We start from the raw sequence: 99,048 nt of genomic DNA on the forward strand, positions 1-99,048 counted from the left end.
ACCGTCGGGTTACCCCGTCACGGCAGCCATAATGCACTCACTCGTAAGAGTTACTCCTGTAACGTACTCACCACGGAAGTGGGGGATGCAAATACACAGGTGCCTGAGTTCAAAGCATTTTTGGTTAACATCACTAAAGCGGAGGGGATCTGATTATGGCATCACAAGACATTATCCGCCGCTCCGGTACTTCAGCGGTGACGCCTGCGGCAAAGGGGCGTAATTCGTCAGAAAAGGTCGCTAAGCTGTTCGACGCCACTAAGTGTAATGGCTGTAAAGCCTGCCAAGTGGCGTGTTCTGAGTGGAATGATTTACGGGAAGAGGTGGGCACCTTCCAAGGCAGTTACCAAAACCCTATGTCGCTATCGGGCCAATGTTGGACCCTGATGGAGTTCCATGAGGTGATGGAAAGCAACAAGCTGCGTTGGCAATTTACCCACTCGGCCTGTATGCACTGTGCTGACCCTGCCTGCTTAACGGCCTGTTCGACCTCGGGCGCGATTATCCAGCACGCCAATGGTGTGGTGGACTTCGATTCGGACAAATGTATCGGCTGCGGTTATTGCGCCAGTGCTTGTCCCTTTGATGTGCCCAAAATCGATCCTAAGGATAACAAGGCCTACAAGTGCACTATGTGCTCTGACCGTTTGGCTGTGGGATTGGAACCTTCCTGCGTTAAGTCATGTACCACAGGGGCGCTGCGTTTTGGCACCCGTGAGGACATGTTGTTCTACTCGCAAAAACGGGTCGAAGAACTGAAGGAAAAGGGCTTTGCTAAGGCAGGACTTTATAACCCTGAGGGTGTAGGTGGCACGGGTATGATGATGATATTGCACGATATCGAGCAGCCCGAAAGCTACAACATGCCCGATAACCCGCAGATCCCACTGTCACTCACTCTGTGGCAGGACTGGGTCAAACCTTTAGGCACTATGGGCATTCTTGCCACTGCCGCCGTCGCTTGTCTGCATAAGATCACCGTCGGTCGCAACATAGTCGAAGAAGACCAACCGGGTTATCAACCGCCAGAGGAAGAGGCTAAGCAGGAAGAGGGGGCCGACAAATGAGCAAGCATGATAAGCAAGAAATGATAGTGCGTCACAAGCTGTTCGATCGCATCTGTCATTGGTTCATTGTGGCGGTTGGCCTAGTGACATTTCTCACTGGCTTTTCCTTCTTCTATCCATCGTTTCAATGGCTTGGGGCGATAGCGGGCACACCGCAATTGGCGAAGTTTATTCATCCCATTGCGGGCTTGATGATGTGCTTACCTCTGATGTTGATGTTGGTGCGTTACTACAAACACAACAAATGGGAAAAGCACGACCTCGCTTGGATGCTCGCCATTAAGGATGTGATGTTCGAGAACGAGGAGAAAATCCCGCCTATCGGCCATTACAACCCTGGGCAAAAGGTATTGTTTCGCGCCTTCGTGCTGACATCTATCACTTTAACGGTGACGGGAATCATCATGTGGCAGCCTTACTTTGCGCCCTATTTCTCAGCCACTGTGGTGGGTTGGGCCATTCTGTTGCACGCCATTTGTGCGCTCATCATGTTGATTTTTGTGATGGTGCATTTCTGGATGGCGACATGGGTGGAAGGGTCGGTTACAGGCATGCTTTACGGCAAAGTCTCTAAGGCTTGGTGCCGCAAACATCACCCTGTGATGTTGGATGAACATTCGGACGTGGAGAAACATTAATGAGTCATACAGCCGAGATACCTCTGGCCCAAGGCAACGAATCGCCGCTGGAACTTAAACCGTTAAAAGCGGCAGATCCCCAAGCTGTGTATCACAGAAGGGCGCAACGTTTGCTGTCATTGGCCAAGGACTCGCCGCTGGCTGATTACTTTGAGCTATGTCGCCGTTTGGTCTCTATACAGGCCAGGTTAGCGCAGGAGGCTGACTTCGGTAAGCTTCTCGCTTGGGGGAAAGATGAGGCGACTCCGCTTTCCCTGTTGGGCTCAGAGGCAGATAGCTATTGGCAAGGACTGCTACAGCAACTGTTAAGTGATTTGTTGCCGCAGGTGGATGAATCCATAGCTCGGGTAGTGCGTTTGTTGATGCAGCAATCACCCGAGCAACTGAGTTCGTGGGGGCGTTCACTACGCCAAGGGCATGTCAGTGAAGTGCCTGCCCGTTTTAGCTTATTCATCTGGGCGGCGATGGGCGTTTATTGGTCGCATTGGGCACCTATGGTCATCAAGCGGATGGATCCGTGCAAGGTGGCGCAGCAGAGTATGTGTCCCGTGTGTGGATGTCATCCCGTGGCGAGTGTGATTGTCGATCAGCCTCGAGCTGGTTTGCGCTATCTACATTGCAGTCTGTGCGAGAGCGAATGGCATTACATTCGCGCCCATTGCACCAGTTGCGGTCAGGACAAAGAGATGACGATTTGGTCGCTAGATGATGCCAAGGCTCAAGTGCGGATCGAAAGCTGCGATGAATGTCATGGCTATACCAAGATGATGTTCGTCGAGAAGTCACCTTCTATGGATGTGGCGGCAGACGATCTCGCGACCTTGATGTTAGACAGTGAGCTAAATGCTAAGGGCTTTGGTGCAACAACACTGAACCCACTGCTACTGGCCCACGAAACCACGTAAGCCACATAGCTTAAACAAATGCGGGAGGGAGTCGGGTTGCTGATCCCTTCCTGCTTTTTATAAACCAATGGCAATAATATAAACAAAATGACACAGATGATGACCCAAGCACCTGAAACACTACAAGTTCTGTACCGAGCTTTGCCTTCAATGGATAGCCTACTTGCAGAGCCTAGTTTTGTGGTATTGCAGCAGTCCTACGGCAAAGCGGCGGTAAAGGCCGCACTGGATACCCAGTTAAAGGCGGCGCGCAGCTTAATCGGCCGCGAGCACCGTTTGCCGACATGGTGTGGCGATCTTGCGCAATTGCACAGATGTTTGGTTGATCAACTGTCTAATGATTACAGCCACAGCTTAAAACCTGTGTGGAATCTCACTGGCACCATATTGCATACCAATCTTGGCCGAGCGCAGCAGTCAGAAGCGGCAATTCGAGCTGTCATTTCTGTTATGCGCTACCCCACACCGCTGGAGTTTGAGCTTGCGGCTGGTGAACGTGGTCACAGGGATAATGCAATCAGTGCTTTAATCCAGCGCTTAACGGGTGCCGAGACTTGTTGTGTCGTGAATAACAATGCCGCAGCTGTGTTGTTGATGCTGTCAGCGGTGGCTGCGGGGAAAGAAGTCATAGTCTCCCGTGGTGAGTTGGTGGAAATTGGCGGCGCGTTTCGCATCCCTGACATTATGCGCCAAGCGGGTTGCACCTTAGTCGAGGTCGGCAGCACCAATCGGACTCACCTTAAGGATTATGAGCAGGCCATTACTGAAAATACCGCTGCGATAATGAAGGTCCACACCAGTAATTATCATATCAGTGGTTTTACTGCCGCAGTGGAGGAGGCAAGGCTGGGTCAGTTATGCCGTGAGCGTGGCATATCACTCATTTCAGATCTTGGCAGCGGTTCACTTACTGATCTGCGCCGCTTTGGTCTAAAGCAAGAACCTACGCCCCAAGCCATGCTAGCCGATGGAGTCGATCTAGTCAGTTTTTCCGGCGATAAACTATTGGGTGGCCCTCAGTCTGGTTTGATCGTTGGCAAACAGTCGCTGATTAAGCAGTTACAGAGTCATCCACTAAAGCGCGCCCTGCGTTGCGATAAGCTGATTTTGGCGGCGTTAGAAGCGACATTGATCCACTATCTTAACCCTGAAACCTTAGACATTGAGCTGCCTATTATGGCGAAATTTGCCCGTAGCCAAGAGACGTTATGGCAGATTGGTCGTCGCTTACAGCAAGCTTTGGTTCCACATTTTGAACCTTGTTATCGCATTGAGTTAGTCGAGTGCCAAACACAGGTCGGCAGTGGCTCACAGCCCGATACTTTTTTACCCTCAGTGGCGCTGTGTTTTACCGCACTCAATGGCGGTAGTTTAAGTTTGTTAGAACAACAATTTAAGCAGGCGGCACGGCCTATCATAGGTCGCATGAGTCAGGACCAACTCAGATTAGATCTGCGCGGTCTTGATAGTGAAGCCGAACTCCTCGCCGAGTTGAGCACTTTAGGTGTGCAGTTGTGATCATTGTGACTGCGGGTCATGTCGATCATGGCAAGAGTACGCTTATTCGCGCTTTGACTGGGATGAATACCGATCGTCTGCCGGAGGAAAAACGCCGCGGTATGACGATCGATCTTGGCTATGCATTTATGCTACTTCGAGATGGTTCGCGCCTTGCTTTTATTGATGTGCCCGGCCACGAAAAATTTATCAACAACATGCTGGTGGGCGTGAGTCATGCTCGACACGCCCTGTTAGTGATGGCCTGTGACGATGGCGTAATGCCGCAAACCCGTGAGCATTTGCAAATTCTTGCGCTATTACCTTTGCACAGTTTGACCTTAGTGCTAACTAAGCGGGATTTAGTTGATAGTGGCACGGCGGCACAGCTTGTCGCCGATGGACTCACTTTGCTCGCCGAGTATGGCATTGAGGCCAGTGGTGTTTTTGAAGTGTCGGCGAATGGCACCGCCGACTTAGCATCCAATGGTGTGGCGGCGCTGAAGGCGCATATTCTTGATTTAGGTGAGCAAGAGTCAAAGCGGGCGGAGGATGCCAGCAGCTTTAGGATGACGCTCGATCGCGCCTTTAGTGTGAAAGGTGCGGGTTGTGTCGTGACTGGCACAGTGATCAGCGGCAGCGTATGCGTGGGGGATAGTCTTTTTAGCTCAGGGCAAAAGGCCAAACTCAGAGTGCGAGGCATACATTGTCAGGGACAAGAAGCCCAAAGGGCTGTCACGGGTACACGCGTAGCACTCAATTTAACGGGTGTCGATAACCATAGGGAGCCAGAGCGTGGCGATTGGCTGAGCAGTTTGCCTCAAGCGGAGCTCTGTAGCCGCCCTGTAGTGCACATTCGAGCCTTCGATTTTTTAGGCTGTGAGCCATTAGTGCATTGGCAAAATGTCCACTGTCATCATGGCGCTGATCATACTTTAGGTCGAGTTTCCCTGTTAAATGAAGCTGATGAAGAAGGCTTCTGTCTGGCGGAGTTAGTACTCGAAAAGCCACTACTCCTATGTCAGAACGATCGAATTGTCCTGCGACACATTGGAGGTAAACAGACTTTAGGTGCGGGGCGAGTGTTGGCGCTGAAAGTCCCTAATCGTAAGAAACGTACACCTGAACGAGTCGCGAGATTACTGCAATTAGCACGCTTGGATAATCCTGCCCATGTGGTGGCTTTACTCGGCCAAACTCAGGCGCTAGAGCTTGATGAAATCGCGTGGCGTTGGCAATTAACCGACGAAGGGCTGGCAATGCTGTTAGCCCAAGCGGGTTTAGTTCGTTTTGGGGCATTTGCTATAGCGACAAGTTTACTTGAGCAAGAAAAACAACAGTTTATTACTTTACTTAGCGAGTTCCATCAACAGCATCCCGACCAACTTGGGCTTGGGCGTAATCGCCTGCAACGCATGAGCCATAGCGCTTTGCCGCCCGAATTAGCCAATAAAGTGCTCGACACGCTTTGCCAAGAAGGTCGCATGGTGCTGCGTGGCGCCCTGTTGCAATTGGCCGAGCACAAAATAGTGCTAGATGCTGAGGCGCAGCATTGTTGGCAGGCACTTGCGCCTTGGCTTGCCGAGCAAACCGCCCCCGTGTGGGTCACCGAAATGGGCGAATACCTTGAGCTTGAACCTGCCAAATTAAGGCTGCTGTGTTTCCGGCTGGTGCAGCAGGGATTTATTACTGCTGTGGTGAAGGACAGATATTTGCTCAGCGAGCAAATCTGTTACTACGCCAGCTTAGTACGTACTCATATTGCAGAACACGGCAAGCTCGAAACGGCAGAATTTAAAGACATGGTTGGGCTTGGGCGTAAGGTGAGTATTCAACTGCTTGAGTTCTTTGACAGAAGTGGTTTTACCCGTAGGAAGTATCGCAGTAATAGCCGAGAAGTTCGGGATGCGGAGTTGTTTTTTTCCCATGAGAATTGGCGGAAGAACATAGGAGTCGAACCTACCCAGGACTGCTGGCAGCCCTACCCGGATTTGAAATCCGGACGCCTCACCGGAGACGACGTTCTTCCAATAGAAGACCTAGGGATAGTAGAAAATGCGTAAAGATGATTCAAGGCGATTCTTATTTAGTTTATGGGTTTGTGATACAAGTCTTAAATTGTCATCAAACTAATTGTTTTTATTTGGTTTTATAGTTTTAAAGGGGCGCTATGGAATATCATTCACATGAAGTGGTGACAGAAAGAAACGTGATCTTGTTAGAACATGGGCACGCATCTGAGCTGACAGACTACTTAGCTAATGAAGTGCGGGTCGCACTGGTCTATAACGGCATAGCGCATACCGTGATGTTGGCGAGTCCTCAAGATTTAGAAGCCTTCGCTATTGGTTTTACGTTATCTGAACGTATCGTTTCCCATATCAATGATATCAAAGGGGTGGAGCTCGAGTTCACCAGTGAAGGCGTGTTGATCCAAGTGGAAATCAACCAACGATGCTTTATGGAACTCAAGCAACAAAGGCGCAATATGGCAGGACGCACAGGTTGTGGATTGTGCGGCGTCGCCCAGCTCGAAGAGGCCGTTAAGCCTGTGATGCGGGTGGACTCAGATGCCAGATTCGATATCGAACACTTACAGGTTGCACTTGGGCAAATTCAAGATAATCAACAACATTTTAAGCTGACGGGTGCCACTCATGCGGCCATGGGGCTTAACCATCAAGGACAGATCATCGCCGCCTATGAGGATATAGGCAGGCATATCGCACTAGACAAGCTAATTGGCGCCTTTTCCGCTCACAATGTGGAACGTCCAGTGGCCGTATTGCTCACCAGTCGCGCGAGTTTTGAGATGGTGCAAAAGGCCGCTAGTGCCAATATCCAAATTCTGTTTGCTATGTCCGCCGTGACTTCACTGGCGTTGGAATTAGCAGAGAAAAGCAATATCACGCTTATCGGTTTTTGCCGTAATGGCAGGGCAACGCTTTACACCCACGGTTATCGCCTGTTGGGGCAGCAGTGTGTCAGCTTAGCTAAAGCCATTTAAGCGTGAGGCCACTTGAGATTGAAGTTGTCGAACGACTTCAATCATTCTGGCACACAGGTTATAAGCGCATTGCGCTTATTTTTTATAGTCTCGTTCATTAGGGTAATGACATGACATGGCAACAATTTAAACAAGAATATTTAGTCCGTTTTTGGGCGCCTATGCCAGCGGTTATCGCTGCGGGTATCCTTTCTACTTACTATTTTGGTTTGACCGGAACCTTCTGGGCTGTTACTGGGGAATTCACTCGTTGGGGTGGTCATTTACTGCAGTTTTTAGGTGCAGAGCCTGAAACCTGGGGTTATTTCAAAGTGATAGGTCTGCAGGGCTCTCCTCTAGATCGTATCGACGGCATGATGATTATCGGTATGTTTGGTGGTTGTATTGCCGCTGCGCTTTGGGCCAATAACGTCAAACTGCGTATGCCACAGAGCCGTATCCGTATTGCTCAGGCACTGATCGGCGGCATTATTGCTGGCTTTGGTGCCCGTTTAGCTATGGGTTGTAACCTTGCCGCCTTCTTCACGGGTATTCCTCAGTTCTCTTTACATGCTTGGTTCTTTGCTTTGGCGACGGCGGCAGGTTCTTACTTTGGTGCAAGATTTACCTTACTGCCGATGTTCCGTATTCCGATAAAACTGAAAAAGGTAAATAAAGCGACTTCAATCAAGCAGGACGAAAACCAAGCTAGACGTCGTTTCCGCATCGGTATGTTGGTGTTTGTAGGCATCGTCGGTTGGGGGTTGTTGACTATGTTCAATGCGCCAAAACTCGGCATTGCTATGCTCTGTGGTGTTGGTTTTGGTTTATTAATCGAACGGGCCCAAATCTGCTTTACCTCAGCGTTCCGCGATATGTGGATCACTGGTCGTACTCACATGGCGAAGGCGATTATCTTAGGCATGGCGGTCAGTGCGATAGGTATTTACAGCTATGTGCAACTGGGTGTGCCACCTAAGATCATGTGGGCTGGCCCTAATGCGGTGATCGGCGGCTTACTGTTTGGTTTTGGTATTGTACTGGCTGGTGGTTGTGAAACGGGTTGGATGTATCGTGCAGTCGAAGGCCAAGTGCATTTCTGGTGGGTGGGCTTAGGTAACGTGTTGGGTTCAACCTTACTGGCGTATTACTGGGATGATATCGCTCAGCCATTAGCAACGAACTGGGACAAAGTTAATTTACTGACCAGCTTTGGCGATAAAGGCGGATTATTGCTGACCTATGTGCTGCTGGGGCTCTCCTTTGGCGCTATGTTGCTGTGGGAAAAACGTTTCTTTGCTCGTAAGGCGAAGCGTGATGAACAATTGCTAGCGGAGGCGGCGTAATGGCTCAATATATTCCAGATTATCAACTCGATATGGTGGGTGAACCTTGCCCTTATCCCGCAGTGGCTACCCTTGAGGCTATGCCAAAGTTAAAGCCCGGTGAAATTCTCGAGGTGATTAGTGACTGCCCGCAGTCTATTAACAACATTCCCCTTGACGCTAAAAATCATGGTTATAAAGTGCTGGAAATTGAGCAGAATGGTCCGACTATTCGTTATCTGATCCAGCGTTGAGGATAGGACTATGTTGACTATTCTCAGTGGCTTAAGTATTGGCTTAGCCATGGGGTTTGTGATGCAAAGGGGGAGATTTTGTATGGCGGGCGGGATCCGCGATACCTATCTGCAACGGGACTTTACCATGGTGATCGCTATTTTGATTGCCATCAGCATCCAAAGTCTAGGGCTGTTCCTGTTTTACGAATGGGGTTGGGTTAAATTGCCAGAAGGGCATTTCCCTTGGTTGGCAACCTTAGTCGGTGGTGTATTGTTTGGTGTGGGTATGGCAGCAGCGGGAAGCTGCTCCACTGGCGCCTATTACCGCGCTGCCGAAGGGTTGGCTGCCAGTGTGATGGCCGTTCTCGGTTTTATTGCTGCCAGTAAATTAGTGCGTCTCGATGAGTTGAAAGGTCTACTTAAACCTTTTAAACAGCATCAACTTGAGGACCAAACGCTCTATCAAACTCTGGGCGTTTCCCCTTGGGTGATCGTGCTTGTCCTCGTATTACTCACATTGTGGTTGGCATTGGGTTATCTCAAACGCCGCAAACGTCCGGTTGCACTGATGGCACCCCGTAAAACGGGTTTAGCTCATTGGTTGTTTGAAGCGCGCTGGCATCCCTTTGTAAGTGCTTTGCTGATTGGTTTACTGGCGCTACTTGCATGGCCTGCAAGTCTTGAAAGTGGCCGTGTAGGCAGTGTTGGGATCAGTGGCCCGAGTGCGCAGTTATGGGATTTTGTCACCACAGGTAACACTAAGTTCTTTAGTTGGCCGGGATATTTTCTCTTGGGATTATTTGTAGGTGCCTTTATCGCTGCCCGGGGCAGTGCTGAGCAGCGCTGGCGCTACCCAGGTCATAAAGTAGTGTTATTTGGGTTTGTTGGTGGCCTGTTGATGGGCGTGGGGAGCGGGCTTGCCGGAGGTTGCATGCTTGGTAATGCGCTCGTTGGCACGGCTTACTTGTCGTGGCAAGGCTGGCTATTTATCCCTGCTATTTTATTTGGCAGTTGGTGTTTTAACTATTTTGCGCTACTGAGGCCAATGCGTCTTGCGCAGATTTAACGTTTATAAAGGAGCTGTATATGGAACAGTATCTCGACACAACGGGTAAGCTATGCCCTTTTCCTTTAATTGAGTTACAACGCTTAATTGCGAGTCTTGAGACTGGCGATAAAGTGGTACTGGATTACGATTGTGGCCAAGCAACTGAGAATATTCCCCGCTGGGCGGCTGAAGCTGGGCATGAGGTGACACACTTTGCCCAGAAGGGCGATGCTGCTTGGACTATGACGATTCAAAAAGGCTAACTCGTCCTCAACTAAAAAGCGCTGCATTTGCAGCGCTTTTTGATCTTAGCCTTGGCAATCTACTGGCAAATATTCATCCGGAATACCGTTGCTGCTGCAAACCCAAGTGATATTATTTTGCTCATCAACTTGAGGCGATAGATAGACTTCATAGCCTTGATAATCCCCGAGTGCTTCGCTTCCTATAAAACCGACTATGCCATCTGTGTACAGATTAAATGTCGCAATCTGCTCGTCCGTGAGTCCAAGCACATCCAATTCGGTTGGCCAAGCTTTGTTGGTTTGATAGTAGCCGACTAAGATGTCAGTGATCGGTGCCAGTGCTTGATGTTGCTGGTCGATACTGGCGATGGCCAGTGCCGCATCGGGTACATTCAATGCTGCTGGTGTGGCTTCGGTCGTGGTTGGTGCCTCATAACTCGTGGTGGCACCCATTTTCTCTTGATAGTCCTTATACGCTGGCAACGCGACTGCTGCAGCAATACCAATAATCGCAGCGAAGATTATCAATCCACCGCCTGCTGTGCCTAAACGTGGCATAAAGAAGCTGAGTACATAGGCCCATGCACTGCGTGATGGCGGTGCATATTCCACTCCTTGTGCTTTGGCTTGGACTCTCGCCATGCGCTTGGTCAACCAAGGATAGCTGCCATTAAGCTCGTGCAGCGACATCCAAAAACCACTCGACTCACTGGCTTGGCGGATATATTGATCCACATTCATACGTTTCCATTGCTCGACACCAGCGGCTAACACAGCAACGGCATTTGTGGCTGAACGTAAGCTGTTGCAGCAACGTAATCCGTGGAGATCGCAGGTATATTCACAGGCGCGAGAATAAGCCGCACCCACTAAAGGTAACCAAGTGGCGAAGACTAAGAAGGGCGCTTTACCTATATGATTGCGGCGAATATGGCCTAACTCGTGGCCGATATAGAAGTTGAGCGCATCTTTATCTGACTCAAGCGCATCCACAATCGATGAAAATAGCACTATATAGTTGCGACCGAGGAAGCGTGTCGCCAGTGCGTTTAACATGCCATCAGCTGCCAATAAGTAAGCGCGTGGTGGCTCGCGCATTTCTAAACGTTCGCAACACGCTAAATATTGTTTATGTAATTCAGGAAATTGCTCTGCATTGATTTCGACAGCCGTGCCTTTTAAGTAGCTGATAAAGGCGGAGTGGCTAAAGAGATAAATAATGAAAAACATCAACACATAGAGCAGCGCCATGCCAAAAGTGCCTATGATCAATGCCGCCCAGACGATCCCAGAAATAATAGCTAACAGAGTGAACAGCGATTTTTCCTTCGAATAGACAATATCTGTCATTTGAATGGGATTCTCGTTCCCTGCGGTAATAACTTGTTCCATGTTGATCCTTTTCCTTGTGAAGAGACAAACGGCGTGAAAGTAGTCAATTTTACTCGAAAATTCAACCACTATCGTGTGCAAAGCAAAAAATTAACCGTTTTGACATTCAGTTTAATCAGCTATGCGCAAATTGGAGTAGGTCGATTTCATCAGGATTTTGTGGTTTTTTGGCGCTAGAGAGTCCGATTATGCAGGCGGACACAGATTGGTAAGTGGCTCTTAGTCTCTGGGCATTTTCCTCGCAGCGCACTAGAATTAGGTGTTTTCGCAGCATATCGGCTGAGGGTTAAGTCTTAAGTTAGAACCGAGATAAAAGTAAATCACATCACTATGAGTGCACTTTAAGGCATGGTTCTTCAAGGCATAGTGCTTTGAGTCAGGCTCGGTTAAGCCTATATAGGGTTAGCTATGGTAAGCGTTAAAACAAACCACAGAAATACAAAGGAATTGAGATGGCTAAGTTAACAAATAAGATGATAAGTAATCGATTGGGTTTCAAATGGTACTGTGCCGCAGGCGTGATGGTTAGCGCGTTAAGTGCGGGAGTAATGGCGGCTAATGCACCTTCTTTTGACTGCACGAAAGTGAATGCTGGCAGTATTGAAGACATGGTCTGTAAGGATGCGGGGCTGAACCAACTTGATAATCAGTTAGCTAAGGTTTATAGCCAAGCGCTTGAAAAAGCGAAGAATGAACAACCTCCTACTTTAAAGGCGATGCAACGTGGTTGGGTGAAAGGCCGTAATGAATGCTGGAAGAGCGACGATAAGCACGCGTGTATTGAATCTAGCTATCAAACCCGCATTGCCGAACTGCAGGCACAATATCGTTTAGTCGACATGACCGGCCCAGTGTTTTATGCCTGTGACGGCAATCCAGCTAACGAAGTGGTCGTGACTTATTTTAAAACCGAACCTGCAACCCTGGTTGCTGAACATGGTGATAGTACTTCATTAATGTTTGTGCAACCCAGCGGCAGCGGCGCTAAGTATCAAGGCCGCAATGAAAGCCTATGGGAACATCAAGGCGAAGCTAAAGTAGTTTGGGGCTACGAAGCACCAGAAATGACCTGTAAACTGGTGACCAAATAGGATTGATTTAAGGTCGCCATGAAACAAGCTCTCGTGCATATCGCCTTAGTCGTAAGAGATTACGATGAGGCGATTGATTTTTATGTGAATAAATTAAAATTCGAATTAGTTGAAGACACTTATCAAGCCGAGCAAGATAAGCGCTGGGTCGTTGTTGCCCCACCGGGTTCTAAGGGCGCTTCTATCTTGTTAGCGCGGGCGTCTAAACCTGAGCAGTTCGATTTTATCGGTAATCAGGCGGGTGGTCGGGTGTTTTTATTTTTAAATACCGATGACTTTTGGCGTGATTATCGCCGTATGGTCGCCGATGGCGTGGAGTTTGCGCGCGAGCCGCAAGAACAAGACTATGGCACAGTCGCTGTGTTTAAAGATCTCTACGGTAACTTATGGGATTTACTGCAATTGAACCCGAATCATGTCATGGCTAAGCGAATGAGTTAAGATTCAGTATTTCGTATGAATTACCGCGCAAGCTATTTAATGGGGTCAAACACTGGGAATACTCTTTGTGTTTGACCTCTGTTAAGTTCGTTTAAAATTCTCAGTTATTGATCATTTTTATTGGGAATTCACTGTAAATTTCAATTTATTCTTGTGTAACGGATAGATTTTATAATGGATCGGCCAATGCCATTATGTTTTTATTCAAAATTAAATATCTATCGAATAAATTATTCTTTGGTTTTTATAATTACCCATTCACTTTTTTCGTACTTTAGTATTTAACTCACATTTAAATTAATGAGCGTCAGTTTTTGTTGACAGTTTTATACGTCACTTATTTGCATAGGCGATTATTTTCACTTAGCTTCTTTAATGTTCTCTAGCGATAAAAATTTAGTCGTGAATATCATTACGTCTAAAGCAAGCTGGCATTTGAAAATAATATTTAATCTGAGTGACTTACTAAAGGAATCTGATAAGTATGAATTTTTTTAAAATACGTTGCACGGCATTATGGATAGGCCGCGCGTTAAGTATCTCCGCGATAGTAGCGTTACCATCGTTCGCATCTGATATGCCAACCAGTCAGTATCATATTGATGCAGAAGAAATGAAAATGGTAGATATGCCTAGTGTGTTACTGCCATTTAATAATCTGATGTTTTTATATGGCGTAGATGCATCGCAGTTTGATTTAGCTGACTTTATTTACGTCAATGTTCCTGACTTAATCGATAAAGAAGAGGCGATTACGCATTGGGCTGGATATTATAGTATTAACCCCAAAGTCATACTGACTTTGATGGAAATGCAATCTCAGTTAATTTCGTCTTCGACAGCTGAGGCGCTTAACCGACCTTTGGGAACATTATCGGATAAACAGGGTTTTGAGGAACAACTCCAAGATGTATTGGCTCAGCTATCACAACGTTTTTATGCCTATGAAGAGTCTCAATTAAAAGGCCTATACCCGCCAAGTACCGACGCAGTTAACGCATCGAGTTTCGCATTATTGGCTTTGTTAAACGGTCGTAGGATAGAGCAACAGCAACATGCCGTTATGACGGGTGAGCACGCTTTGGGATTGGACCCATTCATTGAGCAGTTTAGATTATTATTTGGCAATACTGACCGTGAGTTGTTAATGAGTTCCGTTGCTCAAAATCCGCCAGTAGCAGATTCGACTCAGTCGATGCAACAAGTCGTCCCATTGGCGAATATTACCGCGAGTAGTCTGCCACCCAGTAACATGCTGCAAATGCCTTGGCGACAGGGATATTCATGGCAATCCAATGGTGCTCATTCGCATACTGGGTCTGGCTATCCGCTATCATCAATCGATGTATCCTACGATTGGCCGCAATGGGGGAGTCCGACTTATTCGGTTGCTTCCGCACATGCTGGGACTGTCAATGTGTTGTCTCGCTGCCAAGTACGGGTGACAAATGCTAACGGTTGGGCGACTAACTATTATCATATGGATCAAATTACAGTGCGTAATGGTCAATATGTAAACCAGAATACCGTGATGGGCATTTATGCAAATAATAAAAATGCAGCCTTGTGTGAAGGTGGGAGTTCAACTGGGCCCCATTTGCATTTTTCTTTATTAAAGGATGGCCGCCATGTGTCGTTGCAAGATGTACATTTGGGGCAATATAGAATCAACATTGGTAGTTACAACTATGACAATAACTGTAGTCGTTTCAATCTGTTTGATGTAAGTAACAATCGTACAATGTGCGCTTGGGCGCCGCTGTATAATGCTGGAAGTCTCTAATCCATGATAGAAAGCCCCTCAATCGAGGGGCTGATATAATGCGAGGAAACCGTTGATCGATAAGCTAGCTAGACCCTCAAATTATTTGGATATCCCCCTACTTTATTTCTTGAATACCGATGACTTTGGCGTGATTATCGCCGTATGGTCGCCGATGGCGTGGAGTTTGCGCGCAAGCCGCAAGAACAAGACTATGGCACAGTCGCTGTGTTTAAAGATCTCTACGGTAACTTATGGGATTTACTGCAATTGAATGATGAGCATCCTATAGCACACAGGTTAGCGTATCGGGAGTGAGGATTAGAAGTTAACCCCTAATCCTAAGGTGTAGCTGGTATCTCTCGTATTGCCTATCACTGTTTTAGTGTCATTGAAGTCATATTTAAATGACAAATAAATCCGCTGAGTTAGCAGATATTTAAGTCCTACTGTCGAGTTTGAGATGTAATCAATCGAAGGCATATCTGGGAAGGCAATTTGTAGATCGGCATAGGACTCTAAAATGCCACCAAACCAATATTGTTTATAGTTAAGTGAGGCCGCCCAAGCATTTAGTTCTAGTTTAAAGGACTGTTGTTCAAGCCAAAAATGGTTGTAGGTTACGACGAAGTCTAATTTATCGCGCCCAGCACCCCAAAAGCGATAACCAGGACCGAGTCCCGCATAATAACTATGGCTATCGATGCCGAGTTTATCTTCTTCATAAAAATCTTCCTGACGTAACAGCCAATGCTCATTGAGCAGATAGTCTAATGAATAATGTCCTTCGAGGGTGTTGCGCTTAGTCACGTCATCTTCGGTTTCGTAGCGCACTTCGGTCTTGATATTATGTCGCCATTGCAAGGTTTCCGCTGTGATATCGCCTTTGATATGTAGCTTCTGACTATTTTTCTTGTTTTTGGTGACATCGAGTGTGGTTTCTACACTACCGTTAAAATTCCAATCTGAGTTTGCATAGTGCTGCGAAAATCTCAACTCACTCACGGGAGTGTGCTGGTTATTAATTAATACCATGCCATGTTCATTAGAGGCTTGAATACTTATGTCCTGTATAGAACGACTGACACTCCAAGGTCTAGTCTCTGTGACTTCGAGGCTGAGAATGGCACTGCGTTGAATGGTAATTTTAGGGGCATAACTGGTGTTGATGATGAGATTTTGATCGTTAAACTCTTTAATTTCACCGCTAATTTTATCGCCATTGAGCAAAAAAACTGTGTCGGCATAACACAAGGGACTAACACTGCAGAGCGTAGCAACAAGGTACAATGCTGGATTGGATATCAGATTATGCATCTTGCTCGTGGGCTCAAAATAAAGGGAGAGTAAGTGTTGTCATTCTACTCGAACACAGGCTCTACAAAGCAATAACATTTGATAAAAGTGTTGATAAGGGATTGAAAACGGGTTCGCAATCCCTTACTTCTTTGCCATGTTAGCGTGAGTTAATTTCGGTGATTTTGAGGTTAATGAGCTGTTTCTGCCATTGGGTTTTATCTATGCCTTCGACCCAAATGACGCTGCTTTTGCGCTGTTCGCCTTTGCGTAGGTAGGTCTCAGGCATGCGGAAAATAGCTTCCCACACTTCGAGTTTTTCGGTTTTGAGCAAAGTACCATTATCGGCGAAGAAGCTAGCTTCAACTTCAACTAAGGTAACGTGTTCATTGCTGGTGCTGGCGAGATCGAAACTGAGTCCAAGTTTATCGCCTTTCCATTGACCTTCAGCAAAGCTGACTTTGATCCCATCTTTTGCCGTTGAGCCTAATAGCTCAGGTTGGGTAATCGCAGTGGCGGTCAATGTGGTGACTGGCGCAGCAACAGTTTGAGTGGTAACTGCGGCACTTGGGACACTGGCAACATTGCTCGATGCACTTGCTACGGCTGCAGCGGCTAGGGCATTGGGCGCGGCTTTGGTTTCAGTGATCACGTATTCCCAGGTAAAGTCGTCTTTGAGTCTGACTTGGGCGCCATTTTCTAGGGTGATATTGGCTACGTCGGCCGCCATAACCGATGATGTTAGCAATAACAATGAGCTAAGTGCGCTAAGGCGTAATGAAGTGTGCATTAATTTTCTGGCTCCGATATCCGTCTGAGTCAATATTCTGCCCTAACATAAACAATTTGCCGCATGTTAGTCACTGTCTAAGTCGTGTTTTGATGAATAAAGTGGATTTAAAGGCGAGATTTTAACGCTAGTACAGATTGAGCTAGCTGACTGTGGCACTATTAGATAGGTGTACATGAGCGGTATGCTCAATGAATAAAGTAACAGGAGATTAAGATGCAGATGAAACATGGAATTTATGGCTTAGTGATTGGATTGGCATTTAGCACTGTCACTTTGGCTGCTGAAGCACCGAAAGTGGGTTGCGCGGCGAAATTAGATGCTATTAGTGCCGAACTTGCCCAAGCAAAAGCGGCAGGTAATAAGCATAAAGTCGCGGGACTTGAAAAGGCCTATGACGAAGTTTCAACCCATTGCGACGATGATAGCTTATACGCTGAGCGAGTCGCTAAAGTTGAGGCCTTAGAGGAAAAACTCACTGAGCGCCAAAACGAATTGGCCAAAGCCATAGAAGAAGGTCGTTCTATGGATAAAATCAACAAGAAACGCAATAAAGTCGCCGAAGTCGAGGCTGATCTTGCTAAGGCGCGAGCCGAGCTAACGCAATAAATAGCTCAAGCCCAATCGCTAGGAGCTTAGCCCGCGTAACCTATGCTTAAAATAGTGGATTCTGTGCTGGAGTTATAACCGGCACTCAGTATGAAGTGCTCAGTGATTCGATATCTTAGCCCAGCTTCTGCGCCCCAATGGGTCGTTTTATCTTCTTCCCATGTGGGTTTGCCATCGACAATTTTGGGTGAAATGTTATTCGTGTAAGACACTGTGCTGATATAGCCGCTGCCGCCGGCATAAAAGCTTAAATCTGCCGTTAAGCTGTAGCTTAAGCCTAAGCGGAAGAGGCTTTCTTGGCGATAGGACTGCGCGGGTTCTGGCACGATAATATCGGTTTCACGACTGCGGGCATAGCCTAGGTAATAACCCCATTGTTGGTAATTATTATCGAAATGATAGGGGGCGATTGTAATGCCATAGAGATTATCTGTGGCGGGAATATAATCGAGCATGAGAGCGATATAAGGTGCATTGGCAGTTTCGTCTGATTTATCTGGCTTAACTAATTGCTTAGAAGTGCTATATTCGGCCGCTTGAAGCGGTTGGCATAGGCTCAGGAGTCCAATGCTAAGACAGGCTAGCGTATATGAATGACGACACATGGGATGGTTTCCTTAGGGGTAGGGGAAATATTGTTCATTTTCCTGTGTGCGGGGTCAATTCAAAATGCTAAAATCTCTTTTAAAATAAGTATTTGTAAATATTTTGTGTTTTGATTTGAGTGTTTTCTAGGGTGATATTTAACCGAGGTCAACTCGGCAGTTACCTTTGTATGGGTTTGTTGCGCTAGCGCCTACGTTGGAGTGAAATTGTGGATCAGGAAATAAGGCTCGAAATTTCGGCATGGTTAGCGGGCTTTGGGATTGATAGCCAACCCTCTGATGGAATATCGACCACAGTTATGGTCATTGCTTGCTTACTGTTAGCGAGCATCGCTTATTTTATTGTCCGACGCGTGGTGATTCGTGCGGTGAATATGGTAATCCTGCGCTCTAAGGCGACGTGGGATGATGTATTCATGCGTTATAAGGTACTTGAAAAGCTGGCCATGCTTGTGCCCGCTATCGTACTTAATCTATTGGTGCCAATCGCGCTGACTGAGCATCCACTGTTAAGCGGGCTAGTCGACCGATTACTGAGTATTTGGTTAGTGGTGCTGATTATCCGCGCTATGTATGCAGGTATGGATGCGGTTGATGAAATTTCAGATGTGAATCTGGTGAGTCGGCGCTTGCCTGTTAAGAGTTTCGTACAGTTAACTAAGCTATTTTTATTCTTTGTTGGGATTATCGTTTCTATCTCAATCTTGGCCGATCAATCACCTGTGTACTTCCTCAGCGGCTTAGGTGTGGCAACGGGTTTTGTGATGTTAGTGTTCCGCGACACTATCTTAGGTTTTGTGGCGGGCATTCAGTTAGCGGCTAACCGTATGGTGAGTAAAGGCGACTGGATCCAGATGGATAAATACGGCGCCGACGGTGCGGTAGAAGAAGTCTCGCTGACCACAGTGAAAGTGCGTAACTGGGACAAAACCATCACTATGATCCCTGCTTATGCCTTAGTGTCGGATGCGTTTCGCAACTGGCGGGGTATGTCTGAGTCGGGCGGTCGCAGGATCAAACGCGCGATCAATATCGATATCAACAGCATAAAGTTTTTGACCGAGGAAGAGCGCGAACGTCTCAGTAAGATCAATTGCTTAAAAGAATATTTTCCCGCAAAAATAAACGAAATTCGTGAGTCGAATGCCAGAGTGTCGGATCTCGATATGAAAGTGAACGGCCGCCATTTGACTAACGTCGGCACTTTCCGCGCTTATCTGCAGGAATATTTACAGCGTCATGATAAAGTCCACAAGGATATGACCTTAATGGTACGCCAATTAGCGCCGACTACTGAAGGGTTACCGATCGAGATTTATATCTTCACTAACGACACTCGCTGGGCGTTTTATGAGGCGATACAAGCGGATATTTTCGACCATGTGTTTGCTGTATTACCTGAGTTTGGCCTGCAGGCGTTCCAAGCGCCAACGGGTAACGATATTCGCAGTTTAAAGTCGGTTAAGGTCGACTAGTTTGATGACTGTCGATGATTATCTATTTAGTTTCGAGAGACAAGAATCGCGGCTAAGGTGATAAATACACCGCCGCTGGTTCTGTCAAACCAATGCAGCTTGTTGCTCGCCTTTAGGCTGGGCGCAAGTACATTGGCCATGCAGGCATAAATCATCACAAAGCTAAAATCCACCACGGCCCAAGTGACGGCAAGAATGGTCAGTTGCGGTAATTGCGGTGCGGCAAGATTGATAAATTGCGGAAACAACGCGGCAAAAAACAGTAAATCCTTCGGATTACTGATCCCCACTAGAAACGCCTGCTTATAAAGCAGCCAAGGCGTACCTTTGCCCTCTGACGGGCTAACTTCAAGGGCTTGACCTTGGTTTTTCGTCAATAACAGCTTAATACCTAAAAATACTAAATAGGCCGCACCGCACCATTTGAGCAGGGTAAAACCGTATTCTGAGGCGCTAATAATCGCCCCCAGTCCTGCCGCTGACGCCATCATTAAGATTAAAGCGGCGCTAACACTGCCAAGACCAGTCGCTATGCTGCACATCTTGCCGAAGTGGATCCCATGGGACATAGACAACATAGCGATAGGACCGGGTGAAATCCCAATCAATACAATGGCGAAGAGATAGAGTAACCAAGTTTCGGGTTGCATATTTGCTGCTCTAAATGGAATAAATGTTAATGTTTAGCACTCGCTATAAAATCAGGGATCACCTTGGGATGACGGCCTTTAATAGTGCGATAGAAGCTCAAAATCTCTTGCATGTCGGTCACGATATCGTCACTGGGTTGCAGTGGTGTGCGGATAACGACAGTGCGGCGGCTAAAGTCTAAGCCAACGGGAGTGATGGGTACTTGGGCCTTGCTGGCGATATGATAAAAGCCGCACTTCCAGCGCGTCACTGGGCCGCGGGTGCCTTCTGGCGCTAGCGCTAACTTGTAATCGGATTTTGATTCAAACAGCTGCACGGCGGCATCGACTAAGTTGTTGTTCTTGCGCCGATCCACCGGACTGCCGCCAATGGCGCGGAAAAACCAGCCCCAAGGCGGGATAAAGAGTTGGTGTTTGCCGAGAAAGTGAATGCGGATACCTAGGGCGCCACGGGCTAAAATGCCGACAATGAAGTCCCAGTTACTAGTGTGCGGTGCAACTATGATGATGTATTTAGCACAGTCGGGCAGCTGGCCTTCTATCTGCCAGCCTGAAGTTTTAAGTAGCCAACGGCAAAGTGGTGTAAACATAGTTCGGTGCCCAGAGTCGAAAAATTAATAATATCATCAGCTTTTTTATATTTTAAACTGGCTTAAACAAGATAGTCTGTACTGAATTCGGTATAGTACAGTTTAACCTGATTGTGGGGGAACGATACTATGTTGAAAAATGGACTATTAAACAAGGTTATCTGGCAGCGTGTTTTTGCGGCACTGTTACTCCTGCTGACTTGTCATGTTAATGCGGTGCCGACGGATGAAATTACGCAGATGCTCAAAGGCCAAGAAGACGCCTGGAATCGCGGCGATCTCGATGCTTATATGCAAGGCTATTGGAAGAGTGATCAACTGCGTTTTGTCTCTAATGGTAAGTTTCGTTTTGGCTGGGAAGAAACTCTCGCTGCCTATAAGAAAAATTATCCAAATAAAGAAGCGCTTGGTGAACTGAAGTTCACTATCAAAGAAATAAAAATGCTCAGTAATTACGCCGCTATGGTTGTTGGGCGCTGGGATTTACGGCGGATAAAAGATGCCCCAACGGGCGTGTTTACTCTGTTGATTGAAAAAATCGACGATCGTTGGGTGATCACTATGGACCACAGTTCAGACTAAACCGTGTCCTTTACACTCAGTACTGCACTGCAGTTCAAATTAGATTTGCGATAATAAACAGTCTGGTTTGGCGGGCGGCTCGGCGGGCAGGGTTAAATGGAAATCTTGCTGTCCAAGCTGTCTACCTTTGCCATCGTATCTCACTTCGGTGAAATGCATACCGCCCTCAGCATCTTCGAGCAGAATGCTGGTGGAGCGGGTACCATAGTCGGGGTGACGAATATAAATCGCAGCTAAACGCCGTTCCCACTCGATCCCCACTCCCGTATTCGGCAGCTCATTATCTTGCGGCTGGGAATCGTCTTTCATTAGTTGTAACAGTACTTGCACTTCTATACTGCTGGACTGGCTGATTGCCGCTTCTAATGCCTGCTGTCCCTTCGCCATTTTCGGCCAAATATCATCGAGTGCACCATTGCTAATGGCATGAAATCCATCGGCAAGTTTTACTGTGTCTTTATTGATACTGTTAAAACAATATAAGTCTGTACCTTGGCCGAAGATGAGATTGAACGGCTGATAATTGTCGCTATGTTCAACGAGCCAATTAGGGCACACGAGCGATCCTGAGTTGAGCGTCATAATAATCAGCTCGCCACGACTCCGCATGGCTTCAGGGTTCTTTTGCGGAACGCGCAGATTGGTTACGCCTGCGATTTGTCCTTGTCTATTGATGCCAAACCAAGTGCCACCGGCCTGCAGATCTTTACCCGCGAGTATGTTTTCTTCCGGCGGCCAAAAATGCGCTGGCACAGTTGGTCTATGATGAAACTCATCGCGGTTGGCACAGATGATTAAGGGATACTTAGGATGGGCATTAATGGCGACAAAGAGTATGCACATAGCAGGCTAAATTAATCCAAAGGTAGATTAACTTAGCCTGTCTGCTCACAAATGAACAGCGTTAGTGGTGCGAGTGCTTATCCGTTTTTGCGTGTTCATGTGCATGTTTATCAGCACTAGGTGTCACAACAGATTTCTGCTCGTCTGTGTGCGAAGCGCTAGATTCATGAGTATGTGTATTCTCGTGGGAATGGCTATGGGCGTGGCTGTGCGAATGACTATGCGCATGAGCTACCGGTTTGCTGAGCATTAAGCGGCGTAAAAATTTACGTGGACCTAAGCGCAGTAAGCTGGCAGCAAACAACCCTGAGAGGATCAGTAGAGCAATTAAGTTCACGACTTCAGGCAAGGTAAATAAGGAGAACCATAGTGGCAAGCGTAATGCTGCGGCTAAACTCAGCGCAATAATACTCAGTAATATCGCCCTTTGCGTCCATGTCATTAACTTAAGCTGAGCTATGTTGAGCACAGGTGCTGCAATCAGCGGCATCATAATCGCGATAGGACTCCAGCCACTATAGGCCAGTGCAAGAGCGAGGACGGCGGCGCCTAAGTTGCAGAAACGCATTGGTAAAAATACAAGCAATAGCACAACAACCTGTAGCAATGGATTGCTTAAGGGCATTGAAGGGTGGCCAATTAAATTCACTAATACTAGGCTGAGTAAAATCCAAGGTGCGCTGCGATCGACTAAATGAGCAAAGCCGAAACGCAGTGAATTGCTGGGTAATTTAGTGTGTGGATCGGTAATGATGACGTTAGCATGGCTTAAATATGCACTCAGAATAAACACTACAAGCAATTGGAATAACGCTAACCAAGGACCGAGAAGTAGAGCTGTGATCACTAAGGCTTCAGGCCCTGCTAAGCGTTGGAACCAGCGACGGGCTAAACTGCTATCCTGCGGCGTCAAACCTAATTTAAAGCGCAACGCAGCCGCACCATAGCTCAGCAGCAACACGGGTGCGAGCTTTAATAGCCAAGTCATTAATTGCTCTGTGCTGTGATCATGGTGGGCATGTTCGTGGCCGTGGCCGCCTGAATCCATTAATAGCAACATCACGAGTAAGCCGATGCCGAGCAAACTACCTATGCCAGCTTGGTATTCATATTTGCCTTGCGTATCACTTTCATGCTGACCATGGGGTTGATGTAGTACCACATGCAGAATTGTGCCTGTAATAAAGGCTTGTAAGTAGACAGTGTCGTCGATATTTAAATAAGGAAGTAGTTGCTCACCGGCGAAATAGCCTATGCCTGTAAATAGCATCTGGGCTGCAAAGATCATGAGTGTCCAACGTGTTCCGAGATGGGGTTTAAGTATCCACCATACTGCAAAACCGACGGGTAATTGGTGGAGTATGACACCAAGAGCTAGCAGAATGGAGTTATCGTCTTGCTGCGCCAAAACCATAGCGGTGCCATCGGTGATGGTATGCAGTAATAAGCCACCAATACCCAAGAAAAGCGTAAAATTATGGGTGACTTCTGAATAACGGTGAAATAGGCGTTCGCTGGCGGTAGGCCCCCAGATGCCGAGGAGTACAAAGACGATCGCAAGCATGCCACCATGCTCGAGTAATTCTGGCAAGATGTGGATCAGCACTAATCCGCCTAATGAGACGAATATAAAACCATCGAGCCCCTTTTGTAAGCCACTACTCGATGAGAAGTAGCGATAAAACAGAGGGCCAATTAAGAGTGCGATACAGCTAGCAAGAAGATAGAGCATGGATTCCACGGAAAATTTGCTGAAAAAACGCCATAGTATACCAGCTGTAAAGCAAAGTGAGCAGTGACTTGCAGGCAATTTACTCAACTGACATTTTATACTGTGTTTTGAAGGGGAGAATTTTATTCACTTTGGCCATTCTGCGGAGAAATTTTCAGATCTAACTCGAGAAAAGGTTATACAATATCGGCTTATGTTGGCTTGGGTGTTGATACGTTAAATGGATATATTTTCTGCTGCGGTAATGTTGTTTCTGATCATGGACCCTTTGGGGAATTTGCCGATTTTCGCATCGATTCTGCGACATATCGATCCCAAGAAACGTCGTAAGGTACTGATCCGAGAGTTACTTTTCGCCTTAGTGATCATGCTGTCTTTTCTTTATGCGGGTGAAGCCATTTTAAGTTTCTTAAATCTTCGTTCCGAATCTGTGAGTATTGCAGGCGGTATTATTCTGTTTTTGATCGCGATTAAGATGATCTTCCCCCAACCCGGTGGTGTCGTTGGATTAGCCGCGGGAGAAGAGCCTTTTATCGTGCCTATGGCTATTCCCTTGATGGCTGGCCCATCGATTCTTGCAGCCTTGATTTTACTGGCGCATACCGATAGCTCACGTATGGGCGATTGGACCATAGCGTTAGTGTCAGCTTGGGGGGCGAGTGCGGTGATCTTAATGTTTTATAAACTTTTCACCCGTGTGTTGGGGGAAAAGGGGCTCACAGCGGTCGAGCGTTTGATGGGTATGGTGCTGGTCATGATCTCAGTGCAAATGTTCCTCGACGGCATTTCAAACTATCTGAAAACCGCTGGCTAACTTTATCTAGTTTGATCAAAGCGAAACCGTATTAACGTTGTTAATGCGGTTTTTTTATGGCTGAGATTTGGCTTGGAATTGAGTCAGCACAGAGGTTTGCTGAATATTTGCTGACAAAAGTACAAATCTTACCTGCGAACAGGTGTATCAAGTTGTTACTGAGGTGCAGTGCTGCTAATGTCGAAAATTCTGTCTCTATCACTTGAAGGCGGATAAACCCTGAGTAGGTTACTAATTAAAGGTAATTTGTCTTAATGCAAAGAGACACTAGTCTCAATAAATTGAATAGCGTAAACGGCGTTGGCTGTTACAGAAGGATGTTAAAAATGCGAAGTACAAAAGGCGTAACAGCGTTTGGACTGATGTTGGCATTGATTAGCGGCGCGAGTATTGCGGCTCCGAATCATACGCCTGCAGATGCGGGTGTGATTAATAAAGATCGAATTTTATATTGGTTGATTAAGCGTGGCGAAGTGGCCGCCGATGCCAGTGATAGCGTAAAGCAGGAGGCGATAGAAGCTTATATTCATCGCGCCACTTTGGCACAACCCAAAGCGCCGCGCATCGAAGTTGAAGCTGAACATGCGCGTCTACAAAGAGCTAAGTCATCGCAAATGATGCGCTCATCCGCACAGCGTTTACAGGCCGATGCGGATGTAAAGAAAACCGTTAAAGTGCTCACAGTATTAGTGGATTTTGCTGATCTAAAACATGATGACAATGGCTTAAAAGCGGGCGATACAGCCATGTATTACCCGAGTTATCCTGTGTCCCACTACAAGGAATTACTCTTTTCGCCTGCGGGATTTAAAGGTCCACAGGGGCAGACTTTAGATTCGGGGTATCAATATTATCAAGCGGTTTCTGGGCAAACTTTCTCCTTTACTGGGGATGTAAAGGGTTGGTATACCGCCTCACAAAATGCCGAATACTATGGTGCTAATGATCCAGATACTCGTAGTGATTCACAGGTCGAACAATTGGTAAAAGAAGCCGTATCTCAAGCCGTCGCGAATATGTCTCCTGCAGAGTTGACTAGCTATGATGTTGAAGACCAAAATGATTTGAACAACAACGGTAATTACAACGAGCCCGATGGCATTATCGACCATGTGATGATTTTCCACTCTAGCATAGGTGAAGAAGCCGGTGGTGGAGCTTTAGGCGCGAGTGCAATTTGGTCGCATCGATTTTTTGTTGACCAAGTAACCAATGGCTATGCGGTTCCTGGTACGGACAAAAAAGTATTCGGTTACACCATTCAGCCTATCGATGCGGCAACGGGCGTATGTACCCACGAATTTGGCCATGATTTAGGTCTGCCAGATGAATACGATACCACTGATAACACCAATAAAGACGGCTCGCCTGTGGGGTTATGGTCTTTGATGTCTGGAGGCAGTTGGGCTGGCGCTATCGCTGGTGCCCAGCCGAGTGGTTTTAGTCCCTATGCGCGTTCTTACCTACAGGAAAGATATAAAGGTAAGTGGTTGAATGAACGTGAAATCAGCTTAGATAGTATTCCTAAATCAGGCATGGATGTGACCTTGAATGAGGCGGTTAATCATCAGGCGGTTAACCAAGTCTCTATTCCACTTCCTCCAACGCCAATCCCCTTTAAAGCACCTTATCAGGGCAGTTATCAGTATTATTCTGGTCAAGGGGATATGCTGAATAACAGCATGAATTTCAATGTTACTTTGCCCGCAGTCACGACAGATAAACTGATCCTGAGTATGAAAGCCAGTTGGAGTATTGAACGTGACTATGACTACATGCAAGTGAAAGTGGATGGTGAGGCTATTGCGGGTAATCACACTAAGTTTAACAATGGGGTAAATAGCGCTCGTCATATTATTACTGGCGAGTCGTCTGCGATTGCTCAGGCGGAGGGCAATGATGCTTGGGTAACGTTAGAGTATGATTTATCTGCCTATTCAGGGAAAACGATTGCGGTCGAGATCAATTATGTCACCGATGACTATACCGGAGGGTCAGGTATCACTCTCGATAACATCAGCGTTAAACAAAATACCGCTGAGTTCTATAGTGATAACGCTGAAGTCGCGGATAAAGTGACGTTTTACGGTTATAGCCGGATTAAGGACTCACGTCCTGGGGCGGCATCTCGCTATCTTATCCAACTGCGTAGCCATAACGGTGTCGATGCTGGCTTAAACGTGGCAAGTTTTGAGCCTGGTGTATTAGTCTGGTTAGAAGATTTTGGTTACAGTGACAATAATGTCTCCGATCATGCGGGCCATGGCTTGATTGGCGTGATTGATGCCGACCAAAACCTGATTGGCACTCGCTCTACCGAGGTACAAATCCGCGATGCAGCCTTTAGCACAGTAAATCAAACCTTCTATTTGGAGGACAATCATCGCGATGCTGTCAGCCTGTTCGATGACAGTTTTGATTACAGCGCGCCACTACAGCCACAGTCAGGTATGGTGTTGCAGCAGCTAGGGTTGACAATGCAGGTACTATCTCAAGCCAGCAACAATAGTACTGCGGTTATTCGTCTTGCGAATGCGAACTCTGATGCTATAGCGCCGTTAACTGTCAGTTTTACTAATACTGTCAACCAATTAGCAGTAAGCTTCACCAGTAATATTGATGGCGGTATGGGAGTATTAACCTACGCTTGGGATTTTGGTGATGGCACGACAAGCACTGTCACGGCGCCAACCCATACCTATGCGAAGGCGGGCACTTATACTGTGAAGCTTACAGTGACAGATGCGCAAAATACTAAGGCGATTAGCAGTTCGACGGTAACGGTTGTTGCACCTGTTACGCCTCCAGTAACTCCGCCGGTCAGTGAGGGTTCAGGTGGCGGCAGCTTAGGTTGGTTAAGCCTTGCCTTCCTTAGCTTATTGACTTGGCGCCGCCAGTTAAATGTGCACTAAGTTAAATGTCCACTAAGTTGATTGTTTGAAACCCGAACAAAAATGCCTCTGATCTAGAGGCATTTTTTATCTGTCTTGAGGCTAAATTCTGGCTAAGCTTTGGATGAAGTCTAAAGTTTACAACTGACGGATAGCTTGCTCGGCCGCTGGAAGAAAGATTTCGCTGACGATCATTTCATGCTCACCGTGATGGAAATAGCGGCGGCGTCCCCAGAGTGCATGTTCGACACTTTGATCTAAACTTTCAGCTAAGTGGGCAAGGCGACTACAGGTTTCGAAACTGGCAACTTCGATTCTACCGGGGATGAAGTTATCTTGGCTAAACAGTAATTCACCTAAGGGGCGAGTCCCCAAACTAAGGAAATCCATTTTGCGCTCGGCCATTAATTTTTCAGGGATCAAGGTTCTGGCAAATACCCAAGGTATCGAGTCGAGGCAAAGCAAGACTTCACGGATCCATACAGCACCTTGCTGGGGATATTCGCCCTCTAAGGGAGCATGCAGTCCTTCGCCTAGTATCTTTACTTCAAATTGAGCGCAGCAAGTTTTGAGTTTTTGCGTTAGGCTGCCAGTGGCAAGCAACCATTCTTTCAAGGGCGATTTGGGGAGTTTGTCGGCTAGATCGGCTGAAAACCACTGAATAGATTCACCATAGGGAAAGCTTAAGCTAGTCACATTCATTAAATACTCGTTACAATATAAACAAACGTCGGCAGTCTAGCATGTCGCGACGCGAGCATATATACCCAAGCTACTTCCAGATACGGATACTGCATCTTCAGGTTGTTTGGCTATATAGATTGGGAAGTTTCTTCCATTACCATTATTGTTTTAGGGAGCCGTAAGTCGCTATGAAAAAATTACTCTCAGTCTGTCTTATCCTGTTTACAAGTGTTTTCAGTGTTTATGCGGCCGATGAAAAAGAAGCTGCACCTGCAGCAGCAACCCCACCGACGGGTGAGTATGCCTACTATGGTTTCGAACCCGAAATTGTCACTAACTACATTTCTAATCGCAAGAAATTGGGTTTTGTGAAGATTAGCGTTGAGTTAATGGTAAAGAGTCCAGATGATCTAGTGACAATTGAGCTCCATAATCCATTATTGCGAGCCGCAATTGTTGAAGTGTTAGGCAATCAATCGGAAGAGAAGATTAAGTCGCTCACGGGTCGTGAAGAGATTCGTCGTGAGTGCTTTGAAATGGTCAATAATTTGATCACTAAAGAAGCTGGTAAACCCTTGATCGTAAACTTATTGTTCACCTCTTATCTGTACGATTAATTTACTGCCCCATTCCATGGGCTGACTCAGGTCGGCCCATTGCGTTACAAGAGCTATTATGTCAAAACCTGCCGTTAAACCCGTCCAATTAGTGACTGCGAAACGCCTAACGAGTACAGCCAACATTGGTCATGCAAAAACTAAAGCACCAAAGCAGGCTAGAACTGAGGTGAAAGGCAAAGTGAAGTCGGTCAAAAACAGGCCTAGTGCTGAGATCAAAAAAGCTTTGCATCCTCGAAATGTACACTTGAACGGCTATGATTTTCCGGCGCTGGTGAGTTCATTCCCTAAGCTAAAAGCCTTTGTTCGACCCACGCCTTATGGGGCTTTATCGGTCGATTTTGCCGATCCGTTAGCAGTTAAAATCCTTAATGCGGCGCTACTGAAACACCATTATGGGATTGAATCTTGGGATATTCCTGATGGAGCGTTATGTCCTCCTATTCCCGGTCGAGTCGATTATTTGCATTATTTAGCAGACCTTCTAGCCGAAGGCGATGATGTATTTGCCTTGGATAAAACTAGGGTATTAGATATCGGCACTGGCGCGAACGGTATTTATCCCATATTGGGTTGCCAAGTATACGGTTGGCAATTTGTCGCCTCGGATATTAATGCCCATTCACTCAGTAATGTGCAGAGTATTATTGAGCAAAACCCAGTGCTGCAAGGGCAGATAAGTTTACGATTACAGCCAAATGACAAGGCGGTCTTCAAGGGAATCATTCAAGCCGGAGAATGTTTTGCGTTAACCCTGTGCAATCCGCCATTTCATGCCTCTATGGCTGAGGCGAGCGAAGGTACAAAGCGTAAGATGAATAATCTGCAGCTCAATCGGGGTGGCTTGGTAAAGGTTGCACCTAAGCTGAATTTCGGCGGCCAAGCGGCTGAGCTTTGGTGCCAAGGTGGTGAACGACAGTTTTTAGCGACTATGATCCGTGAGAGCCAAATGTTTGCAGATCAATGCTTATGGTTTACCAGTCTAGTGTCGAAGAAGGAAAACCTGAAACCTTGTTATCAAGCCTTAGCGCAGTTGAACGTCGATACTGTGAAAACGATTGAGATGCAGCAGGGCAATAAAATTACGCGGGTTTTAGCGTGGAGTTTCCAGTCAGCAGTTAAGCGCAAAATCTGGCGCGGTGAACACTTAGCCAGTTAAGACTTTTGAGTATGACCCAATTAAGTACTGCTAACAAAACAAGCGCTAATGGCGCCTGTTTTTATTAAAGGTAAAAATAGCCACTGTTACTGCGGCTTTTCTTCCTTATGATCGCGACGGAATAACGCCCACTCTTCAATTGCTTCACCGCTGGGTAAGGTGCAGATCCCATGTTCACCTTCGGCTGTTTTCTCAATTGTTAATTTGCCACCAATGGAGACACAATACTCAGAGGCGGGATTGGCTATTTTTACTTGTTCAGTATCACTGCATCCGACTAATACCAGACTCGCCAGAAGTGGAGCAGTAACAAGCAGGAATTTGATTTTCATAGACACTCCTTAGTGAGTTATTTTCGCCCTAAAATCCGCAGGATACGTAGGAACAAGTTGATGATATCCATATACAAAGCGGCGGCGCTATCGATGGCATTATCTATGGTTTTAGGGATTTGATTCGCCCGTCCCCAGTCATAACCAATATAACCGCAGAAAATCAGCACGACTATCCAATCTAAAATGCCGTGGTGAGTATTAAAGATAAACACTTCAATCAGTTCTACGACGATAACGAGCAATAAAGCAATCGTGAGTGCACCGGAAATTTTTTGGAAAAAGGCGGGGAAGAGTGTGCCTAAACACATCATGGCTATAGTCACTAGCCCTGTGATACGAATGGCCTCAGTCACCAATTCGGGATCGTATTGACTGACCACCATATTGATTATTAAGCCGAAGGGCACGACCACAAAGTTGTAGCCAATAAAACTGACAACGGGATTAGTCGATTTTTGGAATAGATAAATCCCAAAGAAACAGGAGGCGAAATAGCCGATAAAGAAAATCCAAGGATTAACACTGGCAATCGCCTCTGGGTCGATATTGGTGACCATCCAATAGTTAACGGCAAAACCCCAAATTAGCGTGAGGCCGATAACGAGGTTGTAAATACCTGCGCCAACTATGGGGTCGTCTGTGGTCATGCGGTCAAATACACTGTTTTCCGAATCCATATGTTTTCCTTGTGATTTCCTTATTTTAACGGGCCATTAAGCGTCATCAGTGTTGAGCTATATGACGGCAAATTAAGCGGTGGCAATTAAGCTAGTGTAAATAAAGCCGTTTTTCAAGCGAGAACAACCTAAGCCCCTTTAGTGCCACAAACACTGCAGTTGGCTTGTTTCGGTAACTTCATCTCGCGAAACTCCATCGTCATCGCATCGATCATCAAAATGCGTCCTGCTAAGGTTTTACCCATGCCAGTGATCACCTTGATAGCTTCAACCGCCTGCAAACAACCTATCATACCGACGACAGGGGCTAGGATACCCGATTCAACGCAGCTCAGTTGTTGCTCGCCAAATAGGGCGCTAAAGCAATGATAACAAGGCGTTTCGCTGTGATAATCGAACACAGTGACCATGCCTTCCATCCGAATTGCCGCGGCAGACACTAAGGGCACTTTATGCTTAAAACAGCTGAGATTAAGTTGCTCGCGCACACTGACATTATCGGTACAGTCGAGCACTAGGCCGTGATCGGCGACTAGGGCGTCAATCTCATGATCATCTAATACTGCATTGATAATGTTGATCTTAATAAAGGGATTGAGCTGCATGAGGCTCTGTTTAGCTGATTCGACTTTAGGCTGGCCGACATTGGTATCTTGATGCAGCACTTGGCGCTGCAGGTTGGATAATTCAACTGTATCAAAATCGACCAGTGTCAGCTCACCAATACCCGCAACCGTGAGGTACTGGCTGGCGGCACAGCCCAAACCGCCAGCGCCTATCATGAGCACTTTGGCTTGTTTTAAGCGTTCTTGACCGTCGATATCCATAGCCTTGATGGATATTTGGCGGCTGTATCTTAAGAGTTCGCTGTCGCTGAGAATATCTTTTGGCACATTCATTGGGATTTTCCTAGCAAAGCACGCTGTTAAATGGCTCGACAGTCACTTGGGTGCCAGCGGGAGTATCACCTTGGAATTGCTCCAATAAAACGAAACAGTTTGCTAAGCTCATCGAAGTCAACATGCCAGAACCTTGGCTACCAGTAATGGCAACTTCAAGTTTACCTTGTGCATTACGGCTTAAAACGCCCCGTTGATATTCGACGCGGCCCGGTTGTTTACGTACAGGCGTGGTGAGCGTAGCGTCTAACATCAAAGGTGCAACTGGGGTTAAGCCCTGCATCTTGTTCAGTATTGGCCAAACGAGTTTGTAAAACGTCACCATAGAAGATACGGGATTCCCCGGTAAACCACAGAATATTGCTTTGCCGATACGGCCCATGGCAAAGGGCTTGCCTGGTTTGATGGCGAGTTTCCAGAAGGTAATTTTGCCTTCCTCATCAAGAATTTGTTTAGTGAAATCTGCTTCACCGACCGACACGCCACCCGAGGTTAATACCATGTCGGCTTGGCTAGCGGCATTGCGAAATGCCTGACGTATGGCTTCAGGATCATCGGCTATTACGCCTAAATCGAGCCATTCCACATTAGCGCGGCTGAGTAAGCCTTGGATCGAGTAACGGTTTGAATCGTAAATTTGTCCTAGGGCTAATTCGCTGCCAACGGGACGCAGTTCATCGCCTGTGGAGAAAAAGGCCACTTTAAGCTGACGGTAAACTCGCACTTGGCTAACGCCAATCGTGGCCAACACCCCGAGTTCGGCGGCACCAATTTGAATGCCTGCACTGAGTACTTTAGTGCCTTGGGTGAGTTCTTCACCGCGGCAACGCACATTGGCGCCTTGCGCCCTAGGATGGCGGATATGAATAATCTCACCTTCAACCTCGGCTTCTTCCTGCATTTGCACTGTGTCATAACCTGTAGGCACAGGCGCGCCTGTCATGATCCGCACGCAGGTATTAGGTTTGGCTTCACCTTTAAAACCATGGCCAGCGAAGGAACTGCCGATAAGGCGCAATGCGGTCTGATTGGTTTGCGTATTTAAGTCGACAAAACGGAAGGCGTAGCCGTCCATAGAGGAGTTGTTAAAGGGCGGCAGGTCGATGCAGGAAGCTAAATCTTCTGCTAGGACGCGGCCAAGGGCATGGGGAAGCAATACGACTTCGGTGTCTGACACTGGGCTAACTTGCTCGAGCAAAAGGGGAATAGCTTGATCTGGATGCATTAAGCTAGGTTGCGAACAAGGATCGGCTGTTACGGACATTAGGGTCTGCCTTATATGCAATGGGTCGTAATGACGCTGAATGAATTTCCACCTGATTATGACTGGCTATTATGCCACGGTGATCTGGGATGGCTATGATTTGCATGTGAGTTTCTGTGATAGGCCAGTCAGTTTTTTCTGCCACTTTGGGTGATAACCTCGCTAGAAGTCATACAATTTACTGCGCTAATCCGAGGGTTGAACGCGAGTCGATGAACAAATGAAAATCATTTTTATCAATGAATCATTAACTTAGCAAGAAATCCAAAGGTAAATTTTGTTGCTTTTGTCGACCCCCTTGATGACAATGTCCCCCATGATTCAGTTCGAATGCAAAAGAGGATTTACTATGCTGTCTGCAACTATGATCGAAAAGTTGAATGAACAAATTAATATGGAGTTCTTCTCCTCAAATTTATACCTGCAAATGAGTGCGTGGTGTGAAGATCAGGGATTTGAAGGCGCAGCTAAGTTTATGCGTGAGCACGCGGATGAAGAAATGGGCCATATGCGCCGTCTGTTCACGTATGTGAGTGAAACCGGTGGCTTACCTTTGTTAGGTGCGATTGCGGCGCCACAGTCACAGTTCGATTCTTTACTGGCGTTGTTTGAATTAACCTATGAGCATGAGCAACTGATTACCCGTCAGATCAATGCCTTGGCCCATGCCGCATTTTCGAATCAAGATTACTCAACCTTTAACTTCTTACAATGGTATGTCGCTGAGCAGCATGAAGAAGAAAAGCTGTTTAAGTCGATTGTCGATAAGATACGTTTAGTGGGCGAAGATGGTAAGGCACTGTTCTTTATTGATAAAGATTTAGCTAAGCTAGCCTCTAAGGGGGGCGAAAGCATAATGAACGGTCAAGGCCAACCACAGGCTTAAACCCGTTTTATTTGCCACAAAAAAGCAGCCTAGGCTGCTTTTTTGTTCTTTATCGTTTTATTTTTTATAAGCTTAGATATTCACGCATTTATCTTGATAGCCATCATTCAACAGTGCTGTGTGCTTGATGCGTAGCAAGGGAGTGATTTCATTGAAGGGGAGCGGTTTGGAGATCAAATACCCTTGAGCGAAGTGACAACCTAAATCTCGTAGGAAGTGCCACTGTGCTTCGGTTTCTATGCCTTCAGCAACTAACTCCATTTCTAGGCTTTGCCCCATCATGACAATCGCTTTGACTAAGTTGGCGTTCGAGTTATTTTCGAGGGCATTTTCCACAAAGCTACGGTCGATTTTAATCACTGAAATCGGGAATTTTTTCAGATAACTCAGGGAAGAATAACCCGTACCAAAGTCATCGATATAGATTTGCGAGCCTAAATGACGAATAGACTCGAGCGTGCTCAAGCAATGGCTGGCATCGCCCATCAGCATGCTTTCAGTGATCTCAATATGCACATTTCGTGGGTTAACGTGGTGGCGGTTGAAGCACTCCTGCAACACTTGGTCGAACCCCATACCACGTGTATTGATACATTGGCGGCTGGAAACATTAATCGCGACATTGATATTTAAGCCACTTTTCTGCCATTGCCTCAGATCATGCATGGCTTGGTTGAGCACCCATTCGCCCATAGGCTCTATCAGCCCGGTTTCTTCGGCTAATGGGATAAATTGATCCGGCGGGATCAACCCAAGCTCGGGATCTTGCCAGCGGATAAGGGCTTCGACGCTGCAGACACTTCCGGTTTGCATATCCACGATAGGTTGATAATGCAGGGCAAATTCATTTTGTGCCACGGCACGGCGTAGACGTTGTTCTAACTCCATCCGGGCGAACATGGCTTGATTCATACCCGCGGTGAAGTATTTAAAATTGTTCCGTCCCGCATCTTTGGCTTGATACATGGCGGTTTCGGTATTGCGGGTGAGTGAGCCGGTATCTAACCCATCTTCGGGATAGACGCCAATACCAAAGCTGGCCGAAATCTGGATCTCGCGGTCATTTAAGTTAAATGGCATACCTAAGGTTTCAATGATTCGGGTTGCCATGTGTTCGATGGCGAGTTCGTTGGTCAGCCGTGGCAAGATAAGCACAAACTCGTCGCCACCGATACGTGCGATAAAATCGGTTTTCCCCGCAATGCCTTCTAAGCGCTTTGCGACATCTTTAAGTAATAAGTCGCCAGTGGCATGACCTTGTACATCATTGATATATTTGAATTGATCCAAATCAATCAGCAAGATAGCCAGCTTGCGAGAGTCATGCTGCGCCACATGGATTTCGTGCTGTAGTCGTTCATTGAACAGCTTACGATTAGGCAGCCCAGTTAACCCATCGAAGTTGGCCTGATACCAAAGATCCTGCTCATATTGCTTACGCTTACTGATATCCATAAATAAACCAATATGTTGGATTATTTTACCTTGCTCATTTCGCACCACAGTAATCGCTAGATACTCGGGATACACTTGGCCATCTTTGCGTTTATTCCAAACTTCACCCTCCCATTTCCCTTCTTTTTGTAGTGACTCCCACATGGCGGTATAAAAGTGTTTAGGATGACGGCTAGAGCTGAGTAGGGAGGGACTGCGGCCTTTTACTTCTTCCAATGAATAGCCCGTAATGTGGCAAAACGCGGGGTTGACCAGTTCAATATGGTTGTCGGCATCTGTCACCATTATGCCTTCGGCAGAATAGTCAAACACAGCTGCGGCACGGCTTAGGGCATGGTTTGCTTTTTGCCGTTCGCTAATCATACGGTTCATGGCACGGGCCATGCGAGCGAGTTCATCTGTGCCTGAGACTTGGATATTAATATTGAGCTGTGGATCTGCTGCCATTTGCTGCATGTCATTGGCAATCTTAGTGATCTTATCCATAAAATTGCGGATGATCTTTTGTCCAAGCCAAAGTGTGATGGTCGCGGTGAACAAAGCCGAGAACAAGTATAAGCCGAGTAAGATTAAGGTGTGGTTTTGTTGATATTCGCTCTGCTGCGCCATGTTCTTGGTGATATTTTGCGCTAGCAAATGTAGTTGATTGATACGCTGAGTGGTGAGACCCCACCACTCCTGGCTATCAATTGGATGTGGCGGCATTAATAGTTGGCTCATCGCTTGGCTTAATTTGTCCTCGCTGGCAGGGACTTGCGCGATGGCTTTGATCTCCGTCATCGGCAAACCTTGCTGCTGCAGTTGCTGCAACTTGACCATGCTGAATTGGTATTGATTTATGCTGTCCTCAATGGTTTTCAGCGCTGCCTTAAATTCGGGCAGAGAACGAGTCTCGTGACTGAGTTCATCCAAATTAAGCTGAATCGTCGCAAGTGCTGCATTAAATTTTTGCAGTGAAATCTCATCGCCCTTAAGCAAATAGTCCTGAAAACTGCCCATTAAGCCACCGTAACCTAAGTAGGCATTAATATTTTGTGCCAGAGCGCTAATGCGAGTTTGTTGTTCAATTTGCTTGCTGATTTGCAGAATGCGTTGATTTTCTGGCGAATCTTGTAGGTTTTGCAGTAAGGACCTTCTATCGGAAATTGACGCATTACTCGCGTGCATCACGGCTCGCTCATATTCATACATGAAGGAGATTATGGTGCGGTAATCATTAATATTGAGTGACTTGCTGAGCAGTAATTGATTGATGGCACTTCGTTCTTTTACGGCCAACTCCTGCACCATAAGCAGGTTCAATAGATCGGTATAGGCACGGGACTGACTGATTTCATTGGTTTGTAACTGTAATAACTGGATGAGCTGTAAAAGCTGAGTGTGGAATTGATTATAGAGTTCCGTAAACTGACTCAGTGTTTCGTCTGTGTGGTTTTGGTGAACGTTAGCGAGTTTGTTGCCTGTGAGTTTGAGCGCATCCAACAATGCGTTCATTTTGTTTGCTTCAATACTTTTAGGGTCGAGCGCCTCCAGAAGATGCTCTAAAGGCTCACTGTTCAGTAATGCATCGAGTGCTTTTGACCTAGTCGCTTGTTGCTGTAATAGCACTTCATCGGTTGGTCGCTGATTTGTACTTAGACCATATTCGTTTTGCAACTGATAGAGTAGCTCAGTGATTTGTACCGTCGTTTGTACCGCAAGATGATTGTGCTTGGCCGAGTGTGATTCCTTTATCAAGTCATGCATGCGCGTCAGAATGAAAAAGCTCATCATTAATAATGGGACTAACGAAAACAGAATGAGCTTTTGCTTCAAACTGAGATGGTGTAGCGCTGACGGCATTAAAGATCACTCCACTCGTTCACCTAGGCAGAAAAAGAAAATTCAACGTAATAACGTTGAATCCGAGTTACAAATAGGACTAGGCACAGGGTGAGGATATTTAACATAGGCGGCCAGCCACCGCGACCTTTAGTTTATGGATATCTAATCTAGGTCACGAAATTAAGCAAATTGTTATATATCATGCTAAGAGACTATTTTTATTAACCTATTTTGCACCTATCAAACAAGCATTTGTCTTGTCTGTGATGTGAAGCAGTATTTCATCATTCGAAAGAATGACTTGTTTAACTTTACCTTTTATCGGTTTTTTTAGTGCATTAGGTGGAACGCGATTGTTAACGGTAAATCTACTTAAATAAAAAGGACGCTTGCCGCAGCTAAACGTCCTTCTATTTAAATCAATGCCCTAGATTCAGGCGATTGGCATGTTATCTAGCCGACATTGGCCAGCAATGATTTGCGATAAACGACAATATCTTCAATCGTTAATACGGGTATATTGTGCTGAGCACCGAAGGCAATAATTTCGGGCAAACGCGCCATAGTGCCATCGGTGTTAGTGACTTCACACAATACGCCAGCGGCTTTTAAACCCGCGAGTTGCATTAAATCAATAGTGCCTTCAGTGTGACCACGGCGGGTCAATACCCCACCCGGTTGGGCGCGAAGTGGATACACATGGCCAGGACGAGCGAGATCACTTGGCTTAGCGCCATCGGCAATCGCCGCTTTAATGGTGGTCACGCGGTCAGCGGCAGAAACCCCTGTAGTCACACCGACTTTAGCTTCAATACTCACAGTAAACGCCGTGCCGTATTGGCTCGAGTTGTTTTCCACCATAGGGGGCAACTCGAGGGCTTTGACTTTTGCATCGGGTAAACACAGGCAAACAATACCGCTACATTCACGGATGAGCATGGCCATTTGCGCGTTAGTCAGCGTCTCGGCAGCGAAAATTAAATCGCCTTCGTTTTCTCTATCTTCGTCATCGACAACTAACACACCTTGTCCTTGACGCAGGGCATTAAGACCCGCTTCAACGCGTTCGATAGCAGTACCAAAAGGAGCAAGTAAAGACTGATTCATGGTTAATATCCTTAAATAAACGACATTGGAATATCCAGAATCAGGGCGTGCAGAAATACAACGTAATCAAACCCAATGGCTCGATTTTGCTGTAGCAATATCACTTCACTTGGGGTGAAGTTATTGCAAAACATGAGGCTAACACTGCAATACATAAGCGCGTTGCACTTAAATACTGCAAGGTGTTGTCTTACATTCTCTTCCATCCGGACTCAGCACTGTCGCCATTGAAGCAAACAGTCCATTACCGTCGGCTCTGGAATAGTCAGTTTTGCACTAGGCAAAATCTAAGGCACCAGATCTGCTGACCCCGAAAGTGATTTCGGGCGCTCGCGGGCTTTGGGTGTCGCTCAGCAAAATAATCACTTAGTCGTTACCCATTTACCGCCGGTGGGGAGTTTCACCCCGCCCTGAGAATTTGCTTTTGAGCCATTTGCGCTCAAAAACGCGGTTATGTTGCTCTTATTTACCGCGAATGGCAACTTCTCGCGTTCAATGTTTGCGCTAGTGCACACCTGACCACTATCATACTGAACACATAAGCTAATTGACTTGCCGTCGCATTCTTCGACGGTCGTTATGGACGTCACAAGGACGTATAAATGCGCTCTCTGCTACTCACTTTAGGTATTGCTATGCTGTTATCCGCTTGTTCGACCTCCAAAGGGCAAGTACCCGCCCCGGTTGCTGAAAAAATTCCCCATGTGATGACTTTACATGGCGTAACGCGTACCGATGATTACTATTGGCTGCGTGATGATGAGCGCAAAGATCCTAAAGTGTTGGCCTATCTCAACGCTGAGAATCGCTATACCGCGGCTTATTTCAAACCATTAAAGCCGTTGCAAGATGGTCTTTATAAAGAGTTAACCGAGCGTTTAGTCGCCGATGAGTCGAGCGTGCCGTACCAATGGCATCAGCACTGCTACTATCACAGATACCAAGAGGGTGGCGAATATCCGCTGATCAGCCGTAAGGGCGCCGATGGTGTTGAGCAAGTGATGCTCGATGTTAACGAGCGAGCTAAGGGCCATGAGTTTTATGGTTTAGGCGGCGCCAGTGTCAGCCCAGATGAAACCATGTTGGCCTTTGGCGAAGATGTCCTAAGCCGCCGTGTATATCACATCTATTTTAAAGACTTGGCTTCGGGCGACATGATCACCGACGTGCTTGAAAATACCGAAGGTCGCGTAGTGTGGGCGAACGACAACAAGCATGTGTTCTACATCGCCAAAGATCTAAAAACCTTGCTGGGCTATCAAGTGTATCGCCACGAGCTAGGCACTAAGCAATCGAGCGATGTCTTAGTGTATGAAGAACAAGACGATTCATTTTATATCTCACTTGGCAAAACCTTAGATGAGTCGCAAATTGTGTTGTTCCAAGAAAGCACCACGACGAGTGAAGTGTCTATTCTCGATGCCAGCGAGCCTTTAGGTTTATTCAAGCCAGTATTAGCGCGGGAAGAAGGTCACGAATACAGTGTGTCTAAGCTGGGTGATACTTATTACATTCTCACCAACTGGCAGGCGACTAACTTCCGTTTGATGAAAGTTGCCATCAAAGATGCGGCGGATAAATCGAAGTGGCAAGAAGTGGTTGCGCATAATCCCAATGCCCGTATCGAAGATGAGTTAGTGCTCAAGGATTATCTGATTATTCAGACCCGTGAAAACGGCCTGACGCGGATTAAAGTGATGCCGCTCAATGGTCAAAAGCCCTTCGAGTTGAGCTTTGATGAGCCTGCTTATGTGATGGGTTTAGAGATCAATTCCCAGCAAGACAGCAATAAGTTACGCATATTTTACTCCAGCCTAACGACGCCAGAAGCCGTATACGAATATTCACTGGTGAATCCCGATAGACGTGATTTATTGAAACAAGATCAAGTCTTAGGCGGCTTCGATGCCAGCCAGTATCGTGCCGAACGGATATTTGTGACGGCACGCGATGGTGCGAAAGTGCCCGTCTCTTTGGTATATCGCAAAGATAAATTCAAGAAAGATGGCACTAACCCTCTGTATCAATACGGTTATGGATCTTACGGTTACACAGTAGAACCCGATTTTTCTTCATCCGTTATCAGTTTGCTTGACCGCGGTTTTGTGTATGCCATTGCCCATGTGCGCGGCTCAGAAATGCTAGGTCGCCCTTGGTATGACAATGGTAAGTTGTTGAATAAGCAGAATACCTTCAATGATTTTATTGACGTAACAACGGCATTAACGGCGCAAGGTTATGGCGACAAAAACAAGGTTGTTGCCTCTGGCGGCAGCGCGGGTGGTTTGCTAATGGGCGCGATTGCTAACCAAGCGCCGGACAAGTATTTCGCCCTTGCAGCCCATGTACCTTTTGTTGATGTGGTGACGACTATGCTGGACGAGTCGATTCCGTTGACGACCAATGAGTACGACGAGTGGGGCAATCCGAACGAGAAAACCTATTTCGATTACATGCTGAGTTACTCGCCCTACGACAATGTCACTGAGCAAGAATACCCACACATGTTAGTGACGACAGGTTTGCATGATTCCCAAGTGCAGTATTTTGAACCCGCCAAGTGGGTCGCTAAACTGCGCGATGTACAGAATAAGTGGTACAAGATGGATGATAAGGTGTTGTTATTCAATGTGGATATGGAAGCTGGCCACGGCGGTAAGAGTGGTCGTTATCGCCAGTACCAAGACACTGCCCAAGAATATGCCTTCTTCTTGAGTCTATTAGGTATGGCGAAGTAGGTCATTCGCAAGTGACTGGATCAGCCGTCAACCTAGGCAATACTGACAGAGGCGCTTTACAGCAACATGAGTCACTGGTGGCAGACACACTTGTCCCAGTGACTAGCGCTGTCGCAACCAAAAATGTTGTTACAGAAGCTTCGCTGAATCCCGTACCATTAAATCCTGCACCACCGAAGCCTACACCCATAAAATCAGCACCCCTCTGGTATTTGTATCTAGTTCGCTGCGCCAACGGGCATTTATACACAGGCGTCACCACAGATGTCACACGACGCTTTAGCGAGCATCAATCGGGTGGTATCAAATCCGCTAAGTATTTGCGCGGTAAAGGTCCGTTAACGCTGATGTATCAAGAGCAGGTTGGCAGTCACGGCGATGCACTGCGCCGTGAAATAGCAGTTAAAAAGTTAAGCCGTAGTCAAAAGTTGGTGTTGATTGAGTCAGGGCGTGGATTACTAGAGCGTTAACACTGCATCATACTTGTTCTGTGACGAGGAATGAGATTAAGCACTGTCATTCCAGTGACTCGCCGTAAATATGTCCCTATAGGCTCGACGACGGCATCCAGGCCGTCAACGGTCACTTCCATGTCAGTGCTTAATCTGGCTAACTGCATAGTATCCTGTTACCTAGAGCATTCTCTTAAGCCTAATGTCAGACAGAACTATCTATCTTAGTTGGCATGATCCTATTGCAATATATGATAGGTTTGTAACTCGCACATGGGATATTCTGTCTGATAGATTGTTGTGTAAGGAAAGTGATAGAAATCTGATTAATTTATTTTGATACAAATAGTTAACGATGCACGCTTTCTCTGCTCTAATGAGGTAAGCGAGCATGCACACTATTCAAAGGTTATCTTAATGGAGGTCTTTTTTATATGCATGGCGTTTGCAAATTATGTAATCAAGAAGCGAAGCTTGAGTTGAGTCATTTTATTCCAAAATTTATAGGAAAGTGGCTTAAGAAGACTTCAATTACGGGTTATTTAAGAGATGGAAATCAAGTAAGTAAACGACAGCAAGATATAGCCAAAGAATATTGGTTATGTGGAGCTTGCGAAGATTTATTTTCAACATGGGAAAGAACTTTTTCGGTTAAAATATTCCACCCTTATATGAAAAACTCGAGTTTAGTAGCGGTGTATGGAAATTGGTTGTCAAAATTTGCAGCCTCTTTGTCTTGGCGAACACTTACTTATGTTCGCAGCAAAAATAGCCATGAAACTAAACCGCAAGAATACCTAGAAATGTTGGCAAAAGCTGAAGAGGGGTTAGCCAACTTCTTACTTGGTAAATCTTCAAACTTATACGAATTTGAGCAACACATATTTCCTCTTGATGTTATTGAGTCAACAAATTTCGATAATCTTCCAACAAACATCAATCGGTATTTCCTTCGTGCTATTGCCATGGATATTGTGGGTAACTCGCAAGGCACGTACATTTATACGAAGTTACCTTCGTTTATTGTTATAGGTGTAATTAAGTCAAAGCAATCGAAACAAATGCGATCTAGCCGTGTGGCTATTAGCGGTGGAACAATATCCCCAAGACAGTACGTCTTTCCTGACGATTTTGATGGTTATATCAGGGATGCTGCAAATAAAATATCTGAACTATACGAGCAAATCCCAGAAGAACAGCTTGCAAAGATTGAAAATTATGTGATTGATAATGTGGATAAAGTGGTAGGTTCAAAACTGTTTGAAGCTATTGTCCATGATTATGAGAGGTTTGGTCGAAAGTCATTAAGATAATAAAGCATTTAAGAGTGATTCCTAAAGCTTGGTATTTTTAGTTCAAGGTTGGGGGCTAGTGGCAATGTTGCTCATACTTGAATGCAACATTATATGTGAAGTTTATCAAGGCATTCATTGTTCAATTTGGCCACAGGTATACTCAAAGGTTAATGAGATTAAGCACTGTCATGGAAGTAACCGTTGGCGGCATAGCCGCTCTTTCACATCCATGTGATCGCGGTATTTGCACTTCTGTATGCAGCAGATGCCGCCGTTGAGCCTATAGGGACACTTCTGAAAGGCCGCGAGTTACTAGAATGGCAGTGCTTAATAGCTTAACGATTAATTTCCATAATAAATCAAGTGGTTAAGATTTTATCGTCACCAAAGACTGGTCTGCATTGGGGTGAGTCGATTTTTTTCTTCTGCTGAGTGATAAGTTTGTCAGCTATTGGTATTCTGAAATCCATTCAACGGTTTAAGAATGCCACTTACACAGATCTTTTCACGCTCTCGAACTACATGTCCGGCCTTTTTCTATGCTTAATTTACAATCCCTGGTAGGGCTTCTCTTAAAAGTTCCAACTCCTTTTTGTTTGCTTTAATCCAAAGTTTTTTCAAGTTTGGTATCGAAGCCAAGATTTCTACTGTCTCTTTAGTCTTAATTACATTTGTTTCAACAAGATACAACGCAAAAATATTTTTATTTCCACGCAACTCGTCAATACTGGACAACTGTGGGTTTCCACTGAGGTCTAAAATTTTTACGCTGTCCAGCGTTGAAATGATAGAACCAAAATCTAACTTTTGACATTTATTTAAAGATAAGTAGCTTAAATTCTGGGTGTTTCCAGTAATTTCAGAGAGTTTGCTTGCATGGGACACACTTAATGATTCAACTGAGTCTGAGCATAAATTAATTGACTCTAATGAACGAACAATGGAGCAGTTTAATGAAATTGCGACATCAACTTTTAGATTAATAACTTTGGAGTTGAATATATTTACATGCTTAATCCCGTCAACCAATTCAGATGATTCATTTTGCTCAACATAACCTTTCCGAATGAATGCCATTATGGCTTTCCAATCATCTCGCTGCCACTCAGCGTTATATACATAATCCAATATTGGTAATATAGAATCGAAGGTAGGTAATGAATTTTCCCACCTCTGCCATTCTGAAACATTTTCTGGTGCTAACTTTATATATTTCTTAAAAGATGAAATGTCCATATTATCACTTAATTAAAATTGGGTTGTCGAATTCAGAACGTTGATCTCTTCTGGTATATTTTTGCATTTCTTTTGAGAAGCGGCTCTAAATTCTGATGATTTATTCTGTCACGCTATCCCTTTACTCACTCTTATTTGAGCTGACTAAAGCTTTAAAGCGAAGGTCACTCTTGCTCAGAGGGGTAAGTGCCTCGGCTTTGGTGAGATATTGCATAGTGATGTGGATAGCGTCTTGATGGTGGCTAAATTCCCTAAAAATACGCTTTGCAATCAGCAGATTTAATTGATGTGCAGCTAATGAGGCATGTTCATGCTTTATCTGTAAAATAGCCTCTTCTAGGGAGATAGGGGGAATTTCTTCCAAGGTTATAAGAAAGGCTTTTGCGACAGTCCTGGCGTGTGAGAAATAGTCTGAGTGCGCATCTAAGGCGTAAATATGCTTGAAAATGTGTTTGGCTAGAGCTTTATTGCCGTTGCGATAAAAAGATTCGCCATCAAAACAAATATCCCCTAGTCCTTCCATTATCTGTCTAGGGTTATCCGATAGAGAAAGCGCTTCAATTTCTTTTTGGTATTCCGAAAACTGATCCATATTCTCGACCTTACTGGCAATACAGTGTGACTTTTCGACTATTGAAGTGGGAAGGCTGACAATCTTAGCAAATCCACAAGGTTAAAGCGTAACGGTCTGAATAAAATCAACATCATTTCTGCAAACTCAAGCTTAATTTCGGTATAAAAAATGCCACTACAAGGGGTTAGTGGCATAAATGCATAAGTCTGGCATACGCTTAAAAGGGTGGGTAGAAGACTGACATCTTGGCTGGGAACCGTTGCAACATCAGCCTCTACGCCGGGAAGAGGGTAAAACCTTTGGGAGTTGAGGGGTAAAACGGCGCGTTATTGCATGCTCACTGGGCCGTCGATTTTGTTAAATGTCGCATCGCCAGAACCTGCCGCAAGAATCGTTAATCCCTTAGTGTTAAAGACATTAATATTGCCTGAGCCGTCTGTGATGGTCACAGCACTTTGCACATTGGCGACCTCTATGTTGCCCGAGCCGTCATCAATTGCGGTATTGCCGCGAATATCGGTCAGCTTGATGGCACCAGCGCCATCTTCAATGGTTAGGCTGCCGTTGATTTGGCTGATTTCAATATCACCTGAGCCATCCTCTATGTTGATATTGTTACCACCGTTGATAGTGAGTTCACCCGAACCGTCTTTGATGTTCATGTCTGACGTCATCTTGCTGATCAAAATAGCCCCTGAGCTGTCATCAATATCCAGTGTAAAGTTCGCAGGGACTTGCAGTTTTAGGTCTATATAGGGCGAGTCATTATTAGAATCTGTTTGCTCAAAGTTGGCCTTGAGCTTGGCTTTATTGGCTTTTTTCTCAAGGGTGAGAATGACTTTGCTGTCATCGTTGCCGTCCTTATTGCTATAGATGTCGGCGATGAGTTTAATTTGGGCTAGGCCTTCGACACCGATAATTTCGAGACTGCCTGCGCCAGTTTCTGCAATCAGGCCTTGTAAGTCTTGGCTATCGAGTGTGAGTTCGCGTTGCTGGTGGTCTAAGTCTGGCATGCCTGCAGCGTTCACATTAAGAATGCAGCCAGTGAGCGATACTCCAGCAGTAAAAAACACTATAAAAGCGAGGGTGAATATAAATGGGCGTAGTGACATGTTAGCTTCCTTGTTTATCTGGCACTCGATTTTTTGGGTGAGTGCTGAGTCGTCTTGCGATGAATAAGACATTGCACAGCCCATGCCAATTTTAAGTTTCATTTATAATCAATTGGTTAAGCTGAAAGTGTCCGAGGTTCACTGTGCGGACATGTCCGCTACATGGGTGATTTACTCATAGATTAGTGAAATTGCTCATTTATTAAGTTAGTTTAAGCTCCGTAAGTCACGCGGAATCAAAAATACAAAAAAGACAAGAAGGGATGCTGATGGATTATTTAACAACAAACAAAACGGCTTGGGATGCGCGCACTCGGGTACATTTAACTTCTGATTTTTATGATGTGGCGGGCTTTCTTAGTGGTAAGACTTCGCTGCGGGAAATTGAGCTAGGTGAACTCGAGGTTGCAGGTAAAAGTTTGCTGCATCTGCAATGTCATTTCGGCTTAGACACCTTGTCGTGGGCGCGAATAGGGGCGAGAGTCACAGGCGTCGATTTGTCAGAAGTCGCGATTGTTGAAGCGCAAAAGCTGGCAGAACGGACACAGTTGTCCGCCGAGTTTGTCTGTAGCGATGTTTACAGTGTGGCGAGCAAGGTTGAGCCTCACGATATTGTGTTTACGTCCTATGGCGCCATTGTTTGGCTGCCGGATTTAACTCTGTGGGCGCAGACAGTGGCTGCCTGTTTAAAACCCGGCGGACAGTTTTACATGGCCGAGTTTCATCCGGCGCAGCAGTTGTTCGATGGTTATAGCTATTTTAATCGGGGTGAGCCAGACATAGAGCTGGAAGGCACATATACCGAAAATACCGGTGATGATCAGCAAACCTTAATGTGCTGGTCGCACAGTTTATCTGAAGTGATCAATGCGTTATTGCAGGCAGGCTTAGTGTTGGAGTTCTTCCACGAGTTTGATTTCAGCCCCTATAACTGCTTTGAAGGGCTCGAAGCACAAGCCGATGGTCGTTATGTGTTAACACACCAAGGGCAGAAGGTGCCCTTGGTGTATAGCATCAGTGCGCGTAAGCCTGCGTAATCACAACCTTTTGTAATCGCGATGATCAACGACTACGGTAAACCGGATACTTAAGGTATTGGTTATCGTAGTAAGGGCTACGTTCATAGAACCAGCGTAGGCGTGCCTCAGGATCGGCGGCAAACTCTGTATTAGTCAGTGCTTTGTCGAACTCAGCTTGTAGCTTAGGATCTTCTTTCAGCATCTTGGCAGCCATTGGCTCTACTGCATAATCTTCAATGTATTCAGTGCGAGTGAAGATAGGATTGAAGAAACCCCATTGCAGTAAAGAATCTGGTGATTGCGGCTCAAGCAGTAAAATCGCCAGATCACCTAGCGGTTGATCCGTACTGATTTTAATGGTGCCAGCGGGCAGAGTTGTACTGACTTTGGTTAACTCTGACTCGGCTTTGACCGTTTGGCGGCCCTCAAAATCCTTAGTGTTAAACACGGGATTGCTGAGGGTATATTGTTGCAATTTCAACTCGGTTGGCTTTTTGAGCGTGGTCATGCGAATGCCATGCACGTTAAGACGATCAATCACTTGAGTCCATTGAGCGGGAATATAGTAAGCACTCGGACGAGTGACCTTAATGTCGGGCACTGTTTCAGCCATCACAGGTAAGTTAGGGTAAAGCTTAGGTTCACCTGTCCAGCGCACAACTTCAGCGCCACTGATGGGGCTCTTTTCAAGTTGATAATCTATGCCTTTAAAATCCCAGCCTTTTTCTAATGGTGCTAATTTCCAAGTAAGGGTGATTAGCGGTGAGGCGCGGTATTTATCTTCTTGAATCGCACTCTTAAGTTTCGTCGCCTGTTCACCCACGGTTTTGAGGGTTTGCGCTAACATCACATAAGTGCCGAGCACCCTTTGCTTAAAGGGCTTTAGGCTGTGGTTTTCAACCAGAATGGTGGGCAAATGGCGAGCATCGCCATAACCGTTAGAGAAGCGCGGGCTTGGATTCCACAGCGACATGCCTTTGTTAATATCGGCGTTATCCACGGCAAAAATCAGTGCGCCGGGAATATGGCCTTGTTCCGTTAATGCGGCTTCAACCGCAGGTCTGTAGCTGTTTTCGAGCCAGCGGTAGCTCGCAGGGCTTAAGCCTTGGGCAAGGTTATAACCAAAGGTCACATCGTATTGATAGTCGATGCCGTCAGTAACATGGACATCGATATACAGATCCGGTTGCCATACGTTGATTGCGCGCAGCATGTGCTGCATTTCTAAGCTGTCGGCCTTAGCATAATCGCGGTTAAGGTTGAGATTATTAGCCGTAGTGCGCCAGCCCATATTCACAGGGCCACGTTGATTTACACGATTAAATTCGCCGCTGCGCTCATGGGCATCAACACTAAAAATAGGCACAAACAAGAGGTTAGCTTTATCGAGCAGGGCACTTTTATCGCCTTGGATAATGTCACGTAGTAGCATCATGCCGGCATCTTTACCGTCGATTTCTCCCGCATGAATCCCCGCCTGCACTAGCACTGTCGGCTTAGTGTTTTGTTTGAGGCGTGCCGATTCATTAATGCCTTCACTGCTGGCGATATACATCCAAATATCGCGCCCTTGTGGGCTCTTACCTAAGCTCACCTTTTGTAATTTATCTGTCTCGCCCGCGAGTTTGTCGAGCCAAGCGATAGTGGCATCGTAGCTTGGACTTTCAATACCGCCGCTTTGCTCAAAGGGAGTCGCCCACTCGCTATCAACACTTAACATGAGCGATTCGCTGGCGCCAGACCAAGTGATGTTTGGCGGTAAAATCGCATCGTTGACAAAGGTGTTGGCTCGTTCAGGAATGGGCGCTGGTTGTGCTTCTGGCGCCGTAACTGTGGTATCGGCCAGTACATTAGTCGCAGTTTCAGTCGCTTGGCTATTCGCTGCTGGACTTGCATCCTGTGACGTTGTGATTACTGGGGAGCCAACTGCCAATGTTTCTGTGGTAGAGGCTTGTGCCATAGTGGCTGCCGGAGTTGTTTGGGCTGTGGTTTTCGCATCATTGGCAAAAGCATTCCCAGGGTACAGATTGCCCGTAGAGAGACAGGCAATGGCGATAACGGAGAAAGAAAACAAGCGCATGAAAAGAGTCCATCTATCGAATTTTTATTAAGACGGTATCTTTTCATTAAACGCCCCGTTAACGCAAGGGCGGCTAAGGGTTATCCGGCATTTCTGACATGGATTTAAGCACTAAGCGAAATGGGAAAATCGACTAAGCCGTTTTGTTGGGCGTTATCTGAGAAGCTGGCCGCTTGTGATAGGCAATGTCGATAATGGCAATGTCTTTATAAAGTGCTTCGACGGCAATCGCGAGCTGATAAATCAGCCAGCTATAACCTGTGAGCGCAAATCCCTGCGGCACTTGGTCGTTTACGGCTGTCACTGGATCAGCGGTTGATGCTTGAGTGGCTGCAACTAGGGCAAGCTGGAGTCTGTGTTGTAATTCTTGATCTAAGCATTCTGGCAGTGTCGGTAATTGTTGAGCTTTACCCGCCACAAATTCTGCAAGTTGTTGCAAATAGAAGGCAAGCTCAGAGGCAACCGCATTAATCTGCAGATAGGCGTCTTTGTCTTCTTCCTGCCAGCGGGTTAAGGGTAATAGTTCGAGTAAGGTGATTAAGCGCACTTGTTTATTGGCTAACTGCGACAGTAGCACTTTGTGTTTTTTGAGGGTTTGACTTTCCCATTCCAAGGAGAAAAACAGTTTCTTTTGAGTGAGTACGGCCTTCATCGCAGCCTCCAGTCTAGCGCGAAAATCGAGCTCATGATTGGCGGGCGCCTTAAGATGCTCGGCTAATACATCGGCCATATTGTCGATGGCATGGGTGAGTTGGGAGCGCCAATCTTGTTTAGCTTTAATCGGGAAAATGAACAGTGAGACCAAAATAGCAATCACGCAGCCGGAGAGGATGTTGGCCGTGCGCCATAGTGCCTCAGAGGTGTCATGGTTGGCGTCGCCGACCACGATTATGATGGTAAATCCGGCCACTAAATAGGCATAGCTATAACGTCCGGCCGAGATAAAACAAATCAAGCTAACGGCTAAGATCAGCAGGCTCATGATTAGCCAATAACTGTCCACAGTGGCAACTAACATCACCCCATAAGCTGAGCCTAAACAAGTGCCTATCGCCCTTTGTAGCGACTTTTCAATCGCGCCGCCTACCTGAGGCAAGCTCATCATAATGATCACTATCGTGACCATGCTCCAAATAAAATGCGGTGGCGCCCAAATGGCATTAATAGTGACAGCAACGAGTAAGGCTAGCCCGAGCTTTAGGGCGTGGATTGAGCGGAAATGGCGATAGATAAAGTCGGCAAAGGGTGTGGCTGGGGCAAATACAGACATAGGGCAAAATTCCTTTGAGCTAACTTAGCGATGTTAATCTGGTGGCAGTATCGCAGAAAAACCGTGTCACTTGCGGCCATAGCGCCATAAAGAAATGTAAATTGCGAAATCTAGCAAATTGAGCTTAGTGGATGGCGCGGGAGAGATCACATTAACACTCAGATTAAATAGGCTTAACTGATGCGTGTAGAGGCAGGCCATTATACCGTGCTGCAGATATAAAAAAGGCTTGAATAAGCATTGCCTATTCAAGCCTATATTTAAAGTGTTTGAGTTAGCTTAAGCTGCGCTCACTATCCGCTTTAACGTCAACTTCTGTGTATTTATCCATGATCAAGGCACAAGCCGCATCGCCAGTGATATTGAGTGCGGTACGGATCATGTCAAAAACCCTGTCTAACGCAAACAGCAAAGGTAAACCATCGATAGGAATTCCTGCAGCTAACAGCACTGCCACCACTAAGAAGGATGGGCCTGGCACACCAGCTTGACCAATTGCACCTAAGGTTGAGGTGAAAATAATGGCCGCATAGGCTGTCATCGATAGATCAACGTTATACATTTGGGCGAAGAACATGGCCACTAAACCATAATAAATCGCGTTGCCGCTCATATTAATGGTGGCGCCTAACGGCAGTACAAAAGCCGTGGTTGCCTTAGAGACTTTAAGATCTTCCTCACAGGTTTCCATATTCACTGGCAGAGTCGCCATTGAAGAGGCGGTCGATAATGCCATCACCTGTGGTTTCTTCATTGCCGAAATAAACTGGCGCGCCGATACTCTTGAGAAGAGTTGTACCACTAATGGGAAGAAGATAAAGCCGTAGATCAGAATCGCAGCCACAAACACGGCGAATAACTTAAACACGACTTCTAGTGCATCGAAACCGAAGGTACCGACAGAATCGGCCATCAAACCAAATACACCGATAGGGGCAATGATCATCACGCAGTTGATCATCCACACAAAGGCATCGACGACTGTGTTGAGTGCGGCCAAAATAGGCTTAGCGCCATCGCCTTTAACTTTAGTCAGTGCGATGCCGAAGAAGATACTAAAGACTAAGATTTGTAATATGTTACCGCCGTTCAGCGACTCGAACACATTGGTTGGGATCATGCCGATAAAGGTATCCATTACCCCGGGTAATGCGCCATGTTCCTTGGTTACTTCCATCAAGTCTGTGCTGCTGTGGGCGGTAAAATCAACGCCTGCACCCGGTTGGAACAGATTACCCATCAAGAGTGCAAGCACAACGGCAAAGCCCGACGTGACAATAAAAAAGCCGAAAGTGCCAATGCCAATCTTACCCGCCGATGGGCTATCGCCTAAGCTCGCTGCTCCGCTGATGATAGAAACCAATACCAGTGGTATCACTAGCATTTTGATTAAATGGATGAAAATGGTTCCGAGTGGTGCAAACACACTTGCACTCTCACCCATCATAAAACCCACCAGTGCGCCGATAATCATGGCAATAACCACTTGCACACCAATGTTACCTAATAAACTCTTGCTCTTCATTCTTGCGAAACTCCCCAGTTGCCGCAGCATTTTGTGTCATGCACAGACGATTTGAACCTAGATGACTCAAGCTTTAGTGATTAAGGCTTACTCTAGGCTAAAGGTTCACTCTATGTTAAAGGCAAATGCCCGACATTTTTGACCGAGTAAAGTACCACAATTGCATAGCAGGGGATTGTGAAACATCACTAACCTTGGTTTCAAAATAACCAAAGTCTAAATCACGTTAACGTTAAATGAGGAATGCTTAAATTTATGTGCTTAAAAATGAATAAAGCTTATTTAATTGTGGGATTTTAACTGCCGAATTGATGAATTGTGATTTTTACTTTGATGGGCGCAGATATCCTCTCGTATTCTTTGGGCGGCTTGAGTCGTTGGTCACCCATCTTTTACTTGTATGAATCATGAGAGTGGTTAATAGCTAAAAAACCTCCATGACCATTCAACTCTGTGACTCACTCAGTTTTCCCTATGACAACTCCATTTCGAGGACATTATGAACATCACCTCATTTTTCGGCCCGCCCGAATCGTTACAGTGCTGGATAAGAAAGTGCGTCGAACAACCTGGATTAAGTTATTGGCTGGTTTATCAAGATCTTGATGAAGGTGAATCCCTGCAACTGACAACGTTATTATTCCCGATAGTGGCTGATATGAGAGACCTATCGGATGACGAAATCGATGCCTTTGAGGATAGCTTAGGCCGGAGTGACTATGGTTATCTGCTAAACATGGATCAAATCGAGGATGTGATCGATAACCTCAAGCAGCAAAAAGCTCAGCCCAGTGAACAGGAACTACTTGAAGCTATTATCTTTTATTATGAGCGAGATGCGTTTATAGATATTTAAGTGTTTATTTTGTTGTTTCTATATAAAATAAAATTACGTGTTGTTAGCGGTAAAATACCGACGGTTAACGTCGGCATTTGTGTTTAAGGCGAGGTAATAAGTTGTGCACCATTTAGTGGTTATTGAGGTATTGAGCGCCTGTTTATTATGAATTCAATTTCGCAAGCACTCTGAATACCTCTTGAACGCCCTAGGGTATTGCTGGGAAGGTGAATGAGCTGCCAATCCCTAGAGGCAGGCCTAATGCCCAATATGCCAGTAAGAAACCGCTCCAAAGTAAAAGAAAACTGATTGAAAACGGTAACATCAGTGCCACTAAAGTGCCTATGCCCGATTCCTTAACGTATTTTTGGCAAAACACCACAATTAACGGAAAGTAAGGCATCAGTGGGGTGATGATATTAGTGGATGAGTCGCCCACTCGGTAAGCGGCTTGAGTCAAATCCGGTGACACACCTAGTTCCATTAACATGGGCACCATAATGGCACCAATTAATGCCCATTTGGCTGAAGCGGAACCCACTAATAGATTGACGAACGCCGTGAGAAACACAATTCCCACCAAAGTCACACCCATAGGAAGGGCTAATTCCTTTAACGCCAATGCGCCTTTAATTGCCATTAATGCGCCTAAATTGGATTGACCAAAAGCATAAATAAACTGGGCGCAGAAGAAGGCCATGACGATGTAATAACCCATGCCGCTCATGGATTTGCTCATGCCTTGAATAATGGCTCTGTGGTTGTTTGCCGTGCCAGCGGCATAGCCATACACGATGCCGGGGATGAGGAAGAACACAAAAATAATCGCCACAATGGAGCGCATTAATGGCGCTGAAGCACTGGTTAAGGCGCCGTCAGTAGCACGCCAAGCAGAATGTTCACCATAGGCGGTTAATACTAATCCTAATGCACACAACAACATGGCGGCCATGGCGAATTTGAGTCCGCGGCGCTCATGGGGTTGCAGTTCATCTAGGGTTGGGAGCGTGCTGGGATCGCCATTCACCGCAGTGTTTTTTAGGCGCGGCTCGATAACTTTATCCGTTAAGAACCAGCCAACTAAGATAATTAAAATGGCAGAAGCCGAAGTAAAAAAGATGTTATTCAGTGGGTTAATCGTTAATGTGGCGGCCGCGGGATCGGCCGATAATCTTGCCGCTGCCTGAGTTAAGCCCGCTAACATAGGATCAAGGCTGGATGGCACGCCAACGGTTGCAGAAAAACCGCCGGATACGCCAGCGAAAGCGGCGGCAATACCGGCTAAGGGATGACGACCCGCGGCATAGAAGATCACCGCGCCGAGTGGGATAACGAGTACATAGCCCGCATCAACCGCGACATGGCTCAGAATACCCACGGCTATCAATACCGGGGTGAGTAACATCTTGGGAGTGACAGATAAAATGGAGCGCAGCCCTGCATTAATAAAGCCAGTATGTTCAGCAACGCCTAGGCCCAGCATGGCCACAAGCACCACACCTAGCGGCGGGAAAGTGACAAAGGTCGTGACCATCGCCGAGGTAAAAGCGGTTAACGCACCACCATCAAGCATATTGACGACTTGAATCGGGTTACCAGTACGAGGGTCGATTTCATCAAAACTGACACCCGATAATCCCCAAGAGATCAGCCAGACTAAGCCCAGAAACATCGCAAATAATACCGCCGGATCAGGCAGTTTATTGCCGACGACTTCGACGCCATTGAGAAATCGCTGGAATCCAGTGACAGGTTTATGATTTTCCATTTGGGTGCCGCTTCCTAAAAAATGATGATTGTTATCGGTGATTATAAAAACGCAGCATTAATTTAAGCTTGGTTTAACTAATCGATAAGAAATAAAACATATAAAAATCTATCGCAGTGACTTTAGTGCGGGTGGATTTAATCATCACTAAATCAATTTAGCCGCAAATAAAAAGCGCGGGTTCATGACTGAACCCGCGCTTTTTTATGAAACGATATTTTTGACTAAATAACCGTACCGAACAAATCCACTACGCGCTTATGCTTTTGGGCCTGCATTGCGGATAGCGTCTGACACTTGATACTTAGCGAAGTTTTTAGTGAAAGCTTCTGCTAGTTTCTGGGCGTATTCGGCATATAGCGCTTTATCGCCCCAAGTGTTGATTGGATTGAGTAAATTGCTGTCTACACCACTTACTGCTACAGGAACGGCGAGGTTCAAGGTGTCTAAGTGGACGGTTTCCACATCTTTCAACTCACCGCTGACAATCGCATCGACGATGGCGCGGGTGGTTGGGATGTCAAAACGTTTACCTACACCGTGTGGGCCACCAGTCCAACCAGTGTTGACTAAGTACACTTGGCTGCCGAAGGACTCAATGCGCTTCATCAACAGTTCTGCGTACACGCCAGCAGGGCGTGGGAAGAAAGGTGCGCCGAAGCACGTTGAGAAGGTGGATTGAATCGCCGAGGTTGAGCCGATTTCAGTCGAACCTACTTTGGCGGTATAGCCAGACAAGAAGTGGTATGCCGCTTGTTCTTTGGTCAGGATAGAAACCGGTGGTAATACGCCAGATACGTCGCAGGTTAAGAATACAACCGCATGTGGCTCAGCGCCGCAGTTGTCTTCTTTACGTTGGGCAATGTGCTCCAGCGGATAGGCTGCGCGGGTGTTTTCCGTCAGGCTACTGTCTTTGTAGTTAGGTACGCGGTGTTCGTCCATCACGACGTTTTCAAGCACAGTGCCGAAACGAATCGCATCCCAAATCACGGGCTCATTCTTCTGGCTTAAATCGATACATTTGGCGTAGCAACCGCCTTCGATGTTGAATACACCGCCGGGTGCCCAGCCGTGTTCATCATCACCAATCAGGAAGCGTTTTGGATCGGCAGAGAGTGTGGTTTTACCTGTGCCAGATAAACCGAAAAACAGCGTAGTGTCGCCATCTTTACCCACGTTGGCCGAGCAGTGCATTGGGAGCACGCCTTGGGCTGGCAGTAGGAAGTTCTGCACTGAGAACATAGACTTTTTCATTTCGCCAGCGTATTTCAGGCCGGCAAGTAGCACTTTACGTTCAGCGAAGTTTAAAATCACGGTCGCATCTGAGTTAGTGCCATCACGTTCTGGTACGCAAACAAAGTCAGGGGCATTGATGATCTGCCACACTGGTTTGTCTTTACGATTAAATTCTTCAGGAATGATAAATAGATTGCGGGCGAACAGTTGGTGCCAAGCGTATTGCGTGGTGACTCGTACTGGTTGGTAATGTTCAGTGTCGGCACCGACTTCGAGATCAGATACAAACAGTTCTTTATCGGCTAGGTAAGCTTCAACCCGTGCCCATAAACCTTCAAAAGCACCTGGATCGAAAGCTTGATTGACTGTTCCCCATTCGATGTCAGCTTCTGAACTGGGTTCTCTTACAATGAAACGATCGCCAGGTGAGCGACCGCTGCGAGCGCCTGTTTTAGCAACTAATGCGCCATTGGCTGTCAATTCACCTTCGCCGCGTAGCAGGGCAAATTCGACAAGTTGTGCTGTTGAGGGGTTAAAGTGAACGCGGTTTAATCCATCCGCCATAGTGAGGTCTCCATTTGATTTGTAAGGTTATTTTAATATCGATCGTCTGCCGATTTAATTTTATTTATCGCCTGAGTCGTGCTAGGTGACAAAGTGAGGCGATTGTAGCCTAAGCCGAGTGTAATGTGTGAGGGGATTATAGGTATGAATAAACAATGGGCGCCAAATAGGGCGCCCATTTTTTAGCGGGAGTCGTTTTACTGCTGGGTTGTTGATGTCTGACCGTTAGCAAATAAGGTTGCTACGTCTATGGCATCAAAGGTGTATTTAGCGTGGCAATATTCGCAACCCATTTCTATCTTGCCATCTTCGGCCAGTATGGCTTCGATTTCTGCTTGATCTAAGGTTTTGATCGCGCCGGCACTGCGTTCATGGGAACAAGTGCATTTAAAGCTCACATCGATAGGATCAAATAAGCGTACTTCTTCCTGATGATAGAGGCGATGTAACACGCTTTCTGCATCAAGAGTAAATAGCTCTTCGGCCTTGATGGTCGACGTCAGTTGGCTCAAGTGTTCGAAGTCGGCGTTGTGATCTTGCTGGCTTGGCAGAATTTGTAGGAACATGCCCGCCGCTTGTTTGCCGTCGGCAAATAACCAAATTCCCGTAGGTAACTGCTCAGATTGATTGAAGTATTCTTCAACACAGGCCGCAAGCGTTGGCTTGTCTAGTGCAACGACACCTTGGTAGCGTTCACCTTCGTCGGGTGTTAAGGTGATGACCATATAGCCTTGGCCGAAGAGTTCTGTGAGGCTAGCATCATCGGCGAGTTCAGCATTCCAGCGAGCCACACCGCGTAACTCTTGTAAATTGTTACCGTTGATCACTGCTAAAGAAACAGGGCCGTTGCCTTGTAACTGTACGCTGATATCACCGCTAAATTTCAATGTAGCGGTTAATAGTGAGGTGGCTGCCATTAATTCACCCAGTAGCACTTGCAGTACGGCTGGGTATTCTTGGGCGCTGATCACTTGTTGATAGCTGTCTTGTAACTGCACCAGTTCACCGCGCACATCGGCATTATCGAACAAGTAGCGGTGTAAAGTATCTTGGTTCATCGTGTATCTCACTGTTAAAGGTCTTTAAAGCGCATGAGCTGGCGTCGTTGCTTTTTATCTGGTTTCTGATCGGGTATCGGGTTATTGAGCATGTGGAGGCGTCGTTGCTCAGCATTAATGGCCCGTTTAGCCAGACTTGTCGCGGTTTCTTCGTACAATTCTTGTGCAATCGCACCACTTTGGCGTAATTGCGATAATTTTTTTATGACGATCTCTTTATCGTCATATCCTTGGCGTATCTTAAGGACGGCGCCTATCTCGGCATTCCTACTAGATTTGGCACGCTGGCCGTTGTAATGTACTTTGCCGCCGTTAATCATTTCTTTGGCGATGGCACGGGTTTTATAAAAACGTGCAGCCCAAAGCCACTTATCGAGTCGAATGTCTGTTTTATCGCTTTGACCTTGAGTCATAGTGTCTCCAGCTAAAAGATCGATGAGTTCACATGCCGAGCAAGAAAATGCGTGAAGAGCATTTCTATTATGTTAAAGGGTGGCGTGCTTCACACCCTTTTATGGCGGGCAAAGTTAGCATAATTGGCCTATTTTCGCCAATTTGAATGCTGTTATGGGCTTGTTGCCAAATGCTGCCTAGGTTAGCATGAGACGGTAACCGCCTAATTATTATAATCAGAACAGAGACCTGTATCGAGGGTCCACATAAAATATGGATTTATTAGATAAAGTTATCGCAAAAGCCATTGGCATGCCCCATAAGCCCTTAAGCCGGATAGTCTTCTGGTTGGGTTTTATTGTGATCATGTTGTTAGCCGCGCAAATTACATGGAAATTAGTGCCTACTAGCTCATCACCCAGTGCTTGGTCGCCAACGCCCGTTAACCTGACGGGTAAAGGTGCTGGGCAGGTTGATCTTGCGGGTTTACAGCAGCTTGGTCTCTTTGGTAAGGCAGATGCTAAATCTGAAAAGCCAAAAACTGAGGTTGTTGAGACTGTGACCGACGCGCCTAAGACCACACTCTCTATTCAGCTCACTGGCGTTGTTGCATCGACAGCGGATCAGAAAGGCTTAGCAATCATTGAGTCAAACGGCAGCCAAGAGACCTACAGCTTAGGCGATAAAATCAAGGGCACTTCGGCATCACTGAAAGAAGTCTATGCCGACCGTATTATCATCACTAACGCTGGCCGTTACGAGACATTAATGCTCGATGGCTTAGTTTATACTAGCCAAAGCCCAGCCAATCAGCAGTTACAACAAGCTAAGACTAATAAGACTGGCTCGGCAGTGAGCCGTGTTGATCAACGTAAAAATGCCGAAATCTCCCAAGAACTCGCCGAATCCCGCACCGAATTGTTAGCCGACCCTAGTAAGATCACCGATTATATTGCCATTTCACCTGTCAGACAGGGTGACGCTGTGGCGGGATATCGCTTGAATCCAGGGAAAGACGCCAATTTGTTTAAGCAGGCGGGTTTTAAAGCTAACGATTTAGCCAAATCGATTAATGGATACGACTTGACCGTAATGAGTCAAGCGTTAGAAATGATGAGCCAATTACCCGAGTTAACCGAAGTTTCTATTATGGTTGAGCGGGAAGGACAATTGGTTGAAATCATGTTTAGTTTGCCGCAATAACACGCGTTAGAGGAAAGAAAAAGAATGAATAACAAAAGGATTCGACGCAAGCTGATTGCTGGGGTTGTTGCGGGTGCAGCCATGTTCTCCTCCCAATTCGCTTGGTCTGAACAGTATGCGGCCAACTTTAAAGGCACGGATATTCAAGAGTTTATCAATATAGTTGGTAAAAACCTGAATAAGACCATCATAGTTGACCCGACAATTCGCGGCAAAATCAACGTTCGCAGTTATGATCTGTTGAACGATGAACAGTATTACCAGTTTTTCCTCAACGTCTTACAAGTTTACGGTTATGCCATCGTCGAGATGGAAAATAACGTTATTAAAGTCATTAAAGACAAAGATGCCAAAACCGCTGCAATTCGAGTCGCTAACGATAACGACCCTGGTCTTGGTGATGAAATGGTGACGCGTATCGTGGCCTTGTATAACACTGAGGCTAAGCAATTAGCGCCGTTATTGCGTCAACTTAATGATAATGCGGGTGGCGGCAACGTAGTGAACTACGACCCTTCCAATGTCTTGATGTTGTCTGGCCGTGCTGCTGTAGTGAACAAGTTAGTCGAAATTATCCGTCGAGTGGATAAGCAAGGCGATACCTCGGTGCAAGTCGTGCCGTTAGAATTTGCTTCTGCGGGTGAAATGGTACGAATTATCGATACCCTTTATCGTGCTACCGCTAACCAATCCCAATTGCCAGGACAAGCGCCAAAAGTGGTTGCTGACGAACGTATCAATGCCGTGGTCGTGAGCGGTGATGAGAAGAGCCGCCAACGTGTGGTTGAGCTTATCCATCGTCTCGATGCCGAACAAGCCAGTACAGGTAACACAAAAGTTCGTTATCTACGTTATGCCAAAGCTGAAGATTTAGTTGAAGTGCTGACTGGTTTTGCCCAAAAGTTGGAAGGCGAGAAAGATCCGAGCGCTCAGGCTGCGGGTGGTGGTAAACGCCGCAATGAAATCAATATCATGGCACATACTGAAACCAACGCCTTAGTGATCAGTGCTGAACCCGATCAGATGCGTACTATCGAGAGCGTGATTAATCAACTCGACATCCGCCGTGCTCAAGTGTTAGTTGAAGCGATTATCGTGGAAGTGGCTGAGGGCGATAACGTGGGCTTCGGGGTGCAATGGGCGGCTAAAGCGGGCGGCGGCACTCAGTTTAATAACTTAGGCCCAACCATAGGTGAGATTGGCGCGGGTGTATGGCAGGCACAAGGGGAAAAAGGCTCTTCAGTGACGACGATTGATCCGAATACAGGGCAGCCCGTAGTGACCACCAACCCAGATAAGCGCGGAGATGTGACGCTACTCGCCCAAGCCTTAGGTAAAGTGAACGGTATGGCTTGGGGCGTGGCCATGGGCGACTTTGGTGCCTTAATTCAAGCCGTGTCGAGTGACACTAACTCAAACGTACTGGCAACGCCTTCTATTACGACCTTAGATAACCAAGAAGCCTCGTTTATTGTGGGTGACGAAGTGCCTATTCTGACAGGTTCTACCGCCAGTTCGAGCAACAGCAACCCATTCCAAACCGTTGAGCGTAAAGAGGTTGGGGTTAAACTGAAAGTGGTGCCGCAGATCAACGAAGGCAGCTCAGTTAAGCTGACGATTGAACAGGAAGTTTCTGGGGTTAACGGTAATACAGGCGTGGATATTTCCTTCGCGACTCGTCGTTTAACCACTACCGTTATGGCGGATTCTGGTCAAATTGTGGTACTCGGTGGTTTGATCAACGAAGAAGTACAAGAAAGTATACAAAAAGTACCGTTCTTGGGTGATATCCCTATTCTAGGACATTTGTTTAAATCTTCTTCGAGCAAAAAAACGAAGAAAAACCTCATGATCTTCATCAAGCCAACGATTATACGTGATGGCATCACGATGGAAGGGATTGCTGGACGTAAATATAATTATTTCAGAGCATTACAGCTTGAACAGCAAGAGCGTGGCGTTAACTTAATGCCTGATACTAAAGTGCCTGTACTAGATGAATGGAATCAGTCTGAGTATTTACCACCTGAAGTTAACGAGATTTTAGAGCGTTATAAAGAAGGTAAAGGTTTAGAGACCCAGATGCGTAAAACGGATCCAACGCTCAAAACGCTCGATGAAAACAAAAACAAAGATAAAACCAATGAGTGAAATTCAACTATCCCAAGTCGATGACCTCAGCCAAGTCTCTAATGAGCTAGGCCTTGAAGCTGAAGGTGATGAGGTATTTCGTTCGAGCAGTAAAGAGCGTTTACCTTTTGCCTTTGCACACCGCCACGATGTGGTGCTCGCGCAGGGTGAAACGGGCGAGTTAAGCTTGTTTTATACGAGTAAAACACCGTTAACGGCTATGCTCGAAGCACGGCGTTATTCGGGTGTTGATTTGCCTTTGGTTAAGCTCGAAGTCGCAAAGTTTGAGGCCAAACTCACTCAAGCATATCAGGCGAACTCGTCTGAAGCGCAGCAGTTGATGGAAGACATAGGCAACGAGATGGATTTATTCACCCTTGCCGAAGAGCTGCCGCAGACCGAAGACTTACTTGAAGGTGATGATGATGCGCCTATCATCAAATTGATTAATGCCTTGTTATCTGAAGCGATTAAAGAAGAAGCGTCGGATATCCATATCGAAACCTACGAGAAACAGCTCGTGGTGCGTTTCCGCATCGATGGTGTGCTCAAGGAAGTCCTCAAGCCAAACCGTAAACTGTCGTCGCTGTTAGTGTCGCGGATTAAGGTTATGGCTCGCCTCGATATCGCCGAAAAACGTGTGCCACAGGATGGCCGTATTTCGCTGCGAATCGCAGGTCGTGCGGTAGATGTGCGGGTATCGACCATGCCATCGAGCCACGGTGAACGTGTTGTACTGCGTCTGCTGGATAAAAATACTGGCAACCTCGATTTAGAACAATTGGGGATGACAGACAGTATTCGCGTTAAGTTTGAAGATCTTATTCGTCGTCCTCACGGGATCATTTTGGTGACTGGCCCTACGGGCTCGGGTAAAAGTACCACTTTGTATGCGGGTCTGACGGAGATCAACTCCAAAGACACCAACATACTCACAGTAGAAGACCCTATCGAATACGAGTTAGACGGTATTGGTCAGACCCAAGTAAACACTAAGGCCGATATGACCTTCGCTCGTGGTCTGCGCGCTATTTTGCGTCAAGACCCCGATGTCGTGATGATAGGCGAGATCCGCGACCTCGAAACCGCGCAAATTGCGGTGCAAGCGTCACTCACTGGCCACATGGTGATTTCAACCCTACATACCAACACAGCCTCTGGCGCGATTACACGTTTGCAAGACATGGGCGTTGAGCCATTCCTCGTGTCTTCAAGTTTGCTCGGCGTGTTGGCTCAACGTTTGATCCGAACCCTTTGTCCTAAATGTAAAATCGAGCATGTGCCCGATGCGCGTGAGCGTGAGTTGCTGGGCATAGCTGCCGATGACGACAGACGTATTTTCCGTGCCAATGGCTGTAAATCCTGTGGTAACAATGGCTACCGTGGTCGAACCGGTATTCATGAGCTATTACTGGTTGACGATAATGTGCGTGAATTGATCCATGGCGGCCGCGGAGAGTTAGCCATCGAAAAGTATATTCGTCAGTTTGTACCGAGCATTCGTCACGATGGCATGAGCAAAGTGCTCGCGGGCATCACCACTCTCGAAGAAGTGCTACGTGTGACTCGCGAGGAGTAATTTATGCCAGCATTTGAATATAAGGCACTGGATGCCAAGGGAAAGCAGCTTAAGGGTGTGATTGAGGCGGATACCGCCAGACACGCCCGCAGCCAACTGCGCGATCAGCGCATGATGCCCTTGGAAATACTGCCTGTTACTGAAAAAGAAGCCAAAGCTAAGAGCAGCAGTTTTTCGTTTTTCAAACGTGGCATTTCAGTTGCTGAATTAGCTTTGATCACCCGCCAAATTGCGACCTTAGTGGCCGCTGGTTTACCGATTGAAGAATCCCTTAAAGCCGTTGGTCAGCAGTGCGAGAAAGATCGTCTCGCGAGCATGATTATGGCGGTACGTTCTCGGGTGGTAGAAGGTTATAGTCTGGCCGATTCCTTGGCTGAATTTCCGCATATTTTCGATGATTTATACCGTGCCATGGTGGCCTCGGGTGAAAAATCCGGTCACTTAGAAGTGGTGCTTAATCGGTTAGCAGATTACACAGAGCGACGCCAACAGCTTAAATCTAAGCTGACCCAAGCCATGATTTATCCCGCGGTTTTGACCACAGTGGCGATAGGGGTGATTTCAATCCTGCTAGCAGCGGTTGTGCCTAAAGTGGTCGGACAGTTTGAGCACATGGGCGCGGAGCTTCCCGCCTCGACCCGATTTTTGATCTCGGCCTCTGACTTTGTTCAAAACTATGGTGTGTTTGTGGTCATCGCCTTAGTGCTGCTGTTCGCACTCTTTAGGCGCATGTTAAAGTCACCTGCGTTTAGGATGAAGTACGATAATTTTTTATTGAGCATGCCGGTTGTAGGCCGCGTGAGTAAGGGATTAAATACGGCGCGTTTTGCGCGGACGTTAAGTATCTTATCCGCAAGCTCTGTGCCTTTGCTCGATGGGATGCGTATCGCCAGTGAAGTGTTGCAGAATATGCGAGTGCGGGCCGCAGTTGACGATGCGACTGCACGCGTGCGGGAAGGAACTAGCTTAGGTGCAGCGTTGACTAATACTAAGTTGTTTCCGGCTATGATGTTATACATGATTGCGTCGGGCGAGAAGAGTGGTCAACTTGAGCAGATGTTAGAGCGGGCCGCCGATAACCAAGACAGGGAATTCGAAGGTAACGTCAACATAGCATTGGGTGTATTCGAGCCTATGCTGGTGGTCAGTATGGCGTGTGTTGTGCTCTTTATCGTGATGGCAATTTTGCAGCCAATTTTAGCCTTGAATAACTTGATTAGCGGTTAATTTTTGAATTTATGGATTATGACCAAGTCGATTGGCATAGGATTTTTTTAGGAGAAGTAGTCGATGCAAATGAACAAGAAACATCAAGGTTTTACCTTACTCGAAGTGATGGTTGTTATCGTGATTTTAGGGATTTTAGCCTCTATGGTGGTGCCTAACTTGATGGGTAACAAAGACAAGGCTGACCAACAAAAAGCCGTGTCTGACATAGTTGCACTCGAAAATGCCTTAGATATGTATAAGTTAGATAACGGTGTTTATCCATCGACCGAACAAGGCTTAGAAGCATTAGTGCAAAAGCCTACGATTTCGCCTGAGCCACGTAACTACCGTGAAGATGGTTATGTAAAACGTTTGCCAGAAGATCCATGGCGCAATAACTACCTGTTGTTAAGCCCTGGCGAAAACGGCAAGTTAGATATTTTCAGTGCAGGCCCCGATGGTCAACCAGGTACCGAAGATGACATCGGTAACTGGAATTTACAGAATTTCCAATAAGATGCTAAAGCTGCGTCACGCTGGTTTCACCTTAATGGAGGTGATGCTAGTGATTTTGTTGATGGGGCTCACGGCTGCGGCCGTGACTATGTCTATCGGTAATTCTGGGCCGCAACAGGCCTTAGATAGAACGGCGCGGCAGTTTATTGCGGCCACTGAAATGGTGCTTGATGAAACTGTTTTAAGTGGCCAGTTTATTGGTATTGTGATTGAGAAAACTAGTTATCAGTTTGTTTTTTATAAAGAAGGTAAGTGGGAGCCTTTGGATAAAGACAGACTCTTATCTGAAAAGCAAATGGAGCCAGGGGTTGTACTGAACTTAGTGCTCGATGGTTTACCTTTGGTACAAGAGGATGAGAAAGACGATTCTTGGTTTGAAGAACCGCTGATTGAACCCTCTGCCGATGATAAGAAGAAACACCCTGAGCCACAGGTCATGCTATTCCCGAGCGGTGAAATGAGCGCTTTTGAGCTGACGTTTATCGCTAAAACTAACAAAGGCCAGCAGGCCGAAACGTTAGTGGTCGGTGATGCGCTGGGCAGATTAACCATAGGGCGCCCCGATGAAACGCGTTAAGGGCATGACCCTACTCGAAGTGATTGTGGCCCTTGCCGTATTTTCGATTGCGACCGTGTCTATCACTAAAAGTTTGGGCGAGCAGATGGCAAACATGCCGATTCTGGAATCGCGCACTTTGGCACAATGGGTGGCTGATAATCAGATGGTCGATGCCAGACTTGATCCACAGTTTCCTGAAATCGGTAAAAAAGAAGGTCAAGTTGAGCTCGCAGGAAAGGATTGGTATTGGCGTAAAGAAGTGGTGAAAACAACGGACGATAATTTTCGTATGATCCGCATAAGTGTGAGTGAAGACGAACGTTATCAGCGTATTGCCGCACAAGTGAGCAGTTATGTCCTTAAAACTAACTAGTGCGCAGCGGGGATTCACCCTGCTGGAAATGCTGATCGCCATCGCGATTTTCGCCATGATAGGTTTGGCTTCTAATGCGGTACTCAGCACAGTGCTGACTAACGATGAAGTGACGCGCGCGTTTTCAACTCGGCTTAAAGCTCTACAGCAAGGTTTTGGTGCGATTGAGCGTGATCTCGCGCAAATGGTGGCGCGCACACCAAGATTACTCGAAGGTGGTCGAGGTTCGACCGTCTTCCAAACGGGCAATGATATCTTAGATTCGGAATCGGAAGCCTTAGTGTTTTACCGTTTAGGCTGGTTAAATCCCGACGGTTTATTACCGCGAGGCAGCTTACAGTCTGTGGCGTATGTGGTGCATGAAGGGCGGCTGGAACGTTGGTATTTTCCTTATCCTGAGCCTGAGTTTGGCGCCGAGCCGATTAAGACTGTGATTATCGACAAAGTGCTATCGGTGGAATATTCCTTCTTCATGGAAGACAAGTGGGAGCGCAAGGTCGAGGCGACTAAGTTGCCTAAAGCGATCGCCATGGAGATTGAGATTGAAGGTTTAGGCAAGATCCAACGTAAGTTCTTGTTGCCGCTGGGTGCTGTTGCACCAGAAAAGTCTAAGGATGACGATAATAAAGACGAAAATCCGGACGATACGAACAAAGATAAAGACAAAGATGGTGATGGAGTCGATGATGGCTCGGGGAACGATCCAGGTGACGGTTCTGGTGATCCAGGTGATGGTGACCCTGAAGATGAGGGCCGCGAATGAGAACCCAATCTCGGTCTAAACAGCGCGGTGTCGCACTGATAGTTGTGCTCTTGATAGTTGCCATGGTGGTGATCATCGCGACAAACATCACAGGCCGTAATCAGTTATCCATGCGTCGAACGTTGAACTTGGCCCAGTACGATCAAGCCTATTGGTACGCGATTTCTGCCGAAGAACTGGCGAAGAAAATTTTAAAACAAGATTTAGACGACTCGGAAGGTCGGGTCCACAGGCAACAATATTGGGCCATGGCCGATGTAGTGTTTCCGGCGGAATACGGTGAAATTGCTGGCAAGATCACTGATATGCGTGCCTGTTTTAACTTAAATGCCTTGTCTGTGACCACGAAAGAGGTGGAAAACAGTCAACCTAAGCTGCCGCTGGCGGCTAAGCAATATAAGGCCTTGTTGGTGAGTTTAGGGATGGACGACTTTAGTGCGGACCGTCTGACCCAGACCTTAAAAGATTATATCGACGAAGACACCACTGCTAGCCCTTATGGTGCCGAAGATGCGGAATACGAAGCGCGAAATGTGCCTTACCGTGCGGCCAATACGCTGATGAATCATCGCAGTGAATTACGGGCAGTGATGGGATACACCCAAGATATCTATTTGAAACTCTTGCCCTATGTATGCGTTATCCCAGGCAATGACAGGCAATTACTGAATGTGAATACCTTGGAAGTCGAGCAAGCGGCACTGTTAGCTGGCATGCTCGAAAATCAGATTTCGGTAGGCGAAGCAGAAAGTATCATCAACCAACGCCCAGGCGATGGCTTTGCCAAGATAGATGACTTTTATGAAAGCTCATCCATGGGATCGATCAAGTGGGAAGGTGCCATGAAGTCGAGCTTTGTCATCGATAGCCAATATTTTTTATTGGCCTCGGGGGCGAAGGTTGATAACGCCGTATTTAGAATGGAAAGTGTGCTCAAAAAGAGCGGCGGCAATAAAATGGAAGTGCTCACCCGTCAGTTTGGTGGCCAAAAATAATGGCAGTGCTCACCCGTCAGTGTTTGAAGTTGGTGGCCAAAAATAATGGCAGTGCTCACCCGGCAGGGTTTGATGTTGGTGGACAAAAATAATGGCAGTGCTCACCCGGCAGGGTTTGATGTTGGTGGGCAAAAATAATGGCAGTGCTCACCCGTCAAGGTTTGATGTTGGTGGCCGAAAATAATGGAAGTGCTCACCCGGCAGAATCTGGTGGACAAAAATAATAGCAACGAGCTCAGTCACGCTTTCTTGACTGGGACTGGTGGAGAAAAACTGTGAGTGAACGGCTATTTATTCGCTTAGGCAGAACAGCAGAGCAAGCGTGCTCTTGGCTCGTTTGGTCGGAGCAAGAACAGGAAATTATCGCCTCTGGCGAGCTCGCCAATGCTCAAGGTTTGTCGACCTTAACTGAGCGTGCGGGCAATCGTCCCGTCGATGTGTTAGTGCCCGCCGCGGCAATGACGCTCACTAGTGTGCATTTGCCCGAAAAAGGCCAACGCCAAGCCTTGAAAGCCTTGCCTTTTATGCTCGAAGAAGCCTTAGCCGATGATGTCGATGCCATGCATTTTACTGTTGGTCCACGTGATGGTGATGCCTTAAGTGTGGTCGCTGTGGCCCATGAGCAAATGCAGACTTGGCTGAGTTGTTTGACCGAAGCGGGTTTAAAAGTGAAGCGCATTGTGCCTGACTGTTTAGCCTTGCCATTGCAAGAGTGCCAATGGGCGGCAATGAATTTTGGCAATGAGCTATTGCTGCGTACCGGATTAGCTTCGGGCCAGAGCTTACCTCTGCCTTGGTTGCCAATTGCGTTAGAACAACTTAAGCCAGTGCAAGGTGAGGTCTCAGTTGCCAGTTATACCGAGATGCAACTCGAGGGTGTCGAGCTTAAGCCGCAGTCACTTGAGCTACCTATGTTAGTGTTAGCCCGCGGTATTTTGCATGCGCCAGTGAATTTACTGAGCGGCGTTTACACGCCGAAGCGTGAATACAGCAAACAGTTGATGATGTGGAAAAGTGCGGCCATCGTTATTGCCATCGCGTGCGTGCTGGCCTTAGTGAATAAAGGGCTGACTATACATCAAGTCAATGGTCAGATTGCCGATCTTAAAGCCCAGAGTGAATCCATTTATCAGCAAGTGATCCCGGGAAATTCGCGCATTGTTAACCTACGTTCGCAGATGGAAAGTCAGTTACGTGCATTGCAGGGACAGGGTAGTGGTGCCGAGTTTTTTGCCATGCTCGATGGTTTACAGGATGCCTTTAAGCAAGTGCCTGAACTTAAACCTAATAGCTTAAGATTCGAAAGTGCTCGTAACGAGATCCGAATGCAAGTGAGTGCGAAAAATTACGCGCAGATCGAGAAGTTTAAAGAGATTGTCGGTCGTCGTTTTCAACTCGACGGCGGCACTATGAATAGCGGTGAAGAGCAAGTCACCAGTACCTTAACCTTGAGGAGCAAATAAGATGGATAATTTGCGGACTTGGTGGCAAGGGCTCGCATCGCGCGAGCAGCAATTAGTGGGCTTTTGCTCGGTATTCTTCGTTATAGGTATTTTTTATTGGGGTGTTTGGACGCCGATTGCCAATGCTGAAGCCGATGCATTACGTAACCTCAATGCACAGCAACAGACGTTGAACTATGTAAAACAAACGGCGAATAAAATTGCGAGTTTGAAGCAGAACGGTGCTAAGCCAACGACGTCGGGCAGTTTAAGCTCAGTGGTTAACCAAACTGCGGGCAATTATGGGTTAGTGATTACTCGCATGCAGCCTCAAGGCGATAAAATCCAAGTGTGGATGGACGATGTTCCTTTTGATGCCTTGTTAGGTTATTTGAGTGAATTAGTGCAGAAGAAAGGACTTTCACTCGAAAGTGTTGATTTGGCTGAGGCCGATGTACCTGGCTATGTCAAAGTGAGACGTATCCAATTAGCGCAATAAATTAAGGTGTAGCTGTGAGTTTGATAAAAAAAGTCATCATAGGCGTACTGATTTATTTAATATTTTTAGTCGTTCTATTCCCCGCTAAGATTGCGATAGCGTTAGCCCCATTGCCCGCGAATATCAGTGTTTCGGGTGTGAGTGGCAGTATTTGGTCTGGCAGCATAGAAACCTTAAGTATGCCGCAGCGCCAGGTAGAGCAAGTGCGTTGGGATCTGAGTCCTTGGGCGCTATTTTTAGGTAAAGTGAAAGTCGATTTTCAAGTGGGCAGCCGCGCAACACCTGTCAGCGCTAAGGGATTAATCTCTTGGTCCATGGGCGGCTTAAGTGCGCAGGGGTTACGTTTCGAAGCGCCGGATAGCTTTTTACTCGGCAATGCAAAACTGCCTTTTAAGACCGAAATCACTGGTGAAGTCAGCCTATTAGTCGAGACGTTAGAGCAAGGTAAACCTTGGTGCGAGCAGCTGTCTGGTAAGCTATTTTTGAATCAAACCAATGTTAAGAATCAGTTTGGTAACTATCCTCTAGGTAATATTGAACTCGGACTGAGTTGTGTCGAAGGCAAAGCGCAATTGGCCACAGATGAAACCAAGAACCAGCTTGGTATTGTTGGTACTTTACAGTTAGATGAAGGCAATATGGTGAAGGTTGAGGCTAAGATTAAAGAAACGGCAGAGCAACCGGAAGATATGCGTGAGTCGCTGAATATTTTAGGTAAGCGTGGTGCGGATGGTTATTTCCCTGTGGTATATCAGGGGCGGATTCCAGGGTTATAGCGCTGTTTTAGATGAGCACTTAAACTTAATGTGAGTGCTCAGATGTGAAGGCCGTAATGCGAGGGTTGTGACTAAACGTTCGATCATAAAACAACGCGATGCATAGAAACGAAGGCACCTTAGGTGCCTTTTTTATAGCCTTTTTATCGCGTTAGATCAGTCAGTAGTGAGTGATAGTCGGTAATTGCGGGAAAATCGTGAAAGACTTTGATTGGTTTTTTACTGTCAGGGTTAGCAATCCCCAATTGATGGCCCACGCCAGCAAGTTTAGCGGCTTTGAGTATGGGTTCGCTATCGTCGATAAAGAGACAGCGACTTGGTTCAAGGTTGAATTGTTTAAACAAGGTCAGCCAGAATTGTGGGTGTTCCTTAGGGTAACCTGTCTCGTGGCTAGAAATCATGTCATCGAGCCCTGCTGCTAGCTCGGTATGTTCAAGCTTTAGAGCAAGACTCTTGGGATGCGCATTGGTCACTAAGATGCGCCGTTTACCTACAGAGGCCAACGCCGCTAAAAATGGCATGCTGTCTTGGCGCAGTTGAATACGATCCACTAAAGTGCGGTGCAAGCCCATAATGTCGAGCTGCAGTTGCTCCTGCCAATAATCGAGACAGTACCAATCGAGCGTGCCTACGACTTTCTCATAGGCGTTCACAACTAATTGCTGCGCTTCGTTGTGGCTCAAACCTTGTTGTCGACTCAATTCCTGCGGTACTAAATTCAGCCAAAAATGATTGTCGAAGTGCAAATCCAATAGGGTGCCATCCATATCGAGCAGAACCGTATCGATAGTCTTCCAGTTAAACATGGGTATTTCCTATTTTTGCAAAACTGAATCACGCTTAGCATTGATTGTTGCACTGCGTAATACTCAGTGATGACGATGATTCGAGTCACTTGTATGCTTAAATCTTTGTGCTAGTCTTGGATGATTAATTATTTTTAGTCTGAAAATTAAGCGGTTGGATATGGATATCTGTTCTTTTGCCCTATTAGCTCAAGTTTCAAACTCCCTTAGTTTACAGCAAGAGTTGAATGCTTTGCTGCAACAAGACTGGTTACCCCATGTTAATCAGCGTGATTATATGGGTGGTTGGGATGTTCTCGTCTTACGCTGTGCAGCAGAGTATCGCGGTGCTCATCCTATCTTGCAAGCCTTCTCAATTTCTACCGGTCAGCACTGGCAAGATTTGCCTCAACTCGAATCGAGCCCTGCGTTATGCCATTTTCTACAATCTTTAGCCTGCCCAGTGAAATCCGTGCGTTTGATGCGCTTACATGCGGGGGCAGAAATCAAACCCCATAGAGATCAAGGACTCTGCCTAGAACAAGGCGAGGCAAGACTGCATTTGCCACTGCAAACGAATGAGCAACTCAACTTTTACGTGGACGATAAACGTGTACCCATGCAGGCCGGAGAGCTTTGGTATATCAATGCCGACCAAGTCCATTGGGTTGAAAATAAAGGGCAGGATGCGCGGATCAATTTAGTGATTGATTGCGAGGTCAATACTTGGTTAAGGGAGTTAATCGATGCTGCAAAGATCAGAGCTTGAATTAGGGCATAGTTTGGATGTAGCTGTATTAACTCAGTTTGCTAATGCGCTACTGCTGTCAACCTCAGCAGGGGAGTCTAAACGGCTCATTGATCCCATGCTGAAGCAGTTGTGCCAAATAGCAGCAGTGGAGTTACATCCCGAGTCTTTTTTGGATACTGAGGCGAGCCATACACCTTTTGGTAAGGCGGTGTCACTCACTACCGCGGCGCAGTGTGCCGAAGATCCCGAGCGGGGCCGAGTCTTCATACAAGGGATTTATCAAGCAATACAAGATCGTCTAAAGGCTCATCCCGGGCAGATTGTGAACATCCTATATGCGGGGACTGGACCTTTTGCTTGGTTATTAATACCTCTGCTGCCGTTATTTTCTGCGAGTCAAATTCAAGTGACTTTGCTCGACATTCATCAAGCCTCGTTAGATAAAGTCACCAAGCTTATTGAACACTTTGATTTGGCTGATCGTGTGGTGGAAAGTGTCTGTGCGGATGCCACGCTTTGGCAGCCAAATACAGTCGTTAAGTTTGATGTAATTCTTTCCGAAACCATGAAGCACTTGTTGCAACAGGAGCCGCAAGTGCAAATTTTTACCCATTTACAGGCGTATCTTGCCGATGATGGTGTGCTCATCCCGCAAAATATTGAGTTAGACGCTTGGCTTGAGTGTCGTACTGTGCAGGATTTTGTGGAGACGCATTATTTAGGACCGTTATTCGCGCTCAACCTACAAACAGCACGCTTGCTTGCCAGTGGAGACCGCAGTTTCTTGGCTGGTACATTACTATTGCCCGATTTCAGCCCGAGTGTGGTAACGCTTAAGTTCACGACTTCCATTCAAGTCTATGGTAATTCCATGCTGAGCGAATACCAATCTCAACTCACTCTGCCTCGATATCGACGTGAACATTGGCTTAAGCCGCTCTCATGCCTTGCTTTTCGATATGAGCAGGGTACTCATCCCGATTTTGTGTTTGATGTTATAGAGCAAAAACCAGTGCTGGTGTCGAGTGACGATCTGAGCTGCTTAGGCATTTATCATTTGCAGCGGCTTTGGCAAAAGATACAACTACGCAAACGGGGAGTGCCATTCACTGAACTGGCTAATGAATGGCACTTAGATAAAACCTTGCTGGATCTTTGTGGAATAGGGCTAGAGCCGGGTCTAAGAGCTTTATATCAAAACGATCATCAGTCAGCTTTTGTTGCTTACATTCAGCAAATCGCCAAGCTGACAGCCGCGGATATTGCTGGGATTAATCAGCAATTAGGCGCTATTTCCCATGGATTAATGCCATCGGTCACAGTACCAGAAGTCGAAGACTTCAATTCAGCAGAGGTTGAAGACTCAAATCCGGTGGCAGTACTCAGTGAGTCACAACTCAATTTTTGGCAAAGTGAAGGCTACTTAATGATCCCGCAAGTACTCACGGCAGAGCAATGCGCCGCAACACGAGATTTTATTTGGCAGCAGTTAGGAGCCAATGAACAAGATCCCACCACTTGGTATCAACCTCATGAGTTTATGCAGAAAATCATGCTGCAACTGTTTCGCCATCCGCAACTGGACGCGAATCGACAAGTCCCCAAAATTCGTCAAGTGTTTGAACAATTGTGGCAGCAAACGGATTTAGTTATGACAACCGATAGAGTCAGCTTTAATCCACCAGAAACGCCAACTTGGCATTTCCCCGGTCCGGATATGCACTGGGATATGCCACTACAGCTACCCGTTAAGTTTGCGACGCAAGGGTTAATTTATTTAACCGACACCAGTGCGGAACAAGGCGCATTCTGTTGTGTCCCCGGATTTCATCTCAAGATAGAGGAGTGGCTTCTCGAACAGAACAAGCCTGATATTGAGCTTCAGCAACAGGATTGGCATCGCTGGCAAGTAAAACCTATAGCGGCTAAAGCGGGCGATTTAATCATTTGGCACCATGCCTTGCCCCACGGCGCCAGTCCTAATCGTGGGACGTTACCGCGTATGGTGCAATACATTAACTTTTACCCTATGGCTTCCTAATGGTTGATTTTAAAGAACAACAGCAACGCTATTGGTTGTTAGTTCATAATCCAGCCGCCCTGAGGGAGCTTGGCAAGGTTATGACTCTCACCAACTTTTGCCAATATTTGCGGCTTTTTTGGCACTTACCAGACTGTGGCGATGATACGTTACTGGCCATCTTGCATACTGGTAATCGACAAAGGATAGAGCCGGATTATTCACTCTTCTGCCAGTTTTGGGCGCCAGCAGACTATGACCCTAAACGCAGAGTATTAGAGTGGATGTCCGCCGCAGAAAAACCGATTCATCCTTTCTACTCGGAGCATATTTCTGCCGTGCGGGGTCAGTTATTGTCCGCCTTGATCAAACCCCAAACTGCTCTGTTACCTGCGCCAAATCTTTCTGGGCTAGTAGAACAAGTGCAGCCTGCCGGATTTATATTTCACCTCTCTCGCTGTGGATCTACCTTAGTGTCGCGCAGTTTTGCGGGGTTATCTAAATGCAGGGCGTTATCTGAATCGCCTTTGCTGACTCAAGTGCTATTGGATAGGAACCTATCAGACACTGAAAGACGCGCAGCTTTAATATTTTGCATTAATACCCAAGGTCAGTTGTTTCATCCTGAACAGCATTTGTTGATTAAATGGAATGCGTGGGATTTGCAGTTTTGGCCATTGATCCTATCACTTTATCCTCAAGTTCCCGTGTTATTGCTACTTAGGGACCCCGTCGAGATCTTAGCCTCACAGCAAAAGTCTGCTGGATATCATATGGTGCGACAACCGTCTCGACCTTTATTCCGTGAATTATCAGTACCAGAGGAGGGGGAGTCGATACTGGATTATCAATGTAAGGTATTGCGCTTGTTATTGGGTTATGGGTTAGAGATGAGTCAGCGTAACCAAGTGATGGTCGTGGATTATCAGGAGTTGTTACCCGCGATAGCGAATAAAATCGCAAACTGGTTTTCGTTGGCTCTCTCTAAAGAAGAGTGCAGCCAAGTCGAACAATGTCAGTTAATACACTCTAAAACAGCCACGCAGCCCTTTGTAGCAGATTCACAATCTAAACAAAGTTTTTTTTCGGCTAAGCAAAAAGAACAGATCCACCGTTATTGTAACTGGTCTAATCTTCACCTTTTTGAAACTAAAGGTTAACATAAATCTTGTATTTTTGTGTGATGTGAACTAGCTTTAGCCAACTATCTATATTAAAAAATATCAGCAAGTTAACGTTTTTATTCTAGGGATGGAAAATGCAATCATGTACTTCAAAGTCGTTAGCCTTTTTTATTCTGCGAACGTATTTCCCTGAGTCTCTCTTTAAACCTGTCATTCGATTTGTTGAGTTTTGCCCGTTAACCCCGAGCTGCCACGACGAATTAAAGAACTATAAAGCGCTGTTAGAGTTACTTATTACAGGGAATGTATTTGATGGTAGAAGACATAGTATTACCTAAAGCCTATTCATTGCGTTATGCGTATAAAAATGACGATGCTTTTGTATTTTCACTATTTTGTTCTGCAAGGACGGAACTGTCTCTATTACCGCTTCCCCCACAGCAACGAGAGCTGTTAGTGCAACAACAATACCGCTTACAGCAAGCGAGTTACGCTGCCCAATACCCTCAAGCGGTGACTCTAATCATTGAATATCAATCAATTTCTATTGGCAAAATCATACTTAATCCCTCTGTTAACGGTGTCCATATCGTCGATTTTGTCATCGCACCGCAATTTCGTGGCTATGGTTATGGTTCAGTCATTTTGGACTCGGTAAAAGCCTATGCCCAAGCAAAAGAGGCGAGTGTGAGTCTGAGTGTTGATCGACAAAATATGCGTGCGAAACAGTTATATCTTCGCTTGGGTTTCTTACCTTTTGAAATATCACCTACCCAAGAGTGGCTATCGTGGCCATCACCATAGGTAGTGTTGTTTGAGGGAAGAGGAAAGCGTGTGTAATCAAAAAGATGATGTATAGATAGGTTTATTTTTATTAAGGAGTCATGGATGTCTGATTTTTTTCTCGGAGAAATTAAGCTTCTCCCATACAACTGGGCACCTAAGTATTGGACTTTGTGTGCAGGGCAATTATTGCCCATCAACACCAACCAAGCGCTTTTTTCACTCTTGGGTACGACCTACGGTGGCGACGGTATCAATACTTTTGCGTTGCCGGATTTACGTGGTCGCGTACCAGTTCACCCTAATGTTAGTGCAGGTTTGCCTCAGGGCAGTAAGGCGGGTGTTGAAAATGTAACCCTAGTACCTAACAACCTGCCAGTACACAATCACCTTGTGATGGCCAGTTCTACTGCCGGCGATACCACGTTGTTTGCAGGCAATAATATTGCTGCCGCCAAAAATGCAGCAGGTGAGGTCAATTTGTATGGGTCCGCTGCAAGTTTACAAGCGTTGGACCCTGCAACTGTATCCAGTACCGGCGGCAATCAAGCCCATGAAAATTGTCAGCCTTCACTGGTAATGAATTATTGCATTGCCACTCAAGGCATTTACCCTTCACGTAACTAGAGGAGAATCACTATGGATCCTTATATCGGTGATATCCGTCTTTTTGCGGGTAGTTTTGCACCTAGAGGTTGGATGTTGTGCGCTGGTCAGCTATTAAGTATTAGTGAGCAAAGCACTCTTTTCGCAATTATCGGAACCACTTATGGTGGTGATGGGGTAACAACATTTCAATTGCCGGATTTGCGCGGTCGCCTTCCGGTTGGGCAGGGTAATGGCCCTGGTCTGACTCCCCGTGTTATCGGTCAGCAGTTTGGTGTTGAATCCGTTACCTTATTAACGCCGCAAATACCTTCACACAGCCATAGTTTATCGGCGAGTACTGCAAGTCCCTCCACATCACCTAGCCCTATGGGTAATGTCTTTGCCCACAGTAATACCGATAATATTTATGCTCCTTTGCCATCTAGCGGTGCCGATCCCCAAGTTATGAATGCACTCAGTGTGCAAGCCTCAGGGGGAACACAACCACATAATAACATCATGCCTACTACAGCGATAAATTACATCATATGTATTGAAGGCATTTTCCCATCGCGTAATTAAGGAGCGAAATTATGGATCCATTTATAGGTGAAATCCGTTTGTTGCCATTCAGCTTCGCTCCCCACAATTGGGCGCTGTGTAATGGCCAAATATTGTCAATCGCAAGTAATACCGCGTTGTTTTCAATTATCGGAATTACTTATGGTGGCAATGGTACAACCACGTTCCAATTGCCTAATTTGCAGGGGCAGACCGTAGTTGGTGTAGGTCAGGGCCCTGGGCTGAGAACCTGGGATTGGGGCGAACAGTTTGGTGAAAATGGGGTGACGCTGATCTCCACTGAAATGCCAGCACACAACCACACGCTGACCGGTTTGAATAATCAGGGGACTTTGCCTTCTCCGGCAGCGAATACCTATCTTGCGAAGGATGGACGTGGTGGTGGCATAGTCAACTATATGCAGGCAGCACCAGGTACGTTAAATACCACTATGGCACCACAGACTTTAGGTCTAAATGGTGGTGGTCTACCCCATGAAAACCGTCAGCCATTTATCGCATTGAATTATTGTATTGCCCTTTATGGTGTATTTCCGGCACGCAATTAATTGATGAATGATCCCGGCATGTTTGTCGGGAAGTTTTTAATAAATATTTTTAATTAGTAAGTCACATTAATGCCAAACAAATTACATTTTATTTCAGGTTTACCGCGTGCTGGCTCGACGCTGCTCGCAGGTATACTTCTGCAAAATCCACGCTTTCATGCGGCTATCAGTAGCCCTGTAGCGGGGCTTGTGAATGGTGCCCTCGAACAAATGGGGGCTGGTAGTGAGTCCTATTCATTTTTCGATGAACATAAACGTAAGGTCATTTGTCGGGCATTAATTGATGCTTATTATCAAGATAAAAATCATCCGGTTATTTTCGACACAAACCGTCACTGGACTGCCCGTCTACATCAATTGGTAGAGTTGGTTGATGATTTTAAAGTGATTTGTTGTGTGCGCAATCCGGCTTGGATTATGGATAGTTTTGAAGTGATTTACCGTAAAAACCCATTTGATTACAGCCGTATGTTCAATGCGGCCTCGCGTCAGACGGTTTATAGCCGCTGCGAGTCATTAATCAATGCTGGTGGTGCGGTTGGAAGTGCATGGACCGCACTCAAGGAAGCCTATTACGGCGAGTTTTCTGATCGCTTGCTATTAGTGGATTATGATCTGCTTACCCAGCATCCGGCACGCACGCTGGAGTTAATCTATCGTTTTATTGGCGAACCGCAATTCGAACACGATTTTAATAATGTCGACTATGCTGAAAATGAGTTTGACCACAATCTTGGGGTCAAAGGTTTGCATAGCGTTAAGCGGAAAGTGGAATACAAAAGTAGGCGCAGTATTTTACCGCCTGACTTATTTATGAAGTATCAAGAAATGGACTTCTGGCTGGATAGTACTGGCACTGCAGCCAATATTATTGCAAGTAAAAAACCTGTAGCACCTAACGCAAAAAATGAAGGGAATCACTTATCATGAGACACGCACTGCTTAGTGGGCTTTCCTCGCTGTTATTACCATTCGGACTCTATGGTGCTGGTGCTATTGCAGCGCCGAGTTATCAGCGATCCTATTTGAGTTCATCAATAAGTGCATCGACCGATCTATTATTGCGTTCAGACACCTCTCTACCACAGGATCTAATTGATTTATCTGGTGATCAACTGGATATCCAGAGTGCACATCCGGTGCGTGAGCTGGTGATTGTTGATGGCGCAGTGGCTGAAGCTGATAAATCGGTATTGCGCCGCGCCCTTAAACCTAGTGTTCAATTGGTAGAGTTAGATTCTTCTATCGCTGGATTAGCGCAATTAATTAATGTACTTGATGGACACAAAAATCTCGCTGCTATTCATGTGGTCTCCCACGCACAAGCGGGCGCTATTTTGCTCGGTAATTCACGTATTACTCCGGAGACAATCCAGCGTGAAGTGTTGGCATTTGCCGCGTTAAAAGGCGCGGTGCGTGAAGGTGGCGATTTATTATTTTACGGTTGCGATCTGGCCGCGAATGACAGCGGTGAAGAGTTGCTGGATATCATCAGCAATAACACAGGTTTGGATATTGCCGCCTCCAATAATTTAACCGGCAATGCCGAATTACAAGGCGACTGGGATTTAGAAGTTACCCGCGGAAATATTGAATCTACTTTGGCGTTTTCTGAAAAAGCATTAAGGGATTTTTCAGGGGTGTTAGCGCCAATTGTAAATGGCACTTATGGTTTTGTAGGTTGGAGTGGGCAGGCAACTGCACAGCTCAGCACAACTCATTTCAGATTAACCGCTAAGGGTGGTGATGGCGTCACTCAAAATCTAGCTAGTAGCATTGGCAATTTTGCTTACATGCATGGTGGTGAGACTAGCACTAACCATTATTTTTATTTGCGCGCAGATGGTACCAATACCACTGCATTTGAGTTAACTGGATTAACGGGAGGCGAGGCTGCTGATCCTGCCTATACAGCTCAATTTACTAATCTGCGTATTGTTGGTTACTTGCAGAATGGCGGAACTGTTACCTCCTCGACTGTTAACGGAAGCGGAGTTAAAGAGACCTTTACCTTTGCACCAGGACAATTGGCGTCTTTTTCGGGCGTTAAGCTAAAAGGCTTTAAATTGTTTTTTGATTGTGCCAGTGCTTGTAATTCTTCAACGGATGGCCCCGAGTTCTTTGAGTTTTATGGTTTCACCGTCGCGAATGCAATAGATACTCCACCACCACCTACAGTCAGCGATGCCCGAATCAGCATTTCCGGCGCAACTGGCACCAGTGGTGCTTACAAGATTGGCGATACAGTTACCGCTACTTGGAATAATACTGCAAGTGGCGATAATAATTCTGGTGTTACCGGTGTAACGGTTGATTTTTCACAATTCGGCGGTGGTGCTGCTGTTGTTGCAAGCAATAGCAGTAATACCTGGACTGCAAGCTACACAATCACCGCAGGTGCCATCGATAATACGGCGCGCAATGTGAGTGTCACTGCTACGAATGCAGGTGGCAGCGATACTACAGCGGATAGCACCAATGCTACCGTCGATAGCATCGCGCCTACTGTGACAGATGGACGCATCAGTATTTCCGGCGCAACTGGAACCAGCGGTGCCTACAAAATTGGCGATACGGTTACGGCGACCTGGAACAACACGGCTGGTGGTGATAACAATACCGATACGATTAGTTCAGCTACCGTCAACTTCACACAATTTGGTGGTGGTGCTGCAGTGGCCGCAACCAATAGTTCGGGAACCTGGACTGCAACCTACACCATAGTCGCTGGTGCGATTGATAACACCAACCGCAATATCTCCTTCAGTGCAACCGATAACGCCGGCAATGCCACAACCGCAGCAGATACTACTGGTGCGACGATTGATAATATTGCTCCGACCCTGAGCGGTATTGCGCTCAGCGGTACTCCTGCTTCAACTGATTCGAGCATGGCATTTGTTGCCAGTTTCAGTGAGTCAGTAAGCAACATATCAACCGATGACTTTACCTTGGCGACAACTTCAGGAACCGCTACGGGAAATATTGCCAGCGTGTCGGCAGCGTCGGGTACCAGCGTTAATATCAATATCAACGGCATTAGTGGCAACGGCGTCTTCAAGTTGAATTTAAATGGTTCAACCAATATTGCTGACGACGCAGGTAATGCGGGTATTGCGGCTTATAGCAGTGGTGCAACCCACACAGTTGCTATTCCAACTGCGCCTGCTGCACCAACCATAGGCACAGCCACCGCAGGCGATGGCCAAGCATCAGTAACCTTTAGTGCCCCCGGCAATAATGGCGGTTCAGCAATTACTACTTACACCGCTACGGCTAACCCCGGTGGTGCATTTGGCACCTGTGCTGGGCCCGCAGCTTGTACTGCTACAGTTACTGGTCTTAGCAATGGCTCGGCTTACACTTTTACCGTTACCGCGACTAATGGCATAGGCACCAGTACGGCCTCCGGTGCTTCCAACTCAGTAACTCCCAAAGGTGCTCAAACCATCACCTTCGGTAATCCTGGAGCGCAAAACTTTGGTACCACACCAACGCTCAGTGCGACAGCAACATCCAGCTTGACCCCAACCTTCAGTTCATCCACTACCGGTGTTTGTACCATCACCAGCGGCGGCGCCCTGACCTTTGTGACGGCGGGTTCTTGTACTATCGATGCAGATCAGGCAGGCAATACGGCTTGGAATGCGGCCACTACGGTTACCCAAACTTTCACCGTGAATGCGATAGTTCCTGATGCACCAACCATCGGCACTGCCACTGTAGGTGATACTGAAGCAACGGTGACATTTACTGCACCAGCCAGTACGGGTGGGGCTGCGATTATTGCCAGCGGTTACACCGTCACCGCTAATCCAGGTGGTGCAACCGGTACGGGTTCAAGTTCGCCAATTACAGTAACTGGGCTGATGAACGGAGTGGCCTATACTTTTACGGTAACCGCGACCAACTCAGCAGGGACGGGTGCAGCATCGGCAGCTTCCAACTCGATCATTCCGGCATCACCACAGACGATTACCTTTGCTAATCCAGGAACACGGAACTTTGGTACTTCGCCAACGCTGACCGCAAGCTCATCGGCAGGTGGTGGTTATGTTGTCACTTTCACCTCATCTACCACCAGTGTTTGTACTATTACCAGTGGCGGTGTGTTGACCTTTATAACGACAGGAACCTGTACGGTCAATGCGGATCAGGCGGGCGATTTGTCTTTCCTGGCTGCACCGCAGGTGAGCCAGTCTTTCAGCGTTAGCCCCGTAGTTCCCGGCGCACCAACCATAGGGACTGCAATCGCCGGTGATACCCAGGCCAGTGTTGCATTTGTTGCCCCAGTGAATATTGGTGGCTCGGCGATTACCGGTTATACCGTGACGGTAAACCCGGCGGATGTCGTTCCAGTACACGGTGGTTCATCTCCGATTGTGGTGACCGGTTTAACCAATGGCCAAGCGTACACCTTTACTGTAACTGCCGATAATGTGGCGGGTACTGGCTCTGCATCGGCCGCATCCAACTCGATTACTCCGGCAGCAATCCAAACCATCACTTTTGCTGCCCCAAGTGCACAGAACTTTGGTACTACGCCAACATTAACGGTTACAGCTGATTCAGGCTTAACACCTGTCTTTACTTCATCCACTACGGGCGTTTGTACTATTACCTCCGGTGGTGCACTGACCTTTGTGACGGCCGGTAGCTGTACTATTAATGCAGATCAAGCAGGTAATAGTAGCTATTTACCAGCAACACAGGTGAGCAGAACCTTTGCGGTAAATGCTGTCGTGGCTGGAGCGCCAACCATAGGAGCCGCAATCGCTGGGGATAGCCAAGCGGTTGTTAGCTTCACTGCACCGATATTTAATGGCGGTTCATCAATTACAGCTTATACAGTGACATCTAGCCCCGGTGGTTTTACGGGTTCGGGAGCAGGATCTCCAATTACAGTTACAGGGCTTTCAAATGGTACGGCCTATACATTTAGTGTTACTGCGGCGAATACTGTGGGAAGTGGTAATGCTTCAAGTGCGAGTAACTCTGTGACGCCAAATGGTGCACCGACTATTAGTGGTTCGCCGATATTAATAGTGAATCAGGATGCTTCGTACCAGTTTACGCCAACAGCGTCTGACTCTGTGGGAGATACACTTAGCTTTAGTATTAGTAATAAACCTACGTGGGCAACGTTTAATACCGCGACAGGTATGTTGTCTGGTATTCCATTAAATCAAGATGTTGGTGTGACTAACGGAATTGTTATCAGCGTTTCTGATGGCGCTTTATCCGCGAGTCTACCAGCGTTTAATTTAACTGTGACGAACGTCAACGATGCACCGACGATTAGTTCTATGGCTATGACTGCAGCGACCCAAGATGCAGCGTATAGCTACATCTTTACGGCTGCGGATACTGATGTGGGCGATGTACTTACGTTAAGCGCGATAACTAAGCCTAGCTGGCTAAGCTTTAACGTCGCGACTGGTGTATTAAGCGGCACGCCTACTAATGCTGATGTGGGTTCTCACCCAGTGACGCTGAGGGTGACAGACGCAGATGGCTTAACGGCTGACCAATCCTTCATGGTTATTGTGACCAACGTCAACGATGCACCTGTGATTAGCTCTCCAGCCATCACTACAGCAACTCAAGATATAGCTTACAGTTACACAGTGATAGCTACAGACTTAGATGTGGGTGCTGTGTTAACCCTCAGTGTAGTGACCAAACCGAGCTGGTTGAGTTTCAACTCGGTGACGGGTTTACTCAGTGGTACGCCGAGCAATGCGGATGTGGGCAGTCATGCTGTGTTACTGCGAGTGACGGACGCTGACGGATTAACAGCAGATCAATCGTTTAGTATTACAGTCACTAATAGCAACGACGCACCTACCATCACTTCAACAGCAACTACGGCCGCTGTGCAAGAGGCTGTTTACAGCTATACCTTTGCCGCTACAGATGTCGATGTGGACGACGTACTGACATTGAGTGCGGTGACGATACCGAGCTGGTTGAGTTTCAACGCGGCGACGGGTTTACTCAGCGGCACGCCTAGCAATGCTGATGTGGGCAGTCACCCGGTCACCTTACGTGTGACGGATACGGATGGCTTAACGGCTGAGCAGTCCTTTAGCATTACAGTGACTAACGTTAACGATGCGCCTGTTGCGACGAGTGCAAGTGTGACCTTAGAGGAAGATAGCTCTGTGATGATCACGCTTACTGGGGAGGATGCAGATAGTGATCCTCTTACCTATGAAGTGGTGAGCCAACCTGAATCGGGCACTTTGGAGCAGCATGGAACTGTGTGGTTATACACACCGGAGAAAGATTTCAACGGTGCAGATCAGATAAGCTTTATTGCTAAGGATGCTGAACTGAGTTCTGAGCCTGCAACTATCACCATTAATGTCACGCCAGTGAATGATGACCCACAAGCTGTCGATGATAATTACACTCTAGCCAGCACCGCGGATGATAAATACACACTAGCTGCGCTAGAGAATGATGTTGATGTGGACGGTGATACTTTGACTATCGATGGCGCGGCGGCAGACATAGGTAGTGTGCAGATTACTGCTGATGGACTCATATTTACTGCCCCTGCAGCTTATGTTGGTCCGGTCGCACTTCGTTATACCATTAGTGACGGTCAGAAAGGGCGCGCAAGTGCAAAAGTCAACTTACTGGTAGAAGGTGGGGAGGCTGACAATTTACCTGTTATTACTGTACCTAGTGATGTTGAAGTTAATGCAACAGGCTTGTTCACTCGAGTGGATCTAGGGTTTGCGAAGGCCGTCGATCGTAATGGTCATCCACTGCCCGTTTCTTTGGTCGATAAGCGTTTATTCTTTGCCCCTGGTAGTTATCTTGCTTACTGGCAAGCCGTAGATCGTGATGGCAATAAAGCGACTAAGGCTCAGAAAGTAAAAGTGCATCCATTAATTTCCTTGAGTAAAGATCAAGTCGTGGGTGAGGGTAATGAGGTTGTTGTTAGTATTCACTTAAACGGTGTAGCGCCTGAGTATCCAATATCAGTTCCTTATACGGTTGCAGGTTCCGCGGACAGCAATGATCATGACTTAGTCGATGCGGTAGTGGAGATTACTTCAGGTACATTGGCCCATATTCACTTTAGAACCATAGAGGATGGGGAAGTTGAGGCTGAAGAAGATGTGTTGATCAGCCTAGATCCAAGTTTGAATTTAGGCAGTAAGAAGCAAACACAAGTGTCGATCACTGAGGCTAACATTGCCCCGAGTGTGACTCTTGAGGTGACTCAAGCGGGTGAACGTCAGTTGATCGTGGCACAAAATGGTGGCGAGGTTCATATTCATGCGCAGATTAGCGATGCCAACATGAACGATACTTTGACATCTGTATGGTCGAGTGGCGCGCTGAACTTGCAGTCCGATGATGCGGGGATGTTCTTCTTGCCGACAGAGGTCTTGCCTGGCATTTATCCTGTGAGCCTGACTGTGACGGATAGCGGCTTACCCGCGCTGTCTACCACGGAGAAAGTTTATATTGTTGTGCGCCCATCTTTGCCACCTCTGACGGGGACTGATACCGACGGTGATTTGATCCCTGATAACCAAGAGGGATTTACCGATACAGACCGCGATGGCATTCCAGATTACTTGGATGCAATCAATGATTGTAACGTGATGCCTGAAGGTGAGTTGCAGCCTGTGTACTTTCTGGCAGAGGGGCAAGCGGGCGTGTGCTTACGCTTAGGTAATATTGCACTGATGCAAGAGCAAAGTGGTATTCAACTATTACCTAATCTGGTTCCTGAAGACAGTATCGCGGCCAATGTGGGGGGGATTTTTGACTTCATTGCTACAGGACTACCGCAACAAGGGCAGAGTTACAGTCTGGTGATACCACAACGTTCGCCAGTTCCTGCCAATGCGGTATATCGTAAGTATCAAGCCCAAAATGGTTGGAAGGATTTTGTGATTGATGCACGTAATAGTGTCGCGAGTAGTGAAGGTGAGCGTGGTTTCTGCCCTCCTCCTGGAGATAATCGTTGGACTTCAGGATTAACTGAAGGCCATTGGTGTGTGCAGTTAACCATAGAAGATGGCGGGCCAAACGATGACGATGGCGTCGCTAACCGAACCATTGTCGACCCAAGTGGTGTGTCAGTGATACTCAATGGTAACCATTTACCTGTGGCGAACCCAGATACGGCATCTTTACCTTGGAATCAGAGTCTCGATGTCGATGTGCTCGCCAATGATACGGATAGCGATGGTGATGCTTTGACGGTAACACAAGTCACCAGCGAGTTCGGAACTGTAGTTATCTTGGCTAATCAGCAGTTAAGTTACACGCCAGCAACCGATTTCATCGGTACAGATGTGCTGGTGTATAGCATTACCGATGGTAAAGGTGGTACTGCGAGTAGTGAGTTGACTGTGATTGTTAATGGCAATACAGCACCTAAGACAGTGAACGATAGTGCTGCCATAGATGACAGAACGAGCTTGTTACTCGATGTGTTGAGTAATGACAGCGATCCCGATGGCAACGTTTTAACCTTAGTCAGCGCAACCGCGCAGCAAGGAACGGTTTCTGTTGAGTCTAATAAACTACGTTATATCCCTAAAACTGGATTTGATGGAGTAGATACTGTGAGTTATCAGATTAGTGATGGATTGGGCGGCGAAGCAACTGGGCAAGCGTTAATCACAGTTAAGGCATATCAAGATGTGGTGATAGATAACAAGTCGGGTGGAGGCAGTATGTCCTTATGGGCATTAGGTTTGATTCTTACAATGGGGTTAATTCGCCGTAAGGAATTACATAAATTAGTCTTGGGCGCTGTGTTGCTCGCAGGCTCCGTTAATCAAGCAAATGCGGCTGATAACTGGTATGTCGAGGGATTTGTCGGGCAAGCTCAGGTTGATAGCAGCAGGCGAGCTCTACAGCCACAAGCGGGGACAGGCTTTGTAACATCGGTTGATGATAAAGATACTGCTTTGGGTGTGAGTATCGGTTATCAATGGACTCCCTTTGTTGCCACCGAATTAGGCTATGCCGACTTTGGTAATGGGACTGCGAGGATTGAGGGCGCAAGTCTCACCCCTGAGCAATATCATGAGCAGGTCAAAGCCGTAACGCCAGTACTGGCCGATGGTGTCATGCTGGGATTACGTTTCACTTTACTCCAACATGAAGCTTGGCGGTTTGAAGTACCCATCGGATTGTTTAGGTGGCAAGCGGATATCAGTAGCACTATGGGCAATAGCCGTTTAACTACAGAGCTTGATGGTACAGATTGGTATGCGGGCGTGCGTTTTAGCTATCAATTTAGTGAGTCATGGTCTGTAGGTTTGGGATATCAATATGTGGATATCGAGCCTAATGATTTCCTCAGTTACCAGCTCAATCTACGATATCAATTTTAAGCGTTAGCATATCAAAAGGGGCATTCGCCCCTTTTTACTATCCAATAAAACATCGTATTTGAGAATATTTTGAAGGTGTTCACTTAAGGCTGGGCTGGGTTTGTGATGCATATCGCAAAGGATTTGTGGCTTACCATTAGGAGCATGTAATAAATTCAGGTTGTAGATTAAAGACAGGATAGTAAGATTGTCACTTACCTTATTTAATTTATCGCTTTTTTATCCAGAGGCAGTTATGTCGCAACGGCAGAATAAGCCGGAAATATTGCATACCGAAGTTGTCGCGAGAAGCCGATTATTTCAAATTGAGCAAGTGCATCTTAAGTTCTCCAATGGTGTAGAGCGCCAATATGAGCGCATGAAAGGCGGTAGTCGTGGCGCTGTGATGATAGTGCCTATTCATCAAGGGAAAATGCTACTGGCACGCGAATATGCTGCCGGAACTGATAATTACGAACTCGGTTTCCCAAAAGGTTTGATCGATCCCGGTGAGACAGCAATAGAAGCTGCTAATCGTGAATTACAGGAAGAAATTGGCTTTGGATCGAATAAGCTCACCTTACTGAAAGAACTCAGCCTAGCTCCGGGTTATTTCTCTAGTAAGATGCAAATTTTTCTTGCAGAAGATCTGTATGAGAGTCGCCTTGAAGGTGATGAGCCTGAGCCAATTGATGTGGTGCCTTGGGCGCTCGCCGATTGGGAAGCCTTGCTCGATGATGTCGATTTTTCTGAATCCCGTAGTGTGAGCGCGTTGTTTTTGGCGCAAAAATATTTATACCCAAACAACCTGAAGATGCAGGATTCAGCGGGAGTTTAACGCACTTTAGGCAAGGCGGTTATTTGCAGACCTAGCGGGCTAAGTTAAAAATAACCAACACAGCATAAAGTGCGTTAAAACCCGCCGGGACGGAGCGCCTAGGGCACTCCACTTCGGTGTTGCATCAATTTAAAAGGTGGCCGACATTCTGTCATTGATGCGCCTTGAATTGAAGCACCCAAGGCGCTCTGAAACTCGTATCTTCAGGTAGCTTGGGTATATAACTTAAATAATCTTTTTCCTTTTAAGCGTTCAGAGTTTGCACGCTTGCAAAACATTCGCTCAGCAGGCGATTGGAGTTGTTATGAAGCCAGAAGAGTTGATCGACGAAGTTATTGCGATTGCGACCGATGCAGGGATAACTATCCGTGACATTTATCTCAAAGGTAATTTTGAGCGAGAAATGAAGTCTGACAATACCCCTGTCACTTCCGCAGATTTAGCGGCGAACAAGATCATTTGTGACCGATTAACCGCCTTAACGCCTGATATTCCTGTGTTATCTGAAGAAGCCGCCGACATTCCGTTGAATGTGCGTGAATCTTGGAAGCGCTATTGGTTGGTGGATCCGCTCGATGGTACGGGGGAGTTTATCGCCGGCAGTGGTGATTTTTCAGTCATTATTGCGCTGGTGGAACACAATCGTCCTGTGATGGGCGTGGTTTATGTGCCGATGACGCAAGTGTGTTATTACGCTATTGCTGGTTTAGGGGCGTACAAACGCACGGATAAACAAGAAGTGCGTATTAGCAGTCGCCAAATTGAGCACCGTGAAAAGGTATCCCTAAGATTGGCCGTAAGTCGCCGTCAGGACCCCCAATCTGTGTTGACCCTATTCAACCATCCCAAACACTGCGAGTTAGTCGTGATGGGGGGCGCAGCGTTGAAGAGCTGTCTTGTCGCGGAAGGTCGTGCTGATTGTTATGTACGAGTCGGACCAACGGGTGAGTGGGACACGGGAGCCGCGCAAATTATCGTCGAGGAAGCGGGTGGACAGCTGATGGATACTGAGCTGCAACCGTTAACCTACAATGAGCGCGAGAGCTTAGAAAACCCTAACTTCATCGTAGTTGGTGCACCCAACTTAGAGTGGGATAAGATTTTAATAGGTGAATGATTTTCAAATGCAGTCTATACGTCCGGTATTAAAGTCAGAGTTATTCGCAGTTTATCAGCTCGAACAGGCCATTTTTGGTGAGCACAGCTATCCTGATTTCTTCTTCCGTCAGGGATTTGATTGTTGGCCAGAGCAATTTTTAGTGGCCGTGGATGCAGATAATCAGCTACAAGGCTATTTGCTCAGTGTCCAGAGTAGCGATCCTAGCTGCATGTGGATATTATCTGTCGCAGTGAGTGAAAATGCTCGCGGGAAGGGATTCGGCAAGCGTTTGATGCAACAATGTTTAGCCGAGTTGCCCGTGTCAGTTGAGCGGGTGTGTTTAACCGTTGATCCGAGTAACCCTGCCCATGGCTTATATCAGCATTTAGGTTTCATTGATTCAACTTTTGAAGCCGATTATTTTGGCGCTGGCGCAGATAGGGTTGTGATGACTTATCGCAGGCCATAAATCGCGCGCTTATCTTTGAACCAAAGATTATCCTCAAATAAAAATCACCTTTGAATTAAGAGTGATTTTTAAATCAAAATAATGGACGGTGTGCTGACAGAGCGCGCCGTTTTTTATGCTCTTTTAGGCGATGTCATCCCACGGATCCCGTTATGCTTGCTGAGGGAATCTAATTCGAGTGTCTATCTTTATCCATCATCCTCAATAATATCCTTCATTATTTACCCTTTTCTGTACGTAAAACAAACTTATTTTGAACGTTGTTTTTTATTTTAACTGCTGTTAGTCTCTTGCTATTCAACAGGGGATGAGACCTATGGCCAGACGAAAAGAACACAGCCACGATGAAATTCGCGCGATGGCAATACAAGCAGCAACTGAGTTACTGATAGATAAAGGTGCCATAGGGCTCAGCTTACGCAAAGTGGCCAGCCAAATTGGTTATGTCCCTAGTACCTTGATCAATATTTTCGGCAGCTACAACTATTTATTACTGGCGATTTCTGAGTCAACGCTTAGGACTTTGCACGACCGATTGACGGGTGTTCGTGCGACCGACAGTTTAGGTAAAATTATTGCAATGGCGTGGGAGTATAGTCAATTCGCTCATGAGCAGCGCCAAGCTTTCAAGCTGGTTTTTGAGCTGCAATTACTCGATTCTGAACCCTTACCTGAATCGCAAGGGCAATTGATTGCGGGGTTATTTACTCTGATTGAGCGTGAATTGGCGCAACTATTTCCCGAGGTTACGCCGGTGCAGCATCTCAGTATGAGCCGGGTATTATGGGGGGGAATTCATGGGCTGACCTCTCTGTCACTCGATAATAAGCTCTTCGCTGAGTCATTATCACTGCGGGATTTACTCAAGAGTCACGTACAAGCTTATTTACAAGGAATGGGTTACCAGAAGGAACTATCATGCTGCTAACAAAACGTTTTTTACCCTATTTTGCGACTCAGTGCTTAGGCGCATTGAATGACAACATCTATAAAAATGTGTTGCTGTTACTAGTGACCTTTAGCCAAGTGAAAGACCTACCCATAAGCGTCGATATGTTTGTAAACTTGGCGGCTGGGGTGTTTATTTTGCCATTTTTCCTCTTTTCGGCCCATGCGGGTGTGGTCGCCGATAATATGGATAAGGCTAAACTCATTCGCCGATTGAAACTACTCGAAGTCATCATCATGTTTAGCGCCGCGATTGCGATTCTGAGCGAGAGCTACATGATGATGTTATTACTATTATTTTTAACGGGTAGTCAGTCTGCATACTTCGGTCCGGTTAAATATTCCTTGTTACCCCAAGCGTTGAAAGAGGACGAGTTAGTCACAGGCAACGCTTGGGTTGAAATGGGCACTTTTCTCTCTATTCTGGTGGGCACTTTGAGTGCGGGGATCTTGGTTTCTAATGAAAACGGTACGCTTTGGTCGGCGATTACTGTTGCTGTATTAGCCTTTGCAGGATATTTATCGAGCCGAGCGATTCCTGCATTACCCCCGCAGGGCGTCATTGAAAAAATACGTTTCAGGCCGTTATCGGGCACTTGGCGTAGCATCAAAAAAGCCCGTCAAACGCCTTCAATCTGGATGGCTATCCTCGCTATCAGTTGGTTTTGGTTTTTAGGCGCGACCTATCTGACTCAGTTTCCTAACTTTGCTAAGCTGCATTTGCATTCTGGTGCGACTGTGGTGTCATTATTATTAGGCATGTTTTCTATCGGGATTGCTGTTGGCTCCTTCGTTTGTGAACGTTTCTCCTACGGCCATGTGGAACTCGGTTTGCTGCCGTTTGGGGTATTGGGATTAACTATCTTTGGTGTCGATTTGCTTTGGGCTATTCCACCTGCGCCCGTAGATGCTGGTTTTGTCTATGGATTAAAGGCCTTTATTGGCGAGTCCCAACATTATCGCGTGATGCTAGATTTCTTTATGATTGGCGTTAGCGGTGGCTTGTTTATCGTCCCCCTGTATGCGTTTATTCAATCTCGTTCGCCTAAGGGTGAATGTGCTCAGGCGATTGCAGCCAATAACATTATGAACTCATTGTTTATGGTGGTTTCGGCACTGTTATCTATGCTGTTACTGGGCGTTGCAGGTTGGACTATTCCACAGTTATTTCTGCTACTCGCCGTGATGAATGCTGTAGTCGCGCTCTATGTTTATTCACAAGTACCAGAATTTACACAACGATTTATCAGTTACTTACTCAGTCATGTCATGTATCGAGTGACAGTCACAGGCCGAGAGAAAATTCCAAAGGAAGGGGCTGGCATCATAGTCTGTAACCATCTGAGTTATGTGGATGCATTGATTATTATGGGAGCGTCGACACGGCCAATCCGCTTTGTGATGGATAAATCCATCAGCGAAATTCCTCTGTTGAAGTATTTGTTCCGCCATGCAGGTGTGATCCCTATCTGTTCGCCTAAGCAAAGTGAAGATACCTATAATCGTGCCTTCGAGGCGATTCATGAAGCGCTCGCCAATGACGAGTTGGTATGTATTTTCCCTGAGGGTCGACTCACACCTGACGGTGAACTTGGCGATTTTCGTCCCGGAATTGATAAGATTTTGGCCAGAGATCCTGTGCCAGTCATTCCTATGGCATTGCACGGATTATGGGGTTCTTACTTTAGTCACAAGGGCGGACATGCCTTGGCTAAAATGCCCAAGCGTTTTTGGTCAAGGGTGTCGGTGGATTTAACGGATGCCGTCGATGGTAAGCTTGCGAATAAGGAATCTTTGAGAGTCCAAGTGGCGAGCCTGCTGGGCAAGTCTTAAATTCGTTAAGGCATGAAATAAAGTGAAGTGATAACCGCGGATCTAATGTTCGCGGTTATCTCATTTATGCGTGGGCAATTTATCGAGTTTGATAACTATCCAACCATTCGTGCATCGCTTGATGTGAGCCTTTAAAAAGAACACGTTCGGACTTTTTCTGTAATTGGTATTGATACATAGGATCGTAATACTTGTGCAATAACAGGTTTATCCAGACTAAGTGCAGCGAAGTGTCATTCTGGTTGATTTGTTGATCGAGAGCTTGTTGCATCAAATCTTGCAGTTCTTGATGTTGTTTTCCGCCTAGACGTTTGCGAATGCTCACTAAACTCTGTAATAAATATTCACTGAAAGCCGCAAAACCTGCTTCCGGCCCTAGGCGCTCACAGAAGCCGCTATACATTTTATGCACATATTCATAGCGTAAGCGTTCGAGCCTCGCATCGTCCGACTCTTCTAGCACTAAAACATTAGCGGCTTGCATGGCATTGTAAAATGTCTGCGGCAGCGCCGAACGCCCAATCAGGAAGCTTTCATCCTCGAGCAGTAAACACGCCGCGCCACTTGTTTGGTGTTGTAGCAAGGCAATGGCGAGTTGATTTTCAAAGTTAATCTGCGTTGGCTGTGGGTCGATATTCTTTCCAAAACTAGAGCCTCTGTGATTAGCTATTTCTTCAAGATCAACCGCTTCTTTACGCTGTAGTAGAAAATCGGTTTTACCGCAGCCCGTCATCCCGCTCAAACTCAATAACGGTTGCTGAGTCGGTGTCGCTTCAATCACGCCAATCAGATATTGGCGCATGGCCTTATAGCCACCCTGAATATAGGGGACTTCGATCCCCGCTTCTTTGAGCCATTGTTGCGTGAGTTGCGAACGCAGGCCGCCGCGAAAGCAATAAAGGTAAGCATTAGGATTGGCTTTAACATAGCTAGCCCAAGCCTCGATTCTCTGTTGCTTGATGGGACCATTCACTAGTGAATGACCTAATGCAATCGCGGCTTGCTGACCAAATTGCTTATAACAAGTACCGACTTTTTCCCTTTCACTATCCAGCATCAAGGGCAAGTTGGTCGAGTTGGGAAACGCGCCCCGAGTGAACTCTATGGGCGCTCGCACATCCATCATCGGATGTTGATTGAGAAAGATCTCCCTATATTGCTCTGCGGCTACAATAGCGCTTGGCATCAGCACAACACCACATTCGCTGCAGTGGTCGGTGTTTCCAGTGACCCAATGCAGATTGGGGTTATGTGGTTCGCATCGAGTAGGGCAATTAATTCCGCTTCAGCTGCGGCCGAGACGGCAACTAACAGGCCACCACTGGTTTGCGGATCGCACAGTATCGCTTTTTGATGCTCGCTGAGCTCGGGGAGATGCTCGCCATAACTATCGTAATTACGGTGAGTTCCGCCAGGAACACAACCTAAGGCCAAATAATCTAAGGCGCGTGGTAACAATGGCACTGCATCAAATTTAAGCTTCGCAGTGAGGTTGGCGCCTTGGCACATTTCGAGTAAGTGTCCCGCCAGTCCAAAACCTGTGACATCGGTCAGGGCATTTACACCGCTAATTTTTGCAATGGTCGCGCCTATAGTATTGAGTTGGCACATGGCATTTACCGCAATGAGACTATCTTCATCGCGGAGTTTTTTCTGTTTTTGCGCTGTGGTTAAAATACCAATGCCGATAGGTTTAGTGAGATATAAACGATCGCCGGCTTTAGCGGTATCATTCTGTTTTAAATCACTTAAGGCAATTTGCCCGGTAACCGCGAGACCAAAAATAGGTTCGGGTGCGTCTATGCTATGACCACCGGCTAGCATGATCCCTGCTTCCATGCAGGCTTGTCTGCCGCCATCGACCACTTGCTGTGCGATTTCTGCGGGTAGTTTATTGATTGGCCAACCTAAAATTGCAATCGCCATAATAGGCGTGCCACCCATGGCATAAATATCGCTGATCGCATTGGTCGCTGCGATACGACCGAAGGTGAATGGATCGTCAACTATTGGCATAAAAAAATCGGTAGTGCTAATGATGCCTATGTCATCATTGAGTTTGTACACTGCAGCATCGTCGCGGCTCTGATTACCAACCAGCAGATTTGGATCGGTAAATACAGGTAATTGCGAGGCTAAGATAGTGCTGAGCACTTTAGGGGATATTTTGCAGCCACAACCTGCGCCATGACTATATTCTGTTAGCTTGATTGATTCTGGGAGTGTAACTAGGGAATCTGACATGATCTCAACAGCCTATTTAAGTGATTAAGGCATCATCATAATCAGATACGGCCACCATGCAAGGTGGCCGTATGACTTTCGGGCAGAATTGTGGCTTAGCTATAAGTTGCGGTCAAGCTGCGCCAATGTTTTTGCTGGACTAAGAAACGCGCCTTTAGCTCTTCAACTTGTTGCAATAGTTGCTGATCGACAAGTTGTTTACGCTTGGCTTCAAGCAAGGTTTTCTGTGCTTGATAGTAATCCATTAAGTGCTGCTTTAATAACTCATACTCTGCTTGGATTTTTTCAATAATTTCATCAGCATTAGGCAGGTTATTAACCTTCCGCTTGGTACGTAATAACTGCATCTGTAAGCGTGCGCTCTCGATACGTTCCTGTGGACTCGTACGCAAATCCTTAGCTAATCCCAACCAAGATAATGACTTAATCAACCATTTGGTTGGATCGTAGTGCCACCATTTAATGCCATTACGATAGTCATTTTCGAAAATATGATGGAAATTATGATAACCCTCACCGTAGGTCAACATGGCCAAGAAGCCATTATCGCGGGCGGTATTCTTATCGGTATAAGGCTGACTGCCCCACACGTGGGCTAAAGAGTTGATAAAGAAAGTGCAGTGATGCACCACCACTAAACGCAATAAACCCGCCATCAGTAACATAGACAGCACGTCGCCATTGAGCCAGCCAAGCAGTGCTGGCAGTCCAATGTTCATCAGCAAAACGAGTGCGAGGTAATGTTTGTGTTGCCACATGACAATACGGTCATTTTGCAGATCACGCACATTTTGATAATCGTGATAGCGTTGCGACTGATACTCACGCAGCATCCAACCGATATGGCTGTACCAGAATCCCATTTTGGCAGAGTACGGGTCTTTGTCGTTATCATCTACGTGTTTGTGGTGAACTCTGTGATCAGATGCCCAGTGCAATGCACTGTTTTGTAATGCTAAAGCACCACCAAGGGCATATATAAAACGCACTGCCGGATGGGCTTTATAGGCCTTGTGTGACCAGAGTCTGTGATAACCAGCGGTGATCGACAAACCACTGGCAAAGGCTAAAACAATAAAAGCGATCCATTCACTGGCACCATAGCCATGAACAATACCGCGCCATGGAACTAAAATTACCGCACTGAGGAAAGTGATGGCAAACAGACTGACATTAAGCCAGATGATAGGGGGTTTTTTCATTATAGGTTTCCAAAATTCGCTTTTGAGCGTACATCTGTAAGCTAATTTAGCTTAGCTATATTGTTTGGTCAAGGACGATGGGGCTGTGTTTAATGCCTAAAAGCGGTATTATCGCGTTATTACATTCAGTTAGCGGATTTAAGAATGGGTATTCGAGCACAGCAAAAAGAGAAAACTCGCAGAGCTTTAGTCGATGCGGCCTTTAATCAGCTAAGTGCTGAGCGCAGTTTCTCAAGTCTGAGTTTGCGAGAGGTTGCTCGGGAAGCTAATATCGCGCCGACATCTTTTTATCGCCATTTTAAAGATATGAACGAACTTGGCCTTACTATGGTGGATGAGGGCGGGTTAACCCTAAGGCAGATGATGCGTAAAGGCCGTCAGCGAGCTGAAGTGGGTGGCAGTGTGATCCGTATTTCCGTTGATACCTTTATGGAAGTGCTTGATTCGAATCCAAACGTATTCCGTATTTTATTGCATGAACGCTCTGGAACCTCGGCAGCATTCCGTGCGGCAGTTGCCCGCGAAATTGAGCATTTTATTTCTGAATTGGCTCATTATACCGAAGCCAAAGCGGGTCGAACCCCCTTGCTAGCCCGTGCGCAGGCTGAAGCTTTAGTGACTCTGGTGTTTAATGCCGGCGCTTCCGCATTAGATATGAAACGGGCTGACCGCAAAATTCTTGCCGATCAATTAGTCATGCAATTGCGCATGGTCGCCAAAGGCGCCGAGGCTTTGCAGCATAAGGTTGAACACCGCTAATCTGAGTGAGATGCATATTCACTAAAATAATGGAGCCTAAGGCTCCATTATTTTTTTAGCGAATTTACGTTTAAGTGTTCTGCAGTCGAGCTCAGTGTATCTGAAGTGATTAACGACGCTCGAGTAGTACACCCGTTTCCATGTGATCTGTGTAAGGGAACTGATCAAACAAGGCAAAGCGGGTCACTCTATGGGTTTCGTTCAGTTGTTGCAGGTTATCTTTTAAGGTTTCAGGGTTGCAGGAAATATACAAAATCCGCTCATAACCTTGGACTAACGCCAGCGTATCAGGATCAATCCCCGCGCGTGGTGGGTCAACAAAAATGGTGTTGCAAACATAGCTGTCAAGATCGATACCTTCTAAACGTCTAAAGCTGCGTTTCTTCGCCATGGCATCGCTAAAGTCTTCGGCTGACATACGAATAATCTGCAGATTATCAATACCATTCACTTCGATATTGTATTGCGCCGCATCGACTGAAGGCTTAGCGAGTTCGGTTGCCAATACGCGATTAAAGTTTTGCGCCAGTGCGATAGAAAAGTTGCCATTACCACAGTAGAGCTCGAGTAAGTCTCCCTTACTGTTTTGAGTCGCATCGATAGCCCACTCCAACATTTTTACGGAAACTTTGGCATTCGGTTGAGTAAAGCTGTTCTCGATTTGCTTATATAAGAAGGTTTTATCATTTACTTGTAATGACTCAACCACAAAGTCTTTATCTAAATCGATTTTTTGCTTACGGGCACGGCCGATAATGTTGACGTTAAACTGGCTACTTAACTTGGCTTTCAATGCAGCCGCATCGGCGCGCCATTGGTCATCAAGCTGCCTGTGATAAAGCAAAGACACTAAAATCTCGCCGCTTAAAGTCGACAAAAAATCCACTTGGAACAGTTTGTGCCTTAGACTCGGATTCGGTTTCAGCTCGGCGATTAAGGCCGACATCATTTGATTGATGAGCACGCTAGCTGGTAAGTATTGATCGCAACGTACCTTCTCATTCAATACTTTATCGAACATGTAATAGTATAAGTCGTCACCATCATGCCAGATGCGGAATTCGGCGCGCATACGGTAGTTAGCTGGCTCTGAGGCAAAAACTTCAACACTCGGTGTTTCAAATTGGGCAAAGGCTTGTTCTAGCTTGATACGCTTGTGTTCTAACTGCGCATCATAAGTCTGAGGGTCCATTGCTGCTAAGTTCATTGTTTGATTCACCGTTGCTGTAAATTGGGGCGCAAATATTATACTAGGTGACACGAATGTCCAGTATCTTGCTTTTGCGGTTTTCGCAAAGCTATGGGAAAATCCGCGCACTTGAATGTGGTTCTATGGTATTTGGCTGGATTCCGCCAGTAAAGCAGCCATCGAATCGTTAATGCGTCCAATCTGTATAGTTTATTTATATATCCGAAACTGGAGATTCGCTTGTCGCGACCTATATTAGTGTTTGATTCTGGGATTGGTGGTCTATCTGTACTGGCTGAAATTCGCAAGAGTTTGCCCCATAGCGACTATTGCTATCTTTTCGACAACGCTAGGTTGCCCTATGGAGAGTTGGAAGAGCAGGTATTAATTTCTGGCTGTGTCGAATTAGTATGCGATCTAGTGGCTCGTACCAATGCAATGATAGTGGTCGTTGCCTGCAATACTGCAAGTACTGTTGTATTACCGGCATTACGTGCACATCTTACTGTCCCTGTCGTAGGTGTTGTCCCTGCCATTAAACCCGCCGCTCTAATGTCTAAGAGCAAACGTATTGGACTCTTGGCTACACCTGGCACAGTTAAGCGTCATTATACCCATGAACTCATCAGCCAATTTGCTGATGATTGCCATGTCGAACTCTTTGGTTGTTCTGAATTAGTGATGATGGCAGAACAAAAAGTGGCGACTGGAATGTTGGATATGCATAGATTGGCACAGTTACTGGCACCAGTCGTTGCCGCACAATTGGATGTTCTCGTACTAGGTTGCACTCATTTCCCTATGATCAAAGCTGAATTACAACAAGTGCTCGGTGCGGGCGTAAAACTAATGGATTCTGGCGCTGCAATTGCTAAGCGAGTTGTCACTCTTTTAACGCAACAGAATCTTATTGTGGAAGAGCACAGAGTAACAGATGAGAGAGAAGCCGTAAGGGAGTCAGTGATGCAAGCTTTCTATACTAAGGTGGGAATCAGCGAAGGGTTAACAACAACATTAATTGATTGTGGCTTTTCAACTATCGAACGAATCACCACAACCAACTAAATTACAAAATAAAGCAAAACAGTTTAAGCGGTAATACTACTCGTCTGTCCCTGTACGGTCGGCAGCTTCCGAATCTTGTGTTTTTGCTTCTCTTACTTTTAAGGTTCTTTCTTGGAAACTATAGTCATTCAGTTTAACCATGGCTTTCTGAGCGCCTGATTCTGACATCTCCACAAAACCAAAACCTTTACGACGACCCGTCTTACGATCTCTGACTAAACGCACAGAGTTTACTGGACCAAATTCGCCAAATAATACTTTTACTTCACCCTCATGAACACGATAAGGCAGGTTACCTACATATAAGGTCATAGTAGGGCCAACATATTGTTCTTCTGAAGCATGAGATGATGAAGTCTCTGGAACAAATTTAAAAACAAGACTTGCAATGATAGCGCCAGCGACAAAAGCAATAGCTGATAATGGCGTTGCGAACTGAGATAGTGCTACTGCGCCAATAATGGCGACAATCAAGACAATAAGAAATGACTTTTGCATAAGAATGCTCTCTGATGAATGGGAAATTGATAAATAACTGTTAACAGCAAGTATATGGTAATGAATTATTTACTTTTACACTAGACCATTGCTGAAATATTGAGCGTGAATTATCAATTATTAGATAAAAAACCTTACTTATCTCCGATAAATAGAGCTTATAAGCTAAAAAATGGTCATAACGTTTAAAATATCGACGTGCGATTCAATGATCGATAAAAAGCCCTTGCGGACTTTCTCAATCTCCCTATAATGCGCATCCACTGACACGGCAGACAGCGTAACGCAAGTTAAGCAAAAAAAGCCATGCAGTTCATCGTTTAGCAAGCTAAACGATGAGTGTTGAGAAAGTTGAAAAAACTACTTGACGCACTAACGGGAATGCGTAGAATACGCAGCCCTGACCCGCTGAAAACTCAGTGTGTGGTCAACGCTCTTTAACAATTTATCAAGCAAATCTGTGTGGACACTCACAGGTGTTGAGTTAATCGAAACTGCTTAACCTTCGGGTTGGCAGTCAAAAATTTAAATCAATGTAACAATGAGTGTTCATAGTAATATGTACAGTTTGTTTCAGCCCTTCTTTTATAGGGAGTGCGAGAAACAAAAAATCAGAATTCATTGAGCCGCTGAAGTCGCAAGACGGAAGCAACAAAACTTTAATTGAAGAGTTTGATCATGGCTCAGATTGAACGCTGGCGGCAGGCCTAACACATGCAAGTCGAGCGGCAGCGGGAAGATAGCTTGCTAT

General features: G+C 46.4%; 86 protein-coding genes, 1 tRNA gene, 1 rRNA gene, 2 pseudogenes and 1 riboswitch (1 of these 91 cut by a window edge). Of the genes and pseudogenes, 57 read left to right on the top strand and 33 right to left on the bottom strand.

From position 1 onward, the window contains the following. The 6 genes and pseudogenes from fdnG to selB all read left to right on the top strand — a co-directional run. Positions 1–153: the final stretch of a formate dehydrogenase-N subunit alpha gene (gene fdnG, locus L5M51_RS16050; RefSeq protein ID WP_173496974.1), read on the top strand. The gene continues 2,862 nt to the left of window position 1, outside the view; only the last 153 of its 3,015 coding nucleotides appear in the window; its start codon lies off the left edge, out of view; the stop codon is at positions 151–153. A gap of 2 nt (positions 154–155) precedes the next feature. Then, positions 156–1,067 (top strand): formate dehydrogenase subunit beta, encoded by a 912-nt coding sequence (gene fdxH, locus L5M51_RS16055; RefSeq protein ID WP_287480897.1) that lies wholly within the window; start codon positions 156–158, stop codon positions 1,065–1,067. Further along, positions 1,064–1,705 (top strand): formate dehydrogenase subunit gamma, encoded by a 642-nt coding sequence (locus L5M51_RS16060; RefSeq protein ID WP_011982054.1) that lies wholly within the window; start codon positions 1,064–1,066, stop codon positions 1,703–1,705. The genes fdxH and L5M51_RS16060 overlap by 4 nt, the downstream gene beginning before the upstream one ends. Continuing rightward, complete coding sequence (gene fdhE, locus L5M51_RS16065; protein ID WP_263173723.1) at positions 1,705–2,610, top strand: formate dehydrogenase accessory protein FdhE; 906 nt, start codon at positions 1,705–1,707, stop codon at positions 2,608–2,610. The genes L5M51_RS16060 and fdhE overlap by 1 nt, the downstream gene beginning before the upstream one ends. 96 nt (positions 2,611–2,706) lie before the next feature. Next, positions 2,707–4,128 (top strand): L-seryl-tRNA(Sec) selenium transferase, encoded by a 1,422-nt coding sequence (gene selA / locus L5M51_RS16070; RefSeq protein WP_263173784.1) that lies wholly within the window; start codon positions 2,707–2,709, stop codon positions 4,126–4,128. Positions 4,129–4,133: 5 nt separating this feature from the next. Further along, positions 4,134–5,972, top strand: a pseudogene (gene selB / locus L5M51_RS22845) (selenocysteine-specific translation elongation factor); the annotation flags it as partial. Positions 5,973–6,041: 69 nt separating this feature from the next. Here the strand turns inward: selB and L5M51_RS16080 are convergent. Continuing rightward, positions 6,042–6,136, bottom strand: a tRNA-Sec gene (locus tag L5M51_RS16080). 141 nt (positions 6,137–6,277) lie between these two features. Between L5M51_RS16080 and fdhD the strand changes: the two genes are divergently transcribed. The 5 genes from fdhD to L5M51_RS16105 all read left to right on the top strand — a co-directional run bounded on the left by fdhD (position 6,278) and on the right by L5M51_RS16105 (position 9,965). Next, on the top strand, positions 6,278–7,114 hold the full coding sequence (gene fdhD, locus L5M51_RS16085) for a formate dehydrogenase accessory sulfurtransferase FdhD (RefSeq protein WP_113941247.1): 837 nt from the start codon (positions 6,278–6,280) through the stop codon (positions 7,112–7,114). A 110-nt stretch (positions 7,115–7,224) separates the two neighbouring features. Beyond that, a complete protein-coding gene (gene yedE / locus L5M51_RS16090) occupies positions 7,225–8,439 on the top strand; it encodes a selenium metabolism membrane protein YedE/FdhT (protein WP_107946195.1) in 1,215 nt (404 codons plus the stop codon). Beyond that, positions 8,439–8,672, top strand: coding sequence for a sulfurtransferase-like selenium metabolism protein YedF (gene yedF, locus L5M51_RS16095; protein ID WP_107946196.1), 234 nt, complete (start codon positions 8,439–8,441; stop codon positions 8,670–8,672). The genes yedE and yedF overlap by 1 nt, the downstream gene beginning before the upstream one ends. Before the next feature lie 10 nt (positions 8,673–8,682). After that, positions 8,683–9,720, top strand: coding sequence for a YeeE/YedE family protein (locus tag L5M51_RS16100; RefSeq protein WP_263173725.1), 1,038 nt, complete (start codon positions 8,683–8,685; stop codon positions 9,718–9,720). Between the two features lie 20 nt (positions 9,721–9,740). After that, positions 9,741–9,965, top strand: coding sequence for a sulfurtransferase TusA family protein (locus tag L5M51_RS16105; protein ID WP_107946198.1), 225 nt, complete (start codon positions 9,741–9,743; stop codon positions 9,963–9,965). Between the two features lie 45 nt (positions 9,966–10,010). Here the strand turns inward: L5M51_RS16105 and L5M51_RS16110 are convergent, their stop codons facing one another. Beyond that, the gene (locus L5M51_RS16110; protein ID WP_168826895.1) at positions 10,011–11,339 is read right to left on the bottom strand and encodes a M48 family metallopeptidase; all 1,329 of its coding nucleotides are present in this window, start codon (positions 11,337–11,339) and stop codon (positions 10,011–10,013) included. Positions 11,340–11,791: 452 nt separating this feature from the next. Here L5M51_RS16110 and L5M51_RS16115 point away from each other — a divergent pair, with 452 nt between their 5' ends. The 4 genes and pseudogenes from L5M51_RS16115 to L5M51_RS16130 form a co-directional block, all read left to right on the top strand. Then, the gene (locus L5M51_RS16115; protein ID WP_263173727.1) at positions 11,792–12,430 is read left to right on the top strand and encodes an MliC family protein; all 639 of its coding nucleotides are present in this window, start codon (positions 11,792–11,794) and stop codon (positions 12,428–12,430) included. 18 nt (positions 12,431–12,448) lie between these two features. Then, positions 12,449–12,871 (top strand): VOC family protein, encoded by a 423-nt coding sequence (locus tag L5M51_RS16120; RefSeq protein WP_006083714.1) that lies wholly within the window; start codon positions 12,449–12,451, stop codon positions 12,869–12,871. Between the two features lie 484 nt (positions 12,872–13,355). Then, positions 13,356–14,654 (top strand): M23 family metallopeptidase, encoded by a 1,299-nt coding sequence (locus L5M51_RS16125; RefSeq protein WP_263173729.1) that lies wholly within the window; start codon positions 13,356–13,358, stop codon positions 14,652–14,654. Positions 14,655–14,760: 106 nt separating this feature from the next. Beyond that, positions 14,761–14,951: pseudogene (locus L5M51_RS16130) on the top strand (VOC family protein); the annotation flags it as partial. Between the two features lie 3 nt (positions 14,952–14,954). Here L5M51_RS16130 and L5M51_RS16135 read toward each other — a convergent pair. Then, positions 14,955–15,950 carry a DUF481 domain-containing protein gene (locus tag L5M51_RS16135; protein WP_263173730.1) on the bottom strand — a complete coding sequence of 332 codons (996 nt, stop codon included), beginning with the start codon at positions 15,948–15,950 and terminating at the stop codon, positions 14,955–14,957. 139 nt (positions 15,951–16,089) lie between these two features. Further along, positions 16,090–16,719 carry a DUF3157 family protein gene (locus L5M51_RS16140; protein ID WP_263173732.1) on the bottom strand — a complete coding sequence of 210 codons (630 nt, stop codon included), beginning with the start codon at positions 16,717–16,719 and terminating at the stop codon, positions 16,090–16,092. 216 nt (positions 16,720–16,935) lie between these two features. On the opposite strand from L5M51_RS16140, the gene L5M51_RS16145 reads away from it, so the two are divergent. Then, entirely contained in the window at positions 16,936–17,328 is a 393-nt protein-coding gene (locus L5M51_RS16145) for a DUF1090 domain-containing protein (RefSeq protein WP_105250960.1), read from the top strand. A 26-nt stretch (positions 17,329–17,354) separates the two neighbouring features. Here the strand turns inward: L5M51_RS16145 and L5M51_RS16150 are convergent, their stop codons facing one another. After that, positions 17,355–17,933, bottom strand: a complete 579-nt coding sequence (locus tag L5M51_RS16150) for a porin family protein (RefSeq protein WP_263173734.1) — start codon at positions 17,931–17,933, stop codon at positions 17,355–17,357. A 209-nt stretch (positions 17,934–18,142) separates the two neighbouring features. Here L5M51_RS16150 and L5M51_RS16155 point away from each other — a divergent pair, with 209 nt between their 5' ends. Beyond that, positions 18,143–19,408 carry a mechanosensitive ion channel family protein gene (locus L5M51_RS16155; RefSeq protein ID WP_219251716.1) on the top strand — a complete coding sequence of 422 codons (1,266 nt, stop codon included), beginning with the start codon at positions 18,143–18,145 and terminating at the stop codon, positions 19,406–19,408. Positions 19,409–19,434: 26 nt separating this feature from the next. Here the strand turns inward: L5M51_RS16155 and L5M51_RS16160 are convergent, their stop codons facing one another. Next, positions 19,435–20,058 carry a LysE family translocator gene (locus L5M51_RS16160; RefSeq protein ID WP_263173736.1) on the bottom strand — a complete coding sequence of 208 codons (624 nt, stop codon included), beginning with the start codon at positions 20,056–20,058 and terminating at the stop codon, positions 19,435–19,437. A gap of 26 nt (positions 20,059–20,084) precedes the next feature. Next, positions 20,085–20,648 carry a lysophospholipid acyltransferase family protein gene (locus L5M51_RS16165; protein ID WP_113941259.1) on the bottom strand — a complete coding sequence of 188 codons (564 nt, stop codon included), beginning with the start codon at positions 20,646–20,648 and terminating at the stop codon, positions 20,085–20,087. A gap of 129 nt (positions 20,649–20,777) precedes the next feature. Between L5M51_RS16165 and L5M51_RS16170 the strand changes: the two genes are divergently transcribed. Next, entirely contained in the window at positions 20,778–21,230 is a 453-nt protein-coding gene (locus tag L5M51_RS16170) for a YybH family protein (RefSeq protein ID WP_105250965.1), read from the top strand. 39 nt (positions 21,231–21,269) lie between these two features. Here the strand turns inward: L5M51_RS16170 and L5M51_RS16175 are convergent, their stop codons facing one another. Further along, a complete protein-coding gene (locus L5M51_RS16175; RefSeq protein ID WP_263173737.1) occupies positions 21,270–22,073 on the bottom strand; it encodes an NRDE family protein in 804 nt (267 codons plus the stop codon). Between the two features lie 61 nt (positions 22,074–22,134). Further along, on the bottom strand, positions 22,135–23,805 hold the full coding sequence (locus L5M51_RS16180; RefSeq protein WP_263173785.1) for a ZIP family metal transporter: 1,671 nt from the start codon (positions 23,803–23,805) through the stop codon (positions 22,135–22,137). 220 nt (positions 23,806–24,025) lie between these two features. Between L5M51_RS16180 and L5M51_RS16185 the strand changes: the two genes are divergently transcribed. Both L5M51_RS16185 and L5M51_RS16190 read left to right on the top strand, forming a co-directional pair. After that, positions 24,026–24,619 carry a YhgN family NAAT transporter gene (locus tag L5M51_RS16185; RefSeq protein WP_011848195.1) on the top strand — a complete coding sequence of 198 codons (594 nt, stop codon included), beginning with the start codon at positions 24,026–24,028 and terminating at the stop codon, positions 24,617–24,619. A 326-nt stretch (positions 24,620–24,945) separates the two neighbouring features. After that, positions 24,946–27,531 carry an immune inhibitor A domain-containing protein gene (locus L5M51_RS16190; RefSeq protein WP_263173738.1) on the top strand — a complete coding sequence of 862 codons (2,586 nt, stop codon included), beginning with the start codon at positions 24,946–24,948 and terminating at the stop codon, positions 27,529–27,531. 117 nt (positions 27,532–27,648) lie between these two features. On the opposite strand, the gene L5M51_RS16195 is transcribed toward L5M51_RS16190, so the two are convergent. Beyond that, entirely contained in the window at positions 27,649–28,212 is a 564-nt protein-coding gene (locus tag L5M51_RS16195; protein ID WP_131525672.1) for a chorismate--pyruvate lyase family protein, read from the bottom strand. A 170-nt stretch (positions 28,213–28,382) separates the two neighbouring features. Here L5M51_RS16195 and L5M51_RS16200 point away from each other — a divergent pair, with 170 nt between their 5' ends. Then, on the top strand, positions 28,383–28,811 hold the full coding sequence (locus tag L5M51_RS16200; RefSeq protein WP_105250969.1) for a flagellar basal body-associated protein FliL: 429 nt from the start codon (positions 28,383–28,385) through the stop codon (positions 28,809–28,811). A gap of 58 nt (positions 28,812–28,869) precedes the next feature. Next, positions 28,870–29,970, top strand: coding sequence for a 23S rRNA (adenine(1618)-N(6))-methyltransferase RlmF (gene rlmF, locus L5M51_RS16205; RefSeq protein WP_263173739.1), 1,101 nt, complete (start codon positions 28,870–28,872; stop codon positions 29,968–29,970). An 86-nt stretch (positions 29,971–30,056) separates the two neighbouring features. Here the strand turns inward: rlmF and L5M51_RS16210 are convergent, their stop codons facing one another. From L5M51_RS16210 to glp, 4 genes are all read right to left on the bottom strand, one after another. Further along, the gene (locus L5M51_RS16210; protein WP_113941266.1) at positions 30,057–30,302 is read right to left on the bottom strand and encodes a DUF333 domain-containing protein; all 246 of its coding nucleotides are present in this window, start codon (positions 30,300–30,302) and stop codon (positions 30,057–30,059) included. A gap of 17 nt (positions 30,303–30,319) precedes the next feature. Beyond that, entirely contained in the window at positions 30,320–30,982 is a 663-nt protein-coding gene (locus L5M51_RS16215) for a Bax inhibitor-1 family protein (RefSeq protein ID WP_168826929.1), read from the bottom strand. A 128-nt stretch (positions 30,983–31,110) separates the two neighbouring features. Then, positions 31,111–31,881 carry a molybdopterin-synthase adenylyltransferase MoeB gene (gene moeB, locus L5M51_RS16220; protein WP_263173740.1) on the bottom strand — a complete coding sequence of 257 codons (771 nt, stop codon included), beginning with the start codon at positions 31,879–31,881 and terminating at the stop codon, positions 31,111–31,113. Positions 31,882–31,891: 10 nt separating this feature from the next. Then, the gene (gene glp, locus L5M51_RS16225; RefSeq protein ID WP_219254633.1) at positions 31,892–33,145 is read right to left on the bottom strand and encodes a gephyrin-like molybdotransferase Glp; all 1,254 of its coding nucleotides are present in this window, start codon (positions 33,143–33,145) and stop codon (positions 31,892–31,894) included. Positions 33,146–33,494: 349 nt separating this feature from the next. Here glp and ftnA point away from each other — a divergent pair, with 349 nt between their 5' ends. Further along, complete coding sequence (gene ftnA, locus L5M51_RS16230; RefSeq protein ID WP_105250975.1) at positions 33,495–34,031, top strand: non-heme ferritin; 537 nt, start codon at positions 33,495–33,497, stop codon at positions 34,029–34,031. Positions 34,032–34,103: 72 nt separating this feature from the next. On the opposite strand, the gene L5M51_RS16235 is transcribed toward ftnA, so the two are convergent. Both L5M51_RS16235 and ribB read right to left on the bottom strand, forming a co-directional pair. Then, positions 34,104–37,328, bottom strand: a complete 3,225-nt coding sequence (locus L5M51_RS16235) for an EAL domain-containing protein (protein ID WP_263173743.1) — start codon at positions 37,326–37,328, stop codon at positions 34,104–34,106. A gap of 435 nt (positions 37,329–37,763) precedes the next feature. Continuing rightward, the gene (gene ribB / locus L5M51_RS16240) at positions 37,764–38,417 is read right to left on the bottom strand and encodes a 3,4-dihydroxy-2-butanone-4-phosphate synthase (protein ID WP_105250977.1); all 654 of its coding nucleotides are present in this window, start codon (positions 38,415–38,417) and stop codon (positions 37,764–37,766) included. Between the two features lie 190 nt (positions 38,418–38,607). Continuing rightward, a riboswitch (FMN riboswitch) is annotated at positions 38,608–38,839 on the bottom strand. A 180-nt stretch (positions 38,840–39,019) separates the two neighbouring features. On the opposite strand from ribB, the gene L5M51_RS16245 reads away from it, so the two are divergent. Then, a complete protein-coding gene (locus L5M51_RS16245) occupies positions 39,020–41,155 on the top strand; it encodes a S9 family peptidase (protein WP_263173746.1) in 2,136 nt (711 codons plus the stop codon). A gap of 11 nt (positions 41,156–41,166) precedes the next feature. Then, on the top strand, positions 41,167–41,625 hold the full coding sequence (locus L5M51_RS16250) for a GIY-YIG nuclease family protein (protein ID WP_263173748.1): 459 nt from the start codon (positions 41,167–41,169) through the stop codon (positions 41,623–41,625). On the opposite strand, the gene L5M51_RS16255 is transcribed toward L5M51_RS16250, so the two are convergent. Further along, positions 41,622–41,774, bottom strand: a complete 153-nt coding sequence (locus L5M51_RS16255) for a hypothetical protein (protein ID WP_263173750.1) — start codon at positions 41,772–41,774, stop codon at positions 41,622–41,624. The two genes, L5M51_RS16250 and L5M51_RS16255, sit on opposite strands and share 4 nt — an antisense overlap. Before the next feature lie 267 nt (positions 41,775–42,041). Here L5M51_RS16255 and L5M51_RS16260 point away from each other — a divergent pair, with 267 nt between their 5' ends. Beyond that, positions 42,042–42,920 (top strand): hypothetical protein, encoded by an 879-nt coding sequence (locus L5M51_RS16260; RefSeq protein ID WP_263173752.1) that lies wholly within the window; start codon positions 42,042–42,044, stop codon positions 42,918–42,920. A gap of 525 nt (positions 42,921–43,445) precedes the next feature. Here L5M51_RS16260 and L5M51_RS16265 read toward each other — a convergent pair. From L5M51_RS16265 to L5M51_RS16275, 3 genes are all read right to left on the bottom strand, one after another. After that, positions 43,446–44,138: a hypothetical protein gene (locus L5M51_RS16265; protein WP_198573360.1), complete on the bottom strand. Its 693-nt coding sequence runs from the start codon at positions 44,136–44,138 to the stop codon at positions 43,446–43,448. 121 nt (positions 44,139–44,259) lie between these two features. After that, positions 44,260–44,730: a hypothetical protein gene (locus L5M51_RS16270; protein ID WP_263173754.1), complete on the bottom strand. Its 471-nt coding sequence runs from the start codon at positions 44,728–44,730 to the stop codon at positions 44,260–44,262. 308 nt (positions 44,731–45,038) lie between these two features. Then, on the bottom strand, positions 45,039–45,824 hold the full coding sequence (locus L5M51_RS16275) for a hypothetical protein (protein ID WP_263173786.1): 786 nt from the start codon (positions 45,822–45,824) through the stop codon (positions 45,039–45,041). Between the two features lie 269 nt (positions 45,825–46,093). On the opposite strand from L5M51_RS16275, the gene L5M51_RS16280 reads away from it, so the two are divergent. Further along, on the top strand, positions 46,094–46,861 hold the full coding sequence (locus L5M51_RS16280) for a class I SAM-dependent methyltransferase (protein ID WP_263173756.1): 768 nt from the start codon (positions 46,094–46,096) through the stop codon (positions 46,859–46,861). Between the two features lie 25 nt (positions 46,862–46,886). On the opposite strand, the gene L5M51_RS16285 is transcribed toward L5M51_RS16280, so the two are convergent. The 3 genes from L5M51_RS16285 to L5M51_RS16295 all read right to left on the bottom strand — a co-directional run bounded on the left by L5M51_RS16285 (position 46,887) and on the right by L5M51_RS16295 (position 51,718). Then, entirely contained in the window at positions 46,887–48,923 is a 2,037-nt protein-coding gene (locus L5M51_RS16285; RefSeq protein ID WP_263173758.1) for a M14 family metallopeptidase, read from the bottom strand. 133 nt (positions 48,924–49,056) lie between these two features. Beyond that, positions 49,057–50,193: an FUSC family protein gene (locus L5M51_RS16290; protein WP_263173759.1), complete on the bottom strand. Its 1,137-nt coding sequence runs from the start codon at positions 50,191–50,193 to the stop codon at positions 49,057–49,059. 274 nt (positions 50,194–50,467) lie between these two features. Beyond that, the gene (locus L5M51_RS16295; RefSeq protein WP_131525701.1) at positions 50,468–51,718 is read right to left on the bottom strand and encodes a dicarboxylate/amino acid:cation symporter; all 1,251 of its coding nucleotides are present in this window, start codon (positions 51,716–51,718) and stop codon (positions 50,468–50,470) included. 499 nt (positions 51,719–52,217) lie between these two features. On the opposite strand from L5M51_RS16295, the gene L5M51_RS16300 reads away from it, so the two are divergent. After that, positions 52,218–52,574 carry a hypothetical protein gene (locus L5M51_RS16300; RefSeq protein ID WP_263173760.1) on the top strand — a complete coding sequence of 119 codons (357 nt, stop codon included), beginning with the start codon at positions 52,218–52,220 and terminating at the stop codon, positions 52,572–52,574. 190 nt (positions 52,575–52,764) lie between these two features. Here the strand turns inward: L5M51_RS16300 and L5M51_RS16305 are convergent, their stop codons facing one another. From L5M51_RS16305 to hslR, 4 genes are all read right to left on the bottom strand, one after another. Next, positions 52,765–54,324 carry an AbgT family transporter gene (locus tag L5M51_RS16305; protein ID WP_263173763.1) on the bottom strand — a complete coding sequence of 520 codons (1,560 nt, stop codon included), beginning with the start codon at positions 54,322–54,324 and terminating at the stop codon, positions 52,765–52,767. Positions 54,325–54,582: 258 nt separating this feature from the next. Next, entirely contained in the window at positions 54,583–56,124 is a 1,542-nt protein-coding gene (locus tag L5M51_RS16310) for a phosphoenolpyruvate carboxykinase (protein ID WP_263173766.1), read from the bottom strand. 197 nt (positions 56,125–56,321) lie between these two features. Continuing rightward, entirely contained in the window at positions 56,322–57,182 is an 861-nt protein-coding gene (gene hslO, locus L5M51_RS16315; RefSeq protein ID WP_105250990.1) for an Hsp33 family molecular chaperone HslO, read from the bottom strand. 14 nt (positions 57,183–57,196) lie between these two features. Next, entirely contained in the window at positions 57,197–57,595 is a 399-nt protein-coding gene (gene hslR / locus L5M51_RS16320; RefSeq protein ID WP_011848177.1) for a ribosome-associated heat shock protein Hsp15, read from the bottom strand. Positions 57,596–57,848: 253 nt separating this feature from the next. Here hslR and gspC point away from each other — a divergent pair, with 253 nt between their 5' ends. The 12 genes from gspC to L5M51_RS16380 all read left to right on the top strand — a co-directional run bounded on the left by gspC (position 57,849) and on the right by L5M51_RS16380 (position 69,619). Next, positions 57,849–58,778 carry a type II secretion system protein GspC gene (gspC, locus tag L5M51_RS16325; RefSeq protein ID WP_131525237.1) on the top strand — a complete coding sequence of 310 codons (930 nt, stop codon included), beginning with the start codon at positions 57,849–57,851 and terminating at the stop codon, positions 58,776–58,778. 24 nt (positions 58,779–58,802) lie between these two features. Next, positions 58,803–60,929, top strand: coding sequence for a type II secretion system secretin GspD (gene gspD, locus L5M51_RS16330; RefSeq protein WP_263173767.1), 2,127 nt, complete (start codon positions 58,803–58,805; stop codon positions 60,927–60,929). Further along, the gene (gene gspE, locus L5M51_RS16335) at positions 60,922–62,487 is read left to right on the top strand and encodes a type II secretion system ATPase GspE (RefSeq protein WP_263173768.1); all 1,566 of its coding nucleotides are present in this window, start codon (positions 60,922–60,924) and stop codon (positions 62,485–62,487) included. The genes gspD and gspE overlap by 8 nt, the downstream gene beginning before the upstream one ends. A 3-nt stretch (positions 62,488–62,490) precedes the next feature. Continuing rightward, positions 62,491–63,714 carry a type II secretion system inner membrane protein GspF gene (gene gspF / locus L5M51_RS16340; RefSeq protein ID WP_105250995.1) on the top strand — a complete coding sequence of 408 codons (1,224 nt, stop codon included), beginning with the start codon at positions 62,491–62,493 and terminating at the stop codon, positions 63,712–63,714. A 63-nt stretch (positions 63,715–63,777) separates the two neighbouring features. Beyond that, entirely contained in the window at positions 63,778–64,212 is a 435-nt protein-coding gene (gene gspG / locus L5M51_RS16345; RefSeq protein ID WP_105250996.1) for a type II secretion system major pseudopilin GspG, read from the top strand. A gap of 1 nt (position 64,213) precedes the next feature. Next, on the top strand, positions 64,214–64,789 hold the full coding sequence (gene gspH, locus L5M51_RS16350) for a type II secretion system minor pseudopilin GspH (protein WP_113941577.1): 576 nt from the start codon (positions 64,214–64,216) through the stop codon (positions 64,787–64,789). Continuing rightward, on the top strand, positions 64,776–65,144 hold the full coding sequence (gspI, locus tag L5M51_RS16355; protein ID WP_263173769.1) for a type II secretion system minor pseudopilin GspI: 369 nt from the start codon (positions 64,776–64,778) through the stop codon (positions 65,142–65,144). The genes gspH and gspI overlap by 14 nt, the downstream gene beginning before the upstream one ends. Then, positions 65,125–65,907 carry a type II secretion system minor pseudopilin GspJ gene (gene gspJ / locus L5M51_RS16360; protein ID WP_105250999.1) on the top strand — a complete coding sequence of 261 codons (783 nt, stop codon included), beginning with the start codon at positions 65,125–65,127 and terminating at the stop codon, positions 65,905–65,907. The genes gspI and gspJ overlap by 20 nt, the downstream gene beginning before the upstream one ends. Continuing rightward, positions 65,904–66,902 carry a type II secretion system minor pseudopilin GspK gene (gene gspK, locus L5M51_RS16365; RefSeq protein WP_105251000.1) on the top strand — a complete coding sequence of 333 codons (999 nt, stop codon included), beginning with the start codon at positions 65,904–65,906 and terminating at the stop codon, positions 66,900–66,902. Before gspJ ends, gspK begins: the two co-directional genes overlap by 4 nt. Positions 66,903–67,177: 275 nt before the next feature. Further along, on the top strand, positions 67,178–68,365 hold the full coding sequence (gspL, locus tag L5M51_RS16370; protein ID WP_173242587.1) for a type II secretion system protein GspL: 1,188 nt from the start codon (positions 67,178–67,180) through the stop codon (positions 68,363–68,365). 1 nt (position 68,366) lies between these two features. Next, positions 68,367–68,843 carry a type II secretion system protein M gene (locus L5M51_RS16375; protein ID WP_263173771.1) on the top strand — a complete coding sequence of 159 codons (477 nt, stop codon included), beginning with the start codon at positions 68,367–68,369 and terminating at the stop codon, positions 68,841–68,843. A gap of 14 nt (positions 68,844–68,857) precedes the next feature. Beyond that, the gene (locus L5M51_RS16380; RefSeq protein ID WP_113941574.1) at positions 68,858–69,619 is read left to right on the top strand and encodes a type II secretion system protein N; all 762 of its coding nucleotides are present in this window, start codon (positions 68,858–68,860) and stop codon (positions 69,617–69,619) included. 143 nt (positions 69,620–69,762) lie between these two features. Here L5M51_RS16380 and yrfG read toward each other — a convergent pair whose 3' ends face one another. Continuing rightward, positions 69,763–70,425 (bottom strand): GMP/IMP nucleotidase, encoded by a 663-nt coding sequence (gene yrfG, locus L5M51_RS16385; protein ID WP_113941573.1) that lies wholly within the window; start codon positions 70,423–70,425, stop codon positions 69,763–69,765. Between the two features lie 160 nt (positions 70,426–70,585). Between yrfG and L5M51_RS16390 the strand changes: the two genes are divergently transcribed. The 14 genes from L5M51_RS16390 to L5M51_RS16455 all read left to right on the top strand — a co-directional run bounded on the left by L5M51_RS16390 (position 70,586) and on the right by L5M51_RS16455 (position 91,340). Continuing rightward, a complete protein-coding gene (locus tag L5M51_RS16390) occupies positions 70,586–71,173 on the top strand; it encodes an aspartyl/asparaginyl beta-hydroxylase domain-containing protein (protein ID WP_173497006.1) in 588 nt (195 codons plus the stop codon). After that, complete coding sequence (locus tag L5M51_RS16395; protein ID WP_263173774.1) at positions 71,151–73,196, top strand: phytanoyl-CoA dioxygenase family protein; 2,046 nt, start codon at positions 71,151–71,153, stop codon at positions 73,194–73,196. Before L5M51_RS16390 ends, L5M51_RS16395 begins: the two co-directional genes overlap by 23 nt. Beyond that, positions 73,196–74,335 carry a sulfotransferase family protein gene (locus L5M51_RS16400; RefSeq protein WP_263173775.1) on the top strand — a complete coding sequence of 380 codons (1,140 nt, stop codon included), beginning with the start codon at positions 73,196–73,198 and terminating at the stop codon, positions 74,333–74,335. The genes L5M51_RS16395 and L5M51_RS16400 overlap by 1 nt, the downstream gene beginning before the upstream one ends. Positions 74,336–74,611: 276 nt before the next feature. Next, positions 74,612–75,103 (top strand): GNAT family N-acetyltransferase, encoded by a 492-nt coding sequence (locus L5M51_RS16405; RefSeq protein ID WP_173497009.1) that lies wholly within the window; start codon positions 74,612–74,614, stop codon positions 75,101–75,103. An 84-nt stretch (positions 75,104–75,187) separates the two neighbouring features. Continuing rightward, on the top strand, positions 75,188–75,709 hold the full coding sequence (locus L5M51_RS16410) for a phage tail protein (RefSeq protein ID WP_168826977.1): 522 nt from the start codon (positions 75,188–75,190) through the stop codon (positions 75,707–75,709). A 12-nt stretch (positions 75,710–75,721) separates the two neighbouring features. Then, complete coding sequence (locus L5M51_RS16415) at positions 75,722–76,252, top strand: phage tail protein (RefSeq protein ID WP_168826978.1); 531 nt, start codon at positions 75,722–75,724, stop codon at positions 76,250–76,252. 11 nt (positions 76,253–76,263) lie between these two features. Beyond that, positions 76,264–76,800, top strand: coding sequence for a phage tail protein (locus tag L5M51_RS16420; protein ID WP_113941567.1), 537 nt, complete (start codon positions 76,264–76,266; stop codon positions 76,798–76,800). Positions 76,801–76,869: 69 nt separating this feature from the next. Continuing rightward, positions 76,870–77,730 carry a sulfotransferase family protein gene (locus L5M51_RS16425; protein ID WP_173497010.1) on the top strand — a complete coding sequence of 287 codons (861 nt, stop codon included), beginning with the start codon at positions 76,870–76,872 and terminating at the stop codon, positions 77,728–77,730. Then, the gene (locus L5M51_RS16430; RefSeq protein WP_263173776.1) at positions 77,727–86,174 is read left to right on the top strand and encodes an Ig-like domain-containing protein; all 8,448 of its coding nucleotides are present in this window, start codon (positions 77,727–77,729) and stop codon (positions 86,172–86,174) included. Before L5M51_RS16425 ends, L5M51_RS16430 begins: the two co-directional genes overlap by 4 nt. A gap of 235 nt (positions 86,175–86,409) precedes the next feature. Beyond that, positions 86,410–86,991, top strand: coding sequence for an ADP compounds hydrolase NudE (gene nudE, locus L5M51_RS16435; RefSeq protein WP_212601707.1), 582 nt, complete (start codon positions 86,410–86,412; stop codon positions 86,989–86,991). A 304-nt stretch (positions 86,992–87,295) separates the two neighbouring features. After that, the gene (cysQ, locus tag L5M51_RS16440) at positions 87,296–88,108 is read left to right on the top strand and encodes a 3'(2'),5'-bisphosphate nucleotidase CysQ (RefSeq protein WP_198573335.1); all 813 of its coding nucleotides are present in this window, start codon (positions 87,296–87,298) and stop codon (positions 88,106–88,108) included. Between the two features lie 7 nt (positions 88,109–88,115). After that, complete coding sequence (locus L5M51_RS16445; protein WP_263173777.1) at positions 88,116–88,559, top strand: GNAT family N-acetyltransferase; 444 nt, start codon at positions 88,116–88,118, stop codon at positions 88,557–88,559. A gap of 316 nt (positions 88,560–88,875) precedes the next feature. Then, positions 88,876–89,487 carry a TetR/AcrR family transcriptional regulator gene (locus L5M51_RS16450; protein WP_263173778.1) on the top strand — a complete coding sequence of 204 codons (612 nt, stop codon included), beginning with the start codon at positions 88,876–88,878 and terminating at the stop codon, positions 89,485–89,487. Continuing rightward, positions 89,478–91,340, top strand: a complete 1,863-nt coding sequence (locus tag L5M51_RS16455; RefSeq protein WP_263173779.1) for an MFS transporter — start codon at positions 89,478–89,480, stop codon at positions 91,338–91,340. The genes L5M51_RS16450 and L5M51_RS16455 overlap by 10 nt, the downstream gene beginning before the upstream one ends. Positions 91,341–91,419: 79 nt before the next feature. Here L5M51_RS16455 and mnmH read toward each other — a convergent pair whose 3' ends face one another. The 3 genes from mnmH to L5M51_RS16470 form a co-directional block, all read right to left on the bottom strand. Then, a complete protein-coding gene (gene mnmH, locus L5M51_RS16460) occupies positions 91,420–92,526 on the bottom strand; it encodes a tRNA 2-selenouridine(34) synthase MnmH (protein ID WP_263173780.1) in 1,107 nt (368 codons plus the stop codon). Next, complete coding sequence (gene selD / locus L5M51_RS16465; protein WP_168826993.1) at positions 92,526–93,584, bottom strand: selenide, water dikinase SelD; 1,059 nt, start codon at positions 93,582–93,584, stop codon at positions 92,526–92,528. The genes mnmH and selD overlap by 1 nt, the downstream gene beginning before the upstream one ends. 95 nt (positions 93,585–93,679) lie before the next feature. Further along, positions 93,680–94,786, bottom strand: a complete 1,107-nt coding sequence (locus L5M51_RS16470; protein ID WP_263173781.1) for an acyl-CoA desaturase — start codon at positions 94,784–94,786, stop codon at positions 93,680–93,682. Positions 94,787–94,930: 144 nt separating this feature from the next. On the opposite strand from L5M51_RS16470, the gene fabR reads away from it, so the two are divergent. Beyond that, positions 94,931–95,545: an HTH-type transcriptional repressor FabR gene (gene fabR, locus L5M51_RS16475; RefSeq protein ID WP_105251021.1), complete on the top strand. Its 615-nt coding sequence runs from the start codon at positions 94,931–94,933 to the stop codon at positions 95,543–95,545. A 109-nt stretch (positions 95,546–95,654) separates the two neighbouring features. On the opposite strand, the gene trmA is transcribed toward fabR, so the two are convergent. Then, positions 95,655–96,752: a tRNA (uridine(54)-C5)-methyltransferase TrmA gene (trmA, locus tag L5M51_RS16480; RefSeq protein WP_198573328.1), complete on the bottom strand. Its 1,098-nt coding sequence runs from the start codon at positions 96,750–96,752 to the stop codon at positions 95,655–95,657. 222 nt (positions 96,753–96,974) lie between these two features. Between trmA and murI the strand changes: the two genes are divergently transcribed. Then, a complete protein-coding gene (murI, locus tag L5M51_RS16485; RefSeq protein ID WP_263164006.1) occupies positions 96,975–97,799 on the top strand; it encodes a glutamate racemase in 825 nt (274 codons plus the stop codon). Positions 97,800–97,835: 36 nt separating this feature from the next. Here the strand turns inward: murI and L5M51_RS16490 are convergent, their stop codons facing one another. After that, complete coding sequence (locus tag L5M51_RS16490; RefSeq protein WP_113941557.1) at positions 97,836–98,297, bottom strand: RNA-binding protein; 462 nt, start codon at positions 98,295–98,297, stop codon at positions 97,836–97,838. A 660-nt stretch (positions 98,298–98,957) separates the two neighbouring features. Here L5M51_RS16490 and L5M51_RS16495 point away from each other — a divergent pair. After that, a 16S ribosomal RNA gene (locus L5M51_RS16495) occupies positions 98,958–99,048 on the top strand; the annotation flags it as partial.

The organism is Shewanella sp. SM73 (assembly GCF_025653795.1).
Taxonomy (GTDB): domain Bacteria; phylum Pseudomonadota; class Gammaproteobacteria; order Enterobacterales; family Shewanellaceae; genus Shewanella; species Shewanella oncorhynchi.

Excerpts from the sequence above, each read along its gene's own strand:
- L5M51_RS16455 (WP_263173779.1), top strand. The coding sequence starts at position 89,478 with ATGCTGCTAACAAAACGTTTTTTACCCTATTTTGCGACTCAGTGCTTA.
- L5M51_RS16060 (WP_011982054.1), top strand. The coding sequence starts at position 1,064 with ATGAGCAAGCATGATAAGCAAGAAATGATAGTGCGTCACAAGCTGTTC.
- L5M51_RS16490 (WP_113941557.1), bottom strand. The coding sequence starts at position 98,297 with ATGCAAAAGTCATTTCTTATTGTCTTGATTGTCGCCATTATTGGCGCA.
- yedE (WP_107946195.1), top strand. The coding sequence starts at position 7,225 with ATGACATGGCAACAATTTAAACAAGAATATTTAGTCCGTTTTTGGGCG.
- gspE (WP_263173768.1), top strand. The coding sequence starts at position 60,922 with ATGAGTGAAATTCAACTATCCCAAGTCGATGACCTCAGCCAAGTCTCT.
- L5M51_RS16170 (WP_105250965.1), top strand. The coding sequence starts at position 20,778 with ATGTTGAAAAATGGACTATTAAACAAGGTTATCTGGCAGCGTGTTTTT.
- gspI (WP_263173769.1), top strand. The coding sequence starts at position 64,776 with ATGAAACGCGTTAAGGGCATGACCCTACTCGAAGTGATTGTGGCCCTT.
- L5M51_RS16405 (WP_173497009.1), top strand. The coding sequence starts at position 74,612 with ATGGTAGAAGACATAGTATTACCTAAAGCCTATTCATTGCGTTATGCG.
- moeB (WP_263173740.1), bottom strand. The coding sequence starts at position 31,881 with ATGAATGTGCCAAAAGATATTCTCAGCGACAGCGAACTCTTAAGATAC.
- L5M51_RS16445 (WP_263173777.1), top strand. The coding sequence starts at position 88,116 with ATGCAGTCTATACGTCCGGTATTAAAGTCAGAGTTATTCGCAGTTTAT.
- hslO (WP_105250990.1), bottom strand. The coding sequence starts at position 57,182 with ATGAACCAAGATACTTTACACCGCTACTTGTTCGATAATGCCGATGTG.
- L5M51_RS16375 (WP_263173771.1), top strand. The coding sequence starts at position 68,367 with ATGGATAATTTGCGGACTTGGTGGCAAGGGCTCGCATCGCGCGAGCAG.
- gspH (WP_113941577.1), top strand. The coding sequence starts at position 64,214 with ATGCTAAAGCTGCGTCACGCTGGTTTCACCTTAATGGAGGTGATGCTA.
- fdhD (WP_113941247.1), top strand. The coding sequence starts at position 6,278 with ATGGAATATCATTCACATGAAGTGGTGACAGAAAGAAACGTGATCTTG.
- glp (WP_219254633.1), bottom strand. The coding sequence starts at position 33,145 with ATGTCCGTAACAGCCGATCCTTGTTCGCAACCTAGCTTAATGCATCCA.
- L5M51_RS16160 (WP_263173736.1), bottom strand. The coding sequence starts at position 20,058 with ATGCAACCCGAAACTTGGTTACTCTATCTCTTCGCCATTGTATTGATT.
- gspF (WP_105250995.1), top strand. The coding sequence starts at position 62,491 with ATGCCAGCATTTGAATATAAGGCACTGGATGCCAAGGGAAAGCAGCTT.
- gspD (WP_263173767.1), top strand. The coding sequence starts at position 58,803 with ATGAATAACAAAAGGATTCGACGCAAGCTGATTGCTGGGGTTGTTGCG.
- yedF (WP_107946196.1), top strand. The coding sequence starts at position 8,439 with ATGGCTCAATATATTCCAGATTATCAACTCGATATGGTGGGTGAACCT.
- L5M51_RS16185 (WP_011848195.1), top strand. The coding sequence starts at position 24,026 with ATGGATATATTTTCTGCTGCGGTAATGTTGTTTCTGATCATGGACCCT.
- L5M51_RS16100 (WP_263173725.1), top strand. The coding sequence starts at position 8,683 with ATGTTGACTATTCTCAGTGGCTTAAGTATTGGCTTAGCCATGGGGTTT.
- L5M51_RS16425 (WP_173497010.1), top strand. The coding sequence starts at position 76,870 with ATGCCAAACAAATTACATTTTATTTCAGGTTTACCGCGTGCTGGCTCG.
- yrfG (WP_113941573.1), bottom strand. The coding sequence starts at position 70,425 with ATGTTTAACTGGAAGACTATCGATACGGTTCTGCTCGATATGGATGGC.
- gspC (WP_131525237.1), top strand. The coding sequence starts at position 57,849 with ATGGATTTATTAGATAAAGTTATCGCAAAAGCCATTGGCATGCCCCAT.
- L5M51_RS16410 (WP_168826977.1), top strand. The coding sequence starts at position 75,188 with ATGTCTGATTTTTTTCTCGGAGAAATTAAGCTTCTCCCATACAACTGG.
- L5M51_RS16145 (WP_105250960.1), top strand. The coding sequence starts at position 16,936 with ATGCAGATGAAACATGGAATTTATGGCTTAGTGATTGGATTGGCATTT.
- L5M51_RS16180 (WP_263173785.1), bottom strand. The coding sequence starts at position 23,805 with ATGCTCTATCTTCTTGCTAGCTGTATCGCACTCTTAATTGGCCCTCTG.
- trmA (WP_198573328.1), bottom strand. The coding sequence starts at position 96,752 with ATGAACTTAGCAGCAATGGACCCTCAGACTTATGATGCGCAGTTAGAA.
- L5M51_RS16235 (WP_263173743.1), bottom strand. The coding sequence starts at position 37,328 with ATGCCGTCAGCGCTACACCATCTCAGTTTGAAGCAAAAGCTCATTCTG.
- L5M51_RS16135 (WP_263173730.1), bottom strand. The coding sequence starts at position 15,950 with ATGCATAATCTGATATCCAATCCAGCATTGTACCTTGTTGCTACGCTC.
- L5M51_RS16430 (WP_263173776.1), top strand. The coding sequence starts at position 77,727 with ATGAGACACGCACTGCTTAGTGGGCTTTCCTCGCTGTTATTACCATTC.
- L5M51_RS16390 (WP_173497006.1), top strand. The coding sequence starts at position 70,586 with ATGGATATCTGTTCTTTTGCCCTATTAGCTCAAGTTTCAAACTCCCTT.
- ribB (WP_105250977.1), bottom strand. The coding sequence starts at position 38,417 with ATGAATCAGTCTTTACTTGCTCCTTTTGGTACTGCTATCGAACGCGTT.
- L5M51_RS16280 (WP_263173756.1), top strand. The coding sequence starts at position 46,094 with ATGGATTATTTAACAACAAACAAAACGGCTTGGGATGCGCGCACTCGG.
- gspG (WP_105250996.1), top strand. The coding sequence starts at position 63,778 with ATGCAAATGAACAAGAAACATCAAGGTTTTACCTTACTCGAAGTGATG.
- L5M51_RS16190 (WP_263173738.1), top strand. The coding sequence starts at position 24,946 with ATGCGAAGTACAAAAGGCGTAACAGCGTTTGGACTGATGTTGGCATTG.
- selD (WP_168826993.1), bottom strand. The coding sequence starts at position 93,584 with ATGTCAGATTCCCTAGTTACACTCCCAGAATCAATCAAGCTAACAGAA.
- fabR (WP_105251021.1), top strand. The coding sequence starts at position 94,931 with ATGGGTATTCGAGCACAGCAAAAAGAGAAAACTCGCAGAGCTTTAGTC.
- L5M51_RS16245 (WP_263173746.1), top strand. The coding sequence starts at position 39,020 with ATGCGCTCTCTGCTACTCACTTTAGGTATTGCTATGCTGTTATCCGCT.
- L5M51_RS16470 (WP_263173781.1), bottom strand. The coding sequence starts at position 94,786 with ATGAAAAAACCCCCTATCATCTGGCTTAATGTCAGTCTGTTTGCCATC.
- L5M51_RS16300 (WP_263173760.1), top strand. The coding sequence starts at position 52,218 with ATGAACATCACCTCATTTTTCGGCCCGCCCGAATCGTTACAGTGCTGG.
- gspK (WP_105251000.1), top strand. The coding sequence starts at position 65,904 with ATGAGAACCCAATCTCGGTCTAAACAGCGCGGTGTCGCACTGATAGTT.
- fdhE (WP_263173723.1), top strand. The coding sequence starts at position 1,705 with ATGAGTCATACAGCCGAGATACCTCTGGCCCAAGGCAACGAATCGCCG.
- L5M51_RS16290 (WP_263173759.1), bottom strand. The coding sequence starts at position 50,193 with ATGTCTGTATTTGCCCCAGCCACACCCTTTGCCGACTTTATCTATCGC.
- L5M51_RS16260 (WP_263173752.1), top strand. The coding sequence starts at position 42,042 with ATGCATGGCGTTTGCAAATTATGTAATCAAGAAGCGAAGCTTGAGTTG.
- L5M51_RS16200 (WP_105250969.1), top strand. The coding sequence starts at position 28,383 with ATGAAAAAATTACTCTCAGTCTGTCTTATCCTGTTTACAAGTGTTTTC.
- nudE (WP_212601707.1), top strand. The coding sequence starts at position 86,410 with ATGTCGCAACGGCAGAATAAGCCGGAAATATTGCATACCGAAGTTGTC.
- L5M51_RS16275 (WP_263173786.1), bottom strand. The coding sequence starts at position 45,824 with ATGTCACTACGCCCATTTATATTCACCCTCGCTTTTATAGTGTTTTTT.
- L5M51_RS16310 (WP_263173766.1), bottom strand. The coding sequence starts at position 56,124 with ATGGCGGATGGATTAAACCGCGTTCACTTTAACCCCTCAACAGCACAA.
- L5M51_RS16270 (WP_263173754.1), bottom strand. The coding sequence starts at position 44,730 with ATGGATCAGTTTTCGGAATACCAAAAAGAAATTGAAGCGCTTTCTCTA.
- hslR (WP_011848177.1), bottom strand. The coding sequence starts at position 57,595 with ATGACTCAAGGTCAAAGCGATAAAACAGACATTCGACTCGATAAGTGG.
- L5M51_RS16210 (WP_113941266.1), bottom strand. The coding sequence starts at position 30,302 with ATGAAAATCAAATTCCTGCTTGTTACTGCTCCACTTCTGGCGAGTCTG.
- L5M51_RS16120 (WP_006083714.1), top strand. The coding sequence starts at position 12,449 with ATGAAACAAGCTCTCGTGCATATCGCCTTAGTCGTAAGAGATTACGAT.
- L5M51_RS16255 (WP_263173750.1), bottom strand. The coding sequence starts at position 41,774 with ATGCAGTTAGCCAGATTAAGCACTGACATGGAAGTGACCGTTGACGGC.
- L5M51_RS16105 (WP_107946198.1), top strand. The coding sequence starts at position 9,741 with ATGGAACAGTATCTCGACACAACGGGTAAGCTATGCCCTTTTCCTTTA.
- L5M51_RS16150 (WP_263173734.1), bottom strand. The coding sequence starts at position 17,933 with ATGTGTCGTCATTCATATACGCTAGCCTGTCTTAGCATTGGACTCCTG.
- gspJ (WP_105250999.1), top strand. The coding sequence starts at position 65,125 with ATGTCCTTAAAACTAACTAGTGCGCAGCGGGGATTCACCCTGCTGGAA.
- mnmH (WP_263173780.1), bottom strand. The coding sequence starts at position 92,526 with ATGCCAAGCGCTATTGTAGCCGCAGAGCAATATAGGGAGATCTTTCTC.
- ftnA (WP_105250975.1), top strand. The coding sequence starts at position 33,495 with ATGCTGTCTGCAACTATGATCGAAAAGTTGAATGAACAAATTAATATG.
- L5M51_RS16265 (WP_198573360.1), bottom strand. The coding sequence starts at position 44,138 with ATGGACATTTCATCTTTTAAGAAATATATAAAGTTAGCACCAGAAAAT.
- L5M51_RS16125 (WP_263173729.1), top strand. The coding sequence starts at position 13,356 with ATGAATTTTTTTAAAATACGTTGCACGGCATTATGGATAGGCCGCGCG.
- L5M51_RS16140 (WP_263173732.1), bottom strand. The coding sequence starts at position 16,719 with ATGCACACTTCATTACGCCTTAGCGCACTTAGCTCATTGTTATTGCTA.
- L5M51_RS16450 (WP_263173778.1), top strand. The coding sequence starts at position 88,876 with ATGGCCAGACGAAAAGAACACAGCCACGATGAAATTCGCGCGATGGCA.
- L5M51_RS16420 (WP_113941567.1), top strand. The coding sequence starts at position 76,264 with ATGGATCCATTTATAGGTGAAATCCGTTTGTTGCCATTCAGCTTCGCT.
- L5M51_RS16115 (WP_263173727.1), top strand. The coding sequence starts at position 11,792 with ATGGCTAAGTTAACAAATAAGATGATAAGTAATCGATTGGGTTTCAAA.
- L5M51_RS16165 (WP_113941259.1), bottom strand. The coding sequence starts at position 20,648 with ATGTTTACACCACTTTGCCGTTGGCTACTTAAAACTTCAGGCTGGCAG.
- L5M51_RS16215 (WP_168826929.1), bottom strand. The coding sequence starts at position 30,982 with ATGGATTCGGAAAACAGTGTATTTGACCGCATGACCACAGACGACCCC.
- rlmF (WP_263173739.1), top strand. The coding sequence starts at position 28,870 with ATGTCAAAACCTGCCGTTAAACCCGTCCAATTAGTGACTGCGAAACGC.
- L5M51_RS16195 (WP_131525672.1), bottom strand. The coding sequence starts at position 28,212 with ATGAATGTGACTAGCTTAAGCTTTCCCTATGGTGAATCTATTCAGTGG.
- L5M51_RS16305 (WP_263173763.1), bottom strand. The coding sequence starts at position 54,324 with ATGGAAAATCATAAACCTGTCACTGGATTCCAGCGATTTCTCAATGGC.
- L5M51_RS16400 (WP_263173775.1), top strand. The coding sequence starts at position 73,196 with ATGGTTGATTTTAAAGAACAACAGCAACGCTATTGGTTGTTAGTTCAT.
- L5M51_RS16295 (WP_131525701.1), bottom strand. The coding sequence starts at position 51,718 with ATGAAGAGCAAGAGTTTATTAGGTAACATTGGTGTGCAAGTGGTTATT.
- selA (WP_263173784.1), top strand. The coding sequence starts at position 2,707 with ATGATGACCCAAGCACCTGAAACACTACAAGTTCTGTACCGAGCTTTG.
- fdxH (WP_287480897.1), top strand. The coding sequence starts at position 156 with ATGGCATCACAAGACATTATCCGCCGCTCCGGTACTTCAGCGGTGACG.
- L5M51_RS16110 (WP_168826895.1), bottom strand. The coding sequence starts at position 11,339 with ATGGAACAAGTTATTACCGCAGGGAACGAGAATCCCATTCAAATGACA.
- L5M51_RS16285 (WP_263173758.1), bottom strand. The coding sequence starts at position 48,923 with ATGCGCTTGTTTTCTTTCTCCGTTATCGCCATTGCCTGTCTCTCTACG.
- L5M51_RS16395 (WP_263173774.1), top strand. The coding sequence starts at position 71,151 with ATGCTGCAAAGATCAGAGCTTGAATTAGGGCATAGTTTGGATGTAGCT.
- L5M51_RS16415 (WP_168826978.1), top strand. The coding sequence starts at position 75,722 with ATGGATCCTTATATCGGTGATATCCGTCTTTTTGCGGGTAGTTTTGCA.
- L5M51_RS16175 (WP_263173737.1), bottom strand. The coding sequence starts at position 22,073 with ATGTGCATACTCTTTGTCGCCATTAATGCCCATCCTAAGTATCCCTTA.
- cysQ (WP_198573335.1), top strand. The coding sequence starts at position 87,296 with ATGAAGCCAGAAGAGTTGATCGACGAAGTTATTGCGATTGCGACCGAT.